The organism is Rugamonas rubra, assembly GCF_900114705.1.
Taxonomy (GTDB): Bacteria; Pseudomonadota; Gammaproteobacteria; order Burkholderiales; family Burkholderiaceae_D; genus Rugamonas; species Rugamonas rubra.
This window is the reverse complement of sequence record NZ_FOTW01000006.1, coordinates 224922-337732: the sequence shown is the minus strand read 5'-3', so window position 1 is coordinate 337732 and position 112811 is coordinate 224922. Positions and strand designations below refer to the sequence as shown.

At 66.5% G+C, this 112811-nt stretch carries 102 protein-coding genes, 1 tRNA gene and 1 other RNA gene (1 of these 104 only partly in view); 54 read left to right on the top strand and 50 right to left on the bottom strand.

The features are described from left to right. The 6 genes in view from BM252_RS05995 to rbsD are tightly spaced (at most 35 nt apart) and all read left to right on the top strand, a layout consistent with a single transcriptional unit that may run on beyond the window. A protein-coding gene (locus tag BM252_RS05995; protein ID WP_245774122.1) for a sugar ABC transporter substrate-binding protein crosses the window boundary here: on the top strand, nt 1–531 show its 3' portion. It extends 381 nt beyond the left edge of the window; only the last 531 of its 912 coding nucleotides appear in the window; its start codon lies beyond the left edge, outside the window; its stop codon occupies nt 529–531. Nucleotides 532–566: 35 nt separating this feature from the next. Continuing rightward, nucleotides 567–2159 carry a sugar ABC transporter ATP-binding protein gene (locus BM252_RS05990; RefSeq protein ID WP_093384977.1) on the top strand — a complete coding sequence of 531 codons (1593 nt, stop codon included), beginning with the start codon at nt 567–569 and terminating at the stop codon, nt 2157–2159. Nucleotides 2160–2173: 14 nt separating this feature from the next. Further along, nucleotides 2174–3136: an ABC transporter permease gene (locus BM252_RS05985; protein WP_093384975.1), complete on the top strand. Its 963-nt coding sequence runs from the start codon at nt 2174–2176 to the stop codon at nt 3134–3136. Between the two features lie 13 nt (nt 3137–3149). Next, the gene (locus BM252_RS05980) at nt 3150–4172 is read left to right on the top strand and encodes a LacI family DNA-binding transcriptional regulator (protein WP_093384972.1); all 1023 of its coding nucleotides are present in this window, start codon (nt 3150–3152) and stop codon (nt 4170–4172) included. Continuing rightward, a complete protein-coding gene (gene rbsK, locus BM252_RS05975) occupies nt 4169–5077 on the top strand; it encodes a ribokinase (protein ID WP_093384970.1) in 909 nt (302 codons plus the stop codon). Before BM252_RS05980 ends, rbsK begins: the two co-directional genes overlap by 4 nt. After that, on the top strand, nt 5074–5466 hold the full coding sequence (gene rbsD / locus BM252_RS05970) for a D-ribose pyranase (protein ID WP_093384967.1): 393 nt from the start codon (nt 5074–5076) through the stop codon (nt 5464–5466). Before rbsK ends, rbsD begins: the two co-directional genes overlap by 4 nt. A 149-nt stretch (nt 5467–5615) precedes the next feature. Here rbsD and BM252_RS05965 read toward each other — a convergent pair whose 3' ends face one another. The 4 genes from BM252_RS05965 to BM252_RS05950 form a co-directional block, all read right to left on the bottom strand. Then, entirely contained in the window at nt 5616–6413 is a 798-nt protein-coding gene (locus tag BM252_RS05965) for an ABC transporter ATP-binding protein (protein ID WP_093384964.1), read from the bottom strand. 1 nt (nt 6414) lies between these two features. Beyond that, nucleotides 6415–7236: an ABC transporter permease gene (locus BM252_RS05960; RefSeq protein WP_093384960.1), complete on the bottom strand. Its 822-nt coding sequence runs from the start codon at nt 7234–7236 to the stop codon at nt 6415–6417. Nucleotides 7237–7248: 12 nt separating this feature from the next. After that, a complete protein-coding gene (locus tag BM252_RS05955) occupies nt 7249–8232 on the bottom strand; it encodes an ABC transporter substrate-binding protein (RefSeq protein WP_093384957.1) in 984 nt (327 codons plus the stop codon). A gap of 368 nt (nt 8233–8600) precedes the next feature. Further along, entirely contained in the window at nt 8601–10130 is a 1530-nt protein-coding gene (locus BM252_RS05950; RefSeq protein ID WP_093384954.1) for a POT-type proton-dependent oligopeptide transporter, read from the bottom strand. Between the two features lie 344 nt (nt 10131–10474). On the opposite strand from BM252_RS05950, the gene BM252_RS05945 reads away from it, so the two are divergent. Both BM252_RS05945 and BM252_RS05940 read left to right on the top strand, forming a co-directional pair. Then, complete coding sequence (locus BM252_RS05945; RefSeq protein WP_093385179.1) at nt 10475–12106, top strand: alpha-amylase family glycosyl hydrolase; 1632 nt, start codon at nt 10475–10477, stop codon at nt 12104–12106. A 257-nt stretch (nt 12107–12363) separates the two neighbouring features. Next, nucleotides 12364–14241, top strand: a complete 1878-nt coding sequence (locus BM252_RS05940) for a glucokinase (protein ID WP_093384951.1) — start codon at nt 12364–12366, stop codon at nt 14239–14241. A 53-nt stretch (nt 14242–14294) separates the two neighbouring features. On the opposite strand, the gene BM252_RS05935 is transcribed toward BM252_RS05940, so the two are convergent. Beyond that, a complete protein-coding gene (locus BM252_RS05935; RefSeq protein ID WP_174900430.1) occupies nt 14295–14822 on the bottom strand; it encodes a GNAT family N-acetyltransferase in 528 nt (175 codons plus the stop codon). A 155-nt stretch (nt 14823–14977) separates the two neighbouring features. Between BM252_RS05935 and BM252_RS05930 the strand changes: the two genes are divergently transcribed. After that, entirely contained in the window at nt 14978–15493 is a 516-nt protein-coding gene (locus tag BM252_RS05930) for a PadR family transcriptional regulator (protein ID WP_093384945.1), read from the top strand. 32 nt (nt 15494–15525) lie between these two features. Further along, the gene (locus BM252_RS05925; protein WP_093384942.1) at nt 15526–16767 is read left to right on the top strand and encodes an MFS transporter; all 1242 of its coding nucleotides are present in this window, start codon (nt 15526–15528) and stop codon (nt 16765–16767) included. A gap of 254 nt (nt 16768–17021) precedes the next feature. Here the strand turns inward: BM252_RS05925 and BM252_RS05920 are convergent, their stop codons facing one another. Together BM252_RS05920 and BM252_RS05915 are read right to left on the bottom strand one after the other, a co-directional pair. Continuing rightward, on the bottom strand, nt 17022–17552 hold the full coding sequence (locus BM252_RS05920; protein WP_245774106.1) for a hypothetical protein: 531 nt from the start codon (nt 17550–17552) through the stop codon (nt 17022–17024). Between the two features lie 171 nt (nt 17553–17723). After that, on the bottom strand, nt 17724–18536 hold the full coding sequence (locus BM252_RS05915) for a class I SAM-dependent methyltransferase (RefSeq protein WP_093384939.1): 813 nt from the start codon (nt 18534–18536) through the stop codon (nt 17724–17726). 225 nt (nt 18537–18761) lie between these two features. Between BM252_RS05915 and BM252_RS05910 the strand changes: the two genes are divergently transcribed. The 5 genes from BM252_RS05910 to BM252_RS05890 all read left to right on the top strand — a co-directional run bounded on the left by BM252_RS05910 (nt 18762) and on the right by BM252_RS05890 (nt 24167). Further along, nucleotides 18762–19769: a 2-dehydro-3-deoxygalactonokinase gene (locus BM252_RS05910; RefSeq protein ID WP_093384936.1), complete on the top strand. Its 1008-nt coding sequence runs from the start codon at nt 18762–18764 to the stop codon at nt 19767–19769. Between the two features lie 3 nt (nt 19770–19772). Next, a complete protein-coding gene (locus BM252_RS05905; RefSeq protein WP_093384933.1) occupies nt 19773–20411 on the top strand; it encodes a 2-dehydro-3-deoxy-6-phosphogalactonate aldolase in 639 nt (212 codons plus the stop codon). 81 nt (nt 20412–20492) lie between these two features. Next, complete coding sequence (locus tag BM252_RS05900; protein WP_093385174.1) at nt 20493–22202, top strand: IlvD/Edd family dehydratase; 1710 nt, start codon at nt 20493–20495, stop codon at nt 22200–22202. Between the two features lie 100 nt (nt 22203–22302). After that, the gene (locus BM252_RS05895; protein ID WP_093384930.1) at nt 22303–23223 is read left to right on the top strand and encodes an SMP-30/gluconolactonase/LRE family protein; all 921 of its coding nucleotides are present in this window, start codon (nt 22303–22305) and stop codon (nt 23221–23223) included. Continuing rightward, nucleotides 23220–24167, top strand: coding sequence for a LysR substrate-binding domain-containing protein (locus tag BM252_RS05890; RefSeq protein ID WP_093384927.1), 948 nt, complete (start codon nt 23220–23222; stop codon nt 24165–24167). The genes BM252_RS05895 and BM252_RS05890 overlap by 4 nt, the downstream gene beginning before the upstream one ends. A 236-nt stretch (nt 24168–24403) precedes the next feature. Here the strand turns inward: BM252_RS05890 and groL are convergent, their stop codons facing one another. The 4 genes from groL to BM252_RS05870 form a co-directional block, all read right to left on the bottom strand. Next, nucleotides 24404–26050: a chaperonin GroEL gene (groL, locus tag BM252_RS05885; protein WP_093384923.1), complete on the bottom strand. Its 1647-nt coding sequence runs from the start codon at nt 26048–26050 to the stop codon at nt 24404–24406. A gap of 52 nt (nt 26051–26102) precedes the next feature. After that, entirely contained in the window at nt 26103–26393 is a 291-nt protein-coding gene (gene groES / locus BM252_RS05880) for a co-chaperone GroES (RefSeq protein ID WP_008451606.1), read from the bottom strand. A gap of 180 nt (nt 26394–26573) precedes the next feature. Then, nucleotides 26574–28127, bottom strand: a complete 1554-nt coding sequence (locus BM252_RS05875) for a sensor histidine kinase (protein ID WP_245774105.1) — start codon at nt 28125–28127, stop codon at nt 26574–26576. After that, complete coding sequence (locus tag BM252_RS05870; protein ID WP_093384920.1) at nt 28124–28804, bottom strand: response regulator transcription factor; 681 nt, start codon at nt 28802–28804, stop codon at nt 28124–28126. Before BM252_RS05870 ends, BM252_RS05875 begins: the two co-directional genes overlap by 4 nt. Before the next feature lie 154 nt (nt 28805–28958). Between BM252_RS05870 and BM252_RS31970 the strand changes: the two genes are divergently transcribed. The 5 genes from BM252_RS31970 to BM252_RS05845 all read left to right on the top strand — a co-directional run bounded on the left by BM252_RS31970 (nt 28959) and on the right by BM252_RS05845 (nt 35085). Beyond that, the gene (locus BM252_RS31970) at nt 28959–33542 is read left to right on the top strand and encodes a beta strand repeat-containing protein (RefSeq protein ID WP_174900429.1); all 4584 of its coding nucleotides are present in this window, start codon (nt 28959–28961) and stop codon (nt 33540–33542) included. A 188-nt stretch (nt 33543–33730) separates the two neighbouring features. Beyond that, nucleotides 33731–33967 carry a hypothetical protein gene (locus tag BM252_RS05860; protein ID WP_093384917.1) on the top strand — a complete coding sequence of 79 codons (237 nt, stop codon included), beginning with the start codon at nt 33731–33733 and terminating at the stop codon, nt 33965–33967. Then, nucleotides 33964–34275, top strand: coding sequence for a cell division protein ZapA (locus tag BM252_RS05855; protein ID WP_093384914.1), 312 nt, complete (start codon nt 33964–33966; stop codon nt 34273–34275). The genes BM252_RS05860 and BM252_RS05855 overlap by 4 nt, the downstream gene beginning before the upstream one ends. A gap of 46 nt (nt 34276–34321) precedes the next feature. Further along, a non-coding RNA gene (ssrS, locus tag BM252_RS05850) (6S RNA) lies at nt 34322–34501 on the top strand. Between the two features lie 86 nt (nt 34502–34587). Next, the gene (locus BM252_RS05845) at nt 34588–35085 is read left to right on the top strand and encodes an EVE domain-containing protein (protein WP_093384912.1); all 498 of its coding nucleotides are present in this window, start codon (nt 34588–34590) and stop codon (nt 35083–35085) included. A 74-nt stretch (nt 35086–35159) separates the two neighbouring features. On the opposite strand, the gene BM252_RS05840 is transcribed toward BM252_RS05845, so the two are convergent. Then, entirely contained in the window at nt 35160–36725 is a 1566-nt protein-coding gene (locus BM252_RS05840) for a methyl-accepting chemotaxis protein (RefSeq protein ID WP_093384909.1), read from the bottom strand. A gap of 338 nt (nt 36726–37063) precedes the next feature. On the opposite strand from BM252_RS05840, the gene BM252_RS05835 reads away from it, so the two are divergent. Next, on the top strand, nt 37064–37867 hold the full coding sequence (locus BM252_RS05835; RefSeq protein ID WP_093384905.1) for a sulfite exporter TauE/SafE family protein: 804 nt from the start codon (nt 37064–37066) through the stop codon (nt 37865–37867). Nucleotides 37868–38023: 156 nt separating this feature from the next. Here BM252_RS05835 and BM252_RS05830 read toward each other — a convergent pair whose 3' ends face one another. The 6 genes from BM252_RS05830 to BM252_RS05805 form a co-directional block, all read right to left on the bottom strand. Next, entirely contained in the window at nt 38024–38311 is a 288-nt protein-coding gene (locus tag BM252_RS05830; RefSeq protein ID WP_093384902.1) for a CopG family ribbon-helix-helix protein, read from the bottom strand. 186 nt (nt 38312–38497) lie between these two features. After that, nucleotides 38498–39151: a Shedu anti-phage system protein SduA domain-containing protein gene (locus BM252_RS05825; protein WP_093384899.1), complete on the bottom strand. Its 654-nt coding sequence runs from the start codon at nt 39149–39151 to the stop codon at nt 38498–38500. Between the two features lie 2 nt (nt 39152–39153). Next, nucleotides 39154–39399, bottom strand: a complete 246-nt coding sequence (locus tag BM252_RS05820) for a type II toxin-antitoxin system RelE/ParE family toxin (protein ID WP_093384896.1) — start codon at nt 39397–39399, stop codon at nt 39154–39156. A 111-nt stretch (nt 39400–39510) separates the two neighbouring features. Continuing rightward, nucleotides 39511–40425, bottom strand: coding sequence for a cupin-like domain-containing protein (locus tag BM252_RS05815; protein WP_245774104.1), 915 nt, complete (start codon nt 40423–40425; stop codon nt 39511–39513). Between the two features lie 8 nt (nt 40426–40433). Beyond that, nucleotides 40434–41252, bottom strand: coding sequence for a prolipoprotein diacylglyceryl transferase (gene lgt, locus BM252_RS05810; protein WP_093384889.1), 819 nt, complete (start codon nt 41250–41252; stop codon nt 40434–40436). Further along, the gene (locus BM252_RS05805) at nt 41246–42148 is read right to left on the bottom strand and encodes a LysR family transcriptional regulator (protein ID WP_093384886.1); all 903 of its coding nucleotides are present in this window, start codon (nt 42146–42148) and stop codon (nt 41246–41248) included. Before BM252_RS05805 ends, lgt begins: the two co-directional genes overlap by 7 nt. Nucleotides 42149–42332: 184 nt before the next feature. Here BM252_RS05805 and ilvD point away from each other — a divergent pair, with 184 nt between their 5' ends. Beyond that, nucleotides 42333–44195, top strand: coding sequence for a dihydroxy-acid dehydratase (gene ilvD / locus BM252_RS05800; RefSeq protein ID WP_093384884.1), 1863 nt, complete (start codon nt 42333–42335; stop codon nt 44193–44195). 125 nt (nt 44196–44320) lie between these two features. Here the strand turns inward: ilvD and BM252_RS05795 are convergent, their stop codons facing one another. Further along, on the bottom strand, nt 44321–44545 hold the full coding sequence (locus BM252_RS05795) for a TIGR04438 family Trp-rich protein (protein ID WP_093384881.1): 225 nt from the start codon (nt 44543–44545) through the stop codon (nt 44321–44323). Between the two features lie 171 nt (nt 44546–44716). Between BM252_RS05795 and BM252_RS05790 the strand changes: the two genes are divergently transcribed. Next, nucleotides 44717–45031: a c-type cytochrome gene (locus tag BM252_RS05790; RefSeq protein ID WP_093384878.1), complete on the top strand. Its 315-nt coding sequence runs from the start codon at nt 44717–44719 to the stop codon at nt 45029–45031. A 312-nt stretch (nt 45032–45343) separates the two neighbouring features. After that, on the top strand, nt 45344–47158 hold the full coding sequence (locus BM252_RS05785; RefSeq protein ID WP_139236312.1) for a hypothetical protein: 1815 nt from the start codon (nt 45344–45346) through the stop codon (nt 47156–47158). Between the two features lie 127 nt (nt 47159–47285). Here BM252_RS05785 and BM252_RS05780 read toward each other — a convergent pair whose 3' ends face one another. From BM252_RS05780 to folD, 6 genes are all read right to left on the bottom strand, one after another. Continuing rightward, nucleotides 47286–48428, bottom strand: a complete 1143-nt coding sequence (locus BM252_RS05780) for a branched-chain amino acid ABC transporter substrate-binding protein (protein WP_093384872.1) — start codon at nt 48426–48428, stop codon at nt 47286–47288. 196 nt (nt 48429–48624) lie between these two features. Then, on the bottom strand, nt 48625–49116 hold the full coding sequence (locus BM252_RS05775; RefSeq protein WP_093384869.1) for a hypothetical protein: 492 nt from the start codon (nt 49114–49116) through the stop codon (nt 48625–48627). Continuing rightward, entirely contained in the window at nt 49113–49538 is a 426-nt protein-coding gene (locus BM252_RS05770; protein ID WP_093384865.1) for a DNA polymerase III subunit chi, read from the bottom strand. Before BM252_RS05770 ends, BM252_RS05775 begins: the two co-directional genes overlap by 4 nt. A 66-nt stretch (nt 49539–49604) precedes the next feature. After that, nucleotides 49605–50252, bottom strand: coding sequence for a glutaredoxin family protein (locus BM252_RS05765; RefSeq protein WP_245774103.1), 648 nt, complete (start codon nt 50250–50252; stop codon nt 49605–49607). Between the two features lie 33 nt (nt 50253–50285). Further along, the gene (locus BM252_RS05760) at nt 50286–52370 is read right to left on the bottom strand and encodes a M3 family metallopeptidase (protein WP_093384860.1); all 2085 of its coding nucleotides are present in this window, start codon (nt 52368–52370) and stop codon (nt 50286–50288) included. Nucleotides 52371–52415: 45 nt separating this feature from the next. Beyond that, entirely contained in the window at nt 52416–53261 is an 846-nt protein-coding gene (gene folD, locus BM252_RS05755; protein WP_093384858.1) for a bifunctional methylenetetrahydrofolate dehydrogenase/methenyltetrahydrofolate cyclohydrolase FolD, read from the bottom strand. Nucleotides 53262–53551: 290 nt separating this feature from the next. On the opposite strand from folD, the gene aceE reads away from it, so the two are divergent. The 4 genes from aceE (at nt 53552) to BM252_RS05735 (ending at nt 60299) form a co-directional block, all read left to right on the top strand. Further along, nucleotides 53552–56248 (top strand): pyruvate dehydrogenase (acetyl-transferring), homodimeric type, encoded by a 2697-nt coding sequence (gene aceE / locus BM252_RS05750; protein ID WP_093384855.1) that lies wholly within the window; start codon nt 53552–53554, stop codon nt 56246–56248. 21 nt (nt 56249–56269) lie between these two features. Further along, nucleotides 56270–57913, top strand: coding sequence for a dihydrolipoyllysine-residue acetyltransferase (gene aceF / locus BM252_RS05745; protein ID WP_093384852.1), 1644 nt, complete (start codon nt 56270–56272; stop codon nt 57911–57913). Between the two features lie 9 nt (nt 57914–57922). Continuing rightward, nucleotides 57923–59731: a dihydrolipoyl dehydrogenase gene (lpdA, locus tag BM252_RS05740; protein ID WP_093384850.1), complete on the top strand. Its 1809-nt coding sequence runs from the start codon at nt 57923–57925 to the stop codon at nt 59729–59731. A 154-nt stretch (nt 59732–59885) separates the two neighbouring features. Next, nucleotides 59886–60299 carry an SRPBCC family protein gene (locus tag BM252_RS05735; RefSeq protein ID WP_093384847.1) on the top strand — a complete coding sequence of 138 codons (414 nt, stop codon included), beginning with the start codon at nt 59886–59888 and terminating at the stop codon, nt 60297–60299. A 147-nt stretch (nt 60300–60446) separates the two neighbouring features. Here the strand turns inward: BM252_RS05735 and BM252_RS05730 are convergent, their stop codons facing one another. The 3 genes from BM252_RS05730 to BM252_RS05720 are packed head-to-tail and all read right to left on the bottom strand — an operon-like array spanning nt 60447 to nt 63384. Beyond that, on the bottom strand, nt 60447–61382 hold the full coding sequence (locus BM252_RS05730) for an alpha/beta hydrolase (RefSeq protein ID WP_093384844.1): 936 nt from the start codon (nt 61380–61382) through the stop codon (nt 60447–60449). After that, on the bottom strand, nt 61379–62290 hold the full coding sequence (locus BM252_RS05725) for an alpha/beta fold hydrolase (protein WP_093384842.1): 912 nt from the start codon (nt 62288–62290) through the stop codon (nt 61379–61381). Before BM252_RS05725 ends, BM252_RS05730 begins: the two co-directional genes overlap by 4 nt. 38 nt (nt 62291–62328) lie before the next feature. Beyond that, the gene (locus BM252_RS05720; RefSeq protein ID WP_093384839.1) at nt 62329–63384 is read right to left on the bottom strand and encodes a sugar phosphate isomerase/epimerase family protein; all 1056 of its coding nucleotides are present in this window, start codon (nt 63382–63384) and stop codon (nt 62329–62331) included. Nucleotides 63385–63542: 158 nt separating this feature from the next. On the opposite strand from BM252_RS05720, the gene BM252_RS05715 reads away from it, so the two are divergent. Then, nucleotides 63543–64142 (top strand): TetR/AcrR family transcriptional regulator, encoded by a 600-nt coding sequence (locus tag BM252_RS05715; protein ID WP_093385167.1) that lies wholly within the window; start codon nt 63543–63545, stop codon nt 64140–64142. A 117-nt stretch (nt 64143–64259) separates the two neighbouring features. Here BM252_RS05715 and BM252_RS05710 read toward each other — a convergent pair whose 3' ends face one another. From BM252_RS05710 to BM252_RS05700, 3 genes are all read right to left on the bottom strand, one after another. Beyond that, a complete protein-coding gene (locus BM252_RS05710) occupies nt 64260–64556 on the bottom strand; it encodes a DUF3144 domain-containing protein (RefSeq protein ID WP_174900428.1) in 297 nt (98 codons plus the stop codon). Nucleotides 64557–64642: 86 nt separating this feature from the next. Continuing rightward, on the bottom strand, nt 64643–65059 hold the full coding sequence (locus BM252_RS05705; protein WP_093384834.1) for a type II toxin-antitoxin system VapC family toxin: 417 nt from the start codon (nt 65057–65059) through the stop codon (nt 64643–64645). Beyond that, nucleotides 65059–65289, bottom strand: a complete 231-nt coding sequence (locus tag BM252_RS05700) for an AbrB/MazE/SpoVT family DNA-binding domain-containing protein (RefSeq protein WP_093384831.1) — start codon at nt 65287–65289, stop codon at nt 65059–65061. Before BM252_RS05700 ends, BM252_RS05705 begins: the two co-directional genes overlap by 1 nt. A gap of 196 nt (nt 65290–65485) precedes the next feature. Between BM252_RS05700 and BM252_RS05695 the strand changes: the two genes are divergently transcribed. The 5 genes from BM252_RS05695 (at nt 65486) to BM252_RS05675 (ending at nt 72130) form a co-directional block, all read left to right on the top strand. Then, nucleotides 65486–66211: a TetR/AcrR family transcriptional regulator gene (locus BM252_RS05695; protein WP_174900427.1), complete on the top strand. Its 726-nt coding sequence runs from the start codon at nt 65486–65488 to the stop codon at nt 66209–66211. Between the two features lie 205 nt (nt 66212–66416). Then, entirely contained in the window at nt 66417–66758 is a 342-nt protein-coding gene (locus BM252_RS05690) for a c-type cytochrome (RefSeq protein ID WP_093384824.1), read from the top strand. Further along, entirely contained in the window at nt 66755–68155 is a 1401-nt protein-coding gene (locus BM252_RS05685) for a D-arabinono-1,4-lactone oxidase (protein WP_093384821.1), read from the top strand. The genes BM252_RS05690 and BM252_RS05685 overlap by 4 nt, the downstream gene beginning before the upstream one ends. Further along, the gene (locus tag BM252_RS05680) at nt 68156–69427 is read left to right on the top strand and encodes an alanine racemase (RefSeq protein WP_093384818.1); all 1272 of its coding nucleotides are present in this window, start codon (nt 68156–68158) and stop codon (nt 69425–69427) included. A 126-nt stretch (nt 69428–69553) separates the two neighbouring features. Continuing rightward, a complete protein-coding gene (locus BM252_RS05675) occupies nt 69554–72130 on the top strand; it encodes a TonB-dependent receptor (RefSeq protein WP_093384816.1) in 2577 nt (858 codons plus the stop codon). On the opposite strand, the gene BM252_RS05670 is transcribed toward BM252_RS05675, so the two are convergent. Further along, nucleotides 72120–73490: an MFS transporter gene (locus BM252_RS05670; RefSeq protein ID WP_093384813.1), complete on the bottom strand. Its 1371-nt coding sequence runs from the start codon at nt 73488–73490 to the stop codon at nt 72120–72122. The two genes, BM252_RS05675 and BM252_RS05670, sit on opposite strands and share 11 nt — an antisense overlap. A gap of 102 nt (nt 73491–73592) precedes the next feature. Between BM252_RS05670 and BM252_RS05665 the strand changes: the two genes are divergently transcribed. From BM252_RS05665 to BM252_RS05650, 4 genes are all read left to right on the top strand, one after another. Continuing rightward, a complete protein-coding gene (locus BM252_RS05665; protein ID WP_093384810.1) occupies nt 73593–74876 on the top strand; it encodes a citrate synthase family protein in 1284 nt (427 codons plus the stop codon). Nucleotides 74877–74993: 117 nt separating this feature from the next. Next, complete coding sequence (locus BM252_RS05660) at nt 74994–75380, top strand: DUF2946 domain-containing protein (RefSeq protein WP_093384808.1); 387 nt, start codon at nt 74994–74996, stop codon at nt 75378–75380. A gap of 134 nt (nt 75381–75514) precedes the next feature. Further along, a complete protein-coding gene (locus BM252_RS05655; protein WP_093384805.1) occupies nt 75515–77740 on the top strand; it encodes a TonB-dependent receptor in 2226 nt (741 codons plus the stop codon). Between the two features lie 13 nt (nt 77741–77753). Then, a complete protein-coding gene (locus tag BM252_RS05650; protein WP_093384803.1) occupies nt 77754–79286 on the top strand; it encodes a PepSY domain-containing protein in 1533 nt (510 codons plus the stop codon). A gap of 39 nt (nt 79287–79325) precedes the next feature. Here the strand turns inward: BM252_RS05650 and BM252_RS05645 are convergent, their stop codons facing one another. The 3 genes from BM252_RS05645 to BM252_RS05635 all read right to left on the bottom strand — a co-directional run bounded on the left by BM252_RS05645 (nt 79326) and on the right by BM252_RS05635 (nt 82841). Then, nucleotides 79326–81632, bottom strand: coding sequence for a DUF6351 family protein (locus tag BM252_RS05645; protein ID WP_093384800.1), 2307 nt, complete (start codon nt 81630–81632; stop codon nt 79326–79328). A gap of 247 nt (nt 81633–81879) precedes the next feature. Beyond that, complete coding sequence (locus BM252_RS05640; protein WP_093384797.1) at nt 81880–82062, bottom strand: hypothetical protein; 183 nt, start codon at nt 82060–82062, stop codon at nt 81880–81882. Between the two features lie 50 nt (nt 82063–82112). After that, the gene (locus BM252_RS05635; protein WP_093384795.1) at nt 82113–82841 is read right to left on the bottom strand and encodes a TetR/AcrR family transcriptional regulator; all 729 of its coding nucleotides are present in this window, start codon (nt 82839–82841) and stop codon (nt 82113–82115) included. Nucleotides 82842–82969: 128 nt separating this feature from the next. On the opposite strand from BM252_RS05635, the gene BM252_RS05630 reads away from it, so the two are divergent. The 3 genes from BM252_RS05630 (at nt 82970) to BM252_RS05620 (ending at nt 87311) form a co-directional block, all read left to right on the top strand. Continuing rightward, nucleotides 82970–84166 (top strand): HlyD family secretion protein, encoded by a 1197-nt coding sequence (locus BM252_RS05630; RefSeq protein WP_093384792.1) that lies wholly within the window; start codon nt 82970–82972, stop codon nt 84164–84166. 11 nt (nt 84167–84177) lie between these two features. Next, the gene (locus tag BM252_RS05625) at nt 84178–85788 is read left to right on the top strand and encodes a DHA2 family efflux MFS transporter permease subunit (RefSeq protein WP_093384789.1); all 1611 of its coding nucleotides are present in this window, start codon (nt 84178–84180) and stop codon (nt 85786–85788) included. Nucleotides 85789–85862: 74 nt separating this feature from the next. Beyond that, the gene (locus tag BM252_RS05620; RefSeq protein WP_245774102.1) at nt 85863–87311 is read left to right on the top strand and encodes an efflux transporter outer membrane subunit; all 1449 of its coding nucleotides are present in this window, start codon (nt 85863–85865) and stop codon (nt 87309–87311) included. A gap of 134 nt (nt 87312–87445) precedes the next feature. Here BM252_RS05620 and BM252_RS05615 read toward each other — a convergent pair whose 3' ends face one another. After that, a complete protein-coding gene (locus tag BM252_RS05615; RefSeq protein ID WP_093384787.1) occupies nt 87446–88357 on the bottom strand; it encodes a LysR family transcriptional regulator in 912 nt (303 codons plus the stop codon). A gap of 106 nt (nt 88358–88463) precedes the next feature. Between BM252_RS05615 and BM252_RS05610 the strand changes: the two genes are divergently transcribed. From BM252_RS05610 to BM252_RS05595, 4 genes are all read left to right on the top strand, one after another. Further along, entirely contained in the window at nt 88464–89072 is a 609-nt protein-coding gene (locus BM252_RS05610) for a short chain dehydrogenase (RefSeq protein WP_093384784.1), read from the top strand. A gap of 203 nt (nt 89073–89275) precedes the next feature. Continuing rightward, complete coding sequence (locus BM252_RS05605; protein WP_093384782.1) at nt 89276–90973, top strand: dipeptidyl-peptidase 3 family protein; 1698 nt, start codon at nt 89276–89278, stop codon at nt 90971–90973. A gap of 273 nt (nt 90974–91246) precedes the next feature. Next, entirely contained in the window at nt 91247–91939 is a 693-nt protein-coding gene (locus tag BM252_RS05600) for a hypothetical protein (RefSeq protein WP_093384779.1), read from the top strand. Between the two features lie 129 nt (nt 91940–92068). Further along, nucleotides 92069–92791: a BON domain-containing protein gene (locus tag BM252_RS05595; protein WP_093384777.1), complete on the top strand. Its 723-nt coding sequence runs from the start codon at nt 92069–92071 to the stop codon at nt 92789–92791. Nucleotides 92792–92959: 168 nt separating this feature from the next. Here BM252_RS05595 and BM252_RS05590 read toward each other — a convergent pair whose 3' ends face one another. Together BM252_RS05590 and BM252_RS05585 are read right to left on the bottom strand one after the other, a co-directional pair. Continuing rightward, a complete protein-coding gene (locus BM252_RS05590) occupies nt 92960–95086 on the bottom strand; it encodes an alpha/beta hydrolase family protein (RefSeq protein WP_093384774.1) in 2127 nt (708 codons plus the stop codon). Between the two features lie 105 nt (nt 95087–95191). Then, nucleotides 95192–95983, bottom strand: a complete 792-nt coding sequence (locus tag BM252_RS05585) for a substrate-binding periplasmic protein (protein WP_139236310.1) — start codon at nt 95981–95983, stop codon at nt 95192–95194. Nucleotides 95984–96316: 333 nt separating this feature from the next. Between BM252_RS05585 and BM252_RS05580 the strand changes: the two genes are divergently transcribed. After that, nucleotides 96317–97417, top strand: coding sequence for a trypsin-like serine protease (locus BM252_RS05580; RefSeq protein WP_093384771.1), 1101 nt, complete (start codon nt 96317–96319; stop codon nt 97415–97417). 58 nt (nt 97418–97475) lie between these two features. Here BM252_RS05580 and BM252_RS05575 read toward each other — a convergent pair whose 3' ends face one another. The 4 genes from BM252_RS05575 to BM252_RS05560 form a co-directional block, all read right to left on the bottom strand. Continuing rightward, the gene (locus tag BM252_RS05575; RefSeq protein WP_093384769.1) at nt 97476–98084 is read right to left on the bottom strand and encodes a helix-turn-helix domain-containing protein; all 609 of its coding nucleotides are present in this window, start codon (nt 98082–98084) and stop codon (nt 97476–97478) included. A 175-nt stretch (nt 98085–98259) separates the two neighbouring features. Then, complete coding sequence (locus tag BM252_RS05570) at nt 98260–99039, bottom strand: substrate-binding periplasmic protein (protein WP_093384766.1); 780 nt, start codon at nt 99037–99039, stop codon at nt 98260–98262. A 204-nt stretch (nt 99040–99243) separates the two neighbouring features. Continuing rightward, nucleotides 99244–99555, bottom strand: a complete 312-nt coding sequence (locus BM252_RS05565; RefSeq protein WP_093384763.1) for a PsiF family protein — start codon at nt 99553–99555, stop codon at nt 99244–99246. Between the two features lie 99 nt (nt 99556–99654). Continuing rightward, complete coding sequence (locus tag BM252_RS05560) at nt 99655–100071, bottom strand: YidB family protein (protein WP_093384761.1); 417 nt, start codon at nt 100069–100071, stop codon at nt 99655–99657. Nucleotides 100072–100088: 17 nt separating this feature from the next. Here BM252_RS05560 and BM252_RS29935 point away from each other — a divergent pair, with 17 nt between their 5' ends. Continuing rightward, the gene (locus tag BM252_RS29935; RefSeq protein ID WP_139236308.1) at nt 100089–100310 is read left to right on the top strand and encodes a hypothetical protein; all 222 of its coding nucleotides are present in this window, start codon (nt 100089–100091) and stop codon (nt 100308–100310) included. Here the strand turns inward: BM252_RS29935 and BM252_RS05555 are convergent. The 6 genes from BM252_RS05555 to BM252_RS05530 all read right to left on the bottom strand — a co-directional run bounded on the left by BM252_RS05555 (nt 100307) and on the right by BM252_RS05530 (nt 104713). Continuing rightward, entirely contained in the window at nt 100307–100834 is a 528-nt protein-coding gene (locus BM252_RS05555; protein WP_093384758.1) for a GNAT family N-acetyltransferase, read from the bottom strand. The two genes, BM252_RS29935 and BM252_RS05555, sit on opposite strands and share 4 nt — an antisense overlap. Then, nucleotides 100822–101163, bottom strand: a complete 342-nt coding sequence (locus BM252_RS05550) for a type II toxin-antitoxin system TacA family antitoxin (RefSeq protein ID WP_093385162.1) — start codon at nt 101161–101163, stop codon at nt 100822–100824. The genes BM252_RS05555 and BM252_RS05550 overlap by 13 nt, the downstream gene beginning before the upstream one ends. 121 nt (nt 101164–101284) lie before the next feature. Beyond that, nucleotides 101285–101360, bottom strand: a tRNA-Lys gene (locus BM252_RS05545). A gap of 73 nt (nt 101361–101433) precedes the next feature. Then, nucleotides 101434–103209 (bottom strand): type IV pilus assembly ATPase TfpB, encoded by a 1776-nt coding sequence (gene tfpB / locus BM252_RS05540; RefSeq protein WP_093384755.1) that lies wholly within the window; start codon nt 103207–103209, stop codon nt 101434–101436. Nucleotides 103210–103272: 63 nt separating this feature from the next. After that, nucleotides 103273–104064 carry a spermine/spermidine synthase domain-containing protein gene (locus BM252_RS05535; protein WP_093384753.1) on the bottom strand — a complete coding sequence of 264 codons (792 nt, stop codon included), beginning with the start codon at nt 104062–104064 and terminating at the stop codon, nt 103273–103275. Between the two features lie 133 nt (nt 104065–104197). Then, nucleotides 104198–104713, bottom strand: coding sequence for a glycine zipper 2TM domain-containing protein (locus tag BM252_RS05530; protein ID WP_093384750.1), 516 nt, complete (start codon nt 104711–104713; stop codon nt 104198–104200). 392 nt (nt 104714–105105) lie between these two features. Between BM252_RS05530 and BM252_RS05525 the strand changes: the two genes are divergently transcribed. The 7 genes from BM252_RS05525 (at nt 105106) to BM252_RS05495 (ending at nt 112124) form a co-directional block, all read left to right on the top strand. Then, nucleotides 105106–105504: a barstar family protein gene (locus BM252_RS05525; protein ID WP_093384748.1), complete on the top strand. Its 399-nt coding sequence runs from the start codon at nt 105106–105108 to the stop codon at nt 105502–105504. 135 nt (nt 105505–105639) lie between these two features. Continuing rightward, the gene (purN, locus tag BM252_RS05520) at nt 105640–106257 is read left to right on the top strand and encodes a phosphoribosylglycinamide formyltransferase (protein WP_093384745.1); all 618 of its coding nucleotides are present in this window, start codon (nt 105640–105642) and stop codon (nt 106255–106257) included. 12 nt (nt 106258–106269) lie between these two features. Then, on the top strand, nt 106270–107586 hold the full coding sequence (locus BM252_RS05515; RefSeq protein WP_093384742.1) for an RsmB/NOP family class I SAM-dependent RNA methyltransferase: 1317 nt from the start codon (nt 106270–106272) through the stop codon (nt 107584–107586). A 252-nt stretch (nt 107587–107838) separates the two neighbouring features. Further along, nucleotides 107839–109152, top strand: coding sequence for a mechanosensitive ion channel family protein (locus BM252_RS05510; protein ID WP_093384740.1), 1314 nt, complete (start codon nt 107839–107841; stop codon nt 109150–109152). 133 nt (nt 109153–109285) lie between these two features. Beyond that, a complete protein-coding gene (locus tag BM252_RS05505; protein WP_093384737.1) occupies nt 109286–110488 on the top strand; it encodes a DesA family fatty acid desaturase in 1203 nt (400 codons plus the stop codon). 141 nt (nt 110489–110629) lie between these two features. Further along, nucleotides 110630–111127, top strand: a complete 498-nt coding sequence (locus BM252_RS05500; protein ID WP_217429878.1) for a GNAT family N-acetyltransferase — start codon at nt 110630–110632, stop codon at nt 111125–111127. A 91-nt stretch (nt 111128–111218) separates the two neighbouring features. Continuing rightward, nucleotides 111219–112124 carry a hypothetical protein gene (locus BM252_RS05495; RefSeq protein ID WP_139236306.1) on the top strand — a complete coding sequence of 302 codons (906 nt, stop codon included), beginning with the start codon at nt 111219–111221 and terminating at the stop codon, nt 112122–112124. 74 nt (nt 112125–112198) lie between these two features. Here BM252_RS05495 and rpmG read toward each other — a convergent pair whose 3' ends face one another. Together rpmG and rpmB are read right to left on the bottom strand one after the other, a co-directional pair. Further along, on the bottom strand, nt 112199–112366 hold the full coding sequence (rpmG, locus tag BM252_RS05490; RefSeq protein ID WP_093384732.1) for a 50S ribosomal protein L33: 168 nt from the start codon (nt 112364–112366) through the stop codon (nt 112199–112201). Between the two features lie 13 nt (nt 112367–112379). Next, nucleotides 112380–112616 carry a 50S ribosomal protein L28 gene (gene rpmB / locus BM252_RS05485; RefSeq protein ID WP_010400928.1) on the bottom strand — a complete coding sequence of 79 codons (237 nt, stop codon included), beginning with the start codon at nt 112614–112616 and terminating at the stop codon, nt 112380–112382. Between the last annotated feature and the right edge of the window lie 195 nt (nt 112617–112811).

Sequence of the window (112811 nt, the reverse complement as noted above, 5' to 3'; positions counted from 1 at the left end):
GTCGGCCCGGACAACCGCAAGGGCGCCAAGCTGGTCGGCGACTTCCTCGGCAAGCAGCTGAAGAAGGGCGAGCAGGTCGGCATCATCGAAGGCGTCTCGACCACCTTCAACGCGCAGCAACGCACGCTGGGCTTCCAGGACGCCATGACGGCGGCCGGCGTCAAGGTGGTGGGCGTGCAGTCGGGCCAGTGGGAAATCGCCAGCGCCAACACGGTCGCCTCGGCCATGCTGAACGCGAATCCGAACATCACGGCTCTGCTGTGCGGTAACGACAACATGGCCATCGGCGCCATCTCGGCCATCCGCACCGCCGGCAAGGCGGGCAAGGTCAAGGTCATCGGCTACGACAACATCCAGGCCATCAAGCCGATGCTGAAGGACGGCCGCGTGCTGGCCACGGTCGACCAATTCGGCTCGCAGCAGGCGGTGTTCGGCATCGAGAGCCTGCTCAAGGCGCTGGCCGAGAAGAAGACCCAGGCCACCATGGGCGGTGTGATCGAGACCAAGGTCGCCCTGGTCACCAAGCCCTAAGTTGTAGATTCAATCGCGCCTAGCCGGAGTACGCCATGACCCTCGCCCCCCAAGCCAGCCCCTTGCTGAGCCTGACCGACATCGGCAAGACCTATGTCGAGCCGGTGCTCGGCGGCGTCGCCCTGCAACTGCACGCCGGCCAGGTGCTGGCGCTGACGGGCGAGAACGGCGCCGGCAAGAGCACGCTGTCGAAAATCATCTGCGGACTGGAGCCGGCCACCACCGGCGCCATGCTGCTCGACGGCTTGCCCTACCAGCCGGCCTCGCGCGGCCATGCCGAGCAGCTCGGCATCCGCATGGTGATGCAGGAGCTGAACCTGCTGCCGACGCTGTCGGTGGCCGAGAACCTCTACCTGAACCAGCTGCCGCACCGCTTCGGCTGGATCGACCGCGCCCGCCTGGAGCGCGACGCGCGCGCCTTGATGGCGCAGGTCGGCCTCGACGAGATCGACCCGTGGACGCCGGTCGGCCAGCTCGGCATCGGCCACCAGCAGATGATCGAGATCGCCCGCAACCTGATCGGCGACTGCCGCCTGCTGGTGCTCGACGAGCCGACCGCCATGCTGACCCACCGCGAGGTGGAGCTGTTGTTCGCCCAGATCGCCCGTTTGACGGCGCAGGGCGTGGCCATCATCTACATTTCGCACCGCCTGGAGGAACTCAAGCGCGTGGCCGACCGCATCGCCGTGCTGCGCGACGGCGAGCTGGTCTGCGACGACGACATCGCCGGCTACGGCAGCGCCGACCTGGTGCAGCTGATGGTCGGCCGCGCCGCCGACGCCGAGATCGACCTGAGCGGGCGCGACATCGGCGGGCCGCTGCTGCGTCTGCGCGGCCTCGGCCGCACGGGCGTGGTGCAGCCGACCGACTTGGAGGTGAAGGCCGGCGAGATCGTCGGCATCGCCGGCCTGATCGGCTCCGGCCGCACCGAGCTGCTGCGCCTGATCTTCGGCGCCGACCGCGCCGACAGCGGCGACATCTTCCTCGGCCACGGCGACGCGCCGGCCACGATCGACTCGCCACGGGCCGCCGTGGCCGCCGGCATCGCCATGATCACCGAGGACCGCAAGGGCCAGGGCCTGCTGCTGACGCAATCGATCGCCGTCAACGCCAGCCTGGCGCGGCTGGACGGGGTCAGCCGTGCCGGCTGGCTCGACGGCGCCGCCGAGGCCGAGGTGGCCGGGCGCTACATCGACCAACTGGGCATCCGCAGCCGCAACGGCGAGCAAAAGGTGGCCGAACTCTCCGGCGGCAACCAGCAGAAGGTCGTCATCGGCCGCTGGCTGTACCGCGACTGCGCGGTGATGCTGTTCGACGAGCCGACCCGTGGCATCGACATCGGCGCCAAGTTCGACATCTACAACGTGCTGGCCGACTTGGCGCGCCAAGGCAAGGGCCTGCTGATCGTCTCCAGCGACCTGCGCGAGCTGATGCTGATCTGCGACCGCATCGCCGTGATGAGCGCCGGCCGCATCGTCGACACCTTCGAGCGCGGCGCCTGGAGCCAGGACGAACTGCTGGCCGCCGCCTTCAGCGGCTACCTGTCGCCCAACGGCGGCGGCAACGGCAGCACTGGCGACACCAACGACAATCAAACAAACAAGGCCGCGCCCCTGGCCGCCGCCTGAATTTCGGACCCCACATGACCACTTCCTCCTTCCAACGCGGCGTCGTCGGCGGCGTCAAGACCTATGCCGGCCTGACCGGCGCGCTGCTCGCCATGTGCGTGCTGTTCGGCTTCGCCAGCGACCACTTCTTCACCCTCAGCACGCTCGGCACGCTGTCGAACGACATCCCCACGCTGGTGGTGATGGCGGTCGGCATGACCTTCGTGCTGATCATCGGCGGCATCGACCTGTCGGTCGGCTCGGTGATGGCGCTGGCCGCCTCCATCCTGTCGATGGCGGTGGTGCGCTGGGGCTGGCCGGTGTGGACCGCCAGCCTGCTCGGCGTGGCCTGCGCCGCGCTGTGCGGCGCGGCCACCGGCGCCATCTCGGTCGGCTGGCGCATCCCCTCGTTCATCGTCTCGCTCGGCGTGCTGGAGATCGCGCGCGGCATGGCCTACCAGGTCACCAACTCGCGCACCGAATACATCGGCAGCGCCGTCGAGGCGATCAGCGCACCGATCATCTTCGGCCTGTCGCCGGCCATCCTGGCGGCGCTGGCCATCGTGATCGCCGGCCAACTGGTGCTGACCCGCACCGTCATCGGCCGCCAGTGGATCGCCATCGGCACCAACGAGGAGGCGGTGCGCCTGTCGGGCATCGCGCCGCGTCCGCGCAAGGTGCTGGTGTACGCCATGATGGGCCTGTTGTCCGGCGTCGGCGCGCTGTTCCAGGTGTCGCGCCTGGAGGCGGCCGACCCCAACGGCGGCGTCGGCATGGAGCTGCAGGTGATCGCCGCCGTGGTCATCGGCGGCACCAGCTTGATGGGCGGGCGCGGCTCGGTCGTCAGCACCTTCATCGGCGTGCTGATCATCTCCGTGCTGGAGGCCGGCCTGGCCCAGGTCGGCGTCAGCGAGCCGATGAAGCGCATCGTCACCGGCCTGGTGATCGTCGCCGCCGTGGTGCTCGACACCTACCGCCGGCGCGGCGAACGCGCCTAGGGGAGGGCTCGCCATGGCCACCATCAAGCAGGTCGCGCAGGAGGCCGGGGTGTCCTTCACCACCGTGTCGCATGTGCTCAACAACACCCGGCCGGTCAGCGCCGAGGCGCGCGAGCGCGTGCTGGCCGCCGCCGAGCGGCTGCAGTACGTGCCCAGCGCGCTGGCGCGCTCGATGAAGAGCCGCACCACCGGCACCATCGGCCTGATCATCCCCAACAACACCAACCCCTACTTCTCGGAAGTGGCGCGCGGCATCGAGGACAGCTGCTACGCCGCCGGCTACAGCGTCATCCTGTGCAATTCGGACGACGACCCGGCCAAGCAGCGCGACTACGTCAACGTGCTGCTGTCGAAGCGCTGCGACGGCCTGATCCTGGCGGCGCTGTCGCAGACCGACGGCGAGCTGCTGCGCAAGATGAAGGTGCCGGCGGTGCTGCTCGACCGCGCGCCGAAGGACATGGTGATCGACATGGTCGGCGTCGACAACGAGGGCGGCGGCGCGCTCGCCGCCGCGCACCTGCTGGCGCAGGGCCGGCGCCGCATCGCCTGCATCGCCGGCCCGGCCGACATCGCCATCTCCACCCAGCGCATCGACGGGCTGCAGCGCGTGCTGGTCGCCGCCGGCGTCGCCTCGGCTGCCTGCCACTACGCCGACTTCACCAGCGCCGGCGGCTACTGGGCGGCGCAAGCGCTGCTGCGCCAGCCGGCCGCCAGCCGGCCCGACGCGCTGTTCTGCTGTAACGACCTGATGGCCATCGGCGCGCTGCGCGCCGCCGCCGAAAGCGGCCTGCGCGTGCCGCAGGAGCTGGCCGTGGTCGGCTTCGACGATATCGACCTGGCCAGCTTCGTCCACCCGCCGCTGACCAGCGTGGCGCAGAACACCCGCGAGATGGGGCGCATCACCGCGCAATGCCTGCTGGCGCGCATCGCCGAGCCGCACATGGCGCCGCAGCGCCGCATCATCGCGCCCGAACTCCACGTGCGCGGCTCCAGCGCCGTCGCCTCAATCAATGAAACAATAGGAACCGGAATATGATCGTCGTCATCGGCAGTATCAATATGGACCTGGTGCTGGGCGTGCCGCGCATGCCCATGCCGGGCGAAACCATCAGCGGCGGCCCGTTCGCCACCATCGCCGGCGGCAAGGGCGCCAACCAGGCCGTGGCCTGCGCCCGTCTGGCGGCCGGCCGCGTGCCGGTGGCCATGGTCGGCTGCGTCGGCGACGACGGCTTCGGCGACACGCTGCGCACCGCGCTGCAGGACGAGGGCATCGACGACAGCCACGTCAGCACCATCGCCGCCACCGCCACCGGCGTCGCCTCGATCCTGGTCGACGCGGCGGGGCAGAACAGCATCGTGCTGGCGGCCGGCGCCAACGCGCTGCTGTCGCCGGCCCACATCGACGCCGCCCGCGAGCTGATCGCGGCGGCCAGCATCGTCGTGCTGCAGCTGGAGGTGCCGCTGGAGACGGTCGGCCACGCGATCAAGCTGGCGCACAGCCTGGGCAAGACCGTGCTGCTGAATCCGGCGCCGGCGCGCAGCCTGCCGGTCGAGCTGCTGGCGCAGGTCGACTACCTGGTGCCCAACGAGATCGAGGCGGCCATGCTGCTGGGCGCCGACGCGCGCGGCGGCGCCGTCGTCGCCGCGCAGGCCGAACAGCTGCTGGCGCTGGGCTGCCGCAACGTGCTGGTCACGCTGGGCGCCGAGGGCGTCTACGCGGCCGACGCCGGCGGCGGCCACTACTACCCGGCGCGCCAGGTGAAGGCGGTCGACAGCACCGCCGCCGGCGACACCTTCATCGGCGGCCTGGTGGCCGCCTTGGCCACCGGCGCCACGCTGGAGCAGGCCATTTCGCTGGGCCAGCGCGCCGCCGCCATCAGCGTCACGCGCCGTGGCGCGCAGACCTCCATCCCCTATTTGCACGAACTGGACGCAGCATGAAAAAGACTCCCTTGCTCAACATCGCCTTGTCGCAGTTGATCGCCTCGCTGGGCCATGGCGACATGGTGGTGATCGGCGACGCCGGGCTGCCGGTGCCGCCGGGCGTGCCGCTGATCGACCTGGCCTTGACGGCCGGCGTGCCGGGCTTTGTGCAGACGGTGGAGGTGGTGCTCAGCGAGATGCAGGTGGAGCGCCATATCGTGGCGCAGGAGATGGCGCTGCGCAGCCCGGCGCTGGCTGCCGCGCTGGACGCGATGAATCTGCCGCAGCGCGCCGGCGTCAGCCACGAGGAGTTCAAGCAGATTTGCTGCGGTGCGCGCGCCATCGTGCGCACGGGCGAGCACACACCGTACGCCAACGTGATTTTGGTGGCGGGCGTGGTGTTCTAGGTTCACAGTGAAGTGCAGTGAGCGCAATGGAACCCAACGGCGCAAATCTAGGGTCAGACCCTAGGGTCTGACCCTGGCTCTCTGCCGTAGGGGTCTGCTGGCGTCCCCTGCGCCTTGGCCTAAAGGCGCACAAGACCGGCCCGCCGCGTTTAGTCGACGGCCGCCAGGCGGATCTCGTCGTTGTGGTGGCGCTGCTGCTCCTCCATCACCAGTTGTCCCAGCTCGCGTTTGAGGCTGTTGAACTCGGCCGAGGCCGGATCGCGCAGGCGCGGCAGCTCGACCACGATGTCGCGCTTGACCGTGCCGGGACGGTAGGTCATGACGACGATGCGGTCGGCCAGATAAATCGCCTCCTCGATCGAGTGGGTCACAAAAATAATCGTCTTCTTCAGCTCGGCCCAGATGCGCAGCAGCTCGTCCTGCAGATTGCGCCGGGTCAGCGCGTCCAAGGCGCCGAAGGGCTCGTCCATCAACATGATCGGCGAGTCCAGCGCCAGCACGCGGGCGATGGCGACGCGCTGGCGCATGCCGCCCGACAGGTCTTTCGGGAAGCGGTGCTTGAAGTCGCCCAGCGACAGCATGGCCAGCAACTGGTCCACCTTCTGGTCGATCTGCGCTTGCGGCATACCCTTGATCTCCAGGCCGAAGGCGATGTTCTTCTCCACCGTCATCCAAGGGAACAGCGCGTACTCCTGGAACACCATGCCGCGCTCCGGGCCGGGGCCGGTGACCAGCTTGCCGTCGGCGTGGATCTCGCCCGAGGAGGGCAGGGCGAAGCCGGCGATGGCGTTGAGCAGGGTCGACTTGCCGCAGCCGGATGGCCCCAGCAGGCAGACGAACTGGCCCTGCGGGATCTCCAGGTTGATGTCCTTGAGGGCGACGACTTCGCGGCTGTCGGTCTTGAAGACCTTGTTGACGCCGCGGACGGTGATGTGGGTTGCGCTCATCTTAGTTCTCCAGACCGCGGTGCCAGCGCAGCAGATAGTTGTTCAGTTTGTTCATGCCGAGGTCGATCACCAGGCCCAGCAGGCCGATGCTGATCATGCCGGCGATAATCTTGTCCGACCAGAAGTACTCGCGCGCCTCCAGGATGCGGAAGCCCAGGCCGTTGTTGACGGCGATCATCTCCGAGACGATCACCACGATGAAGGCGGTGCCGATGCCGATGCGCACCCCCGACAGGATGTAGGGCACGGCGGCCGGCAGCATGACGCGGACGAACATGGTGCGCTGGCTCACGCCCAGGTTGCGGGCGGCGCGGATGTAGATGCCGTCGACCTGGCGCACGCCGGCGATGGTGTTGACCAGCACCGGGAAGAAGGCGCCCAGGGCGATCAGGAACACGGCCGGCGCGTTGCCCAGGCCGAACCACAGGATGGCCAGCGGAATGTAGGCGATCGGCGGAATCGGCCGCAGCACCTGCATCAGCGGATTGAGCCAGGCGTAGGCGCGCTTGCTGGAACCCATCACCAGGCCCAGCGGCAGCGCCAGGCCGGCGCCGACGGCGAAGCCGACCACCACGCGGTACATGCTGCTCAGCGTGTCGCCCAGCAGTTCGCCGGACACGGCCCAGGCCAGCCAGGAGCCGCCGGCCGGGTCGTAGGCCGTCAACGGCAGCAGGTATTCGAACCACTTGCGCACCACCGCCACCGGCGAGGGCAGCACCTGCGGGTTGATCCAACCGAGCATCGCGCTGGCTTGCCAGAGCGCGACGATGAGGACCGGCACCACGGTGCCGGCGGCGATGTCTCGCCATTTTTGCTGTGTCATGTCGTCTCCCGCTTATTGGATGTTGAGGCTTTTCTTGGCGGCGTCGAGCAGGTCGGTCTTGACCCAGTCCTTGGCCACGGGCGGATTGCGCATCTTGCCGGTGCCGAACTTGGCCATCACGTCGGTGGTGGTCTGGATGTGCTCGGCGGTGATGTCGTAGCTGTACGGCGAGTTGCTGATGGCGTCCTCGAAGTCGTCCTTGGTGATCTGGTTCTTGAAGATGGTCTCGCGCACGTATTTCTCGGCGACGGCCTTGTTGTCGATGAACAGCTTGGTGGCTTGGACGAAGCAGCTCATGAACTTGGCGGCGACGGCGCGGCGTTCCTTGTAGAACTTCTCGCTCATCACCATGGTGCGCACCGGCGCGCCGATCGGCGTGTCGTAGGGCTTCATCACCTCGACGCCGTAGCCCTTGTTGATGGCCTGCGACGATTGCGGCTCGGACTGCATGATGGCGTCGATGTTCTTGCCCAGCAGTGCCTGGTTCAGGTCGGCGAAGGCGAGGAACACCAGTTGCACGTCCTTGCCCGGCTGGTCGGAGGCGCTCAGGCCGTGCTGGGCCAGTTCGGCGATCAGCAGCACCTCGTGGATGCCGCCGCGCGTCACGCCGACCTTCTTGCCCTTCAGATCCTTGACCGACTTGATGTTGCCGTCGGGACGGGCGACCAGCCGTGCGCCGCCTTTGGCGAAGCCGGCCACGATGTAGATGGGCGCGCCGTTGGCGCGGCCGGAGATGGCCGCCTCGGAGGCGGTGGCGCCAACGTCGAGCTCGCCGGCCAGGATGGCTTGCATCACGTCGGGGCCCTTGGCGAAGACGTGCTCCTCGACGCGGATGCCGCATTTCGGCGCGATTTCCTTGATGTAGGAGACGGCGCCGTAGTGGGCGAACTTGAGGTTGCCGAGGCGGACCACGTCCTCGGCCTGGGCGGCGCCGGCGAAGCTGGCGGCGAAGGCGGTGGCGACGACGGCGAGGGTGCTGCGGTGGAATGTGGACATGCGGGTCTCCTTCTGGTTTGTATGCCAAAAGCAATTGCAGGTTCCGTGCCAGCGGGCGGGGCGGGGCTAAGCTATTGATTTGTAAGGAAGGGGAGCGCGGCCGGCGGCGGCGAGGTGGGCGTTCCGGGCGGAAATCCGCAATGCGGCGGGGTGGCAGTGCGGATTTCCGCGCAAGTACGAGGTTCTTCGCGGATTCGTGGTACGCCAGCCTTACCCCGCAACCAGAGGGGTCTGACCCCATCCGGGGTCAGACCCCGTGGCGTATCGACGTGCGGGGTGGAACCAAAAAAAGGGCCGAACCCTGCGGTTCGGCCCTGGCGTGCCGCGCCCCCGCGCCGGCGCCTGCCGGCGCCGGCGCGGGGTCGGCCTCAGGCGGCCTTGGCGCTGCGGTAGTTGTCGACCATGCGGTAGCTCTTGGCGTACCAGCCGAAGAAAGCGGCGGCGACCATCGCGAACGCCGCGAAGAAGAACATCTGGAAGGAGATCACGCTCATGCCGGTCGAGGCGATGTAGGCGTTGACGGCGTCGTTCTTGACGCTGGCGTTGGCGATCAGCACCCACAGGCTGCCGATGGTCGTGCCCAGATACCACAGGCTCATGATGGTGCCCTTCATCGACGCGGGCGCCTGGCTGTAGGCGAATTCCAGGCCGGAGGCCGACACCAGCACCTCGCCGAAGGTCAGCAGGGCGTAGGGCAGGATCTGCCAGGCGATCGACATGCTGGTGCCGCCGTCCATGTACACCTGGATGCCGCCGATGACGATCCAGGCCAGCGAGCTGAAGGCGATGCCAACCGTCATGCGGCGCAGCGAGCTCGGCTCCCAGCCCAGGCGGCGCAGCAGCGGGAACAACACCAGGTTGTTGAACGGGATCAGCAGCATCACCAGCGCCGGGTTCAGCGCCTGCATCTGCGCCGGCAGGAACCAGTCGGGCTTGTTCATGTCGTTGGCCTGGATGATCCAGGTCGAGGCCTTCTGGTCGAACAGCGACCAGAACGGCGTGGCCAGCGCGAACACGATCAGGATGCGCAGCACGGCGCGCACGCCCTCGACCGCCTCGTCCGGGTGGGCGCCACGGGCGCGCTCCAGTTGCAGCGCGGTGCCCATGCCGCCGAAGGCCAGCAACAACACCACGGCGGTGCAGGCGGCGATGACGAAGCCCCATTGCGGCGTCATGGCCAGCGAGCCGATGGCGCCGAGCACGCCCACGCCGGCCATCACCAGGCCGGGGTTGCCCTGGCCGTCGCGCTTGGCCAGCAGCGCGGTGCGCGCCACGTTCATCACCGAGTCGGGATTCGGCGGCGCCGGTGGCACGTGGACGTATTTCTTGTTGCCGAGCCAGAACACCATCGTCGCGATGAACATCAGGATGCCGGGAATGCCGAAGGCGACGCCGGGGCCGTAGTCGCGCAGGAAGATCGGCATCAACAGCGAGGCGAAGAAGGAGCCGAAGTTGATCATCCAATAGAAGGTGTCGAACACCACCTTGGCCTTGTTCTTGTTGCTCTGGTCGAACTGGTCGCCGACGAAGGAGACCACCAGCGGCTTGATGCCGCCCGAGCCGAAGGCGATCAGGAACAGGCCGAAGTAGAAGCCCTTCAGGTTGTCCTCGAAGATCGCCAGGCAGGCGTGGCCGGCCACGTAGATCAAACTCATCCAGAAGATGGTGTTGTACTTGCCGAAGAAGCGGTCGGCCAGCCAGCCGCCCAGCAGCGGGAAGAAATACACGCCGATGACGAAGGTGTGGAAGATGTGCTTGGCCTCGCTCGGACGGTCGCCCAGCGGGATGAACAGCAGCAAGGTGCTGATCAGGAAGGGCGTCAGGATGTTGCGCATGCCGTAGAAGCTGAAGCGTTCGCAGCCCTCGTTGGCGATGATGTATGGAATTTGTTTGGGCATCGGTCCGTTGCCCGTTTGTAATGTGTCCAGTGACATTGTGTGTCCCCTTATTTTTAACTGTTCGGGATGCTAAGTGGAACGGCAGGGCTTGGCAAGCAGGGAACGTTGATGAAAGTTGGGGCGGCAAAGCCATGTTGTTCAATATTTGTGTAGTTTGACTACTATCTTATTCGGTGTTGATTCCTTTAATTATTGATATCATATTGATTTTAAAGGGTATTTGCTTGTATTGCTAAGGCGCTGTGCTGATTGAAAAATTCATTTTCATGATGTATATTATCTACAAACTCAATATAGGCGAAATGCCCGCCGGCGCCACCTCCCCCCAGGATAACGATATGACGATGCCAACACCCCAGCCCTCCGCCCAGTCCACCTGGTATCGCGACGCGATCATCTACCAGGTATATCCGCGCAGCTTCCTCGACACCAACGGCGACGGCATCGGCGACCTGCCCGGCATCACCGCCAAGCTGGACTACATCGCCTCGCTGGGCGTGGACATCGTTTGGATCTCGCCCTACTTCAAGTCGCCGATGAAGGACTTCGGCTACGACGTGTCGGACTATTGCGACGTCGATCCGATGTTCGGCACCCTGGCCGACTTCGACCAGCTGGTCGCCCGCGCCCACGGCCTGGGCCTGAAGATCATGATCGACCAGGTGATGTCGCACACCGCTGACGAGCACGCCTGGTTCAAGGAAAGCCGCGCCAGCCGCGACAATCCCAAGGCCGACTGGTACGTCTGGGCCGATCCCCTGCCGGACGGCAATCCGCCGAACAACTGGATGTCGGTGTTCGGCGGCTCGTCGTGGCAATGGGACAGCCGGCGCCGCCAATACTATATGCACAACTTCCTGGTCAGCCAGCCGGACATGAACTTCCACAACCCCGAGGTGCAGCAGGCCCATCTGGACTGCCTGCGCTTCTGGCTGGAACGCGGCGTCGACGGCGTGCGCCTGGACGCCTGCAACTTCCACTTCCACGACACCGAGCTGCGCAGCAATCCGCCGGCCGTCAACCGCGACACCGCCACCGTGTCCGACGTCAATCCCTACGGCATGCAGGCCCACGTCTACGACAAGAGCCGGCCGGAAAACCTGGCCTTCCTGAAAAAGCTGCGCAGCCTGCTCAACGAGTACGGCGCCGTGGCCATCGGTGAAGTGGGCGCCGACGATTCGCTGGCCGTCATGGCCGAGTACACCGCCGACGGCGACAAGCTGCACCTGGCCTACAGCTTCAACCTGCTGGTGCCGCAATGCTCGGCCCAGTACATCCGCACCCAGGTCGAGCAGTTCGAGGCGCGCGTCAAGGGCGGCTGGGCCTCCTGGTCGGTCGGCAACCACGACGTGCAGCGCGTCGCCAGCCGCTGGGGCGGCGCCGAGGCGCCGGTCGCCTTCGCCAAGATGATCCTGGCGATGCAGCTGTCGCTGAAGGGCACGCCCTGCCTGTACCAGGGCGACGAGCTGGCCTTCGGCGAGGCCGACGTGCCCTTCGAGCTGCTGCAAGACCCGTACGGCATCACCTTCTGGCCCGAGTTCAAGGGCCGCGACGGCTGCCGCACGCCGATCGCCTGGGACGACCAGGCGCCGGCCGGCGGCTTCACCAGCGGCAAGCCGTGGCTGCCGGTGGCCGCGCCGCACCTGGCCAAGGCCGCCTCGCTGCAGGAGAAGGACCCGGAGTCGGCGCTGGCCTTCGCTCGCAAGATCATCGCCTGGCGCCGCCAGCTGCCGCAGTTGACGCGCGGCGAGATCGTCTTCTTCGACGCGCCCGAGCCGCTGCTGGCCCTGCGCCGCGACTTGGCCGGCGAGCGCAGCATCGTCGCCGTGTTCAACCTGGGCGGCGCGGCGCACAGCATGGCGCTGCCGCAGGCGGCCGGCGCCGAGAAGATGGCCGGCTACGGGCTGCCGGGCGAGCTGGTCGACGGCGTGCTGCAACTGACGGCCTTCGGCGCGTGGTTCGGCCTGCTCAAATAAGCGCATCTTCATAGGGTGATATGCGACGCTTTGTTCGGGAACGTCTTGGGCGGGGCGATCAACGGGCGGATGTCAGGGTCAGACCCTAGGGTCTGACCCTATGCTAGTTGCGCCGACATCTTGGACGTAGCGCCGCGATCACTGTTTGCAGGCAGTTCCTTCTTAACATCGCGTATTTCGGTTATCCTTGCCGCCTCTCGGGGCGTTAAAGTATTCTCAACAAAACCCGTTGCCCATCTGTTTTGACTGAATCGACGATGAAACAAGCTGAAGTGGACCAAAAACTCAACCGCACCGCCTTTGCCGACGGGCCGCGACTGCTGGCCGATATTGGCGCCACCCACGCCCGCTTCGCGCTGCAAACGGCGCCGGGCGAGTTCCGCGCCGTGCGCGTGCTCAAATGCGACGATTTCACCGGCATCGTGCCGCTATTGCGCTCCTATCTGGCCGACCACGCCGACATCACCCTGAACCACGCCGCCCTCGCGGTGGCCAACCCGGTGAGCGGCGACCAGGTGCGCATGACCAACCGCGACTGGGAATTTTCCACCGACGAGGTGCGCCGCGCCCTCGGCCTGCACACCCTGCTGGTGGTCAACGACTTCACCGCGCTGGCGATGTCGCTGCCGGGCCTCAAGCCGGCCGACCTGATGCAGGTGGGCGGCGGCGCGCCGGCCAGCAACTCCGTCATCGGCGTACTGGGGCCGGGCACCGGCCTGGGCGTGTCCGGCGTGATCCCCACGGTCGACGGCTTCGTCACCCTGGGCAGCGAGGGCGGCCACACCAACTTCGCGCCGGCCGACGAGCGTGAATACTCGATCCTGCAATACGCCTGGCAAACCTGGTCGCACGTGTCCACCGAGCGCTTGATTTCCGGCCCCGGCATGGAAATCATCTACCGCGCCATCGCCAAGCGCAACGGCCGCCAGGTGCGCGACCTGAGCTCGCAGGAGATCATGTCCGGCGCGCTGAGCGACAAGGACCCGCTGTGCCTGGAAGTGTTGGAATGCTTCTGCGCCATGCTGGGCGGCGCCAGCGCCAACCTGGCCGTGACCCTGGGTGCCTTCGGCGGCGTGTTCATCGGCGGCGGCATCGTGCCGCGCATGGGCGAATGGTTCGCATCGTCGCCGTTCCGCTCGCGCTTCGAGGCAAAGGGGCGCTTCACCAGCTATCTGTCGGAGATCCCGACCTACGTCATCACCACGCCCAACCCGGCCTTCTACGGCGTGGCGACCATTTTGTCCGAACACCTGCGCGGCCGCAGCGGCGCCAACACGCTGATGGAGCGCGTGCAGCATCTGCAGCACGAGCTGACGCCGGCCGAGCAGCGCGTCGCCAGCCTGGTGCTGGAGCAGCCGCGCCTGGTGCTCAACGAGCCGATCGCCGACATCGCCCGCATGGCCGAGGTGAGCCAGCCGACCGTGATCCGCTTCTGCCGCTCGCTCGGTTTCCTCGGCCTGGCCGACTTCAAGCTGAAGTTCGCCAGCAGCCTGACCGGCGCGATTCCGGTGCGCCACAGCCAGGTGCGCATCAGCGACTCCACCCACGACCTGAGCGCCAAGGTGATCGACAACACCGTCTCGGCGATTTTGAAATTCCGCGACCAGTTGGACGTGCGCTCGCTGGACCGCGCCATCGCCCTGATCGCCAAGTCGAAGCGGGTCGAGTTCTACGCCATGGGCAATTCGCGCGTGGTGGCGCTGGACGGCCAGCACAAGTTCTTCCGTTTCCGCATCCCCACCTCGGTGTACGGCGACTCGCATTTGTTCACGCTGGCGGCCGAGCTGTTGACGGCGGGCGACGTGGTGATCGCCATCTCCAACTCCGGCAAGCTGCCCGAGTTGCTGCAGGCGGTCGACGCGGCGCGCGCGGCCGGCGCCGACGTCATCGCCATCACCAGCAGCAACTCGCCGCTGGCCAAGAAGGCCACCGTTTGCCTGGCGGTCGACCACAGCGAGGACAGCACCACCTTCTTGTCGATGATCTCGCGCATCCTGCAACTGCTGCTGATCGACATTTTGTCGGTCGGCATTTCGCTCGACGCGCAGAACTCCGAGCTGGTGCTGGAGCGCAAGGCCAGCAAGGGTGTCGAGGCGGAAAGCCGGCGCCTGTTGATCTCCCACCTCGACAGCTAGGCGAGGCAGCCGCAACGGGCCGCAACGTCGTTGCGGCGCTTTGCTTGCCGCGCCTATTTTGCGGCAGCCTCTACAGCCTCCGCAGGCCTCAGTAACAGCTGCATCTGCTCGTCCCGCTGGGCATCCAGCGTTCCCGCCACCAATGTGAAACCCAGTTTGCGGTACAAGGCGCGGGCCGCCGCATTGTCCACGTTCACCATCAAGGTCACCCGGCGCAGTTCCGGCAGCGTGCGCGCGTAGTCCAGCGCCGCGCCGATCAGCCCGCGCGCCAAGCCGGCGCCGCGCGCCTGCGGCGCCACATACACGCCCCAGATGTTGGCGCGCTCGTGCACCACGGCGATCGGTTCGCGCTTCAAGCCCGCCATGCCCACCAAAGTGTCGCCATCCCAGGCGCCGAACATGCGCTGGTGCGGCGTGTGGATCAGCCGTTGTTGCAGGCGGATCAGGGGCAGGGCGGCCTCCTCGGCGTAACTGGTGCGGAAGGTTTCCGGCTTCTCCAGCATGCCGCGCAGGCGCAGCGCGCGGAAGGCGTCGACGTCGTCGATGGACAGTGGGCGGAATAGCGGGGCGGTCGGTCTCATGTGGGAAAGTGTACAACATGCAAGCCACTTCCTTGCATTATGGAACTTTCTCGGACACATTTCTCAGACACATACGTGTTACAAAAAAACTTCTTGAACTCAGCAAAAAACAGTTTAAGATATATCTTATTGCGATATATCTTAAGGAGTTCACCATGTTCCGTTTTCTTCACGCAGCCCACCGTTTCCACCACATGCATGGTCGTCACCACGGCGGCGGCGGCCGTGGCCCGAAGATGTTCGACGCCGGCGCCATGCGCTACATCGTGTTGCAGCTGATCAGCGAAAAGCCGCGCCACGGCTATGAAATCATCAAGGAGCTCGAGCAGCGCGCCGGCGGCAGCTACACCCCCAGCCCGGGCGCGATCTACCCGCTGCTGTCGATGCTGCTCGACATGGGCCACGTCTCGGCCACGCCGGACGGTAACAAGAAGCTGCACACCATCACGCCCGAGGGCGCGGCCTTCCTGGCCGAGAACCGCCAGTTCGTCGACGCCATCATGGCGCGCATGAACGAGCCGGCCGGCGGCCACGGCGACGTGCGTGGCAGCATGCACGCGTTGAAAGTGGCGGTGATCCAGCAAGTGCGCGAGAACAACCCGGACGAGGCCAAGCTGGCCCTGATCCAGGCCATCCTGCGCCGCGCCACCGCCGAGATCGAGCAGTTGTAGGCGCTCACTCACCAACCTCTACCAATAACAATATGACCACTGTCCCCTTGTCCCCGGCGCGCGAGCGCATCCTGCTGTGGCTGCTCGCGCTGACCCAGTTCACCGTCGTCATGGACTTCATGGTGATGATGCCGCTGGCGCCGCAGCTGATGCGCGCCTTCAACATCGAAGCCAGCACCGTGTCCGGCGCCGTCTCCGTCTACGCCTGGTGCGCCGGCCTGTCCGGCCTGCTGGCGGCCACCTACATCGACCGCTTCTCGCGCAAGCGCCTGCTGCTGACGATGTTCTTCCTGTTCAACCTGTCCAACCTCGCCTGCGCGCTGGCGCCCACCTTCCACCTGCTGGTGTGGTCGCGCGCCTTCGCCGGCCTGACCGGCGGCGTGCTGGCCTCGATCGTCATGGCCATCATCGGCGACCTGATCCCGCCGCAGCGGCGCGGCGCCGCCACCGGCATCGTGATGACCTCGTTCAGCATGGCCGCCGTGGCCGGCGTGCCGGTCGGCGTGGTGCTGGCGGCCAAGTTCGGCTGGCAGTCGCCGTTTTATCTGCTGGTGGTGTTCTCGCTCATCATTTGGGCGCTGGCCGCCCGCGTGCTGCCCAAGCTGGACGGCCACCTGAGCAAGCGCGTGCCCCTGTCCGAGGTGGTGCCGAATTTGATCGGCCTGTTCCGCGTGCCGCGCCACCTGAGCGCCTTCCTGCTGTCGGGTGTCAACATGCTGACCGGCATGCTGGTTATCCCCTTCATTTCGCCGGTGCTGGTCAACAACCTCGGCGTGCAGCCGGCCGAGATCACCTACGTCTACCTGGCCGGCGGCTGCGCCACCTTGTTCAGTTCGCGGCTGATCGGCCGCTGGGCCGACCGTGTCGGCAAGCACCAGGTGTACCGCTACATGGCCCTGTTCTCGATACTGCCGATGCTGTTCATGACGCACATGCCGCAGATGCCCCTGCTGGCGATCATCTTGTTCTTCCCCTTCTTCATGACCTCGGTCGCCGGCCGCAACATTCCCTTGCAGGCGCTGATGACGACGATTCCCGATCCGGCCAAGCGCGGCGCCTTCCTCAGCGCCAACTCCGCGCTGCAACAGCTGGGCAGCGGCGTCGGCGCCCTGATCGGCGGCATGAGCCTGCACAGCGACAGCAGCGGCCACATCATCGGCTACGGCAGCAACGGCTACCTCGCCGCCGGCCTGACCTTGTTCACGGTATGGTGGGTCGGCCGCGTCAACGGCGCAGCGGCCGCGCCGGCCCCAGCCGCGCGCGCAGCCACCTGATATCAACACCCTGCGGGGGGCAGCAGCCGGCGGGGTCAGCCGGCGGGGTCAGCCGGCGGGGTCAGTGCCGACATTTGGACACGGCCTCAGCCGCTGTGTTGAAACCCCGGCGTTTGCGACGGCTGCAAGGCTCAGCTCGTGTCCGAATGTCGGCACTGACCCCGGCGTTCCCGGCGTTCCGGCATTTGATGTGACGGCGGCGCCGCGACGAAGGTCGGGGCGCCGCTTTTTTGCGTCCGCTTGGACGGCGTTGCCTAGTGGTTCTTGCGCCAGCGGGCCAGGCTGATCAGCTCGTCGTTGACGACGTCCTCGACCAGGATCTCGTCGTCGCTGTCGGAGACGAGGAAGCTGTCGCGCCGCAGCGCGGCCTCGGCGCTGTTCTCGACGAAGCTGAACTGGTAGTAGCGCTTGCCCTTCACGGTGCGCTGCGCCGTGTCGTACTCGATGATGGCGCCGTGGACCTTGCCGCCGGATTCCCTGTCCAGCTGGGCCGACCAGGCGCGCAACTCGGGCAATGCCATCAGCGCGGCGGCGGCCTGTTCTTTGCTGCGACGCTTGCCTGGCGCAGCGGCCTCGCCGCTGGTGTCGGCCGGCCGGGCCGTCGTCGGCGCGGGCTGCGGCGCGGCCGTTGGCTGCGCCGCGCTGTTCGCCTCAAGCGGCGCGGGCAGGGCGGTAACGGGCTTCAGGTAGGAAAGGGCGCCACCCAGGGCGACCACCAGCACGGCTGCCAGCGCCATGGCGGTCTTGTCGGCGGCGGAGTGTTTGTTCGAGCGGCGTTGCGCCATGACAGCTGCCTTGCAGTGGAATAGTAAGAGTCGGCCATACTAAACCAAAGAAATCCCCCGAGCAACAGTTAGCTCCGGGCGCCGCTGCGTCGGGCGCCGCTGCGTCGGGCGCCGCCGCGTCGAAGGGCGCCGCGCCGGGCACCGCGCGCGCCGCCCGGCGCGGCGCAGCGTTCAAGCGCCAGGTTTCTGCAGCAGGCAGGAGATGTTGTGCGCCAGCAGCCCCGGGCCGACGCCGAGCCGGCGCGCCACCCACAGCAGCGGCTTGAGCTTGGCCGCCGGCGCGCCCATGCTGAGCCGGGAGCGGGCGAAGAAGTTGTCGGGATCGGCGGTGTCGAGGTTGGCGTAGCCGGGGCCGAAGCCGTGCACCGCCCGCCAGGGCCACATGCCGCGCTGCGGCGGCTTGCCCCACAGCCGGTCGAGCCAGCGCGGCAGGTAGTTGACCAGCCACAGGCCGGAATGGGCCTCCTGCGGCCACAGGCGGTTGCTGGTGCCGGTCAGCAGGATCATGCCGCCGGGCGCCAGCACCCGGTCCAGTTCGCGCTGCACGGCGGCGATCTGCCCCGGCGCGACGTATTCGAGCACGCTGTTGCAGGCGATCAGCTGGAACTGGCCGTCGGCGAAGGGCAGCTGGCGCGAGTCGGGCACGTGGCGGAAGTCGATGTTGTCGATGCCGTAGCGTTCGGCGTTGAGCCGCGCCAGGCTGACCCACTCCGCCGAGATGTCGGTGGCGCTGACGTGCGCACCCAGGTGCGAGAACAAGATCGCCGAGGCGCCGACGTTGCAGCCGAACTCCAGCACCGGCACGCCCTCCAGTTGCAAGGGCATGGCGTCGAGCACCAGCCGCAGGTGGTCCCACTCGTAGTCGACGTAGCCGCCCACCCACGGGTCGCGCGGTTTCAGGCCCAGCTTGTGCGCCTGTGCGTCGAAGGCCTGTTGTTTCTGCTGTGAATTGACGATGGGGCGGTGCGGGCTGACGGTGTCCATGACGGCTCCTCGACGGGGTTGGAACGGGCGGTTGGCCTTTCACTATAGGGGCGCCGGCTGCAACACCGCTTGCGCCGGCGCAAGCGGCATGGCTCTGCTGCGGCAGAGTGATTCGAATTGGTTATCACTTTTCATATTTAATTCATTGGAATGTTATTCCTGGTTTTCATACACTCCTTGCCAGGGTTCCAGCAGTTTCGTCCAGTACGTCTTCCGACCACCTTCATGAATCACACACTACTTGGTATAGATTGGGGCACGAGCAACCGCCGCGCCTACCTGATCGACCGGCAGGGCAACTGCCTGGCGCGCCACGAGGACAAGCAAGGCATGTTGGCCGTGCGCGGCCGCTTCGGCGAGTCGTTGGCCGGGCTGCTCACCGCGCTGGACATCGGCGCCGACGTGCCGCTGCTGTTGTCCGGCATGGTCGGCAGCGCCGCCGGCTGGCAGGAGGTGGCCTACGCCGACTGCGCGCTGCCGCTGGAACGCTTGCCCGCCCATCTGGCGCCGCTGGCCGATCCGGCCTGGGCCGGTCGCGGCCACATCGTGCCCGGCTACTGCTACCGCGCCGACGCCGGGGCCGATGCCATGGCCGATTCCGCCGTCGACGTCATGCGCGGCGAGGAGACCCAGCTGCTCGGCGCGGTCGCCCTCGGCCGCCGCGACGGCTGGCTGGTGCTGCCCGGCACCCACAGCAAATGGGTGCTGCTGCGCGACGGCGCCGTCGCCAGCATCGCCACCTACATGACCGGCGAGCTGTACGCGATGCTGGCCGCCGGCGGCACGCTGGCCGCGCTGATGGACGGCGACAGCGCCGAGCCGCACGCCTTCGCCGCCGGGCTGCGCCAGGCCGGCCTGGGCGAGCCGCTGTCCAATTCCCTGTTCCGCGTGCGCGCCCGCGTTGTCGCCGGCGCCATGCCGCAGGCGCAGGCGGCCGGCTTCGTCAGCGGCCTGCTGATCGGCGCCGAGTTCGCCGCCGCCGCGAGCGCCGCCGCCGGATTCGGCGCCAGCTCGGCCGCCGCCACAGGCTCCGCGTCCTCCAAGACCGCCGCACCCGGCGTGATATCCGCCACCGCGCGGCACCCGGCCCGCGCCCGCATCGACGTCATCGGCTCGCCGGCGCTGGCCGAGCGCTACGCCGTCGCCGCCGCCCACTTCGGCCTGGAATGCGCGGTGCTCGACCCGCACCAGGTCTACTGCGCCGCGCTGTCCCGATTCCTCAACCAGGCCTAGACCATGACACCCACTCTCCCCGAACTTCCCCTGGTCGCCATCCTGCGCGGACTGGCGCCGGCCGAGGCGCTGGCGATCGCCGACGTGCTCTATCAGGCCGGCATGCGCGCGCTCGAAGTGCCGCTGAACCGGCCCGGCGCGCTGGAATGCATCACCCTGCTGGCCGCCAGCGCGCCGGCCGACACGCTGATCGGCGGCGGCACCATGCTCAGCGTGGCCGACGTCGAGGCGGTGCACCGGGCCGGCGGCCGCCTGCTGGTCGCGCCCAACTGCAATCCGGCGGTGATCCGCCGCGCCGCCGCGTTGGAGATGTACTGCGCGCCCGGCGTGGCGACGCCGACCGAGGCTTTCGCCGCGCTCGACGCCGGCGCCCACGCGCTCAAGTTGTTTCCGGCCGATATGCTCGGCCACGCCGGCCTGAAGGCCTTCAAGAGCGTGTTGCCGGCCTCGGTGCCGCTGTGGCCGGTCGGCGGCATCACGCCCGACAACATGGCCGGTTGGGTCGGCGCCGGCGCCAGCGGCTTCGGCATCGGCGGCCAGCTCTACACCCCGGGCGCCGGCCTGGACGCCTTGGCGCAACGCGCCACCGCCTACGTCGCGGCTTGGCGCCGGACCCAGGCGGCCTCGCCGCTTACCCAATAAGGATACCCAGAGATGAGCAAGCACGAAGAGAACAACGGCGGCAACAACGGCAACCACGGCGACACCCCCGACGGCAAGAAGATGCGCCGCTCGCAGCACTGGTTCGGCGGCAGCAGCAAGGACGCCTTTATCCACCGCTCGTGGATGAAGAACCAGGGCCTGCCCGACGACAGCTTCGACGGGCGCCCGGTGATCGGCATCTGCAACACCTGGTCCGAGCTGACCCCCTGCAACGCCCACTTCCGCCAGTTGGCCGAGAAGGTCAAGCAGGGCGTGCTGCAGGCCGGCGGCCTGCCGCTGGAGTTCCCGGCGATGTCGCTGGGCGAGACGAATATGCGGCCGACCGCCATGTTGTTCCGCAACCTGGCGGCGATGGAGGTCGAGGAGTCGATCCGCGCCCATCCGCTGGACGGCGTGATCCTGCTGGTCGGCTGCGACAAGACCACGCCGGCGCTGCTGATGGGCGCCGCCAGCGTCGACCTGCCGACCTTGGTGCTGTCGGGCGGGCCGATGCTCAACGGCCGTTATCGCGGCGAGACCATCGGCTCCGGCACCCACGTCTGGAAGTTCTCCGAGGCGGTGCGCGGCGGCCAGATGAGCCAGGGCGAGTTCATGAAGGCCGAGAGCTGCATGTCGCGCAGCGCCGGCCACTGCATGACCATGGGCACCGCCTCGACCATGGCCAGCATGGTCGAGGCGCTCGGCATCGCGCTGCCGGAGAACGCGGCCATTCCCGCCGTCGATTCGCGCCGCCACGCGCTGGCCTTGATGGCCGGCCGCCGCATCGTCGAGATGGTCGAGGCCGACCTGCGCCCGTCGGCCATCCTGACCCGCGCCGCCTTCGAGAACGCCATCCGCGCCAACGCCGCCATCGGCGGCTCCACCAACGCCGTGCTGCATCTGCTGGCCATCGCCGGCCGCGTCGGCGTCGATCTCAGCCTGGACGACTGGGACCGCCTGGGCCGCGAGGTGCCGACCATTTTGAACCTGATGCCGTCGGGCGAGTTCCTGATGGAGGACTTCTACTACGCCGGCGGCCTGCCGGTGATCCTGCGCCGCCTGGCCGAGGCCGGCCTGCTGCACAAAGACGCCTTGACCGTCACCGGGCAGACCGCGTGGGAGAACAACCGCGACGCCGAGTGCTTCAACGACGCCGTGATCCGCCCGCTGGCCAAGCCCTTGCTGGCCAGCGGCGGCATCGCCGTCCTGCGCGGCAACCTGGCGCCGCTGGGCGCCGTCATCAAGCCGTCGGCGGCGACGCCGGCGCTGCTGCAGCACACCGGCCGCGCAGTGGTGTTCGAGGACATCGAGCACTACAAGGCGCGCATCGACGACCCGCTGCTCGACATCGACGCCGACTGCATCATGGTGTTGAAGAACTGCGGGCCGAAGGGCTACCCCGGCATGGCCGAGGTGGGCAACATGGGCTTGCCGGCCAAGCTGCTGGCGGCCGGCGTGACCGACATGGTGCGCCTGTCCGACGCGCGCATGAGCGGCACCGCCTACGGCTCGGTGATCCTGCACGTGGCGCCCGAGTCGATGGCCGGCGGCCTGCTGGCGCTGGTGCACGACGGCGACATGATCGAGGTCGACGTGGCCGGCCGCCGGCTCGAGCTGCTGGTGACCGAGGACGAGATCGCGCGCCGCCGCGCCGCCTGGGTGGCGCCGGTCGCGCCCAAGTCCGGCTACGCCAAGCTGTACTTCGACCACGTGCTGCAGGCCGACCGGGGCGTCGACCTCGACTTCCTGGTCGGCTGCCGTGGCGACGCCGTGCCGCGCGAATCGCACTAGGCGTGGCGGCGGCCGGCGGCCGCCAAGCGTGCTAGCTGGCGGCCCGGTATGGCCGTATGATGACGGCTCGGGAATGCAATGTCGATACGGGGAGGACTGGATGGTTGAGCTGGAAGCGGAATGCATCTGGGCGCTGGGCGCCGAACTGGGCGAGGCGCCGCTGTGGCTGGCCGAGCAGAACCGGCTGTACCTGGTCGACCTGAAGGGCCGCCGCCTGCACGCGCTCGACCTAGACCCCGACCCCGCCGCCGCCGGCAGCGCCGGCGCGCGGCACAGCTGGACCCTGCCCGAGTACCTGTGCTGGCTGATCCCGCGGCGCGACGGCGACGGCTTCATGGCCGGCCTGCGCGACGGCATCGCCCACCTGTGGCTGGAGCCGGAGCTGCGCCTCGAGTACGTTGCGCGGCCCTTCGACGCCGCCGCCGGCGTGCGCCTGAACGACGCCAAGGCCGACGCCTCCGGCCACATCTGGGCCGGCTCGATGCACAACGGCGACTACCACCGCACCGACGGCCAGTTGATCCGCCTCGACCACGACTTCAGCTGGCAGGTGCAGGCCGGCGGCTACCACATCTGCAACGGCCCCGCCTTCAACCGCGAGGGCACCACCCTGTACCACACCGACAGCTACCTGGGCCGCGTGTACGCCTACCCGATCGACGTCCGGGGCGACCTGGGCGAGCCGACGCTGTGGCGCCAGTTCGACCAGGCGGCCGAGGGCGGCCCGGACGGCATGACCGTCGACAGCGAGGGTTGCCTGTGGATCGCCCAGTGGGGCGGCGCCCGCGTGTGCCGCTACAGCGAGGGCGGCGAGCTGCTGGCGACGGTGCGTCTGCCGGTGCGCAACCCGGCCTCCTGCACCCTGGGCGGCGCCGATTTGAAAACGCTGTACATCACCACCGCGCGCGAGGGCAACAGCGTCGAGCAGCTGGCCGCCGCGCCGCTGTCCGGCGGCCTGTTCGCCGTGCGGGTCGAGGTGGCCGGCGTGCCGGTGGCGCGCTTCGGCGCCTCGGCGCCATGAGCCAGGCACCGCCACGGCGCACGCCGCACACCCGCCTGAAGACGCGCCAACTGTTGTTGCTGGTCGCGCTGGACGAGCAGCGCAACATCCACCGCGCCGCCGAGGACATGGCGATGACCCAGCCGGCCGCCTCCAAGCAGCTCAAGGAGCTCGAGGAGCTGCTCGACGTGCAGCTGTTCGAGCGCACCACGCGCGGCGTCGAACCGACCATCTTCGGCGAGGCGATGATACGCCACGCCCGCATGGCGCTGGCCAACCTGAACAACGCCCACGACGACATCGCCGCGCTGAAGGCCGGCCTGGTCGGCCAGGTCAACGTCGGCGCCATCATGACGCCCAGCGTCAGCCTGCTGCCCGCCGCCGTGCTCAGCGTCAAGCGGCACTCGCCGCTGCTGCGCATCGGCATCCAGGTCGACATGAGCAACAGCCTGATCGAGCAGCTGCAGGCCGGCGCGCTCGACTTCATGATCGGCCGCCTGCTCGAACGCCAGGACAAGGCCCAGTTCCACTACGAGGAGCTGGCCAGTGAGCCGCTGTGCGTGGTGGCGCGGGTCGGCCACCCGCTGCTCGGCGAGCCCAGGCTGGACCTGGCGCGCATCGCCGGCTACGGCTGGGTGCTGTCGCCGCCGGGCAGCGTGCTGCGCCACAAATTCGACATGATGTTCCGCCGCGTCGGCATCGAGCCGCCGGCCAACGTCATCGACACCAGCGAGCTGGCCGTCATCAGCGAGCTGCTGCGCCAGTCCGACCTGCTGCACGCCTTCCCGCGCGAGCTGGCGCACAACTACGCGCGGCTCAAGCTGTTCGCCATCGTGCCGGTCGAGCTGCCCTGCCAGATGGACGCCTTCGGCATCATCACGCGGCAGAACCAGCTGCTCTCGCCCGGCGCCCGCATGCTGCTCGACGCCGTGCGCAGCGTCGCCGCCGACACCTACCCGCGCTGATGCAAGCGAACCCCGCGAAAACAGTGTGGCGATGTGCCGGCAGCCCGATTCGGGGTCAGACCCCATGCGGGGTCTGACCCCCCATTGGCGCCGCGTGCGGTCCGCCGAAATGGTGGTGCGGGGTGGCGCCGGCCGGCGTAAACAAAAAAAGGGCCAGCTCCGCGAGGAACTGGCCCTTTTTAGTTTGGCTGGCCGGCGCGCGCCGCCGTAGCGGCGCGCGCCCGACCGGCCGGCAATTACATCATGCCGTCCATGCCGCCCATGCCGCCCATACCACCCATGCCGCCCATGCCGCCGGCTGCTTTGTCTTCTGCGACTTCAGCAACCATGCAATCGGTGGTCAGCATCAGGCCGGCGATCGACGCTGCGTTTTGCAGTGCCGAACGGGTGACCTTGGCTGGATCCAGCACGCCCATTTCGACCATGTCGCCGTAGGTGCCGTTGGCGGCGTTGTAACCGTAGTTACCTTTGCCGGCCAGGACAGCCGCGACCACGACCGACGATTCTTCGCCGGCGTTTTGCACGATCATGCGCAGTGGCTCTTCCATGGCGCGCAGAACGATCTTGATACCTGCGTCCTGGTCCGGGTTGTCGCCTTTGACGGTGATGTTGGCACGTGCGCGCAGCAGGGCAACGCCGCCGCCAGGAACAATGCCTTCTTCCACGGCAGCGCGGGTGGCGTGCAGTGCATCTTCAACGCGGGCTTTTTTCTCTTTCATTTCGACTTCGGTGGCAGCGCCAACCTTGATCACGGCAACGCCGCCGGCCAGCTTGGCCACGCGCTCTTGCAGTTTTTCACGGTCGTAGTCCGAGGTCGCTTCTTCGATCTGCACGCGCACTTGCTTGACGCGGGCTTCGATGTTGGCAGCTTGGCCGGCGCCGTCGATGACGATGGTGTTTTCTTTGCCGACTTCGATACGCTTGGCCTGGCCCAGTTCTTCCAGGGTGATTTTTTCCAGGGTCATGCCGACTTCTTCAGCAACAACCTGGCCGCCGGTCAGGACAGCGATGTCTTCCAGCATGGCTTTGCGACGGTCGCCGAAGCCTGGAGCCTTGACGGCGCAGGTTTTCAGGATGCCACGGATGTTGTTGACCACCAGGGTCGCCAGCGCTTCGCCTTCGATGTCTTCTGCGATGATCAGCAGTGGACGGCCGGCTTTAGCGACTTGTTCCAGTACCGGCAGCAGGTCGCGGATGTTGGAGATTTTCTTGTCGCACAGCAGGACGAATGGATTGTCCAGGATCGCGACTTGCTTCTCTTGGTTGTTGATGAAGTAAGGCGACAGGTAGCCGCGGTCGAACTGCATACCTTCAACGATGTCCAGCTCGTCGTTCAGCGACTTGCCGTCTTCCACGGTGATGACGCCTTCTTTGCCGACTTTTTCCATCGCCTCAGCGATGCGCTCGCCGATCGAGTAGTCCGAGTTGGCCGAGATGGCGCCGACTTGGGCGATTTCTTTGGTGGTGGTGCAAGGACGGGCGATCTTGGCCAGCTCTTCGACGGTGGCAGCGACTGCCTTGTCGATGCCGCGCTTCAGGTCCATTGGGTTCATGCCGGCGGCAACGAACTTCATGCCTTCGCGCACGATCGCCTGGGCCAGAACGGTGGCGGTGGTGGTGCCGTCGCCGGCGTTGTCGCTGGTGCGGGAAGCAACTTCCTTGACCATTTGCGCGCCCATGTTCTGCAGCTTGTCTTTCAGTTCGATCTCTTTAGCGACCGATACGCCGTCCTTGGTGACGGTAGGGGCGCCAAACGAGCGCTCCAGCACCACGTTGCGGCCCTTAGGACCCAGGGTGACTTTAACCGCGTTGGCCAGGATGTTGACGCCTTCAACCATTTTGGCGCGCGCTGCGTCGCCGAAAATTACTTCTTTAGCTGCCATGTTGTTTCTCCAGAATTTTGTGGAATAGGGGATTGCTACGTCTGAGTAAAAATTACTTGACGACGATCGCCATGATGTCTTCTTCGCGCATGACCATCAGTTCCTGGCCGTCGACTTTGACGGTCTGGCCGGCGTATTTGCCGAACAGGACGCGGTCGCCTACTTTGACATCCAGCGGACGGACTTTGCCGTCTTCCAGAATCTTGCCATTGCCTACGGCGAGCACTTCGCCTTGGTCCGGTTTTTCAGCGGCTGCATCAGGGATGATCAGGCCGGACGCGGTTTTGGTTTCCTGGTCGAGACGTTTGACGATGACGCGATCGTTCAAAGGGCGAAGGTTCATACAAAACTCCTTTAGTTCAATGGTTGTAGTGCGTGTGAGTCCGGAGCCGGCGTGTGCCTGGCCCCGTCCCCAGTAGGGTTGCCACATCAACAATGTTGACACAGCCATCAAGAGTTGTTAGCACTCTCTACTAACGAGTGCCAATTATAGGGACGGTATGGGGCTATTTCAAGACATACATCAACATATTTGATCGTTGCCGCCGGCCGCAGGCAAGCTCAGGCGGAAGCAAACGACGCCGCCGCCGTCCGCCGCCGCCGCGCCGGCCTCGGCCAGGACCAGCGCGCCGCCGTGGGCGCGGGCGATGTCGCGCGCCAGCGACAGGCCCAGGCCGACCCCGGCGATGCGCCGGTTGTGGGCGTGGTCGGCCCGGTAGAAGCGGTCGAACAGGCGTTCGCGGTGCTCGGCGGCAATGCCGGCCGAGGCGTTGGCGACGTCGATGTGCCAGCAAGCGCCGTCCAGCCGCGCCGCCAGGCCGATCCAGCCGCCGGCCAGGCCATATTTGACGGCGTTGCTGACCAGGTTGTGCAAGACCTGGCCGAGCAGCTCGGCGTCGCCGCCCACTTGTATTCTTTTTGGCAAGTCCAGGCGGACCTCGCGCGCGGCGTCGAGCAGGCCGACGTCCTCGGCCAGGTCGTCGAGCAGGGGGCGCAGGTCGAGCCGCGCCAGCGGGATCTGCAACTGGCCGGCGTCGGCCCGCGCCAGCAGCAACAGCTTGCGCACGATGCTGTCGAGCCGGCGCACCTCGTCGAGCATATTGGCCAGGCCCTGCTCCAGTTGCGGCTGCTCGGCGGCGGCGGCGAAGGCGCGCTCCAGCTCGCCCTGCAGGATGGTCAGCGGCGTCCTCAGCTCGTGGGCGGCGTCGCCGGAGAAGCGGGCCGCCTGCAGGAAGCCGCGCTCGAGCCGGTCGAGCATGGCGTTGAACACCGTCACCAGCTGGGCGAACTCGAGGTCCTCGTCGGCGGCCGAGACGCGCTGGTCCAGCTCGCTGGCCTTGAGCTTCAGCATCACCCCGGTCAAATGTTGCACCGGACGCATGGCGCGGCCGGCCAGATACCAGGCCAGCGCGCCGATCAGCGCGGCCAGCACGGCGATGGCGGCGCCGAAGCGGCCCAGGCTGGCGCGCACCTGGGCGTCCGACAGGCTGCGGTTGACCCCGAGCCACACCGTCACCGGGCCGCGCGTGGCGCGGCCGAGGCGCCAGCTCTGGCCGCCCTGCTCGACGGTGCCCAGCGCTCCGCCCGGCTGCCCGGCCGCCGGTTCGGGCGCCTGCCCGGCGGGAGGCGGGGCGGCGTCGGCCAGGCCGGCCGGCCAGCCGGCGCTGCGGTAGACGAGGCCCTGTTGGGCGTGTTCGACGCGCAGGATGGCGTAGGCGGCGCTCGCCCCGTCCGGCACGAAGCCGCTGAAGCTGGCGTTGAGCTGGGCGTCGGTGGCCGGCCACAGCGCGGCCGGCGTGGCGTGCAGGCCGGGTCCGGCCAGGTGGGCCGACAGCATGCGGTCGATGATGTTGGCGCGCCGCGTGACGATGGTCAAGCTGGCGGCGGCGTACAGCAGCAGGATGGCGGCCAGCGCGGTGGCGGTGGAGCTGAGGGCGATGCGCAGGCGGAACGAGCGTAGCCGCAGCGCCGGCCGCCGGCCGCCGGGGCGCCGCAGGGCCGCCCAGCGGCCCGGCCGCGCCGGCGGCGGCGTGGCGGCGGCGTGGCCGCTCGCGGCGTCGCCGTCTTGCCGGCTCACGCCGTGCCGTCCGGCTTGCGCAGCCGGTAGCCGACGCCGCGCACCGCCTCGATGGCGGCGCAGTCGGGCAGCTCCAGCTTCTTGCGCAGGCGCTGCACGCAGACGTCGACCATATTGGTCTGCGGCTCGAAGTCATAGCCCCAGACGTGTTCGAGGATCTGCGTGCGGGTGTAGACCCGGCCGGGCGAGCGCATCAGGTATTCCATCAGGTTGAACTCGCGGCTGGTCAGCTCGACGGCGCGGCCGTCGACCTCGGCCACCCGGCTCAGCCGGTCCAGCCGCAGCGGGCCGACTGTCAGCATGTTCTGCCGCTCGCCGCTGACCCGGCGCAGCAGCGCGTGGATGCGCGCCACCAGCTCCTCGACGAAGAAGGGCTTGGCCAGGTAGTCGTCGGCGCCCAGGTTCAGGCCGGCCAGGCGGTCGTCGAGCTCGTTGCGGGCGGTCAGCAGGATGATGGGCATGTCGCGCCCGGCGCCGCGCAGCGCCTTCAGGATGGACAGGCCGTCGCGGCCCGGCACCATCACGTCGAGCAGCACCACGTCGTAGTCGCGGCTCATCGCGTAGTCGTGGGCGAGATTGCCATCTTCACAATGGTCGACGAGGAAGCCGTGCTCGCGCAGGCCGGCGCAGACGAAGGCGGCGATGCGCTGTTCGTCTTCCAGGAGGAGGGCTTTCATACGGTAGAGGCTTTCATTCCGGCATTGTCCCGGCTGGCCCGGCCGCCGTCAATCCGGCCGCTTGATTACAACGCTGTAATCGTTTTGTTGGTCCGGCTGTCATTCTGTGTTGATTTAATGCAAGTGTGTCAAACCATACATAGAGAGAATACACATGAGCATAGGCAGCTGGATCAAGAAGAACGTGGTCAAGCCCATCGTCAAGGTGGTCGACAAGGTCGGCGACACGGTGAAGGACCTGGGCGGCGACCTGAACGGCATCGGCGACGCCTTCGAGTCGGTCGGCAACGACATCAACGCGGCGGCCAAGAAGATCAGCGAGCTGGGCTACACCAAGAAGAGCCTGGGCAACGGCGACAACAGCTACACGGCCAGCTCGCTGGGCGCCAACATCATCCACGGCGAGGGCGGCAACGACAACATCACAGTCACCGCCGGCGCCTACAACAACCTGTACGGCGACGACGGCAACGACAACATCACCGTCAAGGTCGGCGGCTACAACCGCATCGACGGCGGCAACGGCGACGACACCATCCGCGTCGAGGTGGGCGCCTACAACAAGATCTTCGGCGGCAACGGCAACGACAACGTGACGGTGCTGGCCGGCGCGGCGGCCGACGTCGACCTGGGCGAGGGCAACAACGTCCTGTCGGTCAACAGCGCCTACAACGAAATCGACGCCGGCAACGGCGACGACCGCGTGACGGCCAACGGCGGCTGGAACGACATCGACCTGGACAACGGCAACAACACCGTTACCGCCAACGGCGGCAACAACCTCGTCGCTACCGGCAACGGCAGCGACAACATCAGCGCCAACGGCGGCGCCAACACCATCAACGCCGGCGACGGCGGCAACACCATCAACGCCGGCGGCGCGGCCAACCTCATCAATACCGGCAACGGCAACGACAGCATCAGCGCCAGCGGCGGCGCTAACAAGGTCAACGCCGGCGACGGCGCCAACAGCGTCAACGTTGGCGGCGCGGCCAACATCGTCAACAGCGGCAACGGCAACGACAACATCAGCGCCAACGGCGGCGCCAACAAGGTCAACGCGGGCGAGGGCGCCAACAGCGTCACCGTCGGCGGCGCGGCCAACGTGGTCAACAGCGGCGGCGGCAACGACAACATCACCGCCAACGGCGGCGCCAACGTCGTCGACGCCGGCGCCGGCAACAACACGGCGAGCCTGAACGGCGCCGCCAACGTGTTCAACAGCGGCGCCGGCGCCGACAAGGTCAACGCCAACGGCGGCGCCAACGTCATCAACGTCGGCGGCGGCAACGACAACGTGCTGGCCATCGGCGGCGCCAACGTCGTCACCGCCGGCATCGGCAGCGACACCGTCGTCGCGCTGGGCGGCGCCAACGGCATCAGCGCGGCCGACGGCAACGACAACCTGGTGGCCGGCGGCGGCGCCAACGTGGTCGTCGAGGAGGGCGGCAACAGCAGCATCGTGCTGGGCGGCCTGCTCAACATCGCCTACACGGGCGGCGCCAATAATAAGGTGGTGGCGCTGGGCGACGCCAACGCGCTGGTCAGCAACCAGGGCGGCAACCTGGAGGCGGCCGTCGGCGTCAGCAACGTGCTGCTGGCCAACGGCGGCGGCAACAAGCTGCTCGGCCTGGGCGGCGGCAACCTGGTCGCCGCCACCGTCGGCGGCAACACCGCCGTCGCCATCGGCGGCACCAACATCGTGTTAACCGAGCTGGGCGGCATGGTCAAGGCGGCCAGCGGCGGCCTGGGCAAGGTGCTGGCCGACGTCATGCCGAGCAAGGACGCGGCCAAGGCCATCGGCAACGCCACTGCCAAGTTGGCCGCCGGCATCAACAGCGGCAGCGGCAACGACGTCGTCGTCGCCGTCGGCGGCAACAACGTCGTCTACACCGGCGGCGGCAAGGACGTCGTCACCGCAGCCGGCGGCAACAACATCGTGCTGGCCAACGGCGGCGACAACGTCACCACCGCGCTGGGCGGCAACAACATCGTCGTCAACACGGCGGGCAACAACGTGGTGACGGCGGCCGGCTCGGTCAACGTCGTCGTCACCGGCCTTGGCGACGGCCTGGCCGACGTCAGCGCCAAGCTGTCCGGCGCCGTCGGCGGCAGCGTCACCAAGGCGGTGTCCACCTTCATCGGCGCCAACCTGGCCCACGGCGACGGCAACGACGTGGTCAGCGCCATCGGCTCGAGCAACGTGGTCTACACCGGCAGCGGCAACGACGTCGTCACCGCCATCGGCGCCAACAACGTGGTGTGTAGCGGCAGCGGCAACGACACGGTGACCGCCTTCGGCGCGCGCAACCTGCTGTGGGGCGACGCCGGCGCGGACACCCTGACGGCGGTCGGCGCCAACAACCTGCTGGCCGGCGGCAACTACGCCGAGATCGCCGCCACCGCCGTCGGCCTGCTCGACGCCGTCGCCGCCGGCGGCGCCGCCACCGACCTGGTCGGCAAGGCCGGCCTGTCCGGCCTGGCTTCCGGCCAGTCGGGCCGCGACGTCATGACCGCCTTCGGCAAGAACAACGTGCTGGTCGGCGGCAGCGCCGACACCACCGCCACCGCGCTCGGCGTCAACAACCTGGTCGTCACCGGCGCCGGCAAGGACGTCGTCACCGCGCTGGGCAGCAAGAGCGGCATCGCCACCGGCGCCGGCGACGACGTCGTCACCGTGATCGGAACGAACAACGTGGTGCTGGCCGGCGAGGGCAGGAACGTCGTCACCGCGCTGGGCAAGGCCAACATCATCGAGGGCGGCAGCGGCGACGACGTGCTCACCGCGCTGGCCTTCGGCACGGCGGCCAAATCCGTCAACGTCAACGGCAACCTGATCGTGGCCGGCGACGGCAACAACGTCGAAACCGTGGTCGGCAAGGACAACGCCGTCATCGGCGGCAGCGGCAAGGACGTGCTGGTGATGGTCAGCTACGGCGGCGGCAACACCAGCACCAAGACCAACGAGGTCGAGGGCAGCGGCCAGACCACCACCAGCACCACCAAGGGCAGCACCCAGTTCAACCTGGCCTGGACCGGCGCCGGCAACGACACGGCGGTGGTCTACGGCGACCACAACGTGGTGCTGTCGGACAGCGGCGACGACTTCCTGGTGGTGCTCAACTCGGGCAGCAAGCTGAGCTACAGCAGCACCACCACCGAGGCCGTCGAGGGCGCGGACAAGGCGCAAACCACCAGCCAGGCCAAGGTCAGCATCGACACCGGCATCAACTTCGTCCACGCCGGCGACGGCAACGACACCATGATCCTGGCCGGCACCACCACCATCGGCATGGGCGGCAAGGGCAACGACCTGATCGTCTCGTCGGGCCAGAACAACGTCGCCCTGGGCGGCGCCGGCGACGACGTCATCATCGGCCTGGCCGAGATCACCGTCTTCAACGCCGCCGAGGCCATCGTCGAGAACGACTACGAGTCGGCCGGCGACTGGGTCGGCGCGGCGATGAACGCCAACTTCATCCGCTCGCAGTACGGCGCCCTGTCCAAGGGCAACCTGGGCAGCCTGAACCTGGTGGGCAACGTGATCGTCGGCGGCGACGGCAACGACACCATCTTCGCCACCAACGCCGGCAGCTACGTCGGCGGCGGCAAGGGCAACGACACCATGATGGGCATGGGCTGGGGCGTCATCGACCACCTGCTGGTGGGCAAGGCCAACACCCTGAACGCGGCCTGGAAGGACGCCGGCGCCGGCTTCGACGCCATCACCAAGTACCTCAACACCACCTTGACCGACGAGATCGGCAAGGGTTGGAGCGGCGTGGCCGACGGTATCAAGGCCGAGCTGGCCAAGGCGACGGCCAGCGGCGCCAAGCTGGCCGACGGTCTCAACACGGTGGCCAACGACGCGCTGGCCGGCGTGGCCGGCGTGACCGGCCTGTCGGCCTCTGGCATCGACGTGGCCAGCCCGCTGAAGGCCGCGCTGGACGGCGGCAAGAGCGGCCTGAACACGGCCGTCAACGGCATCAGCAGCGGCGTCAACTACGTCGCCGACGCCGACGTCGGCACGGCGCTGGCCGACGCCGTGGCGTGGACCGGCGACGCGCTGAAGACCGCCTCCAACGCCAGCGGCAACGGCGTCGACTGGCTCGGCAAGTACCTGGGCATCAACCTGCACCTGAGCGAGTTCCAGGGCGCCGATTTCTTCATCGCCGGCCTGATGGCCTACTCGCTGGGCTACAAGTATGCCGGCAACAACCGCCTGTTCGGCGGCGACGGCGACGACACCTTCTACAGCGGCATGGGCAACGACGCGCTGTACGGCGGCGCCGGCAAGGACAGCTACGTGATGTCGATGGGCGACGGCAAGGACAAGGTCTACGACACGTCCGGCAGCGGCGACGTGCTCAAGTTCACCGGCAACAAGCTGTTCAGTTCGGTGGCGATGGGCGCCGACCACGTCAAGGCCAACATCGACGGCAGCGACCTGGTCATCAACTATGTCGATGGCGGCAAGTCCTACGCCCAGTTCACCGTGGTCGACTACGCCAAGACCGGCTTCAGCGAAGTGGACGTGGTCGACGCCGCCGGCAAGCAGGTCGCCGCGCTCAGTATGGCCGACTTGATCGCCCATGCCGAGCACGGCGCCGACAGCTATGCCATGGCCGCCACCTGGACGGCGGACCGCCTGCACAGCTTCGCCGACCTGTTGACGGCGTCCATCACCGGCGGCGACGACGCCGTGCAGTTGGTCGGCGTCGGCACGGCGACGGTCTGATCCGGCCAGCGGGAAGGCCGCGCGGCCACCGCCGCGCGGCCGATTTGCTGATTAAAAAGGCAATTTCCCTGCCGGCGGCGCCCTCGCGCGCCGTCGGCGCACGTGGATGCCCCGCCAAGCGTGGAAATATGCGCGTCCCGCACGTGTAGCTGTTGACTCGCCTTCGCAAGCCGCCCTATAGTGACGGGATGATTTCCGAATTCCAAGAACTATCCGACAAAATCGACCAGTTGGCCGCGATGACCCAGGCCTTGCGCCGGGAGAACGCCCAATTGCGCCAAGCCAACTCCGCCCTGGTGGTGGAGAACCTCGGCTACCAGGCCCGCTTGAGCGAGGCCGCCGGCCGCGTCGAGGCGCTGCTCGAGCAGATCCCCGCGCTGGTGGCCGAATCCATGGCGTCGGCCGACACCGAGGACGCGCAATGATCCAGCTCGACGTGGCCATCATGGGCCAACCCTACCGCCTGGTCTGCAAGGCCGACGAGGAGAGGGCGCTGCGCGAGGCGGCCGCCTTCCTCGACAAGAAGATGTGCTCGATCCGCGACGCCGGCAAGGTCAAGGGCAACGACCGCATCGCCGTCATGGCGGCGCTGGGCATGGCGGCCGAATTCCTCTCGGTGAAATCGCCGCAGGGACCGTTGTCGGACCTGTCGATCCTCGAGGTGCAGCAGAAGATCAGCGCCATGCACAAGGTGTTGGACGGCGCGCTGACGCCGCAGGAAGCCTTGTTTTAATTCGTCAAAGCTCTTCCCCTCGCCGGGACAAGAGAGTAAACTTCGTGGCACCCTGCAGTGTTCGCGATTGTCATATATTCCTTGAACCATTTATGTGCACCGGTTGCGGGATTTTGTTTGATGGGAGTGAGCGTCGCTAGTCCGACGAACCCGAAGTTGAACTAACTGTGACCACCTTGAACCGTTTGGTTCGGGATGCCGGCATAGCGGCACAGGCGGGGTACTATTCCAAAAGAGCGGTTGCGAACATCGAGTGCGCAGCCGCTTTTTTACGTCCCTAGTGTCTAGGTTTGTCCGTCTGGAGAGAGCGCGATGCAATACTGGTTGATGAAATCCGAGCCGGACGAGGTCAGCATCGACGACGTGCTGGCCGCGCCCGGCCACACCGTCTCGTGGTTCGGCGTGCGCAATTACCAGGCGCGCAACTTCATGCGCGACGCCATGCGGCCCGGCGACGGCGTGCTGTTCTACCACTCCAGCTGCGCCCAGCCCGGCGTGGCCGGCCTGGCCGAGGTGGCCAGCGCCGCCTATCCCGACGCCACCCAGTTCGCCGCCGGCGGCAAATACCACGACCCCAAGGCCACGCCGGAGCAGCCGCGCTGGAGCGCGGTCGACGTGCGCGCGCTAAGGAAGACCCGGCTGCTGCCGCTGGCCGAGATGCGCACCATTCCCGCGCTGGAGGACATGCTGCTGCTGCAAAAGGGCAGCCGCCTGTCGATCACGCCGGTCAGCGCCGGCCAGTGGAACGCCATCGTCAAGCTGCTTGGGGCCGGCGCCGCGTCCCTAGAAGGGTCAGACCCTAGGGTCTGACCCTGGCGCTTTGCCTGTTGCGCAGCCCCCGACCTTGATCGGCATGGGCGCTCGACTCCGCGCCCGGACGGCGCTCAACGCGGCAGTGCCGCCACGCCGCCCTCGTTGAGCTTGAACACGCTGACCACCTCGGCCAGCGCGGCCGCCTGCTCCTGCAGCGAGGCCGCCGCCGCCGCCGCCTGCTCGACCAGCGAGGCGTTTTGCTGGGTCACCTCGTCCATCTGCGTGATGGCCTCGTTGACCTGCTCGATGCCGACGCTCTGCTCGGCGCTGGCGGTGGTGATCTCGCCCATGATGTCGGTGACGCGCTGGATGCTGTCGACCACCTCGCGCATGGTCGCGCCGGCCTTGGTCACCTGGGCGCTGCCGGCGTCGACCTTGCTGGTCGAGTCGTTGATCAGTTCCTTGATCTCGCGCGCGGCGGCGGCGCTGCGCTGGGCCAGGTTGCGCACCTCGCTGGCGACCACGGCGAAGCCACGGCCCTGCTCGCCGGCCCGCGCCGCCTCGACCGCCGCGTTCAGCGCCAAAATGTTGGTCTGGAAGGCGATGCCGTCGATCACGCTGATGATGTCACCGATCTTGCGCGCCGACTCGTGGATCGCCGCCATGGTGGCGACCACCTCGGCCACGGCGGCGCCGCCGCCCTGCGCCACCGAGGAGGCGGTCTGCGCCAGCGTGTTGGCCTGGCGCGCGTTGTCGGCGTTTTGCCGCACCGTCGAGGTCAGCTCCTCCATCGACGAGGCGGTCTGCTCCAGGCTGCTGGCCTGGTGCTCGGTGCGCGCCGACAAGTCCATATTGCCGGCGGCGATCTCGCTGCTGCCGCTGGCGATGTTGCCGGTGCCGTTGCGCACGTCGATAACGATGTGCAACAGGCTGTCGTTCATCGTCTTGAGCGCCTGCAGCAGGCGGCCCGTCTCGTCGGCCGAGTCGACCGTGATCTCGCTGCGCAGGTCCTTGTTGGCGACGGCGACGGCGATGTCGACGGCGTGGTGCAGCGGCACGATGATGCCGCGCGTCAGCCACCAGGCGCAGGCCACGCCGCACAGTAGCACCAGCGTGCCGAAGCCGAGCATGAAGTTGCGGCTGTGCTTGTAGACCGAGTTGATCTCGGCCGCCGTCGCGTCGATGCTGGCGCGCTGCATGTTGAGCAGGGTCTGCAGGCTGCCCAGGTACTGCTTGCCGGCCGGCACGAACTGCTGGTCCAGCAGCGCGTTGGCCTGCTCCGACTGGCCCTCGGCCTTCAGCTTGCCGACGTTGTCGCGGATCGCCAGGTAGTTCTTGCGCGCCACCTTCATTTCTTCAAATTTTTCCTTCTCCTGCGCCGTCTCGAGCAGCGCCTCGACCTTCTGCTGCAGCGCGTTGACGTCGCGCGCGGAGTTGGCCACGTCCTCGGTGAAGAAGGCCACCAGCGAGGCGTCGCTGCTCTTCGCCATGGCGCCGGTGCGGCGCACGCTGGTGTGGATCAGCGTATACCAGTCGGCCACCATGCGCTCCTTGGCCAGCGGCTGATGCATCATGTTCTGCGTGCCCTCGGCGACGGTTTGCAGGTTGTGGATGCCGATCACCGTCATCAGCATCATCAAGGCCAGCAGCAGGGCGAAGCCGGCGGCGAGGCGGGTACCGATATTCAAATTCTTCATGATAGGGCGGCGCCGGCGAAGGCGCGAATTGTTTAAGGAGTGAAGGCGCGCGCAATGCGTGGCGTCAACAATATCGCAAAAAATTCCACAAAGAAAGCGCTAGTGACTTTCGTTTCCGCAATATATTGCCCTGTTGCCAATATGCGACGGGGCGCGGCCATGGTGTACCATCGAGCAATATTGCCGCGTGCCACGAGCGCGGCGTCCGCTCGACAACCTCCACGGTCCGCCATCGCCATGTCCTCGCCTTCGCCGTTCTTCGCCGCCGCCACGCCGGCCCATGTTCATCCGCCGGGCCCGCGTGGCGTCGCGCCGGCCCGCGCGCCAGGGGGCCGCTGATGGACTGGGGACTGGTGCTGGTGTTGTTGTTGATGGGCGCCTTCGGCGGCTTCTCGGCCGGATTGCTGGGCATAGGCGGCGGCATGATCCTGGTGCCCTTCATCACCATGATCTTCAGCGCGCGCGGCTTCGCGCCCGAGGTGATCGTCCACATGGCCATCGCCACCTCGCTCGGCACGATCTTGTTCACCTCGATGTCCTCGGTGCGCGCCCACCACCTGCACGGCGCGGTGCGCTGGCGCATCGTCGCGCTGCTGTCGCCGGGCATCCTGCTCGGCTCGTGGATCGGGCCGTGGATAGGCAAGCAGATGTCGTCGACCGTGCTGGCGCTGTTCTTCGGCCTGTTCATCTCCTTCTCGGCGACACAGATGCTGCTGGGGAAAAAGCCCAGCGGCGGGCGCGAGCTGCCCGGCACTGTCGGCATGTTCGCCGCCGGCGGCCTGATCGGCCTGCTGGCCGGGCTGGTGGGGGCGGGCGGCGGCTTCATCTCCATCCCCTTCATGGGCTGGTGCAATGTGAAGATCCACAACGCCGTCGCCACCAGCGCCGCGCTCGGCTTCCCGATCGCGCTGGCCGGCACCTTGTCGAACATTTTCTATGGTTGGGGAGTGGCCGATTTGCCGCCGTACTCGCTGGGTTTCATCTACCTGCCGGCGCTGGCGGTGATCGCCACCGCCAGCGTGCTGTTCGCCCCGCTCGGCGCGCGCACCGCGCACCGCTTGCCGGTGGCGACGCTGAAGAAGGTGTTCGCCGTGGTGCTGTACTGCCTGGCCGCGTATATGTTGTGGAAGGCTTTCCACTAGCTGTAGCGAGCTGCGTTTGAAACCGCTCCGACCTGCATTTGACGAAATTCTCGGCCAGGACCAACTGCAACTGACACGCCTCTCAAACCAGCATTTGCAAATGAACCTGCATTCAGCAGCAGTCTTGAATCGCCCCTGGCGTCCAAAACAACTCAATCATTCTGCGGCTTCCAGCCGACGATGTGTGGCGGCGCGCTTGGCGGCGAACTTGGCTTCAACCTCAGCGGCCGGGATCTGCTTGCCGGCATTGGCCGAGTCCAGGCCGATCTGCACTTGGCGACGAAACCCTGCGTCTTGTTCTACCGCTTCCTGCTGCTGCCGAACAAAGTCACGCATGAAGGCGCGCAGCAGCTGGGCGCCGGTACGGTCGCGGCCCTTGGCGGCTGTCATGAATTGCTCTTTCAGGCTCTCATCGACTCGGAAGGTAAAGCTTGCTTCGCTCATGGACTTACCCCTATGTGTCACAACGCAATCACATGGTAGCGCAGGCAAGGGTCGGCCGCCGTTTGGCGAACGGAGGTTTGTTGCACCTTCAGGCCGCGCCAGTTGTATTTGCATTTGTTGCTAGTCGGCCTAGATCAGCCACAGGTCGCTACAACTAGCCGCCTGCGGTCACCGGATCGTGTGGCGCTAGACTGTTTCCGCTAGATCAATTAGCGTGTCGTAGTGCCCCCTGAGCTCTCGAGCGAGTTCGTCGAAGGTAAAACAATGCAGATGTTGACTGTTGATTACGGTGTACTTCCTGCGCCATTCGAATCGCTGGCTTAGACCTGTTTTCTTCAAAAACTGGTCACGTCCAAGCACAAGGATTCCGACGTAATCAATCTTCGGCGCACCGAAATGCTCGTCAATTTTGCTCGTTCTCTGGTAATCATCGAGGCGGAAGTACCAGTCAACCACTTGACTAAAGCCGTGTTCAAACGTCTTCGCCCATTGATAGCTCTGGTTCGCTTTCGTTTTAGCCTTGGTGGCAAAAATGCTGTCCTTCTTCGCATGCTCAAACTCAACGAAAAGAAATTTTGTGCGATCCTCATTTGCCACCGCATAGTCGGCGCGGAATTCTTGTACAACAGAACATTCGGGAAGGTAGGCTGCTGGCAGTAGTCCTGGGCAAAATGCGCGCGACATGAGCAGCAAGAGGTGCGGATGCGATGTGAAGAATTCCTGCAAGCCTCCTGGCCCGGTTTCCTCTAACTGCTCGTTGTCCGTTAGTAGTTTGTCCAGCGCCGCCAAGTCGGCATGAGCCTGACGTAAGTCTAGCTTCAAGCCGATCATTTCGATCATTGCTAAGCTTCCGAGCGCGGCACGATGTCGAGTACCTGAATCACTCCTTCGCCCGGCTGGTAGAACAAGCGGAAATCCTTGATTCTCGCGACAAGAACGCCGGGGCGCGAGTTGGAAGATCTGACCTGTTCGACGGGCAGGGCCTTGCCGGACTCAAAGGCACGAAGTACTTCTGCCAGCCCTTGCTTCAATTCACCTTCCGCCTTTTGGAGCGCAATAGTCGCCCGCTGCGTCATTTCCACTTGCATGAATTTGCTCCTTGGTAGGTGCTCGCTGGTGCAACAATTTTACATCGGATCGCGTCCGATCAGATAATTGTGGGCGCGTAGCAAAAGGTGCTTTGTCGCCGGTGGCTGTTGCTAGTCGGCAGGGCGTTGCAGGGAGGTGTCGCCGGTCAACGCGAACGGCAGCGCCCTGGCCCAGCGGTTGGAGGACAGCGAAAACGTCAGCGCGCGCACCTGGTGATACCAGCCGGCGGGCACATACAGCAGGTCGCCGGGGTTGACGATGACCTCGATCATCAACGCTTGGCGGGCCAGGGGGAACTTATCGAAGTCCGGCGCCTCGGGGTCGAACGGCGAACCGAACAGGATGGCGTTCGCCTCGCGCGGGTAAAGGAACTCGTCGTGGTGCGGCGGCGACAGGAAGATCCGTTTGGTCCCCCAGATCTGCGCGAAGATGTTGTCGTCGTAGTCGCAGTGCAACGGCGTCACCGTTCCCGCCGGGCCGAGCCAAAAGCGCGGCGGACCCATTTTGTCGAAGTAGGTGGGCCAGTGGCATAGGCGATTCAGTTCGCGCAGTTCCAGATTGCCCAGGTAGGGCGGCAGCTCGTGCGCGCCGCTGGCGACCAGCTCGAGATACTCGAGCATCGACATGTCCTGCATCGCCCGGTCGGTCGCGAACGCCGTGTTGATGTAGTCGCCCACCCGCGCCCGCACGGGCAGGTGGCTATAGTGCTCGCGCAGCGTTTGCGGCGTCAGGGCGGTCAGCGGCCAACGGTTGACCAGCCCGCTCGTCAGGAACGGCAGGCCCTGGGCGGCGCGGGCGCGGAAGGCCTTGGCGTCGAGCGAACCCAAACGCGGCACGGCGGCAATGGTCGGCAGCCCGCGCGCGGCGCGCTTGATCGCCTCGCGCATGTCGTCGATCGAGCTGACGCCGCGCACCAGCGCGTCCCGTTGCTCGCGCGCCAGCCTTCTGGCGGCGACCGCCTCGGGCGAGTCGCCCTCCGTCTCCTGCCGCGTCGGCGGCAAGCGTGGCGTTTCGCGCACGCTCACGCCGGCGCTCACGCCAAGGCCCGCGCCGTGCGCGTGCCCTTGTCGCGGTAGGCCCAGGCCAGCAGCACTAGTGCGCCGACGATCATCGGCAGCGACAGCACCTGGCCAGAGGAGATGTTGAAGCCGGCGAACTCGACTTCCCAGTCCGGCGTGCGGAAGTACTCGGTGAAGAAGCGCGCGCAGCCGTACAGCAGAGTGTACATGGCGCCGACGGCCAGCCGTGGCCGCTCCTTGCGCGCGTACAGCCACAGCAGCACGAACACCAGCAGGCCGTCCACCAGCAGCTGGTAGATCGGCGACGGGTGGCGCGGCAGCGCGTCGACGTTGGGCCAGATCATCGCCCACGGCAGGCTGGCGTCGGCCACGCGGCCGGGCAGCTCGGCGTTGATGAAGTTGCCCAGGCGGCCGCAGGCGTAGCCCAGCGGCACCAGCGGGGCGATGAAGTCGTACACGTCGAGCAGGTTGCGGCCGGACTTGCGCGCCCAGAAGGCCATCGCCAGCATCACGCCGATGAAGCCGCCGTGGAAGGACATGCCGCCGTGCCACACCTGCAAGATCTCCAGCGGGTGGGCGAAGAAGTAGCCGGGGCGGTAGAACAGCACCTCGCCCAGGCGGCCGCCGAGCACCACGCCGAGCATGCCGTAGAACAGCATGTCGTCCAGGTCGACGTTCTTCCAGGCCAGCGCGGCGATGTGCGGCTGGCGGATGCGCACCCGGCCCAGGGCGATGAACAGGGCGAAGGCCAGCACGTACATCAGGCCGTACCAGTGGATCTGCACCGGCCCCAGCGAGAGGGCGATCGGGTTGGGCATCGGGTGTATCAGCATTGTGTGTTCTTTCGTAGTAATTCCAAAAAGCCCTGCAGCACCGGCGAGTCGTTGTCGCGGCGCCAGGCCAGCCCGGTCTCCACTTGTGGCGTGGGATCGGACAGCGAGCGGTATTCTACTCCGGGGCGCATCAGCTTCGACACCGATTGTGGCACAAGGGCGATGCCCATGCCGGCCGACACCAGGCTGACGATGGTCTGCATCTGGATCGCCTCCTGGCCGATGGGCGGCGTGACGCCGGCGCCGCGGAACACCGACAAGATGGCGTCGTGCAGGGCCGGCGAGATGGCGCGTGGGAAGATGATCAGCGGCAGCGGCGGCAGGCCGGCCAGCGCCACCGGCCCCGGCTTCTTCAAGGCCGCCAGCCCGCTCGGTGCGGCCAGCACCAGCGGCTCCTTGAGCACCGGCAGGTAGTCCAGCTCGACCCTGGCGCGGTCGGGCAGCGGCGGGATCAGCAGGCCGGCGTCGATGCGCTGGTGCAGCAGGTCGTCCAGCTGCAGGTCGGAGGTGGCCTCCAGCAGCGTGATCTGCACCTGCGGATAGGCCGCGCGGTAGGCGCGCAGGAAGGGCGGCAGCACGCTGTAGTCGGCCGAGGAGACGAAGGCCAGCGTCAGCCGGCCGACCTCGCCGGCGGCGGCCCGTTGCACCAACTGCGGCAGCGCCTGCGCCTGCGCCAGCAGGCGGCGCGCCTCGGGCAGCAGGGCGGCGCCGGCCGCCGTCAGCGCCACGCCGCGCCGGTTGCGCTCGAACAGGGCGGCGCCCAGCAGCTCCTCGAGCGCCAGGATGGTCTGCGACAGCGGCGGCTGGGTCATGTGCAGGCGCAGCGCGGCCTTGCCGAAGTGCAGCTCCTCGGCGACGCTGACGAAGTAGCGCAGTTGGCGCAGTTCCAGATTCATCGATATGCGTTTCTATTTAAATTGGCGAGTTCGATATCTTTTGCGACTCACAGACAGGCGAATGATATATTTGACACCCGCCCCCGCGCAAGGCAATCTGGTGGTCATTACGCTGCGCCCCAACACCCCAATACCGCGCCCCCGCGCCAGCCGCGCCGGGCGCGCCCCTCCTGGAGACTTCATCATGCCGCAATACCGTTCCCGCACCACCACCCACGGCCGCAACATGGCCGGCGCCCGCGCCCTGTGGCGCGCCACCGGCATGAAGGACGGCGATTTCGACAAGCCGATCATCGCCGTGGTCAACTCCTTCACCCAGTTCGTGCCCGGCCACGTCCACCTGAAGGACCTGGGCCAGCTGGTCGCCCGCGAGATCGAGGCGGCCGGCGGCGTCGCCAAGGAATTCAACACCATCGCCGTCGACGACGGCATCGCCATGGGGCACGGCGGCATGCTGTACTCGCTGCCCTCGCGCGACCTGATCGCCGACTCGGTCGAATATATGGTCAACGCCCACTGCGCCGACGCCATGGTCTGCATCTCCAACTGCGACAAGATCACCCCCGGCATGCTGATGGCCGCCATGCGCCTGAACATTCCGGTGGTGTTCATCTCCGGCGGCCCGATGGAGGCCGGCAAGGTCATCAAGGTGGTCGACGGCGCGCAGAAGATCATCAAGCTCGACCTGGTCGACGCCATGATCAAGGCCGGCGACAGCTCGGTCAGCGACGCCGACGTGGCCGAGATCGAACGCTCGGCCTGCCCCACCTGCGGCTCCTGCTCCGGCATGTTCACCGCCAACTCGATGAACTGCCTGACCGAGGCGCTCGGCCTGGCCCTGCCGGGCAACGGCACCATCGTCGCCACCCACTCCGACCGCAAGGAGCTGTTCCTGCGCGCCGGCCGCCTGGTGGTCGAGCTGGCCAAGCGCTATTACGAGCAGGACGACGCCTCGGTGCTGCCGCGCGCCATCGCCAGCAAGGCCGCCTTCGAGAACGCCATGGCGCTCGACGTCTCCATGGGCGGCTCGACCAACACCGTGCTGCACCTGCTGGCCGCCGCCCACGAGGCCGGCGTCGACTTCAACATGGCCGACATCGACCGCATCTCGCGCAAGGTGCCCTGCCTGTGCAAGGTCGCGCCGATGACCGACAAATACCACATCGAGGACGTCCACCGCGCCGGCGGTATTTCGGCCATCCTCGGCGAGCTGGCCCGCGCCGGCCTGCTCGACACCACGCTGCCGACCATCCACGCGCCGACCATGGCCGAGGCCATCGCCCGCAACGACGTCAAGGTCAGCGACGACCCGGCGGTGCACCAGTTGTTCCGCGCCGCGCCGGGCGGCGTGCCGACCCAGGTGGCGTTCTCGCAGTCCGAGCGCTACGCCGCCGTCGACACCGACCGCAGCAACGGCTGCATCCGCGACAAGGCGCACGCCTACTCGCAGGACGGCGGCCTGGCCGTGTTGTACGGCAACCTGGCCGAGAAGGGTTGCATCGTCAAGACCGCCGGCGTCGATGAAAGCATTTTGAAGTTCAGCGGCAAGGCCCGCGTGTTCGAGAGCCAGGACGCGGCCGTCGAGGCCATCCTCGGCGACAGCGTGCACGAGGGCGACGTCGTCATCATCCGCTACGAGGGACCGAAGGGCGGCCCCGGCATGCAGGAGATGCTGTACCCGACCTCGTACATCAAGTCCAAGGGCCTGGGCAAGGCCTGCGCCCTGTTCACCGACGGCCGCTTCTCCGGCGGCTCGTCCGGCCTGGTGATCGGGCACGCCTCGCCGGAGGCGGCCGAGGGCGGCGCCATCGGCCTGGTGGAGGAGGGCGACATGATCGACATCGACATTCCCGAGCGCAGCATCAACCTGCGCATCGACGCCGCCGCGCTGGCCGCGCGCCGCGCCGCCATGGAGGCCAAGGGCGCCGGCGCCTGGCTGCCGACCAAGCGCGACCGCGTCGTCTCGCAGGCGCTGCAAGCCTACGCCGCGCTGACCACCTCGGCCGACCGCGGCGCCGTGCGCGACCTGTCGCAGCTGAAGCGCTAGCCCTGCGGTGCGCCAGCAAACCCCAGCGGCGTAAAATTAGGGTCAGACCCTAGGGTCTGACCCTGGCTCTCCGCCTTTGAGTGCTCTGGTAGCCGCTGGCACGCCGAGATGCTCCCCAGCGCCGCCTACTTGCGCTTGTCGAAGCTGTCCTTGACGCGCTGCTGGCGCCGCTTCTCGTCGACGTTGTGGGCCTTGCGCTTGTCCAGGCCCAACATCGGTTCAAGGAACTCGAACCAAACGAAGGCGAACACCATCAAACCGACGATCCACCACCACGAGACGGCGGCGAAACGCCAGACTTCGAAATAGCGCAGGCCGCACAGGGCCAGGATGAGCAGGATGAGCGGCATGGCGGACTCCCAAGTGAGCCTCCATCTTACAAACAATTACAACTATCCGCCGGCTAAATTGTGATACGCCCGTCAACCACGGGCGGACGAAGCGCGTTTTGTATGTATTCGGTCTTCGTGCTGCGCGGCAAAACGGGGTAGAATTGCGAGAGGTTTACTATGGAGAACACAATGAAACGCACTTTGATGATGGTTGGTATGTTGGCAGTGTCCGCATTCGCTTCGCAGGCTGCGATGGCCAATGCCGATTTGGCGAAAGCCAAGAATTGCATGGCTTGCCACGCAGTCGGTAGCAAACTGGTGGGCCCTGCCTACAAAGACGTGGCGGCCAAATACGCCGGTCAAAAAGACGCCGAAGCCAAGCTGGTGGCCAAGGTCTTGAAGGGCGGCTCCGGCGCCTGGGGCGCGATCCCAATGCCAGCCAATCCACAGGTGAGCGAGGCGGAAGCCAAGACCCTGGTCAAATGGGTGCTGGCGCAGAAGTAATTCTGCTCGGCCCAAAAGCGAACGCGCCCACTTCGGCGCGTTTTTTTTCGTCCAGCCTTTTTGCCCCGGCACGGCCCCTCACGCTTCCGCAGTTGTGCCTCACTTCGTTCGCAGTGGCCATTTTATGGGGAAACTTGCATCGCCAAAAAACAAAAACGGCCCGCAGATGCGGGCCGTTTCTTATAGATGGGGAGGAGAATATTGCGGGACAAACCCAGACCAGATAAGCCCAAACCCCTTTGATCGATCATGACTTATTCAGAAAGCAAGGTCGTATAATACACTTCTTTGCTATGCCAGACAACCGCCCTCATGCGATTTGATCCCAAGATAGATGCAGTGCTCAACCTTGCGCCCCGTCAGTTGCTGTTTGCGGAAGTTTGGTTTAACCAGGTGCACGAATTTTCTTTGGACGCGTTTCGCGTTCGGGCAATGAACCCGGTCAATTCCGTCCGTGAACTGTTACGAAGTCTGGAGTCGGGCTCTCCTGTGAACGACAGCGACCGGCGACGTATTTGGGGCGAATTGCTGTCCGTACTGGAAGCGGCCCCGCTGCTGCAGAACGATATTTTTCAGCCTGCGGGGAATGAATTATGTCTCTTGGTGAAGGACTTCATTGGCAAGGATAAAAAGGATAGCGCAGCGAGTTCCTTCCCGCTGATCGAGGCGTTCGGCAGGGAGCTCGAGGTCGCCCTCAGTAAGCATTTTGTACCCGTGTGCATTGCATGGCTGACCCGGACACTCATGGAGGTCGGTCCGGCCGGCGCCACTGACCCTGACCTCGCGACCATCGCCGCGATCACGGGACAGTTGCTGAGTTGCCTCGTTGACGAGGGATGGAGCCTGGAGTCCTTGTTCACGCTGTATCGAAGCACGTTCGCAAGCGATATTGTTCACACTACGACCGGTCAGCCGTACAGCTTCGCGCGCGCCGCGGACTGGATGTTTACCCGACTGCAGCGGGCACCCAAGCCGTATACCGTGACGTTTGTCATCAACCAGGTGACCGACGTCGGCGCGTTCCCTGCCCAGGTGGGCGATATTGGTTTCTCCACGGCGCCGCCTGAGATCACGCCAAATTCATCCAAGTTGGTCAATCGCATGGCGACACCGAGCGGCTCGCGCGTATTTGCCACAATGACAGTGCAGGCCAGGGATGGTCGTATCGCCGGTATGCGCGCGGCGCAGCACATCGAGCAGGTACTGGACGTTGTGCGCTACGACTTCGAGCGCAACAACTTCACGCTTTCGGAAAAATTCATTGTGAAGAAGGCTGACGGCCATAAGGTACTGGACGTCGCGCGCATGGTTCCCAATCAGACTAGGGAAATCTCGCAGAGTGCGCTTCATCAGTTCATGCGGCGACTCGGCGACTTGGTGTCCAGCGGTACGTTGCAGGACGATTCGAAGGACCGGATCTATTCGGCGTTTCGGCTTTATCGCATGGGTGCCGAGGCCGGCAACCTGGAGAATAAGCTCGTCAATTGGTGGACTGCGTTGGAATTTCTCGTCAAGGCGGGCGGCGGCGGCGGCATTGGCGATGCGGTGGAAAATGCGCTCTATCCCACCGTAACCTTGGCCTACCTCTCGAAGCATTTGGAGGCGATACGTGCGGCTCTGCATGCGTTGCGCGTCCCGCTTGTTCGCCCGGACACGGGGGCGCAGCTGGACACTGCCGCCATTTCGCTCCATGAACTCTACGCCCTCTGTTTGGATGGAGTGTTCCAGACCCGCATCCTGGCCGCCGTCGTCGGGCATCCCTATGCCGTCCTACAGATGAATAAATTCTTCCTCAAGATCGCGACCCCGAGGGATTTGGCTGAAACGCTGAAGCACCATGAGCGCTCGGTGCGCTGGCAAATTCAACGAATCTATCGCGCTCGCTGTGATGTCGTTCACAGCGCCGGCCGCGTCGCGCAGGCGACGCTGTTGTGCGCAAACCTCGAGTCCTATCTTAAGATATTGCTCGACAGCTTTCTCCAGTCTTTGCATCGACACTCCACGCTTCGGACTCCGAAGGAGTTCTTCGACCGACAACGCCACACATTCGACCGTGTGTCTCGGCAACTGGCCGGGAACGACAGCGGATTGTTGATAGATCTGCTTTCTCGCGATGTCGTCGGCTAGAAGGAACCGTTTTGACGAACCGGCGCGGCCCCTTTCACAAGCCGGACTGGACAATGGCATGAAAAAAGGCGCGCCGTTCGCACGGCGCGCCTTTGTCGTCAGGCCATCGCGGCCGACTTCCTTTTCTTTACTTGACCACTTCCATCTTGGTCTTTTTACCGCCCTTGTAGGTGAACAGGGTCAGCGAACCGTCCTTGATGTCGCCGTTGGCGTCGAAGGCGATCGGGCCGGTCACGCCCTGGTACTTGATCTTGGCCAGGAAGGGCAGGTACTTGGCCGGCTCGGCCGACTTAGCCTCGGCCATGGCGGCGGCCATGGTCATCACCGCGTCATACACGTACGGCGCGTACAGCAGCACCGGCGAGTTGTACTTCTTCTGGTAACGGGCCTGGAAATCGTCCAGGTTCTTCTGCTGGTCCGGCGTCACGCCGCCGGCTTCGGCGCAGGTGACCAGGTCGTCGCCGATCGAGTCGCTGGCCAGCTTGGGCAGCATCTCGGTGCAGGCGCCGTCGCCGCCCATGAACTTGGCCTTGATGCCCAGCGCCTTCATCTGGCGCAGCATCGGGCCGGCCACCGAGTCCATGCCGCCGAAGAAGATCAGGTCGGGGTTCTTGGCTTTGATGGTGGTCAGGATGGCGTTGAAGTCGGTGGCGTTGGCGTTGGTGAACTCCTTGCCGACGATCTGCACGCCCGGCAGCGATTTTTTCGCGCCCTTGACGAACTCCTCGGCGACACCCTGGCCATAGGCGGTGCGGTCGTCGATGACGGCGATCTTCTTGGCGGCCAGCTTCTGCACCGCGTAGGCGCCCAGCGTGCCGCCCAGCTTGTTGTCGTTGGCGACGACGCGGAAGGCGGTGTTGAAGCGCTGCTTGGTGTACTGCGGCGTGGTGGCCGCCGGCGAGATTTGCGGGATGCCGGCGTCGAAGTAGATCTTCGAGGCGGGCACCGTGGTGCCCGAGTTCAGGTGGCCGATCACGCCGTTGACTTTGGCGTCGACCAGCTTCTGTGCCACCGCCGTGCCTTGTTTCGGATCGGCCGCGTCGTCTTCCAGCACCAGTACGAACTTGACCGGTTTGCCGTTGATCTTGAAGCCTTTGGCGTTCAAGTCCTCGACCGCCATCTTGGCGCCGTTTTCATTGTCTTTGCCCAGGTGGGAGGAGGCGCCGGAGACGGGCGCGACGTGGCCGATCTTGATCACTTCCTGCGCGTTGGCGCTGCCGGCGAAGGCCAGGGCGATGGCGAATGGAATCAACTTAGTCTTAAACAACATAAACATTCTCCAAGTAATTGAAAACAGCAGCGTCTCGTGAACGCCGTTCATTAGTTTGTCCAAGGCCAGAAGGTACAACAAAATAAATGGTTAGCAAAGCGCGAACGCGAGGTATTTAGCCTTTTTGTCATAATTGCCGGCAGCTGTATGTTTTCGGCAGCAGAGGATGCCATTGGCGCCGGCTTGCCGTCCGGCTTTACTTCTTATGGACCTGCAAGTGCGCCAGCTCCTGCGACACGGCGCGGGCGACGACTTTCTCCAGCGTCAGTTGGAGGCCGGCGCGGATCTCGCCGGTCAGGTCGCGCAGGGCGTGGTCGAGCACCTCGGCCAGGCTGTCCTTGATGCGCTGTTCCAGCACGAAGTCGATTCTTCCCTGCAGTTGCTGCAGGATGCGTTCGGCTAGGCGTTGTTCCAAGGCGGCCAGCGCGGCCTCGTCCAGGCCGGCCGGACCGTGTGGCGCCGCGTTGGCGCTGCTCTGCGCCGCCGGCGACAGCTGTGGCGCATGATTGGCCTGCGTGGCCTGCGTGGCCTGTGCGGCCGGCATGGCGGGCGGGGCGCCGTCGCCTGCCGCCTCGGCGGCGTCGCCGCTGGCCGGCGCGGCGGAAGACATGCTGGCCGGCATCGACGCCGGCTCGTCCACCAACACTTCGGTCAGGACGGGGATGCTGGCGTCGAAAGAGGAGCTCATGTTTTGCCTGCGACGAAGTGGGTGAGCGGATACTCCTGCTGCTTGTAGGCCACATAGCGTTTGCGGCCGGCGGCGGCGTCGACCTCGTCCGACGAGATCACCTCGATCATCCGGGCGAACTGCGCCAGATTGGCCGGCGCCCGTTGCGACAGGTTGACCAGCAGTTCGTAGTGGGGCAGGGCGGCCGCGTCGTTATCGGTCAGGATGATCGGGGTTTGCGCCGCCAGCGGGTCGTCGGCGAGCACGTGGGGCAGGAAGTCGGTGGCGGAGAACGTCCACATCGCCGCGTTAAGTTGCGCCAGTTGCGCCGCATCGTCGGTCATCAGCACCAGGCGGGTGTTGGCCGCCCAGGCTTTGCGCACCAGCCGGCAGGCATAGGCGATCTTGTCGGGGACGTTGCTGTGAAAGTCGATACGGGTCATGGGCTGTCGGTTCCGGGAATTGCTGAGTGCTAGCGATGCAAGCATTTTACCCGCTCGCGGCCCATCCTAGAACTGGAAGCCGGGCGGCGCCTCGGGTTGTTGTTGTTTGCGCCGGCGCGCCTCCTCCTCGGCGGCGGCGCGCGCATTGTCCCGCGCCGCCGCGCGCGTTTGTTCGGCGGCGTCCGGCTGCGGCGCCGGCGCGGCGGCCACCGGCGGCGGATTCTGGTAGTTGGGGGGAAGGATCTTTTGCACGGGGTAGCCGGCGTCGCTGAGCAGCACGTCCCAGCTGGACTGCTCGAAGCCGATCTGCTTGCCACGGCCGACCAGCAGCAGCGGCAACTGGCCGTTGCTGCCGGCCTTCTTCAAGGCGGCCTGGTCGTCCGCCGTGTTGACGGTTTTCTCGCGGAAGGGGATGCCGCGCGCCAAGAGCATGGCGCGGGCCTGGTCGCAGGCCTCGCACTGGGCCGTGCTGTACAGGGTGACGGGACGGTTGCGCACCGCCGCCGCCAGCTCGGCCGGCAGTTCGACGGCGGAGCCGCCGCCCGAGAATGACTTCAGCTCCACCTTGGCCTTGGCCGCCTTGCCGCTTGGTAGCGGCGGCGCGTCGCTGTAATGCGTCACGCCCTTGTCGTCGACCCATTTGTAGACCTGGGCCTGGACGCCGCCGGCGGCGCCGGCACACAACAACAGTATTGCTGCCAGCTTCAATCCCATCTCCGCCTCCGCTGCGTCCTTACTAGTTTGCCCTTAGGCCGCCATGCCGCTGTGGCGCAGCAGCGCGTCGATGCTCGGCTCGCGGCCACGGAAGGCGGTGAACGATTCGAGCGCCGGACGCGATCCGCCGACGGCCAGAATCTCCTGCTGGAAGCGCTTACCCGTTTCGGTCGACAGCGCGCCGCCATCCAAGGCCGCCGCCTCTTCAAATGCGGCGTAGGCATCGGCCGACAGCACCTCGGCCCACTTGTAGCTGTAGTATCCGGCCGCGTAGCCGCCGGCGAAGATGTGGCCGAAGGAGTTCTGGAAGCGGTTGAAGGCGGGCGGCACGATGACGGCGAAGCGGCCGCGCACCTCGTCGATGAGCTGCTGCACCGACTTCTCGCCGGTCGGCTCGTAGTCGTAGTGCAGGTGCATGTCGAGCAGCGAGAACTCGACCTGGCGCAGTGTTTGCAGGCCGGACTGGAAGTTCTTGGCGGCCAGCATCTTGTCGTACAGCGCGCGCGGCAAGGCCTCGCCCGTCGCCACGTGGGCGGTCATGTGTTGCAGCACTTCCCATTCCCAGCAGAAGTTTTCCATGAACTGCGACGGCAGCTCGACGGCGTCCCATTCGACGCCGGAGATGCCGGACACGCCGATCTCGTCCACCAAGGTCAGCATGTGGTGCAGGCCGTGGCCGAACTCGTGGAACAGGGTGATCACTTCGTCGTGGGTGAACAGCGACGGTTGCGCCACGCCGTCCTGCACGGCAGGCTCGGTGAAGTTGCAGGTCAGGTAGGCGACCGGCGTTTGCAGCGCGCCGTTGGTGTCCAGGCGGCGGCCACGGGCGTCGTCCATCCAGGCGCCGCCGCTCTTGCCGGCGCGCGCGTACAGGTCGAGGTAGAACTGGCCGACCAGGCGGCCGTCGCGCTCGATGCGGTAGAAGCGCACGTCTTTATGCCAGACGCTGGCCGTGTCCGGCAGGATGCTGACGGAGAACAGGTTTTGCACCAGGCGGAACAGGCCGTCGATGACCTTGTGCTCGGGGAAGTATTGCTTCACTTCCTGGGCGGAGAAGGCGTAGCGGCGCTCCTGCAGCTTTTCCGAGGCGTAGGGGATGTCCCAGGCCTTCAGCTGGTCGAGGCCCAGCTCGTCCTTGGCGAACTGTTGCAGCTCGGCGAAGTCCTGCTCGGCGTAGGGGCGGGCGCGCTGGGCCAGGTCTTCGAGGAACTGGATGACGTGTTCGGGGCTCTGCGCCATCTTCGGCACCAGCGACACCTCGGCGAAGTTCTTGTAGCCGAGCAGCTTGGCCTCCTCGTCGCGCAGCTTGAGCAGGGTGACGATGTTTTGCGTGTTGTCCCACTTGTCTCGCTCGCTGAACACCTCGCCCTGCTCGGAGGCCTTGGTGGCGTTGGCGCGGTACACCGTTTCGCGCAGCGCGCGTTTGTCGGCGAATTGCAGGATCGGGTAGTAGGACGGGAAGTGCAGCGAGAACTCCCAGCCGGCCTTGCCTTCCTTTTCGGCGGCGGCGCGGGCCGCCTGCTTGACGTCGTCCGGCAGACCGGCCAGGTCGGCCTCGTCGGCCACCAGCAGCTTGTAGTCGTTGGTGGCGTCGAGCACGTTCTCGGAGAAGCGGGTCGAGACGGACGCGTGCTCCTCCTGGATGTCGGCGAAGCGTTCTTTTTTATCTTCCGGCAGCTCGGCGCCGCCCATGCGGAAGTCGCGCACGGCGTTGTCGATGATGCGGCGGCGTGCCGGCGCCAGCGCGGCGAAGCCGGCGTCGGCCTGCAGCGCCTTGTATTTGGCGAACAGCGCCTCGTTCTGCGCCAGCGCGGTCCAGAACTCGGTCACCTTCGGTTGGTTGTCGTTGTAGGTGGCGCGCAGCTCCGGCGTGTCGACCACATTGTTCAGGTGGCTGACGATGCCCCAGGCGCGGCCCAGCAGCTCGGTGGCGTCTTCCAGCGGGGTGACGAAATTGTCCCAGGTCACTTGCTCGCTCGGTGCTTCCAGCGTGGCGACGACGGCGCGGCTTTGTTCCAGCAGCGTGTCGATGGCCGGGGTGACGTGCTCGGCCTTGATCGCGTCGAAGCGCGGCAGGCCGGAAAAGTCCAGCAGGGGATTGATTGCGTCGGTTGTCATCTTTTGTCCAATAGGTGGTCGGCGCGGCCGGGCCGCGCCCACTAATTAATTACGTTCTGCCGCTTCTACCGTGTTCATCAACAGCATGGTGATGGTCATCGGGCCGACGCCGCCCGGCACCGGGGTGATGTGCGAGGCCACTTCCTTGACGTTGGCGAAGTCGACATCGCCGCACAGCTTGCCGGCGTCGTCGCGGTTCATGCCGACGTCGATGACGATGGCGCCCGGCTTGAGCATGTCTGCCGTCAGCGTGTTGCGGCGGCCGACGGCGGCCACCACCACGTCGGCCTGGCGGGTGTACAGGCCCAGGTCCGGCGTCGCACTATGACAGATGGTGACGGTGGCGTTGGCTTGCAAGAGCAGCAGGGCCATCGGCTTGCCGACGGTGTTGCTGCGGCCGATGACGACGGCGTGCTTGCCGCGCAGGTCGACGCCGGTGCTTTCGATCAGCTTCATGCAGCCGTAGGGCGTGCACGGGCGGAAGCCCTCCAGCCCGGTGAGCAGCTCGCCGGCGCTGAGCACCGAGTAGCCGTCGACGTCCTTGGCCGTCGAGATCGCCTCGATGACCTTGTGCGGGTTGATGTGCTTGGGCAGCGGCATCTGCACCAGGATGCCGTGGATGGCCGGATCGTTGTTGAGCGAGTCGATGCGCGCCAGCAGGGCCGCCTCCGACAGGTCGGCCTCGTACTTTTCCAGCACCGAGTGGAAGCCGACGTCGCCGCAGGCCTTGACCTTGTTGCGCACGTAGACCTGGCTGGCCGGGTCTTCGCCGACCAGGATCACGGCCAGGCCGGGTTGCTTGCCCTTGGCGGTGAGGGCGGCGGCGCGTGAGGCTATTTCACCACGCAATTTTTGGGAGAGGGCGATTCCGTCGATCAGTTGTGCAGGCATGATTTTGGCAGGTGGGAGGGAAAAGCAAGATTATAAAGCCGCCGCGCCCCCCGCGCCCCATTCTGTGCGGCCGGCTGTGCACCCGCCGGCAAGGATTTGTGCTGCGACGCACCAATGTTCCATTCGGGAAAATGTAGTGAATCCCACATTATGAAATGTCGTATCGTAATTTGAAAAACTGAAAAACTGCTGTTAGAATTGGCACACGTCATAGAAGTATTGGTAAATAATCAGCGTTCCACCGTCCGACAGCGTACCGGATTCGGGCACTCACACAGGAGACTTAATACATGTCAGCTCAACTTGACCAGGTAACGGCGCTCACCGCCACCGACCCTGATTCGCAAGAAACCAAAGAATGGTTGGACGCACTGGAAGCGGTGCTCGAACAAGAAGGTCCGGAACGCGCGCATTTCCTGATGGAACGTCTGGTTGACCTGGCACGCCGTCGCGGTGCCCATATCCCGTTCTCCAGCAACACCGCCTACGTCAACACCATCCCGACCCACCAGGAAGTGCACTGCCCCGGCAATCTGGAGCTGGAAGAGCGCCTGCGCTCGTATATGCGCTGGAACGCGATGGCGATGGTGGTCAAGGCCAACCGCGCCGACGGCGACCTGGGCGGCCACCTGTCGAGCTTCGCCTCGCTGGCCAACATGCTGGGCATCGGCTTCAACCACTTCTGGCGCGCCCCTAGCGACAACCACGGCGGCGACCTGCTGTACATCCAGGGCCACTCCTCGCCCGGCATCTACGCCCGCGCCTTCCTCGAAGGCCGCCTGAGCGAAGACCAGCTGATCAACTTCCGCCGCGAAGTCGACGGCAAGGGCCTGTCGTCCTACCCGCACCCGAAACTGATGCCGACGTTCTGGCAGTTCCCCACCGTGTCGATGGGCCTGGGACCGCTGATGGCGATCTACCAGGCCCGTTTCCTGAAATACCTGCACGCCCGCTCGATCGCCGACACCGAAAACCGCAAGGTCTGGGCCTTCTGCGGCGACGGCGAGATGGACGAGCCGGAATCGATGGGCGCCATCGGCATGGCCGCGCGCGAGCGCCTGGACAACTTGGTCATCGTCGTCAACTGCAACCTGCAACGCCTGGACGGTCCGGTGCGCGGCAACGGCAAGATCATCCAGGAACTGGAAGCGGACTTCCGCGGCGCCGGCTGGAACGTGGTCAAGGTCATCTGGGGACCGGGTTGGGACGAGCTGCTGGCCAAGGACAAGGAAGGCATCCTGCAACGCGTGATGATGGAAACCGTCGACGGCGAATACCAGAACTACAAGGCCAAGGACGGCGCCTTCGTGCGCAAGAACTTCTTCGGCAAGCACCCCAAGCTGCTCGAAATGGTCGCCAACATGACCGACGACGACATCTGGCGCCTGACCCGTGGCGGCCACGATCCGCACAAGATCTATGCCGCCTTCAAGATCGCCCAGGAACACAAGGGCCAGCCGACCGTCCTGCTGGTGAAGACCGTCAAGGGCTTCGGCATGGGCAAGTCCGGCGAGGCGCGCAACACCGCCCACCAGACCAAAAAACTGGACGACGAGGCGATCCGCGAAATGCGCGACCGCTTCGCCCTGCCGATCCCGGACGACAAGCTGGCCGAGATCCCGTTCTTCAAACCGGCCGACGACTCGCCGGAAATGAAGTACCTGCACGAGCGCCGCGCCGCGCTGGGCGGCTACCTGCCGCAGCGCCGCATGCAAGCGGACGAAAAACTGGTGGTGCCGCCGCTGACCGCCTTCCAGAACGTGCTCGACGCGACCCCGGAAGGCCGCGAGATCTCGACCACCCAATCCTTCGTGCGTATCATCTCGACGCTGCTGCGCGACCCTAGCCTGGGCCAACGCATCGTCCCGATCCTGGTCGACGAGTCGCGCACCTTCGGTATGGAAGGCCTGTTCCGTCAGATCGGCATCTTCAACCAACAAGGCCAGTTGTACGAGCCGGTCGACAAGGACCAGGTGATGTACTACCGCGAAGACAAGGCCGGCCAGATCCTGCAAGAGGGGATCAACGAAGCCGGTGGTATGAGCTCGTGGATCGCCGCCGCGACCTCGTACTCGACCAACAACCGCGTGATGATCCCGTTCTACACCTTCTACTCGATGTTCGGCATGCAGCGCATCGGCGATCTGGCCTGGGCTGCCGGCGACATGCGCGCCCGTGGCTTCCTGATGGCGGGCACCGCCGGCCGCACCACGCTGAACGGCGAAGGCCTGCAGCACGAGGACGGCCATAGCCACATCGTCGCCGCCACCATCCCGAACTGCGTGCCTTACGATCCGTCGTTCGGCCACGAGCTGGCGGTGATCGTGCAGGACGGTCTGCGCCGCATGGTGACGGAACAGGAAGACGTGTTCTACTACATCACCATCATGAACGAGAACTACGCGCATCCGGGGCTCAAGGCCGGCCAGGAAGAGGGCATCCTGAAGGGCATGTACCTGCTGCAGGAAGGCGACAAGAAGGCCAAGCAGCGCGTCCAGCTGATCGGTTCGGGCACCATCCTGCGCGAGTCCATCTTCGCCGCCGAACTGCTGCAAAACGACTGGAACATCGCCGCCGACATCTGGTCCGCACCGTCGCTGACCCTGGTGGCGCGCGAAGGCCAGGACGCCGAGCGTTGGAACCTGGTCAACCCGGGCAAGGAACAGCGCGTGCCTTACGCCACCGCCTGCCTGCAGGGCACCGAAGGCCCGATCATCGCCACCACCGACTACATCCGCGCGTTTGCGGAGCAGATCCGCGCCTTCGTGCCGAAGGACCGCACCTACCGCGTGCTGGGCACCGACGGCTTCGGTCGCTCGGACAGCCGCGCCAAGCTGCGCGAGTTCTTCGAGGTGAACCGTTACTACATCACCGTCGCCGCGCTGAAGTCGCTGGCCGAAGAAGGCAAGGTCGAGGTGTCCGTGGTTGAGCAGGCGATCGTCAAGTACGGCCTCGACGCCAACAAGCCAAATCCGGTGACCCAATAACTAGAATACGGAGCAAACGCTATGAGCATTGTGGAAGTTAAAGTCCCGGATATCGGCGATTTCAAGGAAGTTGAAGTGATCGAGTTGATGGTCAAGGTTGGCGACACGATCAAGGTCGACCAGTCCCTCATCACGGTCGAGTCGGACAAGGCCAGCATGGAGATTCCGTCGACCCACGCCGGCGTCATCAAGGAGATCAAGGTCAAGGTCGGCGACAAGGTCAAGGAAGGCTCGCTGTTGTTGATGGTGGAAGCCGACGGCGCCGCCGCCGCTCCCGCCGCCGCGCCAGCCGCAGCCGCTCCGGCCGTCGCCGCTGCCGCCGCGCCTGCGCCGGTTGCCGCCGTGGCAGCCGCCGCGCCGGCCGCCGCCAGCGGACCGGTCGAAGTCAAGGTGCCCGACATCGGCGACTTCAAGGAAGTGGAAGTGATCGAATTGATGGTCAAGGTCGGCGACACCGTCAAGGTGGACCAGTCGCTGCTGACCGTCGAGTCGGACAAGGCCAGCATGGAGATTCCGTCCAGCCACGCCGGCGTGGTCAAGGAACTGCGCGTCAAGGTCGGCGACAAGGTCGCCGAAGGCTCGATCGTGCTGGTGGTGGAAGCGACCGGCGGTCCCGCCGCCGCGCCTGCAGCTGCCGCTGCTGCTCCGGCCGCAGCTGCCGCCACCGCTGCGGCGCCGGCTGCCGCCGCGCCTGTTGCCGCCGCCACCGCCTCGGTCGGCTCGGTCGTCACCGGCAAGCTGGCGCACGCCTCGCCGTCGATCCGCAAGTTTGCCCGCGAACTGGGCGTCGACCTGGGCCGCGTCGCCGGCACCGGTCCGAAAGGCCGCATTACCCAGCAGGACGTGCAGAACTACGTCAAGGGTGCCGTCGCCGCCAGCCTGGCCGCGCCGGTCGCGACCAAAGGTGGTTCCGGCTCCGGCATGGACGTGCTGCCGTGGCCTTCGCTCGACTTCAGCAAATTCGGTCCGACCGAACTGCTGCCGCTGTCGCGCATCAAGAAGATCTCCGGTCCCAACCTGCACCGCAACTGGGTGATGATCCCGCACGTCACGCAATTCGACGAAGCCGACATCACCGAGCTGGAAGCTTTCCGCGTGTCGTCGAACGCGGCCAACGCCAAGAACAAGGACGCCATCAAGCTGACCATGCTGGCCTTCGTGATCAAGGCATCGGTCGCCGCGCTGAAGAAATTCCCGGCGTTTAACGCATCGCTCGACGCCAACGGCGAAAACCTGATCCTCAAGCAGTACTACAACATCGGCTTCGCCGCCGACACGCCGAATGGTCTGGTGGTCCCGGTCATCAAGGACGCCGACAAGAAAGGCGTCGCGCAGATCGCCAAGGAAATGGGCGAGCTGTCGGCCCAGGCACGCGAAGGCAAGCTCAAACCGACCGACATGCAGGGCGCCAGCTTCACCATTTCGTCCCTGGGCGGCATTGGTGGCACGCACTTCACGCCTATCGTCAACGCACCGGAAGTGGCCATCCTCGGCCTGTCCAAGGCGTCGATGAAACCGGTCTGGGACGGCAAGGCCTTCCAGCCGCGCCTGATGATGGGTACCTCGCTGTCCTACGACCACCGCGTGGTCGACGGCGCGATGGGTGCGCGTTTCGCCGTGTATCTGGGCGAAGTGCTGGCCGACATGCGCAAAATTCTGCTGTAAGGAGCGACTATGAGCACAGTAGAAGTTAAGGTACCGAACATCGGCGATTTCAAGGAAGTCGAAGTGATCGAGCTGATGGTCAAAGTCGGCGACACGATCAAGGTCGACCAGTCCCTGCTCACCGTTGAATCGGACAAGGCCAGCATGGAGATTCCTTCGACCCACGCCGGCGTGGTCAAGGAACTCAAGATCAAGGTCGGCGACAAGGTCAAGGAAGGCAGCCTGCTGTTGCTGGTGGAGGCCGACGGCGCCGCCGCAGCTCCAGCGGCCGCCGCGCCGGCTCCCGCCGCTGCTGCTGCTGCTGCTGCTGCTGCTGCTGCTGCTGCTCCGGCTGCGGCAGCGGCTGCGGCCGCGCCGGTGGTTGCGCCGGTCGGCGGCAGCTACAGCGGCCAGGTCGACGTCGATTGCGACATGATGGTGCTCGGTGGCGGCCCCGGCGGCTACTCGGCCGCCTTCCGTTCGGCCGATCTGGGCCAGAACGTGGTCATCGTCGAACGCTTCCCGACCCTGGGCGGCGTCTGTCTGAACGTCGGTTGCATCCCGTCGAAAGCGCTGCTGCACCTGGCCGCCGTGATCGACGAGACGGCCACCATGGGCAAGCACGGCGTCAGCTTCGCCAAGCCGCAGATCGACATCGATGAAGTACGCAAGTACAAGGAAGGCGTCATCACCAAGATGACCGGCGGCCTGGCCGGCATGGCCAAGGCGCGCAAGGTCAACGTGGTGCAGGGCGTCGGCCAGTTCCTCAGCGCCAACCACATCGAAGTGACGGCGGCCGACGGCAGCAAGAAGGTCGTCCAGTTCAAGCAGGCGATCATCGCCGCCGGCTCCTCGGTGGTGAATCTGCCCTTCGTGCCGGTTGATCCGCGCATCGTCGACTCGACCGGCGCGCTGGAACTGCGCGCCATCCCGAAACGTATGCTGGTCATCGGCGGCGGCATCATCGGCCTGGAAATGGCTACCGTGTACTCGACCTTCGGCGCGCGCATCGACGTGGTCGAAATGATGGACGGCCTGATGCAGGGCGCCGACCGCGACGCGGTCAAGGTCTGGCAGAAGTTCAACGAGAAACGCTTCGACAACATCATGACCAAGACCAAAACGGTCGCGGTCGAGGCGCTGCCGGAGGGGATCAAGGTCACCTTCGAGGCGGCCGAGGCGGGCGCCACCGCGCCGGCTCCGCAGATCTACGACATGGTGCTGGTGGCCGTTGGCCGCAGCCCGAACGGCAAGAAGCTGGCGGCCGACAAGGCCGGCGTGGCGGTGACCGATCGCGGCTTCATCAACGTCGACAGCCAAATGCGCACCAACGTGCCGAACATCTTCGCCATCGGCGATCTGGTCGGCCAGCCCATGCTGGCGCACAAGGCGGTGCACGAGGCGCACGTCGCGGCGGAAGCCGCGCTGGGCCAGAAGTCGCACTTCGACGTCAAGGTCATTCCGTCGGTGGCCTACACCGATCCGGAAGTGGCATGGGCCGGCATCACCGAGGACGAGGCCAAGGCCAAGGGTATCAAGGTCGAGAAGGGCGTGTTCCCGTGGGCGGCGAGCGGCCGCGCCGTGGCCAATGGCCGCGACGAGGGCTTCACCAAGCTGCTGTTCGACGCTGAGACCCACCGCGTCATCGGCGGCACCATTGTCGGCACGCACGCCGGCGACATGATCGGCGAAGTCGCGCTGGCCATCGAGATGGGCGCCGACGGCGTCGACATCGGCAAGACCATCCACCCGCACCCGACCCTGGGCGAGTCGATCGGCATGGCCGCCGAGGTCTACGAAGGCAAGTGCACCGATCTGCCGCCGCCGCGCAAGCGTTAAGCTACATTCGCAGCACAAAAAACCGGGACTAGTTCCCGGTTTTTTTTCGCCCGCGATTTGTATGTACGCCACTGGACAGCGGCAAGGACGGCAGGTAAGCTGGCTGGATTATCATGTTTGCAACCTTCCACTTCCCGCAGAATGGAGTTCGCTCATGGCATCGATACAGAAAGAAGTCGTCATCGAGGTGGCGCCCGAACAGGTATGGGACGCGCTGCGCGACGTCGGCGCGCTGCACACCCGGCTGGTGGTGGGCTTCGTCAGCAACTGCGTGCTGGAGGCCGACGGCGGGGCCCGCGTGGTCACCTTCGCCAACGGCATGGTGGCGCGCGAGCTGATCGTCGACGTCAGCGAGGAATGGCACCGTGTGGCGTGGAGCGCCACGGGCGGCCAACTGAGCCACCACAACGCCTCGGCGCAGGTGTTTGGCGAGGGCACCGCGCACAGCCGCGTGGTGTGGATCGCCGACCTGCTGCCCAACGAGCTGGCACCGGCTGTCGAGAGCATGGTCGCGCAGGGCTGCGCGGCGATGAAGCGCACGCTGGAACTGCTGGCGCACCGGCTGTGAGTTGGCCGCCCCTCATACCCAAATGCCGCTAGGTTAAGAAACCCCACAGGCACAAACCTGGGGTCAGACCCCTGGGGGGCTGACCCCGGATCTGCGCCTTTGGGTGGTTTTGCAGCCGCTGGCGCCTTGGTTTCTGTCCCGCGCCGCCTAGCCGACCAGGCTGCCGCGCAACGCCGCGCCGGCCTGGTTGAACAGCTGGCGCGCCTGCGGCGTCACGCCGAGCATGTGGATGCAGGCGTGGACCATGCCGGCCAAGCGCTCGCAGCGCACATCGACGCCGTCGAGGCGCAGGCGGCGCGCGTAGGCCTCGCCCTCGTCGCGCAGCGGGTCGTACTCGCTCACCAGCACGGTGGCCGGTGGAAGGCCGGCCAGCGACGCCGCCCGCAGCGGCGCGGCGTAGGCCGAGGCCGCGTCGTCGTCGTCGCGCAGGTAGCTGTTCCAGCAGAACCGCATGATCTCGCGCGTCAGCGAGTAACCCTGGGCGAACTCTTGGTACGAGGCGGTGGAAAAGTCCGCCTCCAGCGCGGGGTAGATCAGCAGTTGGTGAGCCAGCGGCGGGCCGCCGCGGTCGCGCGCCAGCAGGGCCGCCGCCGCCGCCAAGTTGCCGCCGGCGCTGTCGCCGCCGACGGCGATGCGCGCGCGGTCCAGGCCGAGCAACTCGGCGTGCGCGCTGATCCAGCACAGCGCGCCGTAGAAGTCCTCCAGCGGCACCGGGAACTTGTGCTCCGGCGCCAGCCGGTAGTCGACCGACAGCACCACGCAGCCGGTGGCGTTGGCCAGCGCGCGGCAGGGGTTGTCGTACAGCTCCAGCGAGCACAGGCACCAGCCGCCGCCGTGGGCGAAGACGATGGCCGGCAGCGCCGCCGCAGGGTCGGCGCCGGCCGGCGCGTAGGCGCGCACGCGCACCGGGTGCTGGCCGTGGCCGGGCGCGATGAAGTCCTTCACCCAGGCCACCTGCTGCAAGGGGCCGTGCTGCGCGCGCAGGCCGGCCTCGGTGGCGGCGCGGATCTCGGCCAGCGTGGCGGGCGCCGGCCCGCTGGCGGGCCGGTTCAGAAACGCGGCGATGTGCGGATCGAGGCTCATGCGCGCCGCTCCAGGTTTGCCGGCGCGGCGCGTCCGTCCAGGAAGGGCAGCAGCTGCGCCAGGAAGTCCTGCGGATTCTCCTCCATCACGAAGTGGCCGGAGTCGGCGATCATCGCGCCGCGCAGGTCGAGGGCGCGGCCCTGCATGGTGAGCAGCGGCGCGTCCTTGGTGGCGTGCTCGGCGCCGATGGCCAGCACCGGCATGGTCAAGGCCGACTCGGCGCGCAGCAGGTTCTGCCGGATCGTTTCGGGAATCGCCCGGTAGTAGGCGAAGCCGGCGCGCAGCGCGCCCGGCGTGGCGTAGGCCTCGGTGTAGACGGCGGCGGCGACGCGGTCGCGGCGGTACGACCATTTGTCCAGCATGAAGCCGATGTACTCGCGTTCCTTGCCGGCGGTGAGCGCCTCGGGCAGGTCGTGGACCTGGTTGAACATGAAGTGCCAGAGGAAGATGTTGTCCTCCGGCGCGACGAAGATGGGCGGCGCCGGCGCCAGGCCGGGGATGACGGCCTCGGTCAGCGCCAGCTTGCCGACCACGCCGGGGTGGTCGCTGGCCAGCGCGTAGCCGACCCACATGCCGATGTCGTGGCCGACCACGTCGTATTCGGCGTGGCCGAGCTGCGCCATCACCCGGTGCAGGGTGTTGGCGACGGCGCCGGTGTCGTAGCCGCCGGCCGGACGGTCGGAGTGGCCGGTGCCGGGCGGGTCGACGGCGATGGACAGGTAGCCTTGCCCGGCCAGCGCGGCCATGACGTGGCGCCAGGCGTACCAGGTTTGCGGCCAGCCGGGGATCAGCAGCACGGGGCGGCCGGCGCCGGCGGTGACGCAGTGGATGCGGTTGCCGTCGATGCGCACGTAGTCGTGCGTGAAGCCGGCTTCTGGATGGTTTGAGGTGGTGAGTGCTTGCTGCATGGTGTTCCTTGTTCTTTGTGTGATTTTCAGCTGGTGGTTCAGCCGATGCCGAGCAGCTGCTTCATCTGTTGTTGATTGATCGGCGCGCCGGCGAAGTCGTCGAAGATCTTGTCGGTGACGGGGATGATGTGGGCGTTGATGAAGTCCACGCCCTCCCTGGCGCCGTTCTCCTGGTGCTTCAGGCAGCACTCCCATTCCAGCGCGGCCCAGCCGGCGTAGTCGTACTGGGTCAGCTTGGAGAAGATGGCCTTGAAGTCGACCTGGCCGTCGCCCAGCGAACGGAAGCGCCCGGCGCGGTTCTCCCACGATTGGTAGCCGCCGTAGATGCCCTGTCGTCCGCTCGGATTGAACTCGGCGTCCTTCACATGGAACATGCGGATGCGCTCCTTGTAGATGTCGATGAAGTCGAGGTAGTTCAGCTGCTGCAGCACCAAGTGGCTGGGGTCGTACAGCATGTTGCATCGCTGGTGCTGGCCGACGCGGTCGTAGAACATCTCGAAGCTGACGCCGTCGTGCAGGTCCTCGCTGGGGTGGATCTCGTAGCACAGGTTGACGCCCTGTTCGTCGCAGGCGTTCAACACCGGCAGCCAGCGCTTGGCCAGTTCGTCGAAGGCGGTCTCGATCAGGCCGGCCGGGCGCTGCGGGAAGGGGAACAGGTAGGGCCAGGCGAAGGAGCCGGAGAAGGTGCCCATCTCCGTCAGCCCCAGGCGGCGCGAGGCCTTGGCCGACATCAGCAGGCGCTCGACGGCCCATTCAGTGCGGGCCTGCGGCTTGCCGTGCAGTTCGGCCGGCGCAAAGCTGTCGCACATGGCGTCATAGGCGGGATGCACGGCGACCAGCTGGCCGAAGATGTGGGTGGTCAGTTCGCTCAGCACCAGGCCGTGGCCGGCCAGCATGCCGACGATGTCGTCGCAGTAGCCCTGGCTGTCGGCGGCGGTGGCCACGTCGAACAGGCGTTGGTCCCAGGCGGGCAGCTGCAGGGCCTTGAAGCCGGTGTCGCTGGCCCAGGCGGCGATCGAGGGCAGGTCGTTGAAGGGGGCTACGGTGTCGCTGAATTGGGCGAGGTGCAGGCTGGGTCCTTTGATGGTTCGCATTTTTATCGGCTCCTATTGTTTGTCGATCGACAAAGAATAGGCGAAATTTTCCGGGCGGTCAAGCGGCCGCTCGAAAAAGATGGTGCGGGTATTTGTCCAGCGGGTGGCCGGACGGAGCGGCTATACTGGCCGTCCTTGTGTTTGTGCAGAGGTAAATGATGGCTGGTAGGCCAAGAGAATTCGACCGCGAGCTGGCGCTGGAAAAGGCCAGGGACGCTTTTTGGGAGCGCGGCTACGAGGGCGTCGCCATGTCCGATTTGGTGGCGGCGCTGGGCATCGCCTCGGCGCGCATCTACGCCGCCTTCGGCTCGAAGGAGCAGCTGTTCCGCGAGGCGATCGAGCTGTACGTGGCGGGCGAGGGCGGCTTCGCCACGCGCGCCCTGGTGCATGAGGCCACGGCGCGCGGCGCCATCGAGCGCATGCTGCGCGAGGCGGTGCTGCTATACACCCGCAGCGGCCGGCCGCACGGCTGCATGGTGGTGACGGCGGCGACCAACTGCAGCAGCCAGAACGACGCCGTCATCGTCTGGCTGGGCGAGTTCCGCCGCGCCCGCACCAAGTCGATCATCGACCGTCTGCGCCTGGCCCTGAAGGACGGCGAGCTGAAGGCCGGCACCGACGTGGCGGCGCTGGGCGACGTCTACGCGACGCTGCTGCACGGCCTGTCGGTGCAGGCGCGCGACGGCGTCGGCAAGGCGCGGCTGCTGGCGATGATCGCCCCGGCGATGGCGGCGCTGGAACTGGCCGGCCAGGGTTGACGCGGCGCCCGACGCTGGGCAGTGGCGCGGCACCGCCCGCTATTCGGATGTAAAAAAGCCACCCGGCGTCGTCGACGCGGGCGGCTTTTTGTTGTCCGGCGCCGCGCGGGGCGCGGATCAGGAATTGGCGTTGCGGTACTTGTCGAAATTGGCGGCGAAGTCGTCGAAGTTCTCGCGCATCATTTCCTCGTGCTGCGCCAGGTAGTACTTGATGGCGGCCTCCTTGTTCTCGTTGAAGGCCTCCACCGTCGGACTCACGGCCGACAGCATGTAGGCGTTGAAGCGGCTGGCCGAATACAGCAGGCTGGGACCGATGATGCTGCGGTCGATGGTCTGCGCCTTGTCGTTGGCGATCCCGATGAAGGTGTCGACCAGTTGCCAGTAGTGCTTATCGTTTTCAGTTTTTTCGGTCATGGGCCGCACCTTCGTTAAAAGAAGCAGGCATCCTGCCATGAATCGCCGGGCAGCTCAACTATTTTTCGGCGAGTGGGTAGTGAGAATTATCTGGGAATGAATACGCTGGGTGATAGACCTAGCCTTTTTGCGCGACGTGCAAATTTCCGATCATCGAACGAGGCGACGCTATCACATTGATAAAAGCTGGCGTGATGCAACGCGTCGGCGAAGTCCAAGCCGGCCTCGCAGGCCGCGAGAGCCCGCTCAACTGCCGCGCGGTCTTCAACGACAATGTGTATCTGTCCCAGCAGATGTTTAACGACAGCAATTGCTTCTTGTCGGCCGAATGCGTAGTAGCCCCGCATGAGCCATTCAAGCTCAAGAATAACCGTCTTGCATACCATTAGTGTCTGGCCGGATTCAATCAGGCGACATGCCGCGATGCGTTGTCGCTCTGCCTCGGCGTCACTCCTGTCGTCGATGTAGTAGCGCGCCAAAATATTGGTGTCGAGGCCGATCATTACTTGAGCAGTGTAGCCGGATCCAAATCCACCGGGATGGCCGGACGCACGCTTTTCAGCATGCCAAATCCGCTTTCGCTGCTGTCTGTCGGAGAGCTTTTTACCCGCATTTCGACATGGTCACCGACCAGTGTGAATTCAATGCGGCTGCCTTCCCGAATGCCCAGCTGTCGCCTTACCTGCTTGGGGATAGTGACCTGTCCCTTGCTGGTGACCGATGTGATTTCCATTGCAGCCTCCTTGTCATGCCAGGTAATACTAGCATTGCGAAAATCCCCGTACAAGCCTTAGCTTTACATGATTTGACGCAGCGTCAGGGTAATTGGGAGGGCGTCACATCCCCTTGTTACCCCGCCATAGCAGTCGCGCTTCGCATATACTGGCGGGACGCGCCGCGACCTTGCCCCGCCTGCCGACATGACGACGATGAACAAGCCCCTCTCCCCCGAACTGGTTGCGCCCGCCGCCGCGCCGCGCGCGCGCGCGGCGGCCGGGCGCGCCGGCGGCGGCTCCGACCGGGGCGGCCGCACCCGCGAGCTGATCCTGCGGGCGACGCAGGAGATCATCGCCGCCCACGGCCTGTCCGGCGTCAGCCACCGCGCCATCGCCGCCCGGGCGCAGGTGCGGCTGTCGCTGACCAGCTACCACTTCGGCTCGCTGGAGGACCTGCTCGAGGCCAGCTTCGACGCCTACCGCGGCCACACCCAGGCGCGCCGCGCGGCGCTGCTGGCGGCGGCCGAGTCGCACATCGCGCACTTCCTCGCCACGCCGCCCGGCGCGGACAAACTGCCGGCCTTCGCCGCCGCGCTGGCCGACACCCTGGCCCGCTACGTGCGCGCCGGCGTCGTCGAGCACCGCACCGACCTGGCCGTCGAGTGCAGCTTCCTGTTCGCCTGGAACCTGCCGCCGACCCTGCGCGCCAAGGTCGACGCGCACAGCCGCGAGCTGGTGCAGTTGGCGGCGCAGGTGTTTCGCCGCATCGGCAGCCGCAGCGCCGAGGTGGACAGCGGACTGCTGCTGGCCTGCATCCGCCAGCTCGAGTTCACCCAGGTCTCGACCGGCGAGGCGGCCTCCGTCGAAACGCTGCGGCTGACCCTGTTCCGCCTGTTGCTCGGCCTGTTGATGGCCGGCGACAGCATGCCGCCGGCCTGAGCGGCGGCCATCCTTTTCGCGGCGCCCGCCGCACTCGCCTGCTGTTTTTTCCCGCCGCTCGCGGCGGCGCGTCCGTTCGCCTCCCTCGGCAAGCAGTCCCCTGCGCTTGTGGCTGTGCGGTAACACCTATGTTGACACTGTTGTCAAACAGTGTAAGTATTGGACGGTCGTCCAATATTGATTCTTTCCTTCGTAGGGAGTGCCGATGCAGATGCGTAGCGTAAGCGGGCTGGTCCTGTTTGTCTTGATGGCCGCCGGCGTCGGCGGGGCCGTTGCGGCCGAGCTGAGCGGGCGCCAGTCGATGTTGTTGGCCAACAACTGCCTGCAATGCCACGCCCGCCCCGGCGTGCCGGCGCCGCAGATCGGCGACGCCCCGGCCTGGCAGAAGCTGGCCGGCAAGGGCGAGGCGGCGCTGCTGGCCAGCGCCGTGCAGGGCCTGGGCGGCATGCCGCCGCTGGGCTATTGCAGCGCCTGCACCGAGCAGGACTTGCGCGCGCTGATCCGCTTCATGGCCAAGTTGCCCGCGCCGGCCGGAGCGGCCCAATGATACGCCGCGACTTCCTGCGCGCGGCCGCCGCCGGCGCCGTCGTCAGCGTGCTGCCCGCCTGCGGCCGCAGCGACGCGGTGCCGCAAAGCCCGGTCGACTTCGTCGCCGGCAAACCGCTGCCGTGGATCAACTGGTCGGGCAACCAGAGCTGCACGCCGGCGCTGCGGCTGGCGCCGGCCAGCGAGGCCGAGCTGGTCGACGCGCTCAAGCGCGCCAGCGGCGTGGTGCGCGCCGTCGGCGCCAGCCACTCGTTCAGCGCGGTGGTGCCGACCGACGGCACGCTGATCGCCACCGACCTGCTCAGCGGCCTGGTCGGCCACGACGCCGCCAGCCTGCAGGCCGAGATCTGGGCCGGCACGCGCATGCACGCGCTCGGCCCGCTGCTGCACGGTGTCGGTCAGGCGCTGCCCAACATGCCCGACATGGACTACCCGGCCATGGGCGGCGCCATCGTCAACTCGGTGCACGGCACCGGCCAGCGCTACGGCTCCATGTCGTCGTACGTGACGGCGCTGACCCTGGCCACGCCGTCCGGCGAGTTGATCGACTGCAGCGCCAGCAAGCGCAGCGAGATCTTCCACGCCGCCCGCACTTCCGTCGGCGCGCTCGGCATCGTCTCGCGCATGACGCTGCAGAACGACAAGCCGTTCCGCCTGGTCGAGACCACGCGCATCGAAAAGACCGAGGACGTGCTGGCCGAGCTGGCCCAGCGCTGCGCCGCGCACCGCAACTTCGAGTTCCTGCCGCTGCCCCATTCGACCCTGGCGGTGACCGTGGCCAGCGACCTGGCCGGGCCGAACGACGCGCCGTCCGGCGAGGACGACCCGGAGGCCGTCAACTCGCTGCGCACCTTGCTGCAGGCGGTTGGCTGGATGCCCGGCATCGGCGAGGCGGCCTACGACAAGCTGCTCACCACCTTCCTCGCCGGCGGCGCCGCGCAGGTGCGCGTCGGCCACTCCTTCGACGTGTTCCCCCACGTGCGCGTGGTGCGCTTCCGCGAGATGGAGTACACCGTGCCGGCCGAATCCGGACCGGACTGCGTGCGCGAGATCCTGCGCACCATCCGCGAGCGCAAGCTGCCGATCGCCTTCCCGCTGGAGTACCGCTACGTCAAGGCCGACGAGATCTGGCTGTCGATGTTCGAGGGCCGCGACGGCTGCTCGATCTCGGTGCACCAGTACGGCGACACCGACCACCGCGCCTACTTCGCCGAGATCGAACCGATCTTCTGGAAGTACCAGGGCCGGCCGCACTGGGGCAAGCTGCACACGCTCGACGCGGCGCGGCTGGCCGCGCTGTACCCGCGCCACTGGAAGGACTTCCACGAGGTGCGGCGCAGCCTCGATCCCCAAGGCCGCATGATGAATGCGCATTTGAAGCATATTTTCGGAGTCTGAATGGTCACACGTCGAACCTTCCTGGCGGCCGGTGCCGGCGCCGCCGCCGTCGCGGCCGTCGCTGCCAAACCGCGCGACGCCGGCGGTCCGTACCCGGCCTATTTCGCCGCGCTCAACATGGCGCTGCGCGCCCAGCATATCGACCATCCGGTGCTGCTGGTCGACCTCGACCGGCTCGACCGCAACATCGCCCGGCTGAAGAAATCGGTCGGCGTGGCGCCGGCCAAGGGCTACCGCATCGTCGTCAAGTCGCTGCCCAGTCCGGGCCTGATCGACTACGTCGCCAAGGCCGCCGGCACCAACTTGTTCATGGCCTTCCACCGGCCCTTCCTGAGCGCGCTGGCGGCGCTGCGGCCGGACGCCGACATCCTGCTCGGCAAGCCGATGCCGGTCGACGCGGCGCGCCAGTTCTACGCCGAGAAGCGGGGCGGCTTCCGTCCGGAGACGCAGCTGCAGTGGCTGATCGACAGCCACGCCAGGCTGCTGCAGTACCAGCGCCTGGCGCGCGAGCTGGGCGTCAAGATGCGCATCAACTGCGAGATCGACGTCGGCCTGCACCGTGGCGGCTTCGCCAGCCAGGGCGAAATGGCGCAGGCGCTGGCCACCATCGCGGCCGATCCGCAGTTCCTCGAATTCTCCGGCTTCATGGGCTACGACGCGCACTTGATGGGACTGCCCGGCTTCCTCGCCGAGCGCGAGTTCCCCCGCGTGCGCGAACGCTACCAAGGCTACATCGATCTGCTCAAGGCCAACCATCCGGCCATGGCCGCCAGGCCGCTGTGCTTCAACGGCGCCGGCAGCCCGACCTTCCAGCGCTACGAGGGCGACGCCATGCTCAACGAGATTTCGGCCGGCACCTGCCTGATGAAGCCGAGCCACTACGACCTGGCGTCGCTGGCAGAGTACGAGCCGGCGGCCTACATCGCCGCGCCGGTGCTCAAGCGGCTGGCGCACACGCGGCTGCCGGCGCTGGAGTGGAGCGCGCCGCTGCTGGAGGGCTGGGACCCGAACATGGCGCAGACCTACTTCATCTACAGCGGCAACTGGCTGGCCGAGCCGGAGGCGCCACCCGGCATGCGGCCCAACTTCGCTTATGTCAGCTCGAACCAGCAGGGGCTGAACGCCTCGCCGGCGGTGCCCATCGAGGTCGACGATTTCGTCTTCCTGCGGCCGTTGCAGAGCGAGGCGGTGCTGCTGCAGTTCGGCGACCTGGTGGCGCTGCGCGGTGACAAAATCGTCGAGCGCTGGCCGGTGTTGCAGGCGGGGAGGTAGGCGGGGGATTGCGGGTTTTGCGGCGTAACCACGAGGCGCGGACATAGGGTCAGACCCTGAGGGTCTGACCCTGGCGTAGGCACTCGTGGCGATAACAATAATCGACAACACAACGGAGAGGTGGGTATGCAAGATCGCGATCAGCTGGCAGCAAACATCAACAATCGACAGGCGCCGCAAGCGCCGCGCCGGCGCCCGCTGGCGCTGGCGGTCTCGCGCGCGCTGCTGGGCGGCACGCTGGCGGCCGGCGCGCTGCTGGAGCCGGCCGGCGCCGCCGAGGCGGCGCCCGAGGCCGCGCCGCAGGCGGCGCAGGACCAGGCCCAGGCCCAAGCCCAGGCCCGGCCGCCGGCCAAGCCCGCCGCCAAGCCCGCCGCCGCCGAGGACGCCGCCATCGGCGTGGTCACCATCACCGCGCAGAGCCGCACGCAGGCGGCGCAGTCGGTGCCGATCGCCATGCAGCTGGTCAGCGCCGACCAGATCAGCAAGCTGGCCGCCGCCAACCTGTCGGCCATGAACGGCTACATCCCCGGCCTGAACGTGGACGCCGAACAGCCGACCCAGCCCAAGTTTTCGATGCGCGGCATCGGCACCGCCGATTTCGGCATCGGCACCGACGGCCCGGTCGGCGTCTACGTCGACGGCGTCTACACCGGCAAGACCGGCGGCGCGCTGATGAACTTCAACGACACCCAGCGCGTCGAGGTGTTGAAGGGGCCGCAGGGCACGCTGTTCGGCCGCAACAGCGCGGCCGGCGCGATCTCCATCATCACCAAGGAGCCGTCGCAGGAGCGCGAGGGCGAGGTGCATCTGCGCGCCGGCAACCACGGCGCGCGCTACCTGGACGGCCTGCTCAACGTGCCGCTCAACGACAGCATGGCGCTGCGCATGACCGTGGTCGACCAGCGCAGCGACGGCTGGCTGAAGGACGCCGCCAGCGGCGAGCACCTGAACAACACCGGCGACTGGGGCCTGCGCGCCACGCTGCGCTGGGACGCGCCGCAGCAGACCCGCGTTCTGCTGTCGTGGGAGCACGAGAAGCTGTCGCAGAAGGCGCGGCCGGCCATCGGCCTGGTGGCGCTGCCGCCGTCGCCCGGCGCGCCGACGGTGCCGGCCAATCCGGCCGGCTATCTGAATCCGTTCACGGCGCCGGTCTACAACGACGCCATCGACAACGCCGAGGCGCGCGACTTCGACGGCCTGACCCTGCGCCTGGAGCGGCCGCTTGGCGGGGTCACCTTCAACTCCACCACCGCCTACCGCCACTTCGCCTCGCGCAACCTGCAGGACAGCGACGGCAGCAACCGCATCAACTCCCACCTGGACACGGTCAACTACGAGAGCAACAGCAGCTGGCAGCAGGAGTTCAAATTGTCCGGCAAGAACGACAGCGTCGACTGGGTCGCCGGCGCCAGCCTGTTCTACGAGCGGGCCAACCAGAACAGCCGGATGAGCATGGTCACCGACACCCACAACACGGTGTTGAACAACCTGGCCGGCCTGCCGGTCTACAGCCTGCTCGACGAGGCGGCCCAGCAGTTCGGCCTGCCGGTCAAATTCTTCGGCAACAGCTGGCAGGAGAACATGCACAACCGCAGCACGGCCAAAGCCTACGCGCTGTTCGCCGACACCATCTGGCATGTCACGCCGAAGATCAACCTGACGGCCGGCGTGCGCCTGACCCACGACGACAAGCAGTTCTCCTGGTTCAGCCCGAACCGCAGCGCGCCGGGGCTGGACTCCACCCTGGCCCAACTCGACCAGGCCGGCTTCTTCCCCGGCCTGGTGGCGGCCGGCGCGCTGACGCCGGAGCAGGCGGCGATGGCGCAGGGCGCGCTGGGGCAGAACATCGCCTTCAACAACCCGTCCGCCGCCGCGCGCAAGGTCGAGGCGCACAAGAGCTGGACCGACGTCAGTCCGCGCCTGGTGCTCGACTACAAGCTGCTGCCCGACGTGATGGCCTACGGCTCGGTCAGCAAGGGCTACCAGTCGGGCGGTTTCAACGCGCTGGCGGTGGCCGGCAAGTACGAGCCGGAGACGATCTGGAACTACGAGGCCGGCTTGAAGAGCTACTTCCGCGAGCAACACCTGCTGATCAACGCCTCGCTGTTCCACTACAAGTTCTCCAACCTGCAGTCGCTCAGCCTGATCGGCAACACCGGGGCGGCCGTGCCCAGTTACCAGGTCAGCAGCAGCAACCAGGTGGCCAGCGGCATGGACTTCGAGGCGCGCTGGCAGCCGACGCGCGACCTGCGGCTGTTCTTCTCGTCCGAGTTCATCAGCCAGAAGTACCAGCACTTCGTCACCGGCGACGGCGTCGACCTGAGCGAACAGGCGGTCGGCACGCCGCTGTGGTCGGCCGCCGCCGGCGTCGACTACACCTGGCGCGCCGTCCTCGACGGCAAGCTCAACGTCAGCCTGCAGCACGCCTACACCGGCGCCACCCGCTGCAACGCCGACGCGCTGCAGGGCGCCTGCCTGAACACGCCGGCCTTCCGCGCCGGCACGGCCAAGCAGCACACCGACCTGCGGCTGGGCTGGGACGCCGGCAGCGGTCGCTGGGGCGTGGCGCTGTTCGTCAACAACGCCTTCGACAAGCGCTACGTGACCCGCATCGACAACACCTCGACCGGCATCCTCGGCACGCCGTTCGCCATCGTCTCCGACCCGCGCCGGGTCGGCGTCGAACTGCGCCTCAGCATGTAGCGGCGGCCGGCGTGTGCGCCTGCGTCAGCACGTGGCCGACGCAGGCGCACATCGCCACGGCGGCGCACAGCAGCGCCGCCGCCACGCCCATCCGTTGCGCCAGCATGCCCCAGAACAGCGCGCCGGCGCTTTGCCCGGCGCCCATCGCCAGCATGTAGATCGAGATCGTCCTGGCGCGCAGCGCGGGCGGGAAGGCGGTCTGCGCCCGCCCGTTGAGCGTGCTGACGATGGCCGCCCAGGCCATGCCGCCGGCCAGCACCAGGGCCAGCGCCAGCGGCCGGGCGCTGGTCAGCGGCAGCGCCGCCAGCATGGCGCCGAACACCAGCAGGGCGGCGGCGAGCAGGCGGCGCGGGCCGAGGCGCGCGCGCAGCGTCGGCAGCGAGAAGGCGGCCAGCACCGCGCCCGCGCCCGAGGCGCCCATCAGGCTGCCGAAGGTGCTGGCCTGCAGATGCAGCACGTCGCGCACATACAGCGGCAGCAGGGCGGCGAAGGCGATGGCGACGAAGAAGATCGCGGCCACCTGCGCCAGCAGGGCGCGGAAGGCGCGCTGTTGCCAGGCGCTGGCGATGCCGTGCTTGAAGGCGGCCCAGGCGCCGCCCTTGGCGGCGGATGACGGCGCGGGCGCAGGCGAAGGCGAGGGGGCCGGCGGCATCGTCCTCGGCCCCGGCTCGGCCTGCGGCGCGCCGGCCGACGACATGGACGGCGTCGGGTTCGGGTGCGCCGTCCCGTTGTCGCGTATCCAACGCCAGTAGACCAACATCATGCCCAGATAGGACAGCGCGTTGGCCATGAACAGCGGCGCCGCGCCGATGTGCTGGAACAGCAGGCCGCCCAGCCAGGGGCCGAGCAGGGCCGCCAGGTTGTAGCTCAGGTTGTTGAGGATGGCGGCGGTCGGCACCAGCTCCGGCTCCAGCAGGGTCGACATCGAGGCTTGCCAGGCCGGCCACAGGAAGGCCGCGCAGCAGCCCATCGCGAAGGTCAGCGCCAGCAACGTGAACGCCGTCGCCTGGCCGCCCATGGTGGCCAGCGCCATCAGGCCGGCGGCCAGCGCCATGCCGGCGTTGATGACGAACAGCAGGCGGGGGCGGTCGACGGCGTCGGCCAGCACGCCGGCCGGCAGGGCGAACAGCAGCATCGGCGCGTAGCTGGCCGTTTGCACCAACGTGGTCAGCAGGGTCGAGTCGGACATGGAAGCGACCAGCCAGGCGGCGGCGAAGGCCTGCACCCAGCGGCCCAGGTTGGCGGCCAGGTTGGCCAGCCAGAGCTGGCGGAAGCGCCGGTGGCGCAGGGGTTCCAACAGGGCCGGCAGGGCGCGGCGGCGGGGCTGCGAGGGGGCGGTTGCGAGTGTTTTCTCGTGCATGGTGCGGTCCTGGGAGTGGTAGTGGGGGCAGCATAAAATCGGCCGCACGATAGGGTCAATCTCGATTGCGGCAATCAATGTCGATGGGTCTACAATCGCGGCATGAAGAAAGATCTGTCAGCCGCCGAGGCGGCGAAACTGCTGAGTGTCAGCCTGCCGACCTTGTATTCCTACGTCAGCCGGGGCCTGCTGGCGTCGAGCGCGGTGAGCGGCCCCACGCGCAGCAAGCGCTACGCGCGCGAGGCGGTGCTGCGTCTGGCGGCGCGGCGGGCCGACGGCAAGCGCGCCGGCCACGCCGTGGCGGGCGCCATCAACTGGGGCGTGCCGGTGCTGGAGACGCGCATCTCGCGCATCGACGACGGCCAGCTGCACTATCGCGGCCACGACGTGTTGGCGCTGGCCGAACACTCCAGCCTGGAAGCAGTCGCCTGCGTCTTGTGGGGCGAGGACGGACGCGACTATTTCGCCGTCGAGTGTCCAACGGCGCCGGCCGAATTGGTGCGCAGCCTGGACGCGCTGGCTGCCGGCATGGCGCCGCTGGAGCGCGCGCAGGCGCTGCTGCCGCTGCTCGCCAATACCATGTTGGCCGGCTGCGCCGAATCCATGCGGGAAGCGGGCGATGCAATGGCCGGCACCGCAATGGCCGGTGCCGAAATGGGCGGCGCCGACGCGGCGGCGGCCGATACGGACGGCGTCTATCAAACCGGCGCGCAGCTGATGAGAATGCTGGCCGCGCTGCTGCTACGCGGCGAGGTGTCTTTGGCGCCGCTGCATCTGCAACTGGCGCGCGCCTGGGAGGTGGACGCCGGCGGCGCCGAGTTGATCCGCGCCGCGCTGGTGCTGCTGGCCGACCACGACCTGAACACCTCGACCTTCACCGTGCGCTGCGTCGCCTCGACCGGCGCCAGCCTGATCAGCGCGCTGAGCGCCGGCCTGGGCGCGCTGTCCGGCCGCGAGCACGGCGGCCACAGCGTGCTGGCGCGGCGCATGATCGAGGCGGCGCTGTCGGCGCCCGACATGGATGCCTATCTGGTGGCGCACTGCCGCGCGTTGGGCAACGACGTGCCCGGTTTTGCCCATCCGCTGTATCCGGCCGGCGATCCGCGCGCCAGCTACCTGCTGCGGCGCATGCCCGCCGAGCGGCCACGGGTGCAGGCGATCCTTGCGGCGGGCGAGATCGTCCGGCGCCAGCTGGGCGTCGAGCCGAACGCCGACTTCGCGCTGGCCGCGCTGGAGTCGGCCTACAACCTGTCGTCCAGCGCCGGCCCGGTGCTGTTCGCGCTGGCCCGCTCGGCCGGCTGGATCGCCCACGTCGCCGAGCAGCGCGCCGACGGTGCGATGATCCGCCCGCGCGCCCGCTACGTCGGCCGCTTCGAGGCCGACTAGCGCGCGCGGCCGCCGGCTCGGCGCCGCGCCGCCCGCGCCGCATCGGTCCCGTGGGAGGGCCCACCTAGCCATACGGCGTATTGACGCTGTCGCCGGCCGTTCTGTAGAATCGCCGCCATGTTGCGCTCCCACTTCCTTCGCCGCCTGTTGTCCTGGCTCGCGCTCGCCACCATTCTTGGCTTCGCGGCGGTGCCGACGCTGGCGCGGCTGCTGGCGAGGTCGGACGCGCAGCAGTGGATGCAGATTTGTTCGGCGCAGGGCAGCCGCCTGGTGGCCGCCGCCGACCTGGCGCCGCAGCGGCCGGCGGCGCCGGCCCAGCCCCAGCTAGAGCATTGTCCGTTCTGCGCGCTGCACGCGACGCTGCTGCCGACGCCGCAAGCCTCCCACACGCTGGCCCTGCCACAGGCGCGGCCGGCGCGCTATCCGCAACTCTTCCTCGACGCCCCGCGCAGCCTGCGCTGGTGGTCGGTCGCGCATCCGCGCGGCCCGCCGCGCCTCCACTAGACCGTTTCGCCATTCCGACCATCGACGCCGCTGCCACCCAGCGGCCGGTGGCGTATGCGCGCTCGCGCGCCTTCTTGCCACGTCGGTCCACGCCGACGCCGGCAGAGCATTGTCTAGTTTCGAGGTAACCCAGCATGAACACCAACAAAAACATCAACAAAAACGTCAACAACAACATCAACAACAACATCGGTAAAACCATCCGCAAAACCGTCTTCGCCAGCGCCGCCGCCGTGCTGTGCGCGCAGGCCCTGGCCGCATCGCCCGCCGCCGTCGAGCCGACCCTGGCCACCGTCACCGTCAACGCCAGCCGCGACGCCCTGGCGCTCGACCAGGCCAACGGCACCGGCTCGCGCCTGGGCCTGACCGCGCGCGAGACGCCGGCCTCGGTGGCCGTCGTCGACCGCGCCACCATCGAGTTGCGCGGCGCCGACAACACCCAGGAGGTGCTCTCCAGCGTGCCCGGCGTGACCGCCGCCGCGCCGCCCGGCTCGGCCGGCACGGTCTACTACCGGGGCTTCGGCGCGTCCAGCCTGAGCCAGCTGTTCAACGGCATCACGCCGCAGTACGACGCCATCGCCGCGCGCCCCATCGACAGCTGGATCATCGAGCGGGTCGAGGTGATCGGCGGGCCGTCGACCTACCTGTTCGGCGCCGGCGCCGTCGGCGGCTCGATCAACTATGTGAGCAAGCTGGCGCAGCGCGACGCCGACCTGTTCGAATGGCGCGTCCGCTACGGCTCCTTCGCCAACGCCGACCTGGCGCTGGGCCTGAACCGGCGCCTGGGCGAGGCCGCCGGCGCGCGCCACGCCGTGCGCTTGGACGTCAACCGCAGCCACAGCGACGGCTATGTCGACGGCCAGCGGCGCGACGCGCTGAACGCGGCCGCCTCGCTGTTGAGCGACTTCGGCCCCAGCCTGAGCCACACGCTGGCGCTGGAATACCAGCACGAGCATGTCGACCGGCCCTACTGGGGCACGCCGCTGCGCAACCCGGCCACGGGCGACGCCGGCATCGACCCGGCGACCCGCTTCAAGAACTATAACTCGGCCGACGGCGTGTACGAACAGACCGTGCGCTGGGCCCGCTCCCTGCTGGAATACCGCCTGTCGCCCAACACCACGCTGAAGAACACCGTCTACCACTACGACGCGCTGCGCGACTACCGCAACGTCGAGACCTACGCCTTCAACGCCGCCAACACGGCGGTGCTGCGCTCGGGCGCCCTGTTGCAGCGCCACGACCAGCAGCTGCGCGGCGAACGCATCGAGTGGGCGCACAAGGGCGCGCTGGCCGGCATGGCGGCCGACTGGTCGGCCGGCCTGGACTACAGCCGCAACACGCAGACGCGCTTCCCACTGTCGCTGTCCGGCCCGGTCAGCAGCGTCGATCCGCTGTGGTTCAGCACCGAGCGCTTCTTCGACGTGCCCGGCATGACGCCCGGCTTCACGCCGGACCGCACCAACCAGGTCAACACGCTGGCGCTGTTCCTGGAGAACCGCCTGCGCCTGCGGCCCGACCTGGCGCTGCTGACGGCGCTGCGCCACGACCGCATCGACATCGCGCTGCGCAACCACAAGGCCGCCAGCGCCAGCAACCCGGCGTATTTCGAACATGACTACCGGCCGACCACGGGCCGCCTCGGCCTGATGTACGATCTGACGCCGCATGCCAACGTCTACGTCCAGTACAGCACGGCGGCCGACCCGCCGGCCGGCATCCTCAGCTCGGTTTCGTACAGCCAGGCGCGCGGCTCCGAGCTGACCACCGGCCGCCAGTTCGAGCTGGGCAGCAAATTCGACTACCTCGACGGGCGCGGCAGCGCCACGCTGGCGGCCTACCGCATCGAGCGCAAGAACCTGGCCATCGCCGACCCGGACCATCCCGGCGCCACGCTGCCGGTCGGCCAGCAATCGTCGCGCGGCGTCGAGGCGGCCACCTCGTTCAAGCTGAGCCCTAGCTGGCAGGTGCAGGGCAACCTGGCCTACACCGACGCGCAGTACGACGCCTTCGTCGAAACCAGCGGCGGCGTGGCGGTGTCGCGCGCCGGCAAGACGCCGGCCAACATTCCAACCTGGGTGTCGAACCTGTGGCTGAGCTGGAAGCCCAGCGCGGCGCTGCAACTGGGCCTGGACGCGCGGCGCGTGTCCCGCCGCTACGGCAACACGGCCAACAGCGTTAGCGACGCCGGCTACACCCTGTTCGGCGCCAACCTGAGTTACCAGCTGCGGCGCAACACCCAGCTCACCGTCCGCGTCAAGAACCTCACCGACAAGATCTACGCGGCCAATGTCGGCGCCAGCAGCTTCTACCTGGGCGCGCCCCGTTCGCTGGATCTGACGCTGCAGTCCTGGTACTGATGGAGGTGTGCGCATGAAGCGTCAAATCTATCTGCTGCACCGCTGGCTGGGCATTGTGCTGTGCCTGTTCATGGCGATGTGGTTCTTCTCCGGCGTGGTGATGATGTACGTCGGCTATCCGAAACTGACCCAGGCCGAGCGGCTCGCCGCGCTGCCCGAGTTGGACGGCACCGCCTGCTGCGCCTCGTTGCAGCGCTGGCTGGACAGCGCCGGCCGCAGCGAGGCGCCGACCGCGCTGCGCCTGACCACGGTGGCCGGGCAGCCGCGCGCGCTGCTCGGCTACGCCAACGGCGCCAGCCACGGCAAGGGCGGCGGCCGGGCCGAGCTGGTGGCGCTGGACGGCGCCGAGGGCGGCCGCGTCGACGGCGCCACGCCGGCGGCGGCGTTGGCGGCGGCGCGCGCCTTCATGCCTGGCGTCGCGACGAGCTACCTGGACCTGGTCGCCGAGGACCCCTACACGCTGTCGAAGGCGCTGGACGGGCTGCGCCCGCTGCACCGCGTGCAGATGGACGACGAGGCGGAGACGCGGCTGTACGTGTCGGCGCGCACCGGCGAGGTGGTGCGCGACGCCAGCGCGGTGGAGCGCGACTGGAACTGGGTGGGCAGCTGGATACATTGGCTGTACCCGTTCCGCGGCGGCGCCACCGATGCGCTGTGGAGCGACATCGTCATCTACACCGCGCTGGCGGCGACCGTGCTGGCGCTGCTGGGCATGCTGGTGGGGGTGTGGCGCTGGCGCTTTTCCGGCACCTTCCGCAGCGGTTCGCACTCGCCCTACCGCGAGCCGTGGATGCGCTGGCACCACGTGCTGGGGCTGGTGTTCGGCACGCTGGCGCTGAGCTTCATCTTCAGCGGCCTGCTGTCGATGAATCCGTTCAAGGTGTTCGACTCGGGCGCGCCGAAGGCGGCCCAGGCGGGCCGCTTGAGCGCCGCCCAGTTCGCGCTGCCGGCCGGCGAGGCCTTGCGCCGTCTGGCCGCCAGCGGCTTCGCCGCGCGCGAGCTGGAATGGCGCGTGGTGGACGGCGCCGGCTACTATTTGGCGCTGGACGGGCAGGGCGGCACGCGTCTGTTGGCCGCCGGCGCGCGGGCCGATGTCGATTTCAACACGGCGCCGCCCTTCGCCGCCTTCGACATGGCGCGGCTGCGCCAGCTGGGCGGCACGCTGCTGGCGCCGCACCGCATCGTCGCGGCCGACGTGCTGCGGCAGTACGACAGCTACTACTACAGCCGCGAGGCGCACACCATGACGGGCGGCCCGCGCCACCTGCCGGTGCTGCGCCTGAAGTTCGACGATCCCCACGATAGCTGGCTGTACCTGGACCCGGCCACTGGCGCCGTGGTCAAACAGGTCGACGGCCGGCAGCGCGCCAAGCGTTGGTTGTTCGGCCTGCTGCACAGCTGGGACTGGGCGCCGCTGATCGAGCGGCGCCCCTGGTGGGACTTGTGGATGGTGGCGATCAACGCCGGCGGTCTGCTGGTCAGCGTCAGCGGCATCGTCCTGGCCTGGCGCCGCCTGCGTCCGCGCGCCGCGCCGGCGCGCACCTGAGGGCCGGCGGCCGGCGACTGCGCGCCGGCCGCCGCCACCCTAGGGCTTGCTGACGTCGAACACCGGGTTGACCGGCGACGGCCCAAACGAGGCGTACGGCAGCACGGCCGTCTGGTTGACGCCCGGCTTGCTCCAGTCGCACACGCCGTTGGGGAAGATGGCGTTCAGGCGCGCCAGGCGGGCGGCGTCGAAGGTCACCTTGTAGTCGGCGGCGGCGACCGGCTTCAGTTCGCACTTCAGCTTGTCCGCCGCGAGCGGGCCACCGGCCTGGGCGCGGGCGAAGCTCCACGACGGCCACAAGGCGTTGCAGCTGCCGGCCGCGCCGCCGCTGCCCAGCGTTTGCGTCTGTGCGATGAACTGCGGGTTGCTCGAGTTGGTGAAGCAGCCGTCGACCGCCTCGGCCGGTTTTCGCGCGATCATCTTGTCGCGCTGCGTGCCGGCGCCCTTGTCGGCCTTGTAGGCGGCGACCCATTTGATGAAGGCGGCCCAGCCGTCGGCCTGCGCCTTGGCGTTGACGGCGGCCCGTTCGGCCATGCCCGGCGTGGTCTGGCCGAACAGGTCGGCGAAGCTGATCCCGCCGCGCCACATCACATGGTTCTTGGTGTCGCCGTTGGCCTTGAGCAGGCGCTCGCGCACGGCGAAGTGGAACCACTGGTAGTGGAAGAAGTTGTCCTCGTCGTAGATGTAGGACAGGTCGAACACGGGGATCGCCGCCAGGCCGCCGCCACCGCCCAGCTGCAGGCCGGACTGGTAGGCGCGCTTGATGGCGCCGGCGTCGCCGACCGTGCGGGCGGCGGTGTAGTTGCCGTCGCCGTCGTAGCCGCCGATCTTCTCGTTCAGGTCGAGGAACTGGTCGGGCGTGATGCTGCCGTCGTTGAGCTGGGCCAGGCCGTACTGCACGCCGACGTTGTCGAAGGGGCGCAGGGCGTAGCCCTTGGCGTCGACGCCATAGACGTTGCGGTTGATGTCGAACACGGTGGCGCGGGCGCCGCGCGGGTTGGTGGCCGCGTCCCAGCGCTGCGCCGCCGGCACGGCGGCGTTGAAGGCGCCGGCCAGGTAGGGGCCGCCGAAGGAGCCGGTGGTGGGGATGGTCTCGACCCGGCCCGAGACCGGGTCGGTGCGGCCCGACTGCACCGCCATGTCGTACCAGGCGCGGGCCGACTTGTGGCCGGACACGCCGACCATCTGCGCCTCGCCGACCAGGCCGGATTGGCTGGAGGTGTAGTAGTGGTTGAGCAGCTTGTCGTCCATCGAGGACAGGGCGATGGCCAGCGCGTCGGGGAAGGTGGTGTCGATGAAGACGCCGTCGAACAGGCCGGGGAAGGCGTCGGCCACCTGTTCGCTGGTGTAGGCGCCGCCCGAGCTGCCGACGCTGACGGTGAAGGCCGGCACGCCGAAGGTCTCGATGAAGCGCTCCTTGCCCATCATGGTGGTCTCGCCGGCGACGGTGGCGTTGCAGCTGTTGGTCGGGTGGTTCAGGGTGTTGGTGAACACGGCGTAACCCTCGCCCAGGCGGCTCAGGTAGTTGCCGGTGTAGGGGCTGACGCCCATCGCCGCGCCCTGCACATACCAGCCGGACGAGCAGCCGCTGCCGTGCACGGCGATCAGCCGCTTGTTCCAGCCGGCCGGCGGCGCCAGCGGCGTCGGCGCGGCGTCCTTGGCCGGGTTGAACAGGATGGCGTTCTGGTAGATGCCGCGGTTCATGGTGCCGGTCTCGACCCGCACCACGAAGGGCACGCTGGCGCCGGCGCTGGTGGTGGTCGTGGCGAGGTCGGCCGGCAGGGCGGCGCCGGCCGGCAGCGGCTTGAGCGCGCCGCCCGCCGTCGAGCGGTACAGGTAGTGCACCTTGGTCGGCGCCGAGCAGGCGGCGTCCGTCGCCGCGCCCAGCTTGCTGCCGTCGGGCAGCGCGAAGTCCTGCGTCTGGCAGTTGTAGGGCGTGGTTTGCGGGCCGGACAGCACCGGCCCGGTCAGCGGGTAGTTGCTCAGTTCGACGGTGGCGCTGGCGCCGCCGTAACTGCTGCTCAGGGTGTTGGCGCCGACTTTCATGTTGGCCACCAGGCCGACCAGGTGGCGCGGCTTGGCCGGGTCGGGGCGGAAGGCGCCGCCGACCTCGGCGCCGTTGAGCAGCACGTGCAGGGTTGGCGTGGCGCCGCCGACGATCTCGGGCAGGCCGATCTCGACCAGGGCGTCGCCGCCGGTGACATAGTCGGCCTTGGACGACAGCACGGTGATGGTGGGGGCGGCCTTGTTGTCGCCATGGTCGTTGGGATTGTTGCCGCAACCGGCGATCAGCGTGGCGCCGGCGACTGCGGCGACGGCGTAGTTCCTGAGGTTTTTGTCGGACATGTGGTTTCCATTGGATAGTCGGAATGTGCTCGCGCCGGGCCGCCCGTTTCCTCAAGGGAAATAGGCGTCCATCAACGCAAGCAACAATATTGACATAATAAATATTACTTTAGGCAATGATTTTGTCTAAAGCAATATTTCTGTGGAAACTATCTAACGGAATGTGACTTTTACCCCGGCGCTGTGTGTCGCGCGGCCGGCGGCCCCCGCTTGCGGCGCCCGCTTGCGGCCCCCGCTTGCGGCCGTGCTAGTTGACGGTGAAGCGCTGCGGGATCTCGATGCCGCCCAGGCGGGCCGCCTCGGCGTAGGACTGCATCTGGCGGATCGCCGCCTCCAGCTGGCTGGGGCTGGGGTCGGCCTGGAAGGTCTTGATGGTGTCGTTGAGCAGGGCGACTTGCCTGCTCCATTCGAGACGGTTGATGGTGCTCATACGGCCTCCTTTTTGTTAAAGGACTAGTATGGCATAAATTACATTGTTTCTCAGCGCAGAACACCGTTGAAGAACAAATCCAGCCCGTCTTTGACGCGGCGCAACTTTTCCTCCGTCGTCGGCGGCTGCTCGGGCGGGAACAGCAGGCGGGTCAGCTGGTCGCCGAGGATGCAGTTGATCAGGTGCACGGCCAGCATCTCGGCCGGCAGCTCGCTGCGCAGCTGGGCCTTGATGTCGGGCCGGGAGAACAGGCGCGACAGCAGTTCGCGCGTCTGCACCGGGCCGGCCTGGTTGAAGGTGGTGGCCAGCTCGGGCGTGCTCTTGGCCTCGGCGATGACCATGCGGTGCAGGCTGACGAAGGAGGGCACCGAGACCAGGTCGACGAAGCGGATCGAGAAGTCCATCAGGATCTCCTCGATCGGCCGGGTGTCGGTCTCCATGCTGCTCATGCCGGAGAAGTAGCGCGCCCGGCCCTTGGCGATGACGGCGTTGAGCAGGCCGGCCTTGCCGCCGAACTTGACGTAGATGGTGCGCACGGCGACGTGGGCCTCGCGGGCGATCATCTCCAGGCTGACCTTGCCGTAGCCCTTTTCCAGGAACAGGCAGGCGGCCGTGTGCAGCAGGCTTTCCAGCCGGGCCTCCTTGTCGGCGGCGCGCGGGCGGCCGGCGACCTTGCCGCAGCAGGCCAGTTCCAGGTCGTTGGCGACCAGCTCGGAGAGGGCGCCGGAGGCGTGCTCGGCCGTCTGGTCGGCCGGTTTTGAGGGGGCGGTTGTGTTCATCGGGTGCAATGGTAGTGGATGGCGATAATGTAGTCCAGTTCAAAATGAAATGCAATCGTTTCATTTCTTGACGTGGCGCATTTTTTGGCGAATAATGAACCTATCCCATTTCATTTCTGGAGCGCCGAATGTCCACCCAGCACAACCAAGCAGAACAACAAGTGCTCAGCGCCGTACACCCGGCGTCCGCATCGATTCCGGCCGGCACGCCGGCCGCCAACGCGCCGGCCGCCGCCGCGCCGAACCGGCGCGTGCTGGTGGTGGCCGGCGTCATCGCCGTGGCCGCCCTGCTGGCCGGCGGCCGCATGTGGTACCGCAGCCATTACTTCGTCGAGACGGAGAACGCCTATATTTCCGGCCACGTCCATCCGGTGTCGTCGCGCGTGGCCGGCGTGGTCACCCGCGTGCTGATCGAGGACAACCAGCTGGTCAAGGAGGGCGACGTCATCGCCGAGCTGGACCCGGTCGACCAGCAGGTCAAGGTCGAGCAGATCCAGGCGCAGATCGCCAGCGCCGAGCAGCAGGTGGTGCAGGCCGAGGCGCAGATCGCCCAGGTAAGGGCGCAGGCCAGCGCCGCCGGCGCCCAGGTGGCGCAGTCGGAGGCCCAGCTGCTGCGCGCCAAGCAGGACGCCGAGCGCTACGGCCAGTTGTACAACAGCCAGATGAAGGCCGTTTCCAAGGCCGAGCTGGACGCCGCCAACGCCGGCCGCTCCAGCGCCGTGGCCGACCTGGCCGCCAAGCGCGACAACGCCGGCGCCGCCAAGGCGCAGATCGCCTCCGCCGGCGCCTCGCGCGAGGTGTTCAAGGCCCAGGTCAACGTGCTGCGCGTGCAGCTCAAGGACGCCCAGCAGCAGCTCGGCTACAACCGCATCGTCGCGCCGGTCGCCGGCCGCATCGGCAAGCGCTCGATCGAGGTGGGCCAGCGCGTCCAGCCGGGCCAGTCGCTGACCGCCATCGTGCAGCAGAACGTTTGGCTGACCGCCAACTTCAAGGAAACCCAGCTGGCCGAGCTGCAGCCGGGCCAGCACGTCAGCGTGAAGATCGACGCCATGCCGGGCAAGACCCTGGTCGGCACCGTCGACAGCTTCGCGCCGGCCTCCGGCGCCCAATTCGCCCTGCTGCCGGCCGACAACGCCACCGGCAACTTCACCAAGATCGTCCAGCGCGTGCCGGTCAAGATCGTCTTCAAGCCCGAGGACATCAAGGCCATGAACGGCCGCCTGGTGCCGGGCATGTCGGCGCTGGCCGAAGTGGAAGTGAACCAAACCGAACACGCTAAAGCGGCCGCGACGGCGGCGGCACCTGCGGCAGCCACGGCACACTAAGGGAAGCTGCGATGACCAGCACCACGCAGACCCTGCCGCCCGGCGCCAAGCCGCTCGGCCCGCCGATGGTGGGCGAGCATGTCTCGATGCGCACCTGGCTGGCGGTCGCCGCCGGCATGTTGGGCGCCTTCATGGCGGTGCTCGACATCCAGATCACCAACTCCTCGCTGAAGGACATCCTCGGCTCGCTCTCGGCGACGCAGGAGGAGGGCTCCTGGATCGCCACCGCCTACCTGGTGGCCGAGATCGTCGTCATCCCGATGACGGCGCTGCTGACCCGCGTGTTCACCATGCGCGGCTACATGATCGGCACCACCGCCCTGTTCCTGCTGTTCTCGACCCTGTGCGGCTTCGCCTGGAACCTGCCGAGCATGATCGCCTTCCGCATGATGCAGGGCTTCACCGGCGGCGCGCTGATCCCGATGGCGATGACCCTGGTGATGGCCAAGCTGCCGCCGTCCAAGCGCGCCACCGGCATGGCCATCTTCGGCCTGACCGCCACGCTGGCGCCGTCGATGGGGCCGACCTTCGGCGGCTACCTGAGCGAGCTGTACGGCTGGCCGTCGATCTTCTACATCAACTGGGTGCCGGGCCTGCTGCTGATCGGCGGCATCGCCTACGGCCTGGACCGCGAGAAGGTCCAGCTCGACCAGCTGTTCAAGGCCGACTGGCTGGGCATCGCCTTCATGGCCGTCGGCCTGGGCAGCCTGACCGTGTTCCTCGAGGAGGGCAATTCGAAGGACTGGTTCGACTCGCTGTTCATCATCACCTTCGCCGCGCTGGCCATCGTCGGCCTGCTCGGTTGGACCGTCACCAGCACCACGCGCAGCCAGCCCTTCGTCAACCTGGGCCTGTACGGCCAGCGCAACTTCCTCGCCGCCACCGCGCTGTCGGCGGCGATGGGCATGGGCCTGTACGGCTCCTCCTTCCTGCTGCCGCTGTACCTGGGCCAGATCGCCGGCTACTCGCCGATGCAGATCGGCGAGGTCATCATGTGGGCCGGCCTGCCGCAGCTGTTCATCATGCCCTTCGTGGCCAAGCTGTCGTCGAAGGTCGACAACCGCATCCTGTGCACCTTCGGCCTGCTGCTGTTCGGCGGCTCCTGCCTGATGAACGCCTACATGGACGCCAGCACCGGCTACGACCAGCTGCTGCTGTCGCAGGTGGTGCGCGCCATCGGCCAGCCCTTCGTCATGCTGACGCTGTCGAACTTCGCCATGAACGGCATCACGCCGAAGGACATGCCGTCGGCCTCGAGCCTGATCAACATGACGCGCAACCTGGGCGGCTCGATCGGCATCGCCCTGCTGGCCACCGCGCTGAGCACCCGCGAGCACTTCCACTCGCAGCGCCTGGGCGAATCGGTCACCGGCTTCGCCGGCGCCACCCAGGAGCGGCTCGACGCGCTGACCCAGTCCTTCATGGGCAAGGGCTTCGACGCCACCAGCGCCGCCGACATGGCGCTCAAGGCGGTCGACGGCATCGTCCGCCGCGAGGCCTATGTGATGGCCTACAACGACGGCTTCTTCCTGACGGCGGCGGTGCTGTTCGGCTGCATCTTCGTCCTGTGGTTCTCGGACAAGGTGAAGGCTCCTTCTAGCGGTGGCGGCGGCGCGCACTAGGCGCGAACCGCACCAAGCGAAAACGATTTATACAATATTCTGAGGTGAACACCATGTTGACAGGTTTTAAACGCATGACACTGGCCGCAGCCGTCGCGCTGGCAGTGGGCGGCTGCGCCACCGTCGGTTCCGACTTCGCCGCGCCGCAGGCGGGCGCCGAGACCGGCTTCCGCCACCAGGGCGCCGCAGCGTCGGCCGAAGCGGCCCGGCTGCCGGCACAATGGTGGACGGTGTTCGGCGACGACTCGCTGAACCGGCTGGAGCAGAGCGCGCTGCGCGACAACCCGAGCGTCAAGGCGGCCGCGCAGCGGCTGCTGCAGGCGCAGGCGCAAGCGGGTGTGACCCGCGCCGGCCAGGGCGTGCAGGCCAACGTCAGCACCTCGGTGGCCAATTCGCGCACCTCGGCCAACACCTCGCAGTCGCTGGCGCTGGGCGGCCGTTCCATCGAGGGCAACCAGTACACGGTGGGCGCCTCGATGTCCTACGAGCTGGACCTGCTGGGCCGCGTGCGCCGCATGGTCGAGGCCTCCGACGCCCAGGCGCTGGCGGCCGAGGCCGACCGCGACGGCGTGCTGCTGCTGTTGTCCTCGCAGGTGGCCAGCACCTACTGGCAGTTGCGCGGCATGGACGCCGAGCTGGCCATCCTGCGCGGCGCGCTGGACACCCGCCACGAGACCGAGCAGCTGGTCACGGCGCGCTTCGACGCCGGCCTGTCGAACGAGTTGGACGTGTCGCGCGCCCGCATCGAAAGCGCCAACGCCCAGGCCGACCTGCACGAGATCCAGCGCCAGCGCAAGCTGCTCGAACACAGCCTGGCGACGCTGGTGGGCGCCTCGCCGTCGACATTGCAACTGCCGGCTGCGGCCGGCAGCGCCTTGCCGCCGCCGCCGGCCATTCCGGTCGGCCTGCCGGCCAGCCTGCTGGCCCAGCGTCCCGACCTGGCCGGCAGCGTGGCCGGCCTGCGCGCCGCCAACGCGCAGATCGGCGTGGCCGAGGGCGCGTTCTATCCGTCGCTCAGCCTGACCAGCAATTTCGGCTTCGCCTCGGAGAACCTGCGCGAGCTGGCCAAGGGCGGCTCGCGCCAGTTCAGCGTTGGCCCGCTGGCGCTGTCGCTGCCGATCTTCGACGGCGGCCGCAACCGCGCCAACCTGGCCGTGGCCAAGGCGCGCTACGAGGAGGCCGTGGCCAACCACGAGGGCAAGCTGCTGACGGCGCTGCGCGAGGTGGAGGACGCGTTGTCCGACGTTGAACAGCGCCAGCGCCAGGGCCAGGCCCAGGCGGCCTCGCAGGTGGCCTCGGCGCGCGCCTACCTGGTGGCGCGGGCGCGCTACGAGCGCGGCGTGTCGAGCTACCTTGACGTCACCGACGCCCAGCGCAGCGCGCTGTCGGCCGACCGCGCCGCCGCGCAGATCAACACCCAGCGCCTGCTGGCCACGGTGGCCGTGGCGCGCTCGCTCGGCGCCGGCTGGCAGGCCTCGCCGGCGCTGGCGTCGGCCACGCAGGGCGCCGCCAAGGCGCAGTAAGAAGTAGCAAGTTGCGCGCCGGCGGCGCCGGGAAAACCCCGTGCCCAAGGGGTCTGACCCCGTACGGGGTCAGACCCCGAGCGTCGCGAATCGGGGTGGCGCTAACATTTCGGGCGGCGTTCGCCGCCCGCTCCCTACGCGGAAGAGGCCAGCGGCAAATGTGCCGCTGGCCCGAAGCGTTCCAGCATGAAGTCGATGAAGGTGGTCAGCTTGGGCGTCGCCTGGCGGTCGCGCGGATACACCAGATGCATCGGCTTGGGCGCCGGCAGATACTCCTCCAGTATCGGCAGCAGCCGGCCCGCCGCGATATCCTGCGCCAGCAGCACCTCGGCCTGCATCACAATCCCAAAACCGCACAGCGCCGCCATGCGCAACGCCTGGCCGTTGTTGGAGCGGAAGCGGCCCGGCGGGATCATCTGCGCGCCGTCGCTGCCGTCCAGGCGCCAGCGCAGGCTGTGCTGCCACGGCGTGAAGTCGAGGCATTCGTGCGCGGCCAGTTCGCTCGGCCGCCGCGGCCGGCCGCGCCGCGCCAGATACTCCGGCGAAGCGCAGATCACCATCGCATACGGGAACAGGGCGCGCGCCACCATGCTCGAATCCTCCAGCCTGCCGATGCGGATCGCCGCGTCGTAGCCCTCGTCGACCAGGTCGACCGTGCGGTCGTTCAAGTTCAAATCCAGGCTCACCTCGGGGTGCAGCGCCAGGTAGTCGGTCATGGCCGGCCCCAGCCACTCGCTGCCGAAGGAAACCGGCGCGGTGATCTTCAGGCGGCCGCGCGGCGCGGCGCGCATCGCCTCGGCGCCGCTCTCGGCGGCGGCGATCTGCGCCAGGATGGCGCGGCACTGCTCGACGTACTGTTGGCCGATCTCGGTCAGGCTCTGGCGCCGCGTGGTGCGCGTCAGCAGGCGCGCGCCCAGGCGCTCCTCCAGCTGCGCGATGTGCTTGCCCACCATGACCGGCGAGATGGCGCAGGCGCTCGCCGCGCCGGTGAAGCTGCCGGCGTCGACCACGGCGACGAAGACTTCCATGCTGCGTAGCTTGTCCATGGATTGCATACTGTGGGTTAGTAATGTTGTTCATGGTAGCGCATTTATTCCTCAAGCGAATGAGTCCATACTGATTGCACTTATCACAACTCAGAGGAGCAGCATCATGAAAGTACTCGTCATTGGCGCCACCGGCACCGTCGGCTCGGCTGTCACCGAGGAACTGGGCAAACGCCACCAAATCGTCACCGTCGGCGGCAAGGGCGGCCAGTACCAGGTCGACATGGCCGACATCGCCCAGGTGCGCCGCCTGTTCACCGAGGCCGGCAAGAGCGGTAAGTTCGACGCCGTGGTGGTCACCGCCGGCGTGCTTCACTTCGCGCCGTTGGCCGAGTTCACACCCGAGCAGTACCGCATCGGCCTCGACAGCAAGCTGATGGGGCAGGTCAACGTCGCCCTGGTGGCGCAGGAGCATTTGAACGACGGCGGCTCGATCACCCTCACCAGCGGCATCGTCAGCGAGCAGCCGATCCGTGGCGGCAGCAGCGCCAGCATGGTCAACTCGGCGCTGGAGGGCTTTGTGCGCGGCGCCGCCATCGATCTGCGGCGCGGCCTGCGCATCAACGTGGTCAGCCCGACGGTGCTGGAGGAGGCGCTCGACACCTACGGCCCCTTCTTCATCGGCTTCGAGCCGGCCAAGGGCAGCCGCGTCGCGCTGGCCTACAGCCGCAGCGTCGACGGGCCGCAGACCGGCCAGACCTTCCGCGTTTGGTAAGCAGAGGTAGATGCCGCTGAGCCAAGGCGCAGGCGGCTCCCACACCACCCACAGGCAAAGAGCCAGGGTCAGACCCTTAGGGTCTGACCCTCGATTTTCGCTGGTGGGTTTTTGCAGATGGACCTGGATTACAATAAGCGCCCATGGCGCAGAGGCGGGCCACGAACCCGCCTTTTTCTATTCCATCCACCCCCAAAGGTCCCATGAAAAAACTCCTGCTTCCCTTGCTGCTGGCCGCTGCCGGCGGCGCCGTCGCCGCGCCGGCCACTGTCGCCGAATTGAACAAGATGGCCGCGCGCTACGCGCCGGTCGAGCTGAAGGCCGACACGTCCAAGCTGTCGGCCGGCGACAAGAAGGCCATCGCCAAACTGATCGAGGCGGCCAAGATCGTCGACGTGCTGCAACTGCGCCAGCGCTGGTCGCACAACGAGGCGCTGTGGGCCGCGCTGCAAAAGGATACGACGCCGCTGGGCAAGGCGCGCCTGAACTACTTCTGGCTCAACAAGGGGCCGTGGTCCATCCTCGACGGCCACGACGCCTTCCTGCCGGCGCAGCTGGCCGGCATCGCCATCCCGGCCAAGAAGCCGGAGGCCGGCAACTTCTACCCGGCCGGCGCCGGCAAGGAGGCGCTGGAGGCGTGGATGAACGCGCTGCCGGCGGCCGACAAGGAGCAGGCGCAGTGGTTCTTCACCACCATCCGCAACGACGCCGAGGGCAAGTTCAAGATCGTCAAGTATTCGGACGAATACAAGGCCGAGCTGGAGAAGCTGGCCGCGCTGCTGCGCGAAGCGGCCGCCGCCACCGACAACGCCTCGCTGAAGAAATTCCTCGCCCTGCGCGCCGACGCCTTCCTGTCCAACGACTACCTGGCCTCCGACTTCGCCTGGATGGACCTGGACGCGCCGGTCGACATCACCATCGGCCCCTACGAGACCTACAACGACGAGCTGTTCGGCTACAAGGCCGCCTTCGAGGCCTACGTCAACATCCGCGACCAGAAGGAGACGCAGAAGCTGGACTTCTTCGCCAAGCACATGCAGGAGCTGGAGGACAATCTGCCGCTCGACGCGCAATACCGCAACGCCAAGGTCGGCGCGCTGGCGCCGATGGTGGTGGTCAACCAGGTGTACGGCGCCGGCGACGGCAACATGGGCGTGCAGACGGCCGCCTACAACCTGCCCAACGACGAGCGCATCATCAGCCAGCGCGGCTCCAAGCGCGTGATGCTGAAGAACGTGCAGGAGGCGAAGTTCAAGTCGACGCTGACGCCGATCTCCAAGCTGGTGCTCAAGCCGGCCGACCAGAAGGACCTCGACTTCGATTCCTTCTTCACCCACATCCTGGCGCACGAGATCACCCACGGCCTCGGTCCGCACCTGACCAAGAACGGCGGCAAGGAGTCGACGCCACGGCAGGACCTGAAGGAGGCCTACTCGACCATCGAGGAGGCCAAGGCCGACATCACCGGCCTGTTCGCGCTGGGCTACATGATGGACAAGGGCCAGTTGAAGGGCACGCTGGGGCAGGGCGAGGCGGCCGAGCGCAAGCTCTACACCACCTTCCTGGCGTCGGGCTTCCGCACGCTGCATTTCGGCCTGACCGACTCGCACGCGCGCGGCATGGCGATCCAGATGAACTACCTGCTCGACAAGGGCGGCTTCATCTCGCACGGCGACGGCACCTTCGCGGTCGACTTCAAGAAGATCAAGCAGGCGGTGATCGACCTGGACCGCGAGTTCCTCACCATCGAGGCGACCGGCGACTACGCCCGCGCCAAGGAGATGATGGTCAAGTACGTGGTGATCCGCCCCGACGTGCAGAAGGCGCTCGACAAGATGAAGACGGTGCCGAACGACATCCGTCCGGCCTTCAGCACGGCCAAGGCCTTGTTGGCCAAGTAAGCGCTTGCCGCCCGGCCTTTGCTTGCCCAAGGTGCCGGCGGCTACAACACCACCCAACGGCGCAAGCCAGGGTCAGACCCTAGGGTCTGACCCTCGATCTGTGGCGCGGGTTTTCTTCGCTTAGCTGCGCTCGTCCCTTCCAATCTGGCCCGCCGGCCTTGCCTCGGCCTCAATCATTCCACTTTTTCTACGTAGAAAAATACTGTGGAAGTTACTGCTCCAAAGCAATTTTCTTTGCGCTGAGCATGCTAGAGTTGGTGCACGGAATCCACCATGCACAAGCTCATCCTATCCCTCCTCCTCCTCGGCGGCGCCAGCGTAGCGGCCTCGGCCGCGTCGTTGACCGACGTCGAAACCCGCTGGCTGTCGGCCGGCGCCCCCGTGCTGGCCTACGCCAAGCAACTGCAACTGCCGATCGACATCATCGTCCAGCCGCAGTCCGGCCCCAACGATGTGCCGCTGGCGATGGGTTTCGACCACGGCCGCTGCAAGCTGGTGCTGTCGATGCGCGGCAACCCGCAGGCCGAGAGCGTGCTCGACAGTGTGCCGGCCGAGCAGCGCGGCGTGCTGATCGAGGCCATCACCGCGCACGAGGTCGGCCATTGCTGGCGCTACGCCCAGGGCTCCTGGCATGTGCTACCGACCGGCTTCGTCGAAGTCGGCCACCAGCAGGCCGAGCGGCCCGAGCTGCTGGAGATGTCGAAGGAGATGCGCCTGACCCAGCGCGAGGAGGGCTTTTCCGACTTGCTGGCGCTGGCCTGGACGGCGCAGCGCCATCCGGCCGAGTACGCCCAGGTGCACCAGTGGCTGAGCCGCTTGCGGCGCGGCGCCGGTGCCGCCGGCGCCTCGCACGACACCAGCGCCTGGCTGCAGCTGGCGCGCGACGGCACGGCGTTCGGCCCCGCCGCAACTCCTTTCGAACAAGTCACTGTGCTGTGGAGCAAAGGCTTGTTGGGCGAGGATTGATGCGCCACAAGGCGTGCGCTGTTCGATTGCCTTTTTGATCTGATTTCCCCGATTGTGTGTGGTCCCGCACAGAGCGTCGTTCTGTGTGGGGATTAAATCTCCATGTCAACCACACAAAAGGGACACATCATGAACAAACTACTCCTCCTTGCCTTGGCAGGCGCCACCAGCGTCAGCTTCATGGCCAGCCCGGCGATGGCGCAGACGCGCGACACGGCCGCCTACAAGCAGGCGAGCAACAAGGCCGCCGACGACTACAAGATGACCAAGGCCAAATGCGACCAGCAAAGCGGCAACGCCAAGGACTTGTGTGTGCAGGAGGCCAAGGCGGCCCGGGCACGCGCCGACGCCGACGCCGTGGCGCAGTTCAAGAACGATAAGAAGGATGTGCAAAAATCCCGCATCGCCGTGGCCGACGCCGACTACGACGTGGCCAAGGCCAAGTGTGCCGACATGGGCGACAGCAAGGGCAACTGCATGCGCGAGGCCAAGGTGACCCACACGGCGGCCGTCAACGACGCCAAGGCCGAGCAGCGCGCCGCCACCACCGCCCAGGCCAACGCCGATTGCGACCGGCTGAGCGGCAGCGACAAGGCGGCCTGCGTGGCGCGCGGCAAGAGCGCCTCGGCCGGCGAGGCGGTGGCCGACACCGTCATCACCACCAAGGTGAAAGCCGACCTGATCAAGGAACCGGACTTGAAGGCGATGGACGTGCATGTGGAGACCGTCAACGGCGTGGTGATGCTGAGCGGCTTCGTGCCGTCCCAGGCGGAGGCCGACAAGGCGGTGCAACTGGCGCGCGGCGTAAAGGGCGTGACCGAGGTGCAGAACGGCTTGCAGATCAAGAAGTAGGCGGCGGATATGCCGGGGGGCCGCGTTGGCGGCCCCCGTCGATGTTGATCCACCCTGCGGCGCAGTGTTGCCGCAGGGTGGTTTTTTTTAGGCCATCGCCAGCGGCGCGAGCCGGTGGGGCTTGCTGCATGCCGGCGACGCCGCGTGTTACTTCAAAACCAACACGGCCTACTTCAGATACTTGGCCAGCCAGCCGTGCACCTCGCTGTAGAAGTAGCGGCTGTTCTCGCCCTTCAAGATCCAATGGTTCTCGTCGGGGAACACCAGCAGCTTGCTCGGCACGTTCAGGCGTTGCTGGGTGGCGAAGTTCATCAGCGCGTTGTTGGCCGGCACGCGGTAGTCCAGCTCGCCGACGGAGATCAAAATCGGCGTGAGGAAGCCGGTTCCCTTGTCGTGGTTGCCGGCCTGCATTACCGGACTCTGCTCGCGCCACACCGGCAGCCCGCCCCAGACCGGGCCGCCGCTGTTGACCTCGCGGCCGTGGATGCTGTCGCTGGTGCCCCACTGCATCACCAGGTCCATCTCGCCGGCGTGCGAGACGAAGGCCTTGTAGCGCGTGGTGGTGGCCTGTAGCCAGTTGGCCAGGTGGCCGCCGTAGCTGGCGCCGCCGGCGGCCAGCTTGCCGCCGTCGATGAAGGCGTATTTCTTGACGGCCTCGTCGACGGCCTGGTTGATGTGTTCGCCCGGCCCCTTCAGCGGATCGAACTGGATGGCGCGGGCGAACTCCTCGCCGTAGCCGGTGGAACCCTTGTAGTCGGTCAACAGCACCACGTAGCCGGGCCGGGCCAGCAGGTGGTAGTTCCAGCGCAGCACGAACTGGTCGCGCCACATGTTGGCGGCGCCGCCGTGCATGACGGCGAACAGCGGATACTTCTTGCTCGGGTCGAAGTTGGCCGGCTTGACGATCATGTTGTGGACCTGCCGGCCGTCGGCCGCCTTGAACCAGAAGTGCTCGGCCGGCAGCCAGTCGATGGCGGCGGCCTGCTCGGTGTTGAAGGCGGTCAGGCGCTTGGGCGCGCCGTTGAAGGCGTACACCTCGGGCGGGTTGACCGCGGACTCCCACACGCCGACCAGGGCCTTGCCGCCGGCGTTGAGCGAGTTGATCGCGCCGCTCGGCGCCGAGGCCTCGTCGCGCAGGTCGCCGCCGTCGTAGGCGATCGAGTGCAGCTGCTCCAGGCCGGCGTGCTCGTAGCTGAAGTAGACCCTCTTTCCGCCCTCGGGCAGGGCGTAGCGCGAGATCGAGCGGTCCAGCTTGGCCGTCAGGATCTGCGGCTGGGGGCTGCGCATCGGCCAGGCGAAGGCGGCCAGGCGCTCCAGGTCGTAGACCTTGCCGGCCTCCTCGGCCTGGGTCAGGCAGAACAGCGTGTTGCCATCGGGCGAGAACTTCAGCTCGCTATAGCTGTGCTCGTCGGCGGTCAGCTTCCAGGCCTCGCCGCCCTTGGCCGAGACGGCGAAGATCTGCGTGGTGGCCGAGGCGCGCGCCTGCTGGTCGCGGTTGGTCGAGGCGGCGAACACCACGCTCTTGCCGTCCGGCGCCCAGATCGCGCCGAGCGACTGGCCCTCGTCGCCCTGGCCGCCGCCGAAGCCCGGCATGGCCGCCACCTTGCTGGTGGCCAGCAGGCTGCGCGCCGTGGCGCCGGCCTGGGCGTCCATGACGAACAGGCGCACCTGCTTGTCGTCGAGCCACTTGTCGAAGAAGCGCGGCGGGAAGCTCTCGTAGGCGCGCGCGCTGGTCTTGCGCTCCTTGCGCTCCTTGAAACTCTTCTTGACCTCGTCCTCGCCGGCGTTGCCGGGGAAGATGTCGCTGACGAACAGCAACTGCTTGCCGTCCGGACTCCACTTCGGCTGGCGCGCGCCCAGGGTCAGCGTGGTCAGGCGCTGCGCCTCGCCGCCGGCGGCGACGTCGATGCGGTACAGCTGGGCGGCCTCGTCGCCGTCGCGCTTGGCGACGAAGACCAGCTGGCGGCTGTCGGGCGACCAGGCGGCGGCGCTTTCGCCGCCCTTGGAGAAGGTCAGGCGGCGCGGCGCGCCGTCGTCGAGCAGCGACTTGATCCACAGGTCGGACCACTGCTCCTTGCTGTCGTAGGCCGGCTCGGTGACCGAGAACACGGCCCATTTGCCGTCCGGGCTGGGCACCGGCGCGCCGACCCGCTTCATCAGCCAAACGTCCTCGTGGCTGATGGCGTGCTTGGCGGTGGCGGCGGCGGCGGCGGCCGGCGCGGCGGCGTGGCTGGCGCCGCAGCCGAGGGCGGCGGCCAGCAGCAGGCCGAGGGGGAGGCGGTGGAGCGGGATCATCGGGCTATCCTGGGGGCGAGAGTGTTGGAAGCGGCGATATTGGCCAAAACATCTCTTGCTGTCAATCAAGATTACATTTGTTCCCGCCCGCTACTATTGATTCCCTTATTGATCCCATTTGCGCAGCAGGCGTTCCAGTTCGCCGCGCCGCTCCAACAATTGCAGCGCATGGCGCAGCCGCGCGACTTGGCCGGGGTCGACATGCTTGCCCACCGCCAGATACAGCGGCGCCGTCTCCATCACCACGGGCAGGATCTTGACCTTGCCGGCGGCGCCGTTGCGCTTGAGGAAGGCGCGCAGGCCGGGGCTGCGGTGCAGGAACAGGCGGCCGCGGCCGGCGATCAGCTTGTGCAGGTTCATCGGCGGGCTGGTCGAGCTGGCGTCGATCTGCAGGCCGCCCAGTTGTTCGAGCACGGTGGTGGTGGCGAAGCCGCGGTTGGCCAGCACCACGCCGTTGCCGCCCAGGCGGCGCACGTCGTCCCAGTCGTTGACGACGACGTCGTCGTCGACGCGCGCCAGCAGGTGGTAGGCGATGGGGAACAGGGGCGGATCGAGGAAGAGGAACTTGGCGTCGCGTTCGGCGGTGTGCTGCACCGCGCAGGCGGCGTCCTGGCCGCCGCTGGCCAGCTCGCTGTAAATGCGGATCAAGGGCATCCAGCGTTGGTCGCCGACGAAGGCCAGGCCGGGGTCGATCTTTTCGATGGCGCGGAAGATGTCGATGCACAGGCCGGCGATGGCGCCGCCGCGTTCGGCGCCGATGAACTTCGGCTCGGTGCCCTCCTGGGCGGCGACGCGCAACGCCAGCGGCGCGGCCGGCGCCGCGCCGGCCGGCCCCAGCAGCACGGCGCCGCACAGCAGGCAGCGCCGGCCCAGCGACAGTAGGAAGGAGAGTGGCATGGCAGGCTCCGGGCCGAAAACCGACCCGTCCATTTGAGCATAGTTCGTCCTTGCTTGGAACGACAACATGAACACTTCATGCGCTGCGCCAGCATGCCCGGCGCGACCGAATTATCCACGCCGATATGAAAATTTCTAATGTAAAAGATAAGTTTTTGCAATGAAAATGTGTCGAAAATATATTCTTTTCCGAATTCAATTGTTTCTCATTAAGCAATGATATATTTGCATCCACTTACTGATGGGCTTGCCGGGAACGCGCCCGGCGGGCGGCAGCCAAGTACTCCAAGGTAGATTCACCCATCAACAATTCCTAAAATAGAGGTGCGTTTCATGGTCGTTTCCTTCACTCCGTTCAAGCTCGCCACCCTCTCGCTCGCCCTGCTCGCCGCCGGCGCGGCCCAGGCCGGCCCGCAGACCCCGCTGACCGGCAACACCTCGTCGCCGTCGGACTGGCATTTCCTGCCGGGCCAGAGTTTCAACGGCGTCGTCGGTGCCCTCGACGGCGTCGCCCGTCTGAGCTTCACCAAGCCCTCCGGCGCCAGCTACGCCTGCTCGGGTTCGCTGCTGGCCGGCGGCGCCTACGTGCTGACGGCGGCCCACTGCGCCGACAGCTTCACCTCGATGAAGGTCGATTTCGGTTGGGCCGACGGCAAAGCCCAGGTCAGCCGCACGGTGGCGGTCAAGGACTCCATCGTCAATCCGAATTGGAGGGGCCAGCTCGACACCGGCGCCGACATGGCGCTGCTGCGCCTGAGCGCGCCTGTGACCGGCATCGCCGGCTACCATTTGAGCACCACCAACGACGTCGGCAAGGACTTCCTGATGGCCGGCTACGGCACCACCAGCGTCGGCGGCAGCAACGCCGAGACCGGCTGGGGCGACCGCCGTTTCGGCCACTACGGCTACAACACCTTCGACGTCGACAGCGCCACCTTCAACCGGGTCACCAGCCAGTACGTCGGCGACGCGCTGGGCGGCTACGATCCGGCCTACTACGCACCCGGCACCACCTACATGAGCGACTTCGACGATGGCGGCAGCAACCGGAACACGCTGGGGCGCATCGCCGGCTCGACCGGCAACGCCTGGTCCAGCGGCCTGGGGCAGGGCGCCAACGAGGCCTTGATCGCCGGCGGCGATTCCGGCGGCGGCGACTTCGTCTGGAACGGCAAGGAGTGGTTGCTGTCGGCGGTGCACTCGTGGGGCTGGCAGGGCAGCGAAGTGTGCCCGGCCTTCGGCCTGAACAATTGCGACGCCAGCGCCAGCAACAGTTCGAGCTTCGGCGACCTGTCCGGCTCCAGCGCGACCTTCTCGCACATCGCCTGGATCAACCAGGTGACGGCCGTGCCGGAGCCGGAAACCTACGCGATGATGCTGTCGGGCATGGCCCTGCTGGGCGCGCTGGCGCGCCGCCGCAAGCAGCCGGCCTAGGCGCCGGCTCGGTGGAGGCACCACGGGGCCCCGGCGTCGACGCGGCGGGGCCCCGTGTCTATTTCTCGGCCTTGCGGCGCAGTGGCAGCGGCGTCACCGGCGCCAGCACGAAGGCGCAGCTCATCAGCAGGTCGCGGCCCGGCGCGCGCGGGCGGCTCATCAGCTCGCACAGCCGTTCGAGCAGCACGTTGGCCTCGGCCAGTTCCTCGGCCGACAACCAGGCTTTGTTGCGCGCGGCCCACAATTGCCGCTGCGCGCCGTCGACCACCACGTCCGGCATGTCGAGCGCCTGCTCGAAATCCTGGCAGGCCACCTGCAGCAGGCCGCGGGCGAACTTGTGCAGCGCCTCGGTGTTGCCGTCCGGACCGGTCTGATAGGCCAGGCGCAGCGGCGCCGTGTGGTCGCCCGGCAGGCGGTAGCGGCGCTCCTCGCCGCGCTCGCCGTCGAATTCCTGGATCAATCCCGCCTTGCACAGGATGCGCAGGTGATAATATAGCCCGTCGGCGTGGCGCCCCAGTTGCGAGGCGAGCGCGGCGGCGCTGGCCTGGCCGCCCATCGCGGCCAGCGTGTCGACCAGTTCCTGGCGTGCCGGCGAGGCGAGGATCTTGATGCGTTCGGGGTCGCTGATGGCACGGAAATTGATGGCGGGACGTGGCGAACGTGACATGGCGGAATCCGTGTTGTTGAAATTGTTGCCTATTATTTCAACAAAATGCAATTTATGCAAGCTTGTTGCCGAATTAGCTCCACGATCCCGCACACCCCCCCCTTGCTTGGCCGCGAAGGCGCGCCGCCGCGCCGCCGCCGCCGCACTGCCCGGCCCGGCTGCGGCGCGGTCGCGCTCAGCGTGCAGGGTCGCGCGGCAAGCGCGCCATCAATTCCTGGTAGCGGCCGTTCGCCTTCAGCCGCTTCAGCCCCTGGTCGAACAGCGCCAGGTAGCGCGCGTGGTCCGGCGCCTTGCGCGAGAACATCATCCGGTAATGCCACTGCTGGTAGCTGGGCGTGTGGCCGACCAGCTCGCGCTCGGCGGCGCTGAAGCGCTGCAGCAGCAACTGGCTGCCGATGGTGCGCGACAGGTCGACCGCGTCGAAGCGGCCGACCAGCAGCTTGTGCAGGTTGCTCAGCTCGTCGCCGCTGGCCTCGAAGCGCAACTCGCCGCGCCGTTCGGCCTGCGCCAGCGGCTCGGCCTTGGCCGAGCCCAGCGGCAGGCCGATGGTGATACCGCGCAACGCCGCCAGGTGCTCGACCTTGCCGTCCCAGGCCAGCGGCTTGTCCTTGCGGAAGAACAACACCAGGTCGTCGCTGAAAATGATATCGGAAAAATCGCAGACGGCCTCGCGTTCCGGCGTGCGGCCCCACAACGCCGAGGCGTGCGACTGGCCGCTGCGAACCTGGGCGTAGGCGCGTTGCCAGGGGCGGAACTCGAAGTCGACGGCGATGTCGGCGCTGGCGAAGACCTCCTCGATCAACTGCGCCACCACGCCGTAGCGCGGCAGGCCGGCGCCCAGCATCGGCGCCCATTCGCCGAGCACGACGCGGACGCGTTCCCGCTCCGCCGGCCGGCCCCACAGGGCGCCGCAGGGCAGGGACAGCAACAGCGTCAAGGTGCTCCGCTTGCGCATACTCGATCTCCAGCGTGGGCCATGCCGCAACAAAAATTGCTTCTCAATTTTACTTCACCTGGCAAACAAACTAGCATGAAGCATCCTTGATGCGATGAAACAGGAATCGTTCCGCGCCCCGCCGCCGCTGTGGGGCGACGGCGTCGCGCATGAAAAAACCGCCGGGCGTTGCCGGCCGGCGGTTTTTTTGGAAGAGGGGGGAGCTTACTTCGGTGCGCTCAGGCACTCCTTCATGAAGGCCTTGCGCTCGTCGCCTTTTTTGCCGGCGGCATCGGCGTTGCAGGTTTTCATTTTGCTTTGCTGGGTGGCCGGCGCCGAGGCGGCGGCTGGCTTGGCGGTCAGGCATTCCTTCATGAAGGCCTTGCGCTCGTCGCCTTTTTTACCGGCGGCGTCGGTGTTGCAGGTGGCCATCTTGGACTGCTGCGCGGTTTTCGGCGCCGAGGTGGCTTCCGGCGCGGCGGCGAAGGCGGCGCTGGCGAAGCAGGCGAGGGCACATACGGCGAGGATTTTTTTCATGGTCGGTCCGTGTAGGTTGTCATGGTGGCTAGGGCTTGCCTGTGCGGCAAGAAACTATACTATAGCCGCCCGCCGCACAGAAGAACTTTGCGCGGCCGCTCAGCCGAACAGCTTGCCCTTGAGGAAATCGAGGCCCTGGTCGAGCGCGCCGCCCTCGGGGATTTGGCCGTTCGGCGTCAGGCTGTCGATGATCTGCGGCAGCAGCTGGGCCAGGCCGGTGGCGGCGTGCTCAGGTTCCAGTCCGGCCTGCTGGGCGAGTTGCGCGATGTGTTCGCCGCCGAGCGCGTCGCTGATCTGGTTGCCCGACACGGTGTGGTTGTCGCCCGTGCCTATCCACGAGGCGACTTGGTCGCCCAGGCCGCTGGCCTGCAGTTTTTGCACCAGGCCGGACAGGCCGCCGGCGTTGTTCAGCATGGCCATCACGCCGTTCAACAGTTCGCCTTGCGGCACCGGGTCCTGCTGTTGCGCGCCCAGCGATCCCATAACCTGGCCGGCCAATTGATCGAGTAGTCCCATGATGTGCTCCAGAGTGAGTGGGTGAATGGAAGGTTGCCGCAGCGGGCAGGATTGCCAATGTGATACTAACTCAAATCGCCGCGCCGCAAGCTTCGGCGCGGGCAAATCGCGCGGTGGAATTTTTCATGCGGTTGGGCAAAACTGCTGAATGCGATCTGGGACTTGTTTCGGCAGGCGTGCTTGCTGACGATCAATTTGAGACTGGCAGGGTCTACGGCCTGTTGCGCGGCGAATCCTAGCTAAACGCGGCAAGCACGGTTTCAATCGGCAAGAACATGGTGCGGCTATCCACCGGGTATTCTATGAATTCCGCACATCTCAAATAGAAACGTTTCGCGCTCTCATCTTTAGCATGGACGAGTACTGCACCGATACCAATACTTTGCGAGGCGATGGCGATACGGCGCAGTGCATCCGCGAGAATGTCGGCGCCGAGTCCTTTACCCGCATGATCGCGGCTGACGGCCAGCCGCCCGATGATCGATACTGGAATGGTTTGGGGCGCGTTGCGCCGGATCTTGCTGGGCGTTGAGTCACGTTCAACAGCGCCAGCCAAAATGGCGTAATACGCTACTACCTGTTTGCCCATGCCAACGACATAGGTGCGTGAGAAGCGGCTTTGGTTTTTCAATGCTCTTTGTTGCAACCAATCGTTTAACGCTGGTTCGCCACAATCGAATCCTGAAAGCTCATGTTCGGCAGTCAAAGAAACCGGTGGTGATAGACGAGATTGTGGTTGCGTCGAACCCTCTAGCTCTTCCATGACGGAACTCGGCGCAGTAGTGACTGCAATTTCGATCCTGGCGCTGGGGGATTGTCGAGCGCCTGTATGAAGGCGTCGAAATACTCGGAGTTTAGTACGAACAGGCGTTGATCAAGAAGTACATCGACTGCTTGCCGCCTTGCACTTTCAACCATGAATTCCGTGCGGGTCTTGCCGAGAATCGCAGCTGCTTCGTCAATCAACTGTCGAGTACTGGCATCAATGCGCAGGTTTATGCTGCCTTTTGTTTGGTTCGCAGCAGGTCGTTCAGCAACAGCAACTGTGGCTGAACCCGCATGATCCGGTGATGCGGCGCGCGATTTTGGCATAAATTCAGTATCCTCCACTGTAACTACAGCGTCAATACGGGAATTTGTGAAATGCGACTGCAGAAACAAAAAAAGGAATTACGATCACTCGTAACTCCTTGATTTGCTACTGCTAAATTCGTGGTAGGCCGTGCGGGATTCGAACCTGCGACCAACGGATTAAAAGTCCGCTGCTCTACCAGCTGAGCTAACGACCCGAAAGAGGCCGTATTATATACAGCCCTTTGCCAACCGCCAAGGGTTTTCTTCGCCCGTTTTCTCGGCCGGGCGTCAGTTCAGCGCCGCCGTCACCTTCAGCACTTCCTCGGCGCTGGTGACGCCCTCGATGATCTTCATCGCGCCGGCGATGCGCAGCGGCTTCATGCCGTCGGCCATGCTTTGCCGGCGCAGCGCGTGGATGTCGCTGTCCTCCTGGATCAGCTTGCTGAACGCCTCGCTCACCGTCAGCAGCTCGTAGATGCCGGTGCGGCCGCGGTAGCCGGTCTGGCGGCACTCCGGGCAACCGACCGGGCGGTAGACGGCGGTTGGCTTGGCCAGTTGCCAGGCGCCGCCTATGCCCTGCCAGATGTCGTCGGCGATGCTGCCGTCGGCCGTCTTGCAGTCCGGGCACAGGGTGCGCACCAGGCGCTGCGCCATGATGCCGACCAGGGTCGCCTCCAGCAGGTAGTAGGGCACGCCCAGTTCGAGCAGGCGCATCACCGCCGACGGCGCGTCGTTGGTGTGCAGCGTCGACAGCACCAGGTGGCCGGTCAGCGCCGCCTGGATCGCCATCTCGGCGGTGGCCAGGTCGCGGATCTCGCCGACCATGATGATGTCCGGGTCCTGCCGCATCAGCGCGCGCACGCCGTCGGCGAAGGACAGGTCGATGCCGGGCTGCACCTGCATCTGGTTGAAGGCCGGCTCGACCATTTCGATCGGGTCCTCCACCGTGCAGACGTTGACCTCCGAGGTGGCCAGCGCCTTCAAGGTGGTGTACAGGGTGGTGGTCTTGCCCGAGCCGGTCGGCCCGGTGACCAGGATGATGCCGTGGGCGCGCTTGGTCAGCGCGTCCCAGCGCGCCGCGTCGTCGGGCGGGAAGCCCAGCTCGGGCAGGGTCTTGACCACCACATCGGGGTCGAAGATGCGCATCACCAGCTTCTCGCCGAAGGCCGTCGGCAGGGTCGACAGGCGCAGCTCGATCTCCTGGCCGCCGCCGGTGCGGGTCTTGATGCGGCCGTCCTGTGGCCGGCGCTTCTCGATCACGTCCATGCGGCCGAGCAGCTTGATGCGTGCCGTCATGGCGATCATCACCACCGCCGGCACTTGGTAGACCTGGTGCAGCACGCCGTCGATGCGGAAGCGGATGGTGCCCAGCTCGCGCTTGGGCTCGAGGTGGATGTCGGAGGCGCGCTGCTCGAAGGCGTACTGCCACAGCCAGTCGACGATGTTGATGACGTGCTGGTCGTTGGCGTCGACCTGGCGGTTGTTCTTGCCCAGCTCGACGAGCTGCTCGAAGTTGTTGCGCAGCGCCAGGTCCTGGCCGTTGCTCTTGTTGGCCTTCTTGATCGACTTGGCCAGGCTGAAGAACTGCGAGATGTACTGGGCGATGTCGAGCGGGTTGGCGATCACGCGGCGGATCGTGCGGCGCGACACCTTGGCGATCTCGGCCTCCCACTCGTGGGCGTAGGGGTCGGCGGTGGCCACCACCAGGGTGTCCTGGCTCAGTTCGACGGGCAGGATGTTGAAGCGCGCCGCGTAGCTGGCCGACATCACGTCGGCCACCTTGGTGAAGTCGATCTTCAGCGGGTCGATGTGGATGAAGGGCAGCTCGACGCGGCCGGCCAGCCAGGCGCTGAGCAGGTCGAGCGTGAGCTGCTTGTGCGGCGCGGCGGCCGACGTCAGCTTGCAGTGGGCCACCGCGCACAGCGGGTGCATGTTGCCGATGGCGTTCTTCAGGATGCCCTGGGCCTGGGCGTAGTGGGCCTTGACGTTGGCCTTCTCGACCATGCCGTCGGCCAGCAGCCAGCTGAAAATCAGTTGCAGATCGAGCACTTTGGGTGTGGACATGCGCACGGCCACCTTCCTTCTGGCGCGGCGCGGCCTTGCGGCCGGCGCCGGCGACGAGCTTGCCTACTTCCCTGCGGGCAGGGTCTTCAGGCCTTTGACCCAGGACTTGGCCGGCAGCTTGGTGTCGGCGACGATCTGCGCGGCGCGCGCGTCGAGGGCGGCGAAGTCGAGCGCGCCACGGCGGGTCTTGAAGGCGATCGCCACTACGTTACCATCATGCACCTCCGGCAGGCAAATCACTTGCTCAAAGGCGAACTTCATCGCCTTGACGTTCTTGGCGTAGCTGGGGTGGTCGCCGAACAGGTTGACGGTCATGATGCCGTCCTCGCCCAGGCAGGCGGCGCAGGCTTGGTAGAACTCGGCGCTGTCGAGCACCGGGCCGCGCGCGGTGGCGTCGTACAGGTCGACCTGCAGCACGTCCAGCGTGGCGTGGTTGGCGGCGTCGTTGACATAGTCGTTGGCGTCCATCTCCAGCACCTGCAGGCGCTCGTCGTTGTCGGGCAGCTTGAACATCGAGGCGCAGATGGCGATCACCGAGGGGTTCAGCTCGATCGCCGTGACTTTCGCTTCTGGAAACTGTTTGTAACAATATTTGGTCAGCGTGGCCGTGCCCAGGCCCAGTTGGGCGACGTGGCGCGGCTGTTCCAGCCACAACATCCAGCTCATCATCTGCTGCGCGTATTCCAGCTCCGGCCAGTCCGGCTTGCGGATGCGCATCGCGCCCTGCACCCATTCCGTGCCGAAATGCAAATAGCGCACGCCATCCTGTTCCGACAGCGTCACCGGCGCGTACTTGGGCTTGCGCGCGGGGCGGGAGGATTCTTGTTGTTCGATGGATTTTCGTTTGATCAGCATGGCGGGGAGGGGAAGGTGGGACTGTGAACCGTCTATTATATCTTGCGGTAAATACCGCTTGCCGTAAATACCGGCCGTAAACGACACTGCCGGTCGCGCGGACCGGCAGTGCCTGGTGCTACAGGGTGGTGGCCTAGCGCTGGGCCGGCTCCACCGAGACGCGCAGCTTGACGCGCTCGCCCGGGTCGTAGGACATGATGCTGGTGTAGTTGCGGCCGCGGTAGTCGTAGGTCACCTCGTAGCCGCTGGTGCGCGACTCCCAGTGGTCGACCGTGCGGCACTGCTTGACGGCCTGCTCGGTGGTGCCGCCGCCCTGGTACTGGTTGGAGTTGTCGATGCGGTCGCCGGCGACGGCGCCGGCGATGGCGCCGGCCGCCGTGGCGACGGTGCGGCCGGTGCCGCCGCCGACCTGGTTACCGATCAGCGCGCCGGCGATGCCGCCGATGATGGAGCCGCCGGCGCTGCGCTGCTGCTGCGGCTGCTGCACCTGGACGTACTCGGTGCGGCATTCCTGGCGCGGGCGGTTGATCTGCTCAACTTGCGGCGACACGCGCACGACGCGGCCGAATTCCTCGAAGTCGGCCGCCTGGCTCAGCGGCAGGGCGCCCAGACAGAGCGCGGAAACGATCAATTTGGCTTGCAGGTTCATGTGGTACCTCGTGTAGTTTGTTGGTCTGATCTGTGAATCTGATTTATGCACAGGCCTATGGTAATCCCGGCCCAGGAATCAGTGTGTTTCCCGTGGCAACAAATTGTAACAGGGCGGACACGGCTGCGGAGGACGGTGAAAAATGGCCGAAATCGCGGGAAAACACGATATATATGTTCTGATTCTTACAAATCTTGCGTTAGGCATCACATTCGTGTTGATTCAGGAGGAACAACACGTTACCCTAATATGCGTATGGGATTTGATTGTCACAGAGAAACGTGGATCATCCACCGCAAGCGCATTGACCCGCTTGCCGTGTCAAGTGTATAGGTACTCACTTATAGGCGAAAAAGAACACACCGTACATAACAGGTCGATTTGAGGGAAAAATGAGTTTGTTAATGACCGTGCCGCCCAACCTTGTCCAGTCCATCCGCGCTTTTCGAGTCACCGAATTGCAAGACGAGGCAGTCCGTCTCGGGCAGCACTTTTTATATGCACACTGCCTGGCGGGTGTAACGAAACAACAAGTACTCGGCATCATTGCAGAATCGTTCCAGTTTCCCAAAGGGGTGGGCAAGAATTTCGACGGCCTGCGCGAAACCCTGACCGAGACCATGTTCAAGGCCGGCGTGCAAACCGGCTTCCTGGTGGTGCTGGAGCAATTGCCCAACACCCAGAAATTCGACAAGGAAGCGCGCGAAACCCTGCTCGACGTGTTCCGCGACGCCGCCGACTACTGGGCCGAAAAGAAGGTGCCGTTCCGCGTATTCTACTCCTTCGAGTAGCCCCGTGCGCCCAGCGGCGGCGCCCCGCGCGCCGCGCCGCTTGGGGCCTGCGGCGGCCGCCGCCGCCTCTGCTGCGCCGCAGCAAAAATTGCGGCTTTCTTGGTTCGCCTCGCGGTAGCGGGTACAATGCGGCCTATGAAAAACATCGTCATCCTCATTTCCGGTCGCGGCAGCAACATGGAGGCGGTCATCCGCGCGGCCCAGGCCGAGCAGTGGCCGGCCCGCATTGCCGCCGTGATCAGCAACCGCAGCGACGCCGCCGGACTGGCGTTCGCGGCCAAGCACGGAATTGCGACGGCAGTCGTTGCCAATAAAGACTATGCGACCCGGGCCGAATTCGACGCCGCCCTGCAAACCGTGATCGACGGCCACGCGCCCGATCTGGTGGTGCTGGCCGGCTTCATGCGGATCCTCACGCCGCAGTTCGTCGAGCACTACGCCGGCCGCATGCTCAATATCCATCCCTCGCTGCTGCCCCTGTTCCCGGGGCTGGCCACACATGCCCAGGCGCTCGCCGCGGGCGTGGCCGAACATGGCGCAACGGTGCATTTCGTGACTGCCGAACTCGATCACGGCCCCATGGTCGCCCAGGCCGTCGTGCCCGTGCTGGCCGACGACACGGTCGACAGCCTGTCGGCGCGGGTGCTGGCACAAGAGCACACGCTGTATCCGCGCGCGGTGCGCTGGTTCATCGAAGGCCGCTTGACGATCGAGCAAGGCCAGGTCCATGTGGACCACACAACAAATCAATAACCAAGGAATTCCATGAGATTGCCACCAGCGATACTGGCCAATGCCGAAGAGGTATTGCGCGAGATCTTGCGCTTTTCGGCGCCCGCCGACACCACCCTGTCGCGCTACTTCAAAGACCATCCACGCCTGGGGGGCCGCGAACGCGGCGCCATCGCCGAGTGCGTCTACAACATCCTGCGCAACAAGACCTTCTTCACCGACTTCTCCGAAGCCGGCGGCGGCGCCACGATGCGCCGCCTGACCCTGCTCGGCATGGCCGACGCGGTCGGCATTGACTCGATGGGCGGCCTGACCGAGGAAGAGGTCGAGTGGCTGCAGCGCATCACCCAGATCGACCGCAAGCTGATGCACAAGTCGATGCGCTCGAACATGCCGAAGTGGTTGTTCGACATGCTGGTCGAACAAATGGGCGAGGACGAAACCCTGCTGCTGGCCGATTCGATGAACTCGCCGGCGCCGCTGGACCTGCGCGTCAACTCGATGAAGGCGACCCGCGACGAAGTCATGGCCACCCTGGCCGAGGCGCCGATCCGCTCGACGCCGACGCCGTACGCCCCGCTGGGCCTGCGCGTGCTGCAAAAGCCGGCGCTGCAAAACCTGCCGCTGTTCAAGAGCGGCGCCATCGAGGTGCAGGACGAGGGCAGCCAGATCCTGTCGCAGATCGTCGGCGCCAAGCGCGGCGAGATGGTGGTCGACTTCTGCGCCGGCGCCGGCGGCAAGACGCTGGCGCTGGGCGCGCTGATGCGCAACACCGGCCGCCTGTACGCCTTCGACGTGTCGGAGAAGCGCCTGGCCAAGCTGAAGCCGCGCATGGCCCGCAGCGGCCTGTCGAACGTGCATCCGGTGCAGATCGCGCACGAGCGCGACGCCAAGATCAAGCGCCTGGCCGGCAAGATCGACCGCGTGCTGGTCGACGCGCCGTGCTCCGGCCTGGGCACCCTGCGCCGCAACCCGGACGTCAAATGGCGCCAGCAGCCGCAGGCCATCGTCGAGATGCAGGCCAAGCAGATCGGCATCCTGGACGGCGCGGCGCGCCTGTTGAAGGGCGGCGGCCGCCTGGTCTACGCCACCTGCAGCTTCCTCAAGCAGGAAAACGAGGAGGTCGCCGAGCAGTTCCTGGCCAACCATCCCGACTTCGAGCTGGTGCCGATGAGCAAAGTGCTGGCCGAGCAGAAGATCGAGCTGGAGATGGGCGACTATCTGAAGCTGCTGCCGCACAAGCACCAGACCGACGGCTTCTTCGCCGCCGTGTTCGAGCGCAAGCCGATGGCCAAGAAAGTGCTGCCGCCTAAGGCAGACGCGGCCGACGACGAGGCCGAGGACGAGTAAGCTGCCGCGTAGTCGGCAATGAGCAAGGCCGGGATTCAGCACTGAACCCCGGCCTTTTTTGCCTTTTCAAGGCGCCGGAATGCCGGCAAACCCCAACGGCAAAGAGCGAGGGTCAGACCCTAGGGTCTGACCCTGGTTTGTGCCTTCGGTTTTGCCGGCGCTCCGACATTCTGTGTCCGTCTGTAAGGCTTGCCCACCGCCACGGCGGTTTACGCTACCCTGTCACCCTTTCCTTGCACTATTGTTATCACAATGAATTCACTGCCCATCACCAACCTGCTGACCGACCTGCTCGGCGACCTCAACGATCCCGGCTTGCTGTGGCAACTCGGCGCCATCGCCTTTTCCGTGCTGCTGGGCTGGGCCCTGGGCCGCCGCCTGAGCCGGCGCGTGCGCAGCGGCGAGGCGCACCAGGGCGCGCTGCAGTTCGGCGTCGAGAGCTTCAGCCGCGTCATCGTGCCGCTGGTCATCGTCGTGCTGCTGGCGCTGGCGAAAGCCGTGCTGGCCAAGTGGCACCACGTCAACCTGATGAAGGTGGCCATCCCGATCTTCGGCTCGCTGGTGGTGATCCGCTTCACCTTCTACCTGCTGCGCCGCGTCTTCGCCCGCCATGGCCAGGTCGGCGCCACCATGCTGACCTTCGAGAAGGTGTTCCAGTTGATGGTCTGGCTGGCCGTCGTGCTCTACATCACCGGCCTGTGGGTCGACGTGTTCGCCTTCCTCGACGACACCGTTCTGCCGATCGGCAAGCACAAGGTCTCCATCGCCTCCATCCTGCAGGCCGCCGTGTCGGTGGTGGTGCTGCTGATGCTGGCGCTGTGGGCCGGCACCGCGCTGGACGAGCGCCTGATGAAGGTGCAGGGCATGAATTCCAACCTGCGCGTGGTGATGGCGCGCATGGGCCGCGCCATCCTGATCGTGGTGGCGGTGCTGGCCAGCCTGTCGCTGGTGGGCATCGACCTGACGGTGCTGTCGGTGTTCGGCGGCGCGCTCGGCGTCGGCCTCGGCCTGGGTTTGCAGAAGATCGCCAGCAACTACATCTCCGGCTTCGTCATCCTGCTCGACCGCAGCCTGACCATCGGCGACATGATCACCGTCGACAAGTACAGCGGCAAGGTAACCCAGATCAACACCCGCTACACCGTGCTGCAAGGCCTGGACGGCGTAGAATCGATCGTGCCGAACGAGATGCTGGTGTCGGGCGCGGTGCAGAACTCCTCGCTGTCGAACAAGATGTTGTGGATTTCCACCAACGTCTCGGTGGCCTACGACAGCGACCTCGACTTCGTGCTGGAGCTGCTGGAAAAGGCCGCCGCCTCGGTCGAGCGCGTTTCCAGCACGCAGCCGCCGGCGGCCCAGCTGCTCAGCTTCGGCGCCGACGGCCTCGACCTGCGCGTCGGCTTCTGGATCGGTGACCCGGAGAACGGCCGCGGCGGCGTGATCTCGGATGTCAACCGGGCCATCTGGCGCGCCTTTAAAGAGAATCGGATCTCGGTGCCCTTCCCGCAGCGGGAGATGCGCATCGTCGGCACTTTCCCGCCGGCCGACGCGGGACGAGCTGCCTAAAAAATAGTCATTGTCTGCGGGAAAGGTTCCGCAAATCAAGGAGGTTTCAGCGTACAATGACGTCCAAAAGCAAGAATATCGGACCTCCCCACGAGCGGAGCGACCGCATTGGGACACCCACTTTGGAGCAGTAATGACTTTTAGTTTAAACGCAGTATTGGAGTTCTTGGCAAACGGCGTCACCGGACTGACCGCTTGGCAAGTGTTTTTCTATACCGTGATCGTCACCCACATCACCATCGCCAGCGTCACCATCTACCTGCACCGCCACCAGGCGCACCGCGCGCTGGAGTTGCACGCCATCCCCAGCCACTTCTTCCGTTTCTGGCTGTGGCTGACCACCGGCCAGGTGACCAAGGAATGGGCCGCCATCCACCGCAAGCACCACGCCAAATGCGACACCGAGGAAGATCCGCACAGCCCGGTCACCCGTGGCATCAAGAAGGTGTTCTGGGAAGGCGCCGAGCTGTACCGCGCTGAATCGAAGAACCTGGAGACCATGGAGAAGTACGGCCACGGCACGCCGACCGACTGGATCGAGCGCAACCTCTACACCAAGTACAGCTGGGCGGGCTTCTCGCTGCTGCTGGTGATCAACTTCGTGCTGTTCGGCGTGATCGGCGTGTCGGTCTGGGCCGTGCAGATGATGTGGATTCCCGTCACCGCCGCCGGCATCATCAACGGCATCGGCCACTACTGGGGCTACCGCAACTACGACTGCTCGGACGCCGCCACCAACATCATTCCCTTTGGCATCCTGATCGGCGGCGAGGAGTTGCACAACAACCACCACACCTTCGCCACCTCGGCCAAGCTGTCGTCGAAATGGTATGAGATCGACATCGGCTGGTTCTACATCCGCGTGCTGGAAACATTGGGCTTGGCCAAGGTCAAGAAGCGCCTGCCGGAGCCGAAGTTCGCCCACGGCAAGCTGGAGGCCGACTTCGACACCCTGCAATCGGTGATCGCCAACCGCTACGACGTCATGGCCAAGTACGCCAAGTCGGTCAAGCACGCCTGGAAGGAAGAGCTCGAGCACCTGAAGGACAAGGCCCAGCTGGAGGCGCGCTTCCTCAAGTCGTCGCGCAAACTGCTGCAGAGCGAGCCGGGCAAGCTGGCCGCGACGCAACAGCAGCAGCTGAGCGAGCTGTTCCAGCACAGCAAGGCGCTGGAGACCATGCACAATATGCGCGTCGAACTGGGCGTGATCTGGGAGCGTTCCCACTTCACCCGCGACCAGCTGCTGCACAAGCTGCAGGACTGGTGCAACCGCGCCGAGGGCTCGGGCATCAAGTCGCTGCAGGACTTCTCGCTGCGTCTGCGCAGCTACGCCTGATAGTCGGCCGGCCTGGACCGGCTTGGCGGGACAATAAGAACGGCGCCGGATTCGGCGCCGTTTTTTTGTCCGCGCATTTGTTGCTTAGGGGAGGGCGAGGCTGTTTATGTTAGACTCATGGCAATATTTCAATCCAGCCACATGCAATCAATGATGACCATCCGCCACACCACGATAGACGACTGGAAAACACTCAAAGAGATCCGCCTCGCCGCCTTGCTCGATGCGCCGACGGCGTTCGGCGTCAGCCACGCCTCGGCGTCGGCGAACAGCGAGGCGCAATGGCGCGAGCGCGCCGCCGGCGGCCAGCGCGTGGCCTTCTTTCTCGCCTTGATGGACGGCGTGGCGGTCGGCATCGCCGGTGGCGTGCTGAGCCAGGCGGCGGAATTGAACCTGATCGCCATGTGGGTCCGGCCCGAGCATCGTGGCTCGGCCGCCGCCGCCGGCCTCGTCGACGCCGTCAAGGCGCACGCGCTGGCGCAGGGCCATGCGCGCGTGGTCTTGGGCGTGTCGCCGGACAACGCAAGAGCCGCCGCCTTCTACCGCAAGCAGGGCTTCACGTTCCTGCCGGAATGGGAGGCGCTCGATAGCCACCCGCACATCCAAGTGCAAAAGATGGAGTGGCTGGACGCCGCTTAAGTGGAACCGCGCCCGGCCAACAGCAGCCATTGGCGGGGTGTGGCTATGCATGCTTCGCAATAGCTTATGAGTAGTAATCGGGAGTTCTTGAATGCGTTTTAAAAAATGGTTCCCCGGTGCGCTGTTGGCTGCCGCAATTGCGGCAGCACTGCTGGCTTGGCAAGATTCCGGGAGCAGTACTGCTCAGGCTGTGGCAGCTTCGTCGTCGAAAGCGGCGCCTCAAACTAGCGCACCGGCGCGGGCCGAAACGAAGCCGTCGATGTTCCCCGTGCCGGTCGATGAAGTGCCCTTGGCCGAACAAGTCCAAGGGCTGATGGCAACGGGCGATCCCGAGAAGGCGTATCACGCCTATCTTTTGTTGGCGCGCTGTGAGCAGTTTATTCGGGATGGCGACCGACCGACCTTCGACGTCGAGCTTCTGAAAACGAAGAGACCCGAATACCTGCCTGGCTATCGCGGTATGAACGAGCAAGAAAAACAGCACGATACCAAGCTGTGCAGCGGCATGACGGAGCGCTTGCGATTGTCCAAGCTAGAGTCCCTTGCGATTGCCGTCAAGGCCGGGGTGATGGGGGCGGTCGCGGCATTTGCTCAAGAAGGGCCGTTTGGTGACCCCGGCGCACTTAAGACGCGCCCCGATGACCCGCTGGTGCAGGAGTGGAAGGCGGTGGCGAGGGCTCAGTTGGTCTCGGCGGTCGAGGCGGGAACAGACATTAGTGCCATCATGTATCTCGCAGCTGAAAGCCAGAACGGATCGGATCTGTTCGAGAAGAATATGCTGTTGGCCTACCGCTACTTTATGGCGCAAGGACTGTTCGATGGCGAACAATACGGAGCCGAATCTATGTCTGCCAAATGGTTTGCGAAAGATGGCGAGTTTATGGTCGCCATGGGGAAGGACCTTAGCCCGGCCGAGCGTGCGGCCGAGTTGGCCGCAGCTCAGCATATTGCCGACAACTTCCGGGAGCAACGAAAACTCGCTGGAGACAAGCGCTAGCCAACCAAGCCTAGGCTTTCCGGAAATAAAAAAGCCGCTCGATGAGCGGCTTTTTTGTAGAACACGAAGATCGATTACTTGATCTTGGTTTCTTTGTACGTTACGTGCTTGCGAGCTTTAGGATCGAACTTCATGATCTCCATCTTAGCTGGCGTAGTACGCTTGTTCTTGGTCGTCGTGTAGAAGTGACCCGTACCTGCGGTCGACTCCAACTTGATTTTGTCGCGGCCTGTTTTTGCCATGATAGCTCCCTAATTATACTTTTTCGCCACGAGCGCGCATATCGACCAGGACGGCGTCGATGCCGACTTTGTCGATGACGCGCAGACCGGCGTTGGACAAGCGCAGGGAGACCCAGCGGTTTTCAGATTCAACAAAAATACGACGATTCTGCAAGTTAGGCAGGAAACGACGTTTGGTTTTGTTGTTTGCATGGGAAACATTGTTGCCGACCATCGGCTTCTTCCCAGTGACTTGGCAAACACGTGCCATGGTGCACTCCTTAAAGACATTCCACAATTGGAAAAACGAGAGTATATCTAAAAACTCCAGCTTTTTCAATGACTTGTGAAAAACAACTGTGTCGCGCACGCGTTGAAAAATTTAACAATTGTAAATTCACCCTAGCTAGGCCCGCTTTATGCATGTTTTCCATGGGTAAACAAGGGCTTAGCAGCTTGTAAACAA

Excerpts from the sequence above, each read along its gene's own strand:
- BM252_RS05990 (WP_093384977.1), top strand. The coding sequence starts at position 567 with ATGACCCTCGCCCCCCAAGCCAGCCCCTTGCTGAGCCTGACCGACATC.
- BM252_RS05985 (WP_093384975.1), top strand. The coding sequence starts at position 2,174 with ATGACCACTTCCTCCTTCCAACGCGGCGTCGTCGGCGGCGTCAAGACC.
- BM252_RS05980 (WP_093384972.1), top strand. The coding sequence starts at position 3,150 with ATGGCCACCATCAAGCAGGTCGCGCAGGAGGCCGGGGTGTCCTTCACC.
- rbsK (WP_093384970.1), top strand. The coding sequence starts at position 4,169 with ATGATCGTCGTCATCGGCAGTATCAATATGGACCTGGTGCTGGGCGTG.
- rbsD (WP_093384967.1), top strand. The coding sequence starts at position 5,074 with ATGAAAAAGACTCCCTTGCTCAACATCGCCTTGTCGCAGTTGATCGCC.
- BM252_RS05965 (WP_093384964.1), bottom strand. The coding sequence starts at position 6,413 with ATGAGCGCAACCCACATCACCGTCCGCGGCGTCAACAAGGTCTTCAAG.
- BM252_RS05960 (WP_093384960.1), bottom strand. The coding sequence starts at position 7,236 with ATGACACAGCAAAAATGGCGAGACATCGCCGCCGGCACCGTGGTGCCG.
- BM252_RS05955 (WP_093384957.1), bottom strand. The coding sequence starts at position 8,232 with ATGTCCACATTCCACCGCAGCACCCTCGCCGTCGTCGCCACCGCCTTC.
- BM252_RS05950 (WP_093384954.1), bottom strand. The coding sequence starts at position 10,130 with ATGCCCAAACAAATTCCATACATCATCGCCAACGAGGGCTGCGAACGC.
- BM252_RS05945 (WP_093385179.1), top strand. The coding sequence starts at position 10,475 with ATGCCAACACCCCAGCCCTCCGCCCAGTCCACCTGGTATCGCGACGCG.
- BM252_RS05940 (WP_093384951.1), top strand. The coding sequence starts at position 12,364 with ATGAAACAAGCTGAAGTGGACCAAAAACTCAACCGCACCGCCTTTGCC.
- BM252_RS05935 (WP_174900430.1), bottom strand. The coding sequence starts at position 14,822 with ATGAGACCGACCGCCCCGCTATTCCGCCCACTGTCCATCGACGACGTC.
- BM252_RS05930 (WP_093384945.1), top strand. The coding sequence starts at position 14,978 with ATGTTCCGTTTTCTTCACGCAGCCCACCGTTTCCACCACATGCATGGT.
- BM252_RS05925 (WP_093384942.1), top strand. The coding sequence starts at position 15,526 with ATGACCACTGTCCCCTTGTCCCCGGCGCGCGAGCGCATCCTGCTGTGG.
- BM252_RS05920 (WP_245774106.1), bottom strand. The coding sequence starts at position 17,552 with ATGGCGCAACGCCGCTCGAACAAACACTCCGCCGCCGACAAGACCGCC.
- BM252_RS05915 (WP_093384939.1), bottom strand. The coding sequence starts at position 18,536 with ATGGACACCGTCAGCCCGCACCGCCCCATCGTCAATTCACAGCAGAAA.
- BM252_RS05910 (WP_093384936.1), top strand. The coding sequence starts at position 18,762 with ATGAATCACACACTACTTGGTATAGATTGGGGCACGAGCAACCGCCGC.
- BM252_RS05905 (WP_093384933.1), top strand. The coding sequence starts at position 19,773 with ATGACACCCACTCTCCCCGAACTTCCCCTGGTCGCCATCCTGCGCGGA.
- BM252_RS05900 (WP_093385174.1), top strand. The coding sequence starts at position 20,493 with ATGCGCCGCTCGCAGCACTGGTTCGGCGGCAGCAGCAAGGACGCCTTT.
- BM252_RS05895 (WP_093384930.1), top strand. The coding sequence starts at position 22,303 with ATGGTTGAGCTGGAAGCGGAATGCATCTGGGCGCTGGGCGCCGAACTG.
- BM252_RS05890 (WP_093384927.1), top strand. The coding sequence starts at position 23,220 with ATGAGCCAGGCACCGCCACGGCGCACGCCGCACACCCGCCTGAAGACG.
- groL (WP_093384923.1), bottom strand. The coding sequence starts at position 26,050 with ATGGCAGCTAAAGAAGTAATTTTCGGCGACGCAGCGCGCGCCAAAATG.
- groES (WP_008451606.1), bottom strand. The coding sequence starts at position 26,393 with ATGAACCTTCGCCCTTTGAACGATCGCGTCATCGTCAAACGTCTCGAC.
- BM252_RS05870 (WP_093384920.1), bottom strand. The coding sequence starts at position 28,804 with ATGAAAGCCCTCCTCCTGGAAGACGAACAGCGCATCGCCGCCTTCGTC.
- BM252_RS31970 (WP_174900429.1), top strand. The coding sequence starts at position 28,959 with ATGAGCATAGGCAGCTGGATCAAGAAGAACGTGGTCAAGCCCATCGTC.
- BM252_RS05860 (WP_093384917.1), top strand. The coding sequence starts at position 33,731 with ATGATTTCCGAATTCCAAGAACTATCCGACAAAATCGACCAGTTGGCC.
- BM252_RS05855 (WP_093384914.1), top strand. The coding sequence starts at position 33,964 with ATGATCCAGCTCGACGTGGCCATCATGGGCCAACCCTACCGCCTGGTC.
- BM252_RS05845 (WP_093384912.1), top strand. The coding sequence starts at position 34,588 with ATGCAATACTGGTTGATGAAATCCGAGCCGGACGAGGTCAGCATCGAC.
- BM252_RS05840 (WP_093384909.1), bottom strand. The coding sequence starts at position 36,725 with ATGAAGAATTTGAATATCGGTACCCGCCTCGCCGCCGGCTTCGCCCTG.
- BM252_RS05835 (WP_093384905.1), top strand. The coding sequence starts at position 37,064 with ATGGACTGGGGACTGGTGCTGGTGTTGTTGTTGATGGGCGCCTTCGGC.
- BM252_RS05830 (WP_093384902.1), bottom strand. The coding sequence starts at position 38,311 with ATGAGCGAAGCAAGCTTTACCTTCCGAGTCGATGAGAGCCTGAAAGAG.
- BM252_RS05825 (WP_093384899.1), bottom strand. The coding sequence starts at position 39,151 with ATGATCGAAATGATCGGCTTGAAGCTAGACTTACGTCAGGCTCATGCC.
- BM252_RS05820 (WP_093384896.1), bottom strand. The coding sequence starts at position 39,399 with ATGCAAGTGGAAATGACGCAGCGGGCGACTATTGCGCTCCAAAAGGCG.
- lgt (WP_093384889.1), bottom strand. The coding sequence starts at position 41,252 with ATGCTGATACACCCGATGCCCAACCCGATCGCCCTCTCGCTGGGGCCG.
- BM252_RS05805 (WP_093384886.1), bottom strand. The coding sequence starts at position 42,148 with ATGAATCTGGAACTGCGCCAACTGCGCTACTTCGTCAGCGTCGCCGAG.
- ilvD (WP_093384884.1), top strand. The coding sequence starts at position 42,333 with ATGCCGCAATACCGTTCCCGCACCACCACCCACGGCCGCAACATGGCC.
- BM252_RS05795 (WP_093384881.1), bottom strand. The coding sequence starts at position 44,545 with ATGCCGCTCATCCTGCTCATCCTGGCCCTGTGCGGCCTGCGCTATTTC.
- BM252_RS05790 (WP_093384878.1), top strand. The coding sequence starts at position 44,717 with ATGAAACGCACTTTGATGATGGTTGGTATGTTGGCAGTGTCCGCATTC.
- BM252_RS05785 (WP_139236312.1), top strand. The coding sequence starts at position 45,344 with ATGCGATTTGATCCCAAGATAGATGCAGTGCTCAACCTTGCGCCCCGT.
- BM252_RS05780 (WP_093384872.1), bottom strand. The coding sequence starts at position 48,428 with ATGTTGTTTAAGACTAAGTTGATTCCATTCGCCATCGCCCTGGCCTTC.
- BM252_RS05775 (WP_093384869.1), bottom strand. The coding sequence starts at position 49,116 with ATGAGCTCCTCTTTCGACGCCAGCATCCCCGTCCTGACCGAAGTGTTG.
- BM252_RS05770 (WP_093384865.1), bottom strand. The coding sequence starts at position 49,538 with ATGACCCGTATCGACTTTCACAGCAACGTCCCCGACAAGATCGCCTAT.
- BM252_RS05765 (WP_245774103.1), bottom strand. The coding sequence starts at position 50,252 with ATGGGATTGAAGCTGGCAGCAATACTGTTGTTGTGTGCCGGCGCCGCC.
- BM252_RS05760 (WP_093384860.1), bottom strand. The coding sequence starts at position 52,370 with ATGACAACCGACGCAATCAATCCCCTGCTGGACTTTTCCGGCCTGCCG.
- folD (WP_093384858.1), bottom strand. The coding sequence starts at position 53,261 with ATGCCTGCACAACTGATCGACGGAATCGCCCTCTCCCAAAAATTGCGT.
- aceE (WP_093384855.1), top strand. The coding sequence starts at position 53,552 with ATGTCAGCTCAACTTGACCAGGTAACGGCGCTCACCGCCACCGACCCT.
- aceF (WP_093384852.1), top strand. The coding sequence starts at position 56,270 with ATGAGCATTGTGGAAGTTAAAGTCCCGGATATCGGCGATTTCAAGGAA.
- lpdA (WP_093384850.1), top strand. The coding sequence starts at position 57,923 with ATGAGCACAGTAGAAGTTAAGGTACCGAACATCGGCGATTTCAAGGAA.
- BM252_RS05735 (WP_093384847.1), top strand. The coding sequence starts at position 59,886 with ATGGCATCGATACAGAAAGAAGTCGTCATCGAGGTGGCGCCCGAACAG.
- BM252_RS05730 (WP_093384844.1), bottom strand. The coding sequence starts at position 61,382 with ATGAGCCTCGATCCGCACATCGCCGCGTTTCTGAACCGGCCCGCCAGC.
- BM252_RS05725 (WP_093384842.1), bottom strand. The coding sequence starts at position 62,290 with ATGCAGCAAGCACTCACCACCTCAAACCATCCAGAAGCCGGCTTCACG.
- BM252_RS05720 (WP_093384839.1), bottom strand. The coding sequence starts at position 63,384 with ATGCGAACCATCAAAGGACCCAGCCTGCACCTCGCCCAATTCAGCGAC.
- BM252_RS05715 (WP_093385167.1), top strand. The coding sequence starts at position 63,543 with ATGGCTGGTAGGCCAAGAGAATTCGACCGCGAGCTGGCGCTGGAAAAG.
- BM252_RS05710 (WP_174900428.1), bottom strand. The coding sequence starts at position 64,556 with ATGACCGAAAAAACTGAAAACGATAAGCACTACTGGCAACTGGTCGAC.
- BM252_RS05705 (WP_093384834.1), bottom strand. The coding sequence starts at position 65,059 with ATGATCGGCCTCGACACCAATATTTTGGCGCGCTACTACATCGACGAC.
- BM252_RS05700 (WP_093384831.1), bottom strand. The coding sequence starts at position 65,289 with ATGGAAATCACATCGGTCACCAGCAAGGGACAGGTCACTATCCCCAAG.
- BM252_RS05695 (WP_174900427.1), top strand. The coding sequence starts at position 65,486 with ATGAACAAGCCCCTCTCCCCCGAACTGGTTGCGCCCGCCGCCGCGCCG.
- BM252_RS05690 (WP_093384824.1), top strand. The coding sequence starts at position 66,417 with ATGCAGATGCGTAGCGTAAGCGGGCTGGTCCTGTTTGTCTTGATGGCC.
- BM252_RS05685 (WP_093384821.1), top strand. The coding sequence starts at position 66,755 with ATGATACGCCGCGACTTCCTGCGCGCGGCCGCCGCCGGCGCCGTCGTC.
- BM252_RS05680 (WP_093384818.1), top strand. The coding sequence starts at position 68,156 with ATGGTCACACGTCGAACCTTCCTGGCGGCCGGTGCCGGCGCCGCCGCC.
- BM252_RS05675 (WP_093384816.1), top strand. The coding sequence starts at position 69,554 with ATGCAAGATCGCGATCAGCTGGCAGCAAACATCAACAATCGACAGGCG.
- BM252_RS05670 (WP_093384813.1), bottom strand. The coding sequence starts at position 73,490 with ATGCACGAGAAAACACTCGCAACCGCCCCCTCGCAGCCCCGCCGCCGC.
- BM252_RS05665 (WP_093384810.1), top strand. The coding sequence starts at position 73,593 with ATGAAGAAAGATCTGTCAGCCGCCGAGGCGGCGAAACTGCTGAGTGTC.
- BM252_RS05660 (WP_093384808.1), top strand. The coding sequence starts at position 74,994 with ATGTTGCGCTCCCACTTCCTTCGCCGCCTGTTGTCCTGGCTCGCGCTC.
- BM252_RS05655 (WP_093384805.1), top strand. The coding sequence starts at position 75,515 with ATGAACACCAACAAAAACATCAACAAAAACGTCAACAACAACATCAAC.
- BM252_RS05650 (WP_093384803.1), top strand. The coding sequence starts at position 77,754 with ATGAAGCGTCAAATCTATCTGCTGCACCGCTGGCTGGGCATTGTGCTG.
- BM252_RS05645 (WP_093384800.1), bottom strand. The coding sequence starts at position 81,632 with ATGTCCGACAAAAACCTCAGGAACTACGCCGTCGCCGCAGTCGCCGGC.
- BM252_RS05640 (WP_093384797.1), bottom strand. The coding sequence starts at position 82,062 with ATGAGCACCATCAACCGTCTCGAATGGAGCAGGCAAGTCGCCCTGCTC.
- BM252_RS05635 (WP_093384795.1), bottom strand. The coding sequence starts at position 82,841 with ATGAACACAACCGCCCCCTCAAAACCGGCCGACCAGACGGCCGAGCAC.
- BM252_RS05630 (WP_093384792.1), top strand. The coding sequence starts at position 82,970 with ATGTCCACCCAGCACAACCAAGCAGAACAACAAGTGCTCAGCGCCGTA.
- BM252_RS05625 (WP_093384789.1), top strand. The coding sequence starts at position 84,178 with ATGACCAGCACCACGCAGACCCTGCCGCCCGGCGCCAAGCCGCTCGGC.
- BM252_RS05620 (WP_245774102.1), top strand. The coding sequence starts at position 85,863 with ATGACACTGGCCGCAGCCGTCGCGCTGGCAGTGGGCGGCTGCGCCACC.
- BM252_RS05615 (WP_093384787.1), bottom strand. The coding sequence starts at position 88,357 with ATGGACAAGCTACGCAGCATGGAAGTCTTCGTCGCCGTGGTCGACGCC.
- BM252_RS05610 (WP_093384784.1), top strand. The coding sequence starts at position 88,464 with ATGAAAGTACTCGTCATTGGCGCCACCGGCACCGTCGGCTCGGCTGTC.
- BM252_RS05605 (WP_093384782.1), top strand. The coding sequence starts at position 89,276 with ATGAAAAAACTCCTGCTTCCCTTGCTGCTGGCCGCTGCCGGCGGCGCC.
- BM252_RS05600 (WP_093384779.1), top strand. The coding sequence starts at position 91,247 with ATGCACAAGCTCATCCTATCCCTCCTCCTCCTCGGCGGCGCCAGCGTA.
- BM252_RS05595 (WP_093384777.1), top strand. The coding sequence starts at position 92,069 with ATGAACAAACTACTCCTCCTTGCCTTGGCAGGCGCCACCAGCGTCAGC.
- BM252_RS05590 (WP_093384774.1), bottom strand. The coding sequence starts at position 95,086 with ATGATCCCGCTCCACCGCCTCCCCCTCGGCCTGCTGCTGGCCGCCGCC.
- BM252_RS05585 (WP_139236310.1), bottom strand. The coding sequence starts at position 95,983 with ATGCCACTCTCCTTCCTACTGTCGCTGGGCCGGCGCTGCCTGCTGTGC.
- BM252_RS05580 (WP_093384771.1), top strand. The coding sequence starts at position 96,317 with ATGGTCGTTTCCTTCACTCCGTTCAAGCTCGCCACCCTCTCGCTCGCC.
- BM252_RS05575 (WP_093384769.1), bottom strand. The coding sequence starts at position 98,084 with ATGTCACGTTCGCCACGTCCCGCCATCAATTTCCGTGCCATCAGCGAC.
- BM252_RS05570 (WP_093384766.1), bottom strand. The coding sequence starts at position 99,039 with ATGCGCAAGCGGAGCACCTTGACGCTGTTGCTGTCCCTGCCCTGCGGC.
- BM252_RS05565 (WP_093384763.1), bottom strand. The coding sequence starts at position 99,555 with ATGAAAAAAATCCTCGCCGTATGTGCCCTCGCCTGCTTCGCCAGCGCC.
- BM252_RS05560 (WP_093384761.1), bottom strand. The coding sequence starts at position 100,071 with ATGGGACTACTCGATCAATTGGCCGGCCAGGTTATGGGATCGCTGGGC.
- BM252_RS05555 (WP_093384758.1), bottom strand. The coding sequence starts at position 100,834 with ATGGAAGAGCTAGAGGGTTCGACGCAACCACAATCTCGTCTATCACCA.
- BM252_RS05550 (WP_093385162.1), bottom strand. The coding sequence starts at position 101,163 with ATGCCAAAATCGCGCGCCGCATCACCGGATCATGCGGGTTCAGCCACA.
- tfpB (WP_093384755.1), bottom strand. The coding sequence starts at position 103,209 with ATGTCCACACCCAAAGTGCTCGATCTGCAACTGATTTTCAGCTGGCTG.
- BM252_RS05535 (WP_093384753.1), bottom strand. The coding sequence starts at position 104,064 with ATGCTGATCAAACGAAAATCCATCGAACAACAAGAATCCTCCCGCCCC.
- BM252_RS05530 (WP_093384750.1), bottom strand. The coding sequence starts at position 104,713 with ATGAACCTGCAAGCCAAATTGATCGTTTCCGCGCTCTGTCTGGGCGCC.
- BM252_RS05525 (WP_093384748.1), top strand. The coding sequence starts at position 105,106 with ATGAGTTTGTTAATGACCGTGCCGCCCAACCTTGTCCAGTCCATCCGC.
- purN (WP_093384745.1), top strand. The coding sequence starts at position 105,640 with ATGAAAAACATCGTCATCCTCATTTCCGGTCGCGGCAGCAACATGGAG.
- BM252_RS05515 (WP_093384742.1), top strand. The coding sequence starts at position 106,270 with ATGAGATTGCCACCAGCGATACTGGCCAATGCCGAAGAGGTATTGCGC.
- BM252_RS05510 (WP_093384740.1), top strand. The coding sequence starts at position 107,839 with ATGAATTCACTGCCCATCACCAACCTGCTGACCGACCTGCTCGGCGAC.
- BM252_RS05505 (WP_093384737.1), top strand. The coding sequence starts at position 109,286 with ATGACTTTTAGTTTAAACGCAGTATTGGAGTTCTTGGCAAACGGCGTC.
- BM252_RS05500 (WP_217429878.1), top strand. The coding sequence starts at position 110,630 with ATGCAATCAATGATGACCATCCGCCACACCACGATAGACGACTGGAAA.
- BM252_RS05495 (WP_139236306.1), top strand. The coding sequence starts at position 111,219 with ATGCGTTTTAAAAAATGGTTCCCCGGTGCGCTGTTGGCTGCCGCAATT.
- rpmG (WP_093384732.1), bottom strand. The coding sequence starts at position 112,366 with ATGGCAAAAACAGGCCGCGACAAAATCAAGTTGGAGTCGACCGCAGGT.
- rpmB (WP_010400928.1), bottom strand. The coding sequence starts at position 112,616 with ATGGCACGTGTTTGCCAAGTCACTGGGAAGAAGCCGATGGTCGGCAAC.